106 protein-coding genes and 1 pseudogene (2 of these 107 only partly in view) are annotated in these 115,343 nt (G+C 66.3%); 47 read left to right on the top strand and 60 right to left on the bottom strand.

Annotation, left to right across the window (positions count from 1 at the left end; translation table 11 throughout):
* Together mftC and ABZS43_RS15665 are read left to right on the top strand one after the other, a co-directional pair.
* On the top strand, positions 1-941 hold the 3' portion of the coding sequence (gene mftC / locus ABZS43_RS15670) for a mycofactocin radical SAM maturase (protein WP_355036573.1). Its footprint begins 22 nt before the window's first position; only the last 941 of its 963 coding nucleotides appear in the window; the start codon falls outside the window, past its left edge; it ends in the stop codon at positions 939-941.
* A gap of 109 nt (positions 942-1,050) precedes the next feature.
* Positions 1,051-2,010 (top strand): adenylate/guanylate cyclase domain-containing protein, encoded by a 960-nt coding sequence (locus ABZS43_RS15665; RefSeq protein WP_355036572.1) that lies wholly within the window; start codon positions 1,051-1,053, stop codon positions 2,008-2,010.
* An 11-nt stretch (positions 2,011-2,021) separates the two neighbouring features.
* Here ABZS43_RS15665 and ABZS43_RS15660 read toward each other — a convergent pair whose 3' ends face one another.
* From ABZS43_RS15660 to ABZS43_RS15645, 4 genes are all read right to left on the bottom strand, one after another.
* Positions 2,022-2,474, bottom strand: a complete 453-nt coding sequence (locus ABZS43_RS15660) for a MaoC family dehydratase (RefSeq protein WP_355036571.1) — start codon at positions 2,472-2,474, stop codon at positions 2,022-2,024.
* A gap of 146 nt (positions 2,475-2,620) precedes the next feature.
* The gene (locus tag ABZS43_RS15655) at positions 2,621-4,048 is read right to left on the bottom strand and encodes a FadD3 family acyl-CoA ligase (protein WP_355036570.1); all 1,428 of its coding nucleotides are present in this window, start codon (positions 4,046-4,048) and stop codon (positions 2,621-2,623) included.
* Positions 4,045-5,241 (bottom strand): amidohydrolase family protein, encoded by a 1,197-nt coding sequence (locus ABZS43_RS15650; RefSeq protein WP_355036569.1) that lies wholly within the window; start codon positions 5,239-5,241, stop codon positions 4,045-4,047. Before ABZS43_RS15650 ends, ABZS43_RS15655 begins: the two co-directional genes overlap by 4 nt.
* 38 nt (positions 5,242-5,279) lie before the next feature.
* The gene (locus ABZS43_RS15645; RefSeq protein ID WP_355036568.1) at positions 5,280-6,839 is read right to left on the bottom strand and encodes an AMP-binding protein; all 1,560 of its coding nucleotides are present in this window, start codon (positions 6,837-6,839) and stop codon (positions 5,280-5,282) included.
* Between the two features lie 82 nt (positions 6,840-6,921).
* On the opposite strand from ABZS43_RS15645, the gene ABZS43_RS15640 reads away from it, so the two are divergent.
* A complete protein-coding gene (locus ABZS43_RS15640; protein ID WP_355036567.1) occupies positions 6,922-7,638 on the top strand; it encodes an enoyl-CoA hydratase/isomerase family protein in 717 nt (238 codons plus the stop codon).
* A 275-nt stretch (positions 7,639-7,913) separates the two neighbouring features.
* Positions 7,914-8,516, top strand: coding sequence for a hypothetical protein (locus tag ABZS43_RS15635; protein ID WP_355036566.1), 603 nt, complete (start codon positions 7,914-7,916; stop codon positions 8,514-8,516).
* Between the two features lie 22 nt (positions 8,517-8,538).
* Here ABZS43_RS15635 and ABZS43_RS15630 read toward each other — a convergent pair whose 3' ends face one another.
* A complete protein-coding gene (locus tag ABZS43_RS15630) occupies positions 8,539-9,147 on the bottom strand; it encodes a TetR/AcrR family transcriptional regulator (protein WP_355036565.1) in 609 nt (202 codons plus the stop codon).
* An 891-nt stretch (positions 9,148-10,038) separates the two neighbouring features.
* Here ABZS43_RS15630 and ABZS43_RS15625 point away from each other — a divergent pair.
* From ABZS43_RS15625 to ABZS43_RS15565, 13 genes are all read left to right on the top strand, one after another.
* Complete coding sequence (locus ABZS43_RS15625) at positions 10,039-10,848, top strand: ABC transporter permease (RefSeq protein WP_355036605.1); 810 nt, start codon at positions 10,039-10,041, stop codon at positions 10,846-10,848.
* Positions 10,848-11,702 carry an ABC transporter permease gene (locus ABZS43_RS15620; protein WP_355036564.1) on the top strand — a complete coding sequence of 285 codons (855 nt, stop codon included), beginning with the start codon at positions 10,848-10,850 and terminating at the stop codon, positions 11,700-11,702. The genes ABZS43_RS15625 and ABZS43_RS15620 overlap by 1 nt, the downstream gene beginning before the upstream one ends.
* A gap of 3 nt (positions 11,703-11,705) precedes the next feature.
* Positions 11,706-12,974 carry an MCE family protein gene (locus ABZS43_RS15615; protein ID WP_355036563.1) on the top strand — a complete coding sequence of 423 codons (1,269 nt, stop codon included), beginning with the start codon at positions 11,706-11,708 and terminating at the stop codon, positions 12,972-12,974.
* A complete protein-coding gene (locus ABZS43_RS15610; RefSeq protein ID WP_355036562.1) occupies positions 12,971-14,008 on the top strand; it encodes an MlaD family protein in 1,038 nt (345 codons plus the stop codon). Before ABZS43_RS15615 ends, ABZS43_RS15610 begins: the two co-directional genes overlap by 4 nt.
* Positions 14,009-14,012: 4 nt before the next feature.
* Positions 14,013-15,068: an MCE family protein gene (locus tag ABZS43_RS15605; protein ID WP_355036561.1), complete on the top strand. Its 1,056-nt coding sequence runs from the start codon at positions 14,013-14,015 to the stop codon at positions 15,066-15,068.
* Positions 15,065-16,171: an MCE family protein gene (locus tag ABZS43_RS15600; protein WP_355036560.1), complete on the top strand. Its 1,107-nt coding sequence runs from the start codon at positions 15,065-15,067 to the stop codon at positions 16,169-16,171. Before ABZS43_RS15605 ends, ABZS43_RS15600 begins: the two co-directional genes overlap by 4 nt.
* Positions 16,168-17,271: an MlaD family protein gene (locus tag ABZS43_RS15595; protein ID WP_355036559.1), complete on the top strand. Its 1,104-nt coding sequence runs from the start codon at positions 16,168-16,170 to the stop codon at positions 17,269-17,271. The genes ABZS43_RS15600 and ABZS43_RS15595 overlap by 4 nt, the downstream gene beginning before the upstream one ends.
* Positions 17,268-18,566: an MlaD family protein gene (locus tag ABZS43_RS15590; protein WP_355036558.1), complete on the top strand. Its 1,299-nt coding sequence runs from the start codon at positions 17,268-17,270 to the stop codon at positions 18,564-18,566. Before ABZS43_RS15595 ends, ABZS43_RS15590 begins: the two co-directional genes overlap by 4 nt.
* A gap of 46 nt (positions 18,567-18,612) precedes the next feature.
* Positions 18,613-19,377, top strand: coding sequence for a hypothetical protein (locus ABZS43_RS15585; RefSeq protein WP_355036557.1), 765 nt, complete (start codon positions 18,613-18,615; stop codon positions 19,375-19,377).
* Positions 19,378-19,492: 115 nt separating this feature from the next.
* Positions 19,493-20,770 (top strand): cytochrome P450, encoded by a 1,278-nt coding sequence (locus tag ABZS43_RS15580; protein WP_355036556.1) that lies wholly within the window; start codon positions 19,493-19,495, stop codon positions 20,768-20,770.
* A gap of 75 nt (positions 20,771-20,845) precedes the next feature.
* Positions 20,846-21,685: a mycofactocin-coupled SDR family oxidoreductase gene (locus ABZS43_RS15575; protein WP_355036555.1), complete on the top strand. Its 840-nt coding sequence runs from the start codon at positions 20,846-20,848 to the stop codon at positions 21,683-21,685.
* 261 nt (positions 21,686-21,946) lie between these two features.
* Entirely contained in the window at positions 21,947-22,777 is an 831-nt protein-coding gene (locus tag ABZS43_RS15570) for an acyl-CoA thioesterase domain-containing protein (protein ID WP_355036604.1), read from the top strand.
* Positions 22,778-22,802: 25 nt separating this feature from the next.
* Positions 22,803-23,219, top strand: coding sequence for a DUF427 domain-containing protein (locus ABZS43_RS15565; protein ID WP_355036554.1), 417 nt, complete (start codon positions 22,803-22,805; stop codon positions 23,217-23,219).
* 74 nt (positions 23,220-23,293) lie between these two features.
* Here the strand turns inward: ABZS43_RS15565 and katG are convergent, their stop codons facing one another.
* Positions 23,294-25,513 (bottom strand): catalase/peroxidase HPI, encoded by a 2,220-nt coding sequence (katG, locus tag ABZS43_RS15560; RefSeq protein WP_355036553.1) that lies wholly within the window; start codon positions 25,511-25,513, stop codon positions 23,294-23,296.
* A gap of 34 nt (positions 25,514-25,547) precedes the next feature.
* Positions 25,548-25,976: a Fur family transcriptional regulator gene (locus ABZS43_RS15555; protein WP_355036552.1), complete on the bottom strand. Its 429-nt coding sequence runs from the start codon at positions 25,974-25,976 to the stop codon at positions 25,548-25,550.
* A 326-nt stretch (positions 25,977-26,302) separates the two neighbouring features.
* Between ABZS43_RS15555 and ABZS43_RS15550 the strand changes: the two genes are divergently transcribed.
* A complete protein-coding gene (locus ABZS43_RS15550) occupies positions 26,303-27,160 on the top strand; it encodes a DUF1206 domain-containing protein (protein WP_355036551.1) in 858 nt (285 codons plus the stop codon).
* Between the two features lie 118 nt (positions 27,161-27,278).
* On the opposite strand, the gene ABZS43_RS15545 is transcribed toward ABZS43_RS15550, so the two are convergent.
* The 3 genes from ABZS43_RS15545 to ABZS43_RS15535 all read right to left on the bottom strand — a co-directional run bounded on the left by ABZS43_RS15545 (position 27,279) and on the right by ABZS43_RS15535 (position 30,721).
* Positions 27,279-28,646, bottom strand: coding sequence for an NtaA/DmoA family FMN-dependent monooxygenase (locus tag ABZS43_RS15545; protein ID WP_355036550.1), 1,368 nt, complete (start codon positions 28,644-28,646; stop codon positions 27,279-27,281).
* Positions 28,647-28,657: 11 nt separating this feature from the next.
* The gene (locus ABZS43_RS15540) at positions 28,658-29,872 is read right to left on the bottom strand and encodes an LLM class flavin-dependent oxidoreductase (protein WP_355036549.1); all 1,215 of its coding nucleotides are present in this window, start codon (positions 29,870-29,872) and stop codon (positions 28,658-28,660) included.
* Between the two features lie 273 nt (positions 29,873-30,145).
* Complete coding sequence (locus ABZS43_RS15535; RefSeq protein WP_355036548.1) at positions 30,146-30,721, bottom strand: helix-turn-helix domain-containing protein; 576 nt, start codon at positions 30,719-30,721, stop codon at positions 30,146-30,148.
* A gap of 84 nt (positions 30,722-30,805) precedes the next feature.
* Between ABZS43_RS15535 and ABZS43_RS15530 the strand changes: the two genes are divergently transcribed.
* On the top strand, positions 30,806-31,525 hold the full coding sequence (locus tag ABZS43_RS15530) for an alpha/beta hydrolase (protein ID WP_355036547.1): 720 nt from the start codon (positions 30,806-30,808) through the stop codon (positions 31,523-31,525).
* A gap of 39 nt (positions 31,526-31,564) precedes the next feature.
* Here ABZS43_RS15530 and ABZS43_RS15525 read toward each other — a convergent pair whose 3' ends face one another.
* From ABZS43_RS15525 to ABZS43_RS15510, 4 genes are all read right to left on the bottom strand, one after another.
* Positions 31,565-33,388 carry an alkyl sulfatase dimerization domain-containing protein gene (locus ABZS43_RS15525; protein WP_355036546.1) on the bottom strand — a complete coding sequence of 608 codons (1,824 nt, stop codon included), beginning with the start codon at positions 33,386-33,388 and terminating at the stop codon, positions 31,565-31,567.
* A 126-nt stretch (positions 33,389-33,514) separates the two neighbouring features.
* Positions 33,515-34,060 (bottom strand): hypothetical protein, encoded by a 546-nt coding sequence (locus ABZS43_RS15520; protein ID WP_355036545.1) that lies wholly within the window; start codon positions 34,058-34,060, stop codon positions 33,515-33,517.
* Between the two features lie 185 nt (positions 34,061-34,245).
* Positions 34,246-34,578: an Lsr2 family protein gene (locus tag ABZS43_RS15515; protein WP_355036544.1), complete on the bottom strand. Its 333-nt coding sequence runs from the start codon at positions 34,576-34,578 to the stop codon at positions 34,246-34,248.
* Positions 34,579-34,688: 110 nt separating this feature from the next.
* A complete protein-coding gene (locus ABZS43_RS15510; protein ID WP_355036543.1) occupies positions 34,689-35,411 on the bottom strand; it encodes a hypothetical protein in 723 nt (240 codons plus the stop codon).
* A 27-nt stretch (positions 35,412-35,438) separates the two neighbouring features.
* On the opposite strand from ABZS43_RS15510, the gene ABZS43_RS15505 reads away from it, so the two are divergent.
* Positions 35,439-38,666, top strand: coding sequence for a BTAD domain-containing putative transcriptional regulator (locus ABZS43_RS15505; RefSeq protein WP_355036542.1), 3,228 nt, complete (start codon positions 35,439-35,441; stop codon positions 38,664-38,666).
* Between the two features lie 183 nt (positions 38,667-38,849).
* On the top strand, positions 38,850-39,845 hold the full coding sequence (locus tag ABZS43_RS15500; protein WP_355036541.1) for an ABC transporter substrate-binding protein: 996 nt from the start codon (positions 38,850-38,852) through the stop codon (positions 39,843-39,845).
* Positions 39,846-39,870: 25 nt separating this feature from the next.
* Here ABZS43_RS15500 and ABZS43_RS15495 read toward each other — a convergent pair whose 3' ends face one another.
* The 4 genes from ABZS43_RS15495 to ABZS43_RS15480 form a co-directional block, all read right to left on the bottom strand.
* Positions 39,871-40,239 carry a cupin domain-containing protein gene (locus ABZS43_RS15495; protein ID WP_355036540.1) on the bottom strand — a complete coding sequence of 123 codons (369 nt, stop codon included), beginning with the start codon at positions 40,237-40,239 and terminating at the stop codon, positions 39,871-39,873.
* 114 nt (positions 40,240-40,353) lie between these two features.
* Positions 40,354-40,728 carry a fluoride efflux transporter CrcB gene (gene crcB / locus ABZS43_RS15490; protein ID WP_355036539.1) on the bottom strand — a complete coding sequence of 125 codons (375 nt, stop codon included), beginning with the start codon at positions 40,726-40,728 and terminating at the stop codon, positions 40,354-40,356.
* Entirely contained in the window at positions 40,725-41,078 is a 354-nt protein-coding gene (locus ABZS43_RS15485; protein WP_355036538.1) for a DUF190 domain-containing protein, read from the bottom strand. The genes crcB and ABZS43_RS15485 overlap by 4 nt, the downstream gene beginning before the upstream one ends.
* Positions 41,075-41,554 (bottom strand): CrcB family protein, encoded by a 480-nt coding sequence (locus tag ABZS43_RS15480; protein WP_355036537.1) that lies wholly within the window; start codon positions 41,552-41,554, stop codon positions 41,075-41,077. The genes ABZS43_RS15485 and ABZS43_RS15480 overlap by 4 nt, the downstream gene beginning before the upstream one ends.
* Before the next feature lie 277 nt (positions 41,555-41,831).
* On the opposite strand from ABZS43_RS15480, the gene ABZS43_RS15475 reads away from it, so the two are divergent.
* Positions 41,832-42,215, top strand: a complete 384-nt coding sequence (locus ABZS43_RS15475) for a hypothetical protein (protein ID WP_355036536.1) — start codon at positions 41,832-41,834, stop codon at positions 42,213-42,215.
* Between the two features lie 39 nt (positions 42,216-42,254).
* Here the strand turns inward: ABZS43_RS15475 and ABZS43_RS15470 are convergent, their stop codons facing one another.
* Both ABZS43_RS15470 and ABZS43_RS15465 read right to left on the bottom strand, forming a co-directional pair.
* Positions 42,255-43,001 (bottom strand): arylmalonate decarboxylase, encoded by a 747-nt coding sequence (locus ABZS43_RS15470; RefSeq protein WP_355036535.1) that lies wholly within the window; start codon positions 42,999-43,001, stop codon positions 42,255-42,257.
* A complete protein-coding gene (locus tag ABZS43_RS15465) occupies positions 42,998-43,576 on the bottom strand; it encodes a TetR-like C-terminal domain-containing protein (protein WP_355036534.1) in 579 nt (192 codons plus the stop codon). Before ABZS43_RS15465 ends, ABZS43_RS15470 begins: the two co-directional genes overlap by 4 nt.
* 84 nt (positions 43,577-43,660) lie before the next feature.
* Between ABZS43_RS15465 and ABZS43_RS15460 the strand changes: the two genes are divergently transcribed.
* The 3 genes from ABZS43_RS15460 (at position 43,661) to ABZS43_RS15450 (ending at position 47,070) form a co-directional block, all read left to right on the top strand.
* Entirely contained in the window at positions 43,661-44,554 is an 894-nt protein-coding gene (locus ABZS43_RS15460) for a DUF4437 domain-containing protein (RefSeq protein ID WP_355036533.1), read from the top strand.
* A 196-nt stretch (positions 44,555-44,750) separates the two neighbouring features.
* The gene (locus ABZS43_RS15455) at positions 44,751-46,214 is read left to right on the top strand and encodes a dihydroorotase family protein (RefSeq protein WP_355036532.1); all 1,464 of its coding nucleotides are present in this window, start codon (positions 44,751-44,753) and stop codon (positions 46,212-46,214) included.
* Positions 46,215-46,362: 148 nt separating this feature from the next.
* Positions 46,363-47,070: an isochorismatase family protein gene (locus ABZS43_RS15450; protein ID WP_355036531.1), complete on the top strand. Its 708-nt coding sequence runs from the start codon at positions 46,363-46,365 to the stop codon at positions 47,068-47,070.
* Positions 47,071-47,145: 75 nt separating this feature from the next.
* Here the strand turns inward: ABZS43_RS15450 and ABZS43_RS15445 are convergent, their stop codons facing one another.
* The 5 genes from ABZS43_RS15445 to ABZS43_RS15425 form a co-directional block, all read right to left on the bottom strand.
* Positions 47,146-47,718 carry a neocarzinostatin apoprotein domain-containing protein gene (locus tag ABZS43_RS15445; protein WP_355036530.1) on the bottom strand — a complete coding sequence of 191 codons (573 nt, stop codon included), beginning with the start codon at positions 47,716-47,718 and terminating at the stop codon, positions 47,146-47,148.
* A gap of 9 nt (positions 47,719-47,727) precedes the next feature.
* Positions 47,728-48,117 (bottom strand): neocarzinostatin apoprotein domain-containing protein, encoded by a 390-nt coding sequence (locus tag ABZS43_RS15440; RefSeq protein ID WP_355036529.1) that lies wholly within the window; start codon positions 48,115-48,117, stop codon positions 47,728-47,730.
* Positions 48,114-48,737 carry a neocarzinostatin apoprotein domain-containing protein gene (locus tag ABZS43_RS15435; protein ID WP_355036528.1) on the bottom strand — a complete coding sequence of 208 codons (624 nt, stop codon included), beginning with the start codon at positions 48,735-48,737 and terminating at the stop codon, positions 48,114-48,116. The genes ABZS43_RS15440 and ABZS43_RS15435 overlap by 4 nt, the downstream gene beginning before the upstream one ends.
* Positions 48,734-49,915 carry a hypothetical protein gene (locus ABZS43_RS15430; protein WP_355036527.1) on the bottom strand — a complete coding sequence of 394 codons (1,182 nt, stop codon included), beginning with the start codon at positions 49,913-49,915 and terminating at the stop codon, positions 48,734-48,736. The genes ABZS43_RS15435 and ABZS43_RS15430 overlap by 4 nt, the downstream gene beginning before the upstream one ends.
* Before the next feature lie 253 nt (positions 49,916-50,168).
* Positions 50,169-51,134 (bottom strand): hypothetical protein, encoded by a 966-nt coding sequence (locus ABZS43_RS15425; protein ID WP_355036526.1) that lies wholly within the window; start codon positions 51,132-51,134, stop codon positions 50,169-50,171.
* Between the two features lie 289 nt (positions 51,135-51,423).
* Between ABZS43_RS15425 and ABZS43_RS15420 the strand changes: the two genes are divergently transcribed.
* Positions 51,424-52,242, top strand: a complete 819-nt coding sequence (locus ABZS43_RS15420; protein WP_355036525.1) for an NAD-dependent epimerase/dehydratase family protein — start codon at positions 51,424-51,426, stop codon at positions 52,240-52,242.
* Here the strand turns inward: ABZS43_RS15420 and ABZS43_RS15415 are convergent.
* The 9 genes from ABZS43_RS15415 to ABZS43_RS15375 all read right to left on the bottom strand — a co-directional run bounded on the left by ABZS43_RS15415 (position 52,175) and on the right by ABZS43_RS15375 (position 61,481).
* Positions 52,175-53,632: an FAD-dependent oxidoreductase gene (locus tag ABZS43_RS15415; RefSeq protein ID WP_355036524.1), complete on the bottom strand. Its 1,458-nt coding sequence runs from the start codon at positions 53,630-53,632 to the stop codon at positions 52,175-52,177. The two genes, ABZS43_RS15420 and ABZS43_RS15415, sit on opposite strands and share 68 nt — an antisense overlap.
* A 92-nt stretch (positions 53,633-53,724) precedes the next feature.
* The gene (locus ABZS43_RS15410) at positions 53,725-54,468 is read right to left on the bottom strand and encodes an arylmalonate decarboxylase (RefSeq protein WP_355036523.1); all 744 of its coding nucleotides are present in this window, start codon (positions 54,466-54,468) and stop codon (positions 53,725-53,727) included.
* A gap of 29 nt (positions 54,469-54,497) precedes the next feature.
* Positions 54,498-55,298 carry an SDR family oxidoreductase gene (locus tag ABZS43_RS15405; protein WP_355036522.1) on the bottom strand — a complete coding sequence of 267 codons (801 nt, stop codon included), beginning with the start codon at positions 55,296-55,298 and terminating at the stop codon, positions 54,498-54,500.
* Positions 55,295-56,212: a hypothetical protein gene (locus ABZS43_RS15400; protein ID WP_355036521.1), complete on the bottom strand. Its 918-nt coding sequence runs from the start codon at positions 56,210-56,212 to the stop codon at positions 55,295-55,297. The genes ABZS43_RS15405 and ABZS43_RS15400 overlap by 4 nt, the downstream gene beginning before the upstream one ends.
* Positions 56,209-56,898: a hypothetical protein gene (locus ABZS43_RS15395; protein WP_355036520.1), complete on the bottom strand. Its 690-nt coding sequence runs from the start codon at positions 56,896-56,898 to the stop codon at positions 56,209-56,211. Before ABZS43_RS15395 ends, ABZS43_RS15400 begins: the two co-directional genes overlap by 4 nt.
* A complete protein-coding gene (locus ABZS43_RS15390; protein ID WP_355036519.1) occupies positions 56,895-58,016 on the bottom strand; it encodes an aromatic ring-hydroxylating dioxygenase subunit alpha in 1,122 nt (373 codons plus the stop codon). The genes ABZS43_RS15395 and ABZS43_RS15390 overlap by 4 nt, the downstream gene beginning before the upstream one ends.
* A gap of 11 nt (positions 58,017-58,027) precedes the next feature.
* A complete protein-coding gene (locus ABZS43_RS15385; RefSeq protein WP_355036518.1) occupies positions 58,028-58,990 on the bottom strand; it encodes an alpha/beta hydrolase in 963 nt (320 codons plus the stop codon).
* A gap of 67 nt (positions 58,991-59,057) precedes the next feature.
* Positions 59,058-59,867, bottom strand: coding sequence for an oxidoreductase (locus tag ABZS43_RS15380; protein ID WP_355036517.1), 810 nt, complete (start codon positions 59,865-59,867; stop codon positions 59,058-59,060).
* A gap of 3 nt (positions 59,868-59,870) precedes the next feature.
* On the bottom strand, positions 59,871-61,481 hold the full coding sequence (locus ABZS43_RS15375; protein ID WP_355036516.1) for a nitrilase-related carbon-nitrogen hydrolase: 1,611 nt from the start codon (positions 61,479-61,481) through the stop codon (positions 59,871-59,873).
* 227 nt (positions 61,482-61,708) lie between these two features.
* Here ABZS43_RS15375 and ABZS43_RS15370 point away from each other — a divergent pair, with 227 nt between their 5' ends.
* Positions 61,709-62,002, top strand: a complete 294-nt coding sequence (locus ABZS43_RS15370; RefSeq protein WP_355036515.1) for a Dabb family protein — start codon at positions 61,709-61,711, stop codon at positions 62,000-62,002.
* 63 nt (positions 62,003-62,065) lie between these two features.
* On the opposite strand, the gene ABZS43_RS15365 is transcribed toward ABZS43_RS15370, so the two are convergent.
* The 5 genes from ABZS43_RS15365 to ABZS43_RS15345 are packed head-to-tail and all read right to left on the bottom strand — an operon-like array spanning position 62,066 to position 67,772.
* On the bottom strand, positions 62,066-63,478 hold the full coding sequence (locus ABZS43_RS15365) for an aldehyde dehydrogenase family protein (protein ID WP_355036603.1): 1,413 nt from the start codon (positions 63,476-63,478) through the stop codon (positions 62,066-62,068).
* Positions 63,479-63,491: 13 nt separating this feature from the next.
* On the bottom strand, positions 63,492-64,631 hold the full coding sequence (locus tag ABZS43_RS15360; RefSeq protein ID WP_355036514.1) for an FAD-dependent oxidoreductase: 1,140 nt from the start codon (positions 64,629-64,631) through the stop codon (positions 63,492-63,494).
* On the bottom strand, positions 64,628-66,016 hold the full coding sequence (locus tag ABZS43_RS15355) for an aldehyde dehydrogenase family protein (protein WP_355036513.1): 1,389 nt from the start codon (positions 66,014-66,016) through the stop codon (positions 64,628-64,630). Before ABZS43_RS15355 ends, ABZS43_RS15360 begins: the two co-directional genes overlap by 4 nt.
* Positions 66,016-67,287 (bottom strand): acyl-CoA dehydrogenase family protein, encoded by a 1,272-nt coding sequence (locus ABZS43_RS15350; RefSeq protein WP_355036512.1) that lies wholly within the window; start codon positions 67,285-67,287, stop codon positions 66,016-66,018. Before ABZS43_RS15350 ends, ABZS43_RS15355 begins: the two co-directional genes overlap by 1 nt.
* A complete protein-coding gene (locus ABZS43_RS15345; protein ID WP_355036511.1) occupies positions 67,284-67,772 on the bottom strand; it encodes a flavin reductase family protein in 489 nt (162 codons plus the stop codon). Before ABZS43_RS15345 ends, ABZS43_RS15350 begins: the two co-directional genes overlap by 4 nt.
* Positions 67,773-67,897: 125 nt before the next feature.
* Between ABZS43_RS15345 and ABZS43_RS15340 the strand changes: the two genes are divergently transcribed.
* Positions 67,898-68,683 carry an IclR family transcriptional regulator gene (locus ABZS43_RS15340; RefSeq protein WP_355036510.1) on the top strand — a complete coding sequence of 262 codons (786 nt, stop codon included), beginning with the start codon at positions 67,898-67,900 and terminating at the stop codon, positions 68,681-68,683.
* A gap of 11 nt (positions 68,684-68,694) precedes the next feature.
* Here the strand turns inward: ABZS43_RS15340 and ABZS43_RS15335 are convergent, their stop codons facing one another.
* The 3 genes and pseudogenes from ABZS43_RS15335 to ABZS43_RS15325 form a co-directional block, all read right to left on the bottom strand.
* A complete protein-coding gene (locus ABZS43_RS15335; RefSeq protein WP_355036509.1) occupies positions 68,695-69,402 on the bottom strand; it encodes a hypothetical protein in 708 nt (235 codons plus the stop codon).
* A 183-nt stretch (positions 69,403-69,585) separates the two neighbouring features.
* Positions 69,586-70,014 carry an ADP-ribosylglycohydrolase family protein gene (locus ABZS43_RS15330; RefSeq protein ID WP_355036508.1) on the bottom strand — a complete coding sequence of 143 codons (429 nt, stop codon included), beginning with the start codon at positions 70,012-70,014 and terminating at the stop codon, positions 69,586-69,588.
* 163 nt (positions 70,015-70,177) lie between these two features.
* A pseudogene (locus ABZS43_RS15325) lies at positions 70,178-70,312 on the bottom strand (ADP-ribosylglycohydrolase family protein); the annotation flags it as partial.
* Positions 70,313-70,531: 219 nt separating this feature from the next.
* Between ABZS43_RS15325 and ABZS43_RS15320 the strand changes: the two are divergent.
* The 4 genes from ABZS43_RS15320 (at position 70,532) to ABZS43_RS15305 (ending at position 75,874) form a co-directional block, all read left to right on the top strand.
* Positions 70,532-72,205 carry an acyl-CoA synthetase gene (locus tag ABZS43_RS15320; RefSeq protein ID WP_355036507.1) on the top strand — a complete coding sequence of 558 codons (1,674 nt, stop codon included), beginning with the start codon at positions 70,532-70,534 and terminating at the stop codon, positions 72,203-72,205.
* A 215-nt stretch (positions 72,206-72,420) separates the two neighbouring features.
* Positions 72,421-73,044: a class I SAM-dependent methyltransferase gene (locus ABZS43_RS15315; protein ID WP_355036506.1), complete on the top strand. Its 624-nt coding sequence runs from the start codon at positions 72,421-72,423 to the stop codon at positions 73,042-73,044.
* Between the two features lie 289 nt (positions 73,045-73,333).
* Positions 73,334-75,256, top strand: coding sequence for a long-chain fatty acid--CoA ligase (locus tag ABZS43_RS15310; RefSeq protein ID WP_355036505.1), 1,923 nt, complete (start codon positions 73,334-73,336; stop codon positions 75,254-75,256).
* A 255-nt stretch (positions 75,257-75,511) separates the two neighbouring features.
* Positions 75,512-75,874, top strand: coding sequence for a cupin domain-containing protein (locus ABZS43_RS15305; RefSeq protein WP_355036504.1), 363 nt, complete (start codon positions 75,512-75,514; stop codon positions 75,872-75,874).
* A gap of 107 nt (positions 75,875-75,981) precedes the next feature.
* On the opposite strand, the gene ABZS43_RS15300 is transcribed toward ABZS43_RS15305, so the two are convergent.
* Both ABZS43_RS15300 and ABZS43_RS15295 read right to left on the bottom strand, forming a co-directional pair.
* The gene (locus ABZS43_RS15300; RefSeq protein ID WP_355036503.1) at positions 75,982-76,542 is read right to left on the bottom strand and encodes a TetR/AcrR family transcriptional regulator; all 561 of its coding nucleotides are present in this window, start codon (positions 76,540-76,542) and stop codon (positions 75,982-75,984) included.
* A gap of 347 nt (positions 76,543-76,889) precedes the next feature.
* Positions 76,890-77,693, bottom strand: coding sequence for a HEAT repeat domain-containing protein (locus ABZS43_RS15295; RefSeq protein ID WP_355036502.1), 804 nt, complete (start codon positions 77,691-77,693; stop codon positions 76,890-76,892).
* Between the two features lie 366 nt (positions 77,694-78,059).
* Here ABZS43_RS15295 and ABZS43_RS15290 point away from each other — a divergent pair, with 366 nt between their 5' ends.
* Both ABZS43_RS15290 and ABZS43_RS15285 read left to right on the top strand, forming a co-directional pair.
* Entirely contained in the window at positions 78,060-79,217 is a 1,158-nt protein-coding gene (locus ABZS43_RS15290; protein ID WP_355036501.1) for an acyl-CoA dehydrogenase family protein, read from the top strand.
* A complete protein-coding gene (locus ABZS43_RS15285) occupies positions 79,214-80,332 on the top strand; it encodes an acyl-CoA dehydrogenase family protein (protein WP_355036500.1) in 1,119 nt (372 codons plus the stop codon). The genes ABZS43_RS15290 and ABZS43_RS15285 overlap by 4 nt, the downstream gene beginning before the upstream one ends.
* 15 nt (positions 80,333-80,347) lie before the next feature.
* Here the strand turns inward: ABZS43_RS15285 and ABZS43_RS15280 are convergent, their stop codons facing one another.
* From ABZS43_RS15280 to ABZS43_RS15240, 9 genes are read right to left on the bottom strand one after another with little or no spacing between them, the layout of a single operon-like run.
* Positions 80,348-80,944: a hypothetical protein gene (locus ABZS43_RS15280; RefSeq protein WP_355036499.1), complete on the bottom strand. Its 597-nt coding sequence runs from the start codon at positions 80,942-80,944 to the stop codon at positions 80,348-80,350.
* 11 nt (positions 80,945-80,955) lie between these two features.
* Positions 80,956-82,236 carry an MlaD family protein gene (locus tag ABZS43_RS15275; RefSeq protein WP_355036498.1) on the bottom strand — a complete coding sequence of 427 codons (1,281 nt, stop codon included), beginning with the start codon at positions 82,234-82,236 and terminating at the stop codon, positions 80,956-80,958.
* The gene (locus ABZS43_RS15270; protein ID WP_355036497.1) at positions 82,233-83,342 is read right to left on the bottom strand and encodes an MlaD family protein; all 1,110 of its coding nucleotides are present in this window, start codon (positions 83,340-83,342) and stop codon (positions 82,233-82,235) included. Before ABZS43_RS15270 ends, ABZS43_RS15275 begins: the two co-directional genes overlap by 4 nt.
* A complete protein-coding gene (locus ABZS43_RS15265; RefSeq protein WP_355036496.1) occupies positions 83,339-84,445 on the bottom strand; it encodes an MCE family protein in 1,107 nt (368 codons plus the stop codon). Before ABZS43_RS15265 ends, ABZS43_RS15270 begins: the two co-directional genes overlap by 4 nt.
* Complete coding sequence (locus tag ABZS43_RS15260; RefSeq protein WP_355036495.1) at positions 84,442-85,494, bottom strand: MCE family protein; 1,053 nt, start codon at positions 85,492-85,494, stop codon at positions 84,442-84,444. Before ABZS43_RS15260 ends, ABZS43_RS15265 begins: the two co-directional genes overlap by 4 nt.
* 5 nt (positions 85,495-85,499) lie before the next feature.
* Positions 85,500-86,537, bottom strand: coding sequence for an MlaD family protein (locus ABZS43_RS15255; RefSeq protein WP_355036494.1), 1,038 nt, complete (start codon positions 86,535-86,537; stop codon positions 85,500-85,502).
* Positions 86,534-87,844 (bottom strand): MlaD family protein, encoded by a 1,311-nt coding sequence (locus tag ABZS43_RS15250; protein WP_355036493.1) that lies wholly within the window; start codon positions 87,842-87,844, stop codon positions 86,534-86,536. The genes ABZS43_RS15255 and ABZS43_RS15250 overlap by 4 nt, the downstream gene beginning before the upstream one ends.
* 4 nt (positions 87,845-87,848) lie before the next feature.
* Positions 87,849-88,703, bottom strand: a complete 855-nt coding sequence (locus tag ABZS43_RS15245) for an ABC transporter permease (protein ID WP_355036492.1) — start codon at positions 88,701-88,703, stop codon at positions 87,849-87,851.
* Complete coding sequence (locus tag ABZS43_RS15240) at positions 88,703-89,551, bottom strand: ABC transporter permease (protein ID WP_355036602.1); 849 nt, start codon at positions 89,549-89,551, stop codon at positions 88,703-88,705. Before ABZS43_RS15240 ends, ABZS43_RS15245 begins: the two co-directional genes overlap by 1 nt.
* 451 nt (positions 89,552-90,002) lie before the next feature.
* On the opposite strand from ABZS43_RS15240, the gene ABZS43_RS15235 reads away from it, so the two are divergent.
* Complete coding sequence (locus tag ABZS43_RS15235; protein ID WP_355036491.1) at positions 90,003-90,863, top strand: mycofactocin-coupled SDR family oxidoreductase; 861 nt, start codon at positions 90,003-90,005, stop codon at positions 90,861-90,863.
* A gap of 171 nt (positions 90,864-91,034) precedes the next feature.
* Here ABZS43_RS15235 and ABZS43_RS15230 read toward each other — a convergent pair whose 3' ends face one another.
* Together ABZS43_RS15230 and ABZS43_RS15225 are read right to left on the bottom strand one after the other, a co-directional pair.
* The gene (locus ABZS43_RS15230) at positions 91,035-92,237 is read right to left on the bottom strand and encodes a TetR/AcrR family transcriptional regulator (protein ID WP_355036601.1); all 1,203 of its coding nucleotides are present in this window, start codon (positions 92,235-92,237) and stop codon (positions 91,035-91,037) included.
* Between the two features lie 367 nt (positions 92,238-92,604).
* On the bottom strand, positions 92,605-93,888 hold the full coding sequence (locus tag ABZS43_RS15225) for an amidohydrolase family protein (protein WP_355036490.1): 1,284 nt from the start codon (positions 93,886-93,888) through the stop codon (positions 92,605-92,607).
* Positions 93,889-94,065: 177 nt separating this feature from the next.
* Here ABZS43_RS15225 and ABZS43_RS15220 point away from each other — a divergent pair, with 177 nt between their 5' ends.
* From ABZS43_RS15220 to ABZS43_RS15175, 10 genes are all read left to right on the top strand, one after another.
* On the top strand, positions 94,066-94,881 hold the full coding sequence (locus ABZS43_RS15220) for a CbbQ/NirQ/NorQ/GpvN family protein (RefSeq protein WP_355036489.1): 816 nt from the start codon (positions 94,066-94,068) through the stop codon (positions 94,879-94,881).
* Between the two features lie 97 nt (positions 94,882-94,978).
* Positions 94,979-96,097: an ABC transporter substrate-binding protein gene (locus ABZS43_RS15215; protein ID WP_355036488.1), complete on the top strand. Its 1,119-nt coding sequence runs from the start codon at positions 94,979-94,981 to the stop codon at positions 96,095-96,097.
* Entirely contained in the window at positions 96,094-97,242 is a 1,149-nt protein-coding gene (locus ABZS43_RS15210; RefSeq protein WP_355036487.1) for a spirocyclase AveC family protein, read from the top strand. Before ABZS43_RS15215 ends, ABZS43_RS15210 begins: the two co-directional genes overlap by 4 nt.
* Complete coding sequence (locus ABZS43_RS15205; protein ID WP_355036486.1) at positions 97,239-98,321, top strand: SDR family oxidoreductase; 1,083 nt, start codon at positions 97,239-97,241, stop codon at positions 98,319-98,321. The genes ABZS43_RS15210 and ABZS43_RS15205 overlap by 4 nt, the downstream gene beginning before the upstream one ends.
* Positions 98,314-99,798, top strand: coding sequence for an aldehyde dehydrogenase family protein (locus tag ABZS43_RS15200; RefSeq protein WP_355036485.1), 1,485 nt, complete (start codon positions 98,314-98,316; stop codon positions 99,796-99,798). Before ABZS43_RS15205 ends, ABZS43_RS15200 begins: the two co-directional genes overlap by 8 nt.
* 10 nt (positions 99,799-99,808) lie before the next feature.
* Complete coding sequence (locus tag ABZS43_RS15195) at positions 99,809-101,035, top strand: cytochrome P450 (protein WP_355036484.1); 1,227 nt, start codon at positions 99,809-99,811, stop codon at positions 101,033-101,035.
* The gene (locus ABZS43_RS15190; RefSeq protein ID WP_355036483.1) at positions 101,032-101,934 is read left to right on the top strand and encodes an SDR family NAD(P)-dependent oxidoreductase; all 903 of its coding nucleotides are present in this window, start codon (positions 101,032-101,034) and stop codon (positions 101,932-101,934) included. The genes ABZS43_RS15195 and ABZS43_RS15190 overlap by 4 nt, the downstream gene beginning before the upstream one ends.
* 34 nt (positions 101,935-101,968) lie before the next feature.
* Positions 101,969-103,228: a cytochrome P450 gene (locus tag ABZS43_RS15185; RefSeq protein ID WP_355036482.1), complete on the top strand. Its 1,260-nt coding sequence runs from the start codon at positions 101,969-101,971 to the stop codon at positions 103,226-103,228.
* Positions 103,229-103,237: 9 nt separating this feature from the next.
* Positions 103,238-105,004: a VWA domain-containing protein gene (locus ABZS43_RS15180; RefSeq protein ID WP_355036481.1), complete on the top strand. Its 1,767-nt coding sequence runs from the start codon at positions 103,238-103,240 to the stop codon at positions 105,002-105,004.
* 29 nt (positions 105,005-105,033) lie between these two features.
* Positions 105,034-106,008, top strand: a complete 975-nt coding sequence (locus ABZS43_RS15175; RefSeq protein WP_355036480.1) for an SDR family NAD(P)-dependent oxidoreductase — start codon at positions 105,034-105,036, stop codon at positions 106,006-106,008.
* Between the two features lie 165 nt (positions 106,009-106,173).
* Here ABZS43_RS15175 and ABZS43_RS15170 read toward each other — a convergent pair whose 3' ends face one another.
* From ABZS43_RS15170 to ABZS43_RS15160, 3 genes are all read right to left on the bottom strand, one after another.
* A complete protein-coding gene (locus tag ABZS43_RS15170; RefSeq protein WP_355036479.1) occupies positions 106,174-107,550 on the bottom strand; it encodes an ABC transporter substrate-binding protein in 1,377 nt (458 codons plus the stop codon).
* Between the two features lie 82 nt (positions 107,551-107,632).
* On the bottom strand, positions 107,633-108,409 hold the full coding sequence (locus tag ABZS43_RS15165) for an enoyl-CoA hydratase-related protein (RefSeq protein ID WP_355036478.1): 777 nt from the start codon (positions 108,407-108,409) through the stop codon (positions 107,633-107,635).
* A gap of 532 nt (positions 108,410-108,941) precedes the next feature.
* Entirely contained in the window at positions 108,942-109,604 is a 663-nt protein-coding gene (locus ABZS43_RS15160; RefSeq protein WP_355036477.1) for a helix-turn-helix domain-containing protein, read from the bottom strand.
* 236 nt (positions 109,605-109,840) lie between these two features.
* On the opposite strand from ABZS43_RS15160, the gene ABZS43_RS15155 reads away from it, so the two are divergent.
* Both ABZS43_RS15155 and ABZS43_RS15150 read left to right on the top strand, forming a co-directional pair.
* Positions 109,841-110,626 (top strand): spirocyclase AveC family protein, encoded by a 786-nt coding sequence (locus ABZS43_RS15155; protein ID WP_355036476.1) that lies wholly within the window; start codon positions 109,841-109,843, stop codon positions 110,624-110,626.
* Between the two features lie 185 nt (positions 110,627-110,811).
* Positions 110,812-112,044, top strand: coding sequence for a cytochrome P450 (locus tag ABZS43_RS15150; protein ID WP_355036475.1), 1,233 nt, complete (start codon positions 110,812-110,814; stop codon positions 112,042-112,044).
* Between the two features lie 115 nt (positions 112,045-112,159).
* Here ABZS43_RS15150 and ABZS43_RS15145 read toward each other — a convergent pair whose 3' ends face one another.
* Positions 112,160-114,574, bottom strand: a complete 2,415-nt coding sequence (locus ABZS43_RS15145; RefSeq protein ID WP_355036474.1) for an FHA domain-containing protein — start codon at positions 114,572-114,574, stop codon at positions 112,160-112,162.
* A gap of 402 nt (positions 114,575-114,976) precedes the next feature.
* On the bottom strand, positions 114,977-115,343 hold the 3' portion of the coding sequence (locus tag ABZS43_RS15140) for an NHL repeat-containing protein (RefSeq protein ID WP_355036473.1). Its footprint extends 341 nt past the window's final position; the window shows 367 of its 708 coding nt (coding positions 342-708); the start codon falls outside the window, past its right edge; its stop codon occupies positions 114,977-114,979.

Here is a 115,343-nt window from a genome sequence, read left to right as displayed (position 1 = left end):
TCGGACAGCTCGGGCGCGGGCCCGCGGCGCCGCACCGAGTCAGCTGGGAACTGACCACCGACCGCGAACTGTCCGGCGCGGTCTTCCCGTCCACGGCGGTGCGTGAACTCAGCACCGCGGAATGTCTCGGTCTGGTCGAGGAATTCGCGCGCATGCGGGTTTCCCACCTCGATATCGCGGGCGGTGAGCCGACGGCTCGCTCCGACTTCTGGCGGATCGTCGAGGACGCCTGCGCACGACGTATCGGGGTCGGGTTCCGCACCGACGGTCGTCGCCTCACGCCGTCGGCCGCGCGACTCATCGCGGGCAACGGCTACATCGACGCGCGGGTCCGGCTCGACGGCGCGACCGAGGCCGCCAACGACGCGATCGGCGGCGTCGGTTCGTATCGCGCGGCCATCCGCGCCATGGAATTGCTCGCCTCGTCCGGTGTCTACGATTTCGCGGTCGATGTCGTCCTCACGCGGCACAACGTGGGACAACTCGACGCCATGGCCGCCGTCGCCGATCTGTTCGGCGCACGCCTGCGGCCCACCCGTGCGCGCCCGGCCGGACAGGGCACGCGCCTGTGGCACGAAGCGCGTCCGAACGCGGGGCAGGAGCGGGACGTGCGGCGATGGATGCGCGAGCACGACGACCGGTTGCGCGGCGACGACGCCGAATCCGGGATCGCGGATTCGGGCGACCCGCGCTGTGGAGCGGGCCGGGTCGCCTGTCTGATCGACTCGATCGGCGACGTGTACGCCTGCCCGTTCGCCGCGCACGACGCCCTGCTGGCCGGAAATATCCGGGCCGCGGGCGGTTTCGGTCCGGTCTGGCGATACGCGCCGCTGTTCGAGCGCCTGCGCGGCGCGGACAACGACGGGCCGTGCGTGTCCTGCGCGGCGACCGGACATCTCGGCCACGAGGACCTCCTCGCGAGTTTCGGCCGGTCGGCATAGCGGCGCCGGGGACGGCGACGAGAGAGAAGGATCGGATGGTGGGGGCCGAATCCCGCGCGACGGCAGGCCGGTGTCAGGATCGCTCGGCGACCGAGCACGGAGCAGTTCGATGACAGGGCCGGTCGGTGATCGGCTCTTCGGTGCGGAACGCGACCTCACCGCGGATCAGGCGGCCGAGGCCGCAGGCGTCTCCCCGGACCGGGCGCGGCGTTACCTGCGCGCGCTGGGGTACCCGCGGGTCGACGACGACACCGTGGATTTCGCGGCCTCCGACGCCGACCTCGTTCGGCTGGTCACCGGTTACGCGGACCAGGGAATGGTGACCGAGACCGAGGCGCTGCACCTGGTGGGCGTACTCGCCAGGGCCATCTCGCAACTGGCCCGTCTGCAAGCCGAAATCGTCGCAGGGCAGATGCATCGCGCGCCGGAATCGATGGATACCAGGTCCGCGCTCGCGGAGTGGATACCGGAGGTGCAGTGGCTGCTCGGGCACCTGTGGCGGCGCAGGCTGGAGGACGCGATGAATCTGTTCGAGACCGGTGCGGACGCCCCGCCCGGCCGTGACGCGGGCGTCGGCTTCGCCGATATCGTCGGCTTCACCGAACTGAGCCGCGACCGCCGAGCCGCCGATCTGCTCCGGGTGGTGGCGCGGTTCGAGCACCGCAGCATCGACGTCGTGGCCGAATGCGGGGGAAGCGTGGTGAAGCTGCTCGGCGATGAAATCCTGTTCACCGCCGAATCGCCGGTGGTCGTCGCCGAGATCGGCACCCGCCTCGCCCGCGCCTTCGCCGCGGACCCCGACATTCCCGGTCTGCGAGTGGGCCTGGCGTGGGGGCCGTTGATCCATCAGCTCGGCGATATCTTCGGCACCACCGTCAATCTCGCCAGCAGGCTCACCGCGCTCGCCGAGCCGGGCGGGGTCGTCATCGCCCCTGCCCTCGCCGCCGAACTCGCGGCGCGTCCGGAATTCCGGTTGACGCCGATGCCGCGCGCGGAGATCCGCGGCATCGGCCCGCTCACACCGGTACAGCTGCACCGCGCGAGCGAAAACCGTTCTCCGGGGAAGTGATCACCGGGTGCTCAGGCCAGGTAGCGCACCAGATGCGCGGCGACGCAGGCGGGTTTGTCGGCGCCCTCGGCGGTGATCGTCACGGTGCGCTCGACTTGGACGCCGCCGGGCACATCGGTCACGGAGGTGAGCGTGACGGTGCCGCGCACGCGGCTGCCGACGAGTACCGGGCTGATGAACCGGACCTTGTCGAGTCCGTAGTTGATGGCCATCCGCGCCGAACCCACCGACATCAATTGCTGGGTGATCGGGGCGAGGAGCGCCAGGGTGAGAAAGCCGTGCGCGATGGTCGCCCCGTACGGGCCCCGCGCCGCGCGCTCGGCGTCGACGTGGATCCACTGGCGGTCATCGGTCGCCTCGGCGAATCGGTCGATGCGCGCCTGGTCGATCTCGAACCAGTCGCCGGTGCCGATCTCGGTGCCGACGGCCGCGCGCAGCGCGTCGAAGTCGGGGAAGTCCGTCATGCCAATCGCTTTCTGCGCGAGGTGTGTTCGGTGCCAACGCTATCCGGCGCACGACCGCCGGACGGCGTCGACCCCGCTGCGAGACAACGGCGGCGGGGCCGGCGAGGGAACCGTCTCGCCGAACCGCGCCCCGCCGTCCGGGTGTGCTATCGCAGCTGGTCTTTCATTACTTTGCCGGTGTCGTTCAGCGGCAAGGCGTCGAGGAAACGCACGGAGCGCGGAATCTTGAAGCCCGCCATGCGGTCTCGGCTCCATTCGATCAATTCTTCCTCGGTGACCGGTTGCCTGGTCACCACGAACGCACGCCCGACCTGTCCGAGCCGATCATCGGGCACGCCGACGACGGCGGCCTGGGCCACCGCGGGATGTTCCATCAGGAAACCCTCGATCTCGGCCGGATAGGCGTTGAACCCGCCGACGATGAACATATCCTTCTTGCGGCCGACGATGCGCAGCCTGTCCTCGTCGTCGAGGGTGCCGAGATCGCCTGTGTGCAACCAGCCTTCGGCATCGATCGCCTCGGCGGTCGCCACCGGATCGTCGAGGTAACCCTGCATCACGCTGTAGCCGCGCACGAGCACCTCGCCGTCGTCGGCGATGCGGATCTCGACGCCGTCACAGGGCTGTCCGACGGTCGTCGCGATCTGTTCGAAGGTATCGCCGGGACGTGACGCGGTGGCGGTGCCCGCCTCGGTGAGCCCGTACCCGGTCATGATCGATTCGAACGGCAGCTCCTCACGGACCCGCCTGATCAGTTCGACCGGGATATCGGTCGCGCCGGTGACCGCGGCGCGCAATGACGAAAGGTCATGCCCGCCGCGAGCTTCCAGCAACGAGTGGTACAGGGTGGGCGGGCCGGGAAGCATGGTGATCCGCTCACGCGCCACCAGTTCCAATACCCGATCGATCTCGAACACCGGTACCGGCAGGATCGTCGCGCCGCGGATGAGCGAGGCGACGAGTCCGGCTTTGTAGCCGAAGGTGTGGAAGAAGGGGTTGACGATCAGGTACCGATCGCCCTGCCGCAGATCCGCCAGATCACACCACTCGGTGTAGAGCCGCAGCGTCTGCTGGTGGTTCATCATGACGCCCTTGGGGCGACCGGTGGTTCCCGAGGTGTAGACGATATCGGCGATATCGGTGCCGACGACGCTGCGCTCGAACGGGGCGCCACTGGTCAGGAAATCCGATGTCAGGTCGATCACCGGCACGTCGGCCGCGCCGGTGTAGTCGACGCCGAGGAAGCCCTGCTGGACCAGCACCGCTTTCGCGCCGCTGCGGCGGATGATGTCACCCGCCTCGTCGGCCTTGTACCTGGTATTCACCGGAACCAGCACCCCGCCCGCGGTGATCAGGCCGAAGGCCGCGACGATCCATTCCGCGGAGTTGGGCGCCCAGACGACGACGCGGTCGCCCTTCTCGATGCCCGCTTCCGCGAAGGCCCCCGCCGCCCGGCGCACCCGGTCGACGAGTTCGGTGTAACTCCACCGAATATCCCCGTCGACGACCGCTTCGGCATCGCCGAAGCGGTCCGCCGTACTGAGGACCATCTCGGGGATGGTCTGCCAGGTCATACCTTGAGCAGCCGCGCCAGGTTCCCGCCCATGATCTTGGCCTGGTTCTCCAACGGCATGTCCTTGATCTCGTGGATGTAGCGCGCCGGCTCGGCCAGGCCCTCCGGATGCGGCCAGTCGGAACCGAACAGCACGTGATCGACGCCGATCACGTCCGACAGCCGCTGCAGGTCCTCTTCCCAGAACGGGCTGACGTAGAGGCTCTGCTTGATGGCCTCGATCGGGTTGCGGAAGCCGAAGCCCTCCGGCGCCTTCTTGTAGACGTCCGACAGCTGCTGCAGCAGCGGCTCGAGCCAGGCGCAGCCGTTCTCGATGACCGCGATCTTCAGATCGGGGAACCGGTTCAGCGCGCCGTGGCACACCCAGGAGGCGACCGCGTCGGAGACCGGCCGCCACTGGTTGGTCATCGCGAAGGTGTTGGTCTTGAACGGCAGCATCTCCAGCGCGCTGCCCTCCCACTCGGCGTCGAACCGCGAGTAGCCGCTGTCGGAGGAGTGCATGGTGACCAGCACGTCGAGTTCGACGACCCGCTTCCAGAACGGATCGAACTCGGGCAGCGCGAACGAGCGCATGCCCTTGAAGCCGGGCACCGGGGCCGGGCGAACCAGGATCGCCTTGGCGCCGTGTTCGACGACGGCCCAGTTCAGCTCCTCGATCGCCTTCTCCACGATCGGCAGGGTGATCACCGGGATGGTGAAGATCCGGTCGGAGTGGACGAAGCCGCCGTCCTGGCCCCAGTCCTCGAGCATCCACTGGTTCAGCGAGTGGATCACCGCGTGGATCAGCTCGGGGTGGTGGCGCATGCGCTCCTCGACCAGGCTGGCCAGGGTCGGGAACATCAGCGCGCGCTGCAACTGGAGGTCGTCCATGACCTTCAGGCGTGCCTCCGGATTGCGGAAGGCATCGATCGCGCGCATCGGCTCACCGAAGATCTCGCGACGGCTCTTGCCCTCGGGGTTGCCGTACTTGAAGTACTCCTCCATGGCGCCGGGCCTGGCCACGACGTCGAAGGTGGGGTTGGGGATGTACTCGCTGATCTGGCCGAGCACCGCGATCTTGGTGCGGCCGTTGATCTCGATGTACTGGATGGCCCCCTGGTACTCCTTGGGCAGATGCCTGGTCAGCGCATCCTTGCTCTCGTAGAGGTGGTTGTCCGCGTCAAAGAGCTGATACGGCAGGTCGACCTTGGTCATGGAATCCTCCTTGTCACTTTATGAGAATCGTATTCTCTTTATGAATGTATAGCAATGCCCGCGGCCCGAGCTGCCGCCAGATCCCGGCGGACGACGAACTTCTGGATCTTGCCGCTGGCGGTGCGCGGGAAATCGGCGACGACGTGCACTTCCTCCGGCCATTTCTGCTTGGCCATGCCCGCATTGCCGAAGTACTCGCGGACCTGGTCGAGTCCCGGTGCGGACACCCCCGGCTGCAGCCGCAGCACCGCGGCCGTGCGCTCGCCGAGCCGGTCGTCGGGCACGGCGACGGCCACCGCTTCGGCGACACCTGGCAGTGTGAGCAATACCTCTTCCACCTCGATGGCACTCACATTCTCGCCGCCGCGAATGATGATGTCGGATTTGCGATCGGTGATCGTCAGGTAGCCGTCGTCGTCGAGTACGCCGATATCGCCGGTGTGGTACCAGCCGTCCTCGTCGAACGCCGTGGCGGTGAGCTCCGGATCGGTATATCCCAGGCACAGATCGGGTCCGCGGCTGAGAATCTCCCCGTCCTCGGCCAGCCGCATCTCGACACCGGGCATCGTGTTGCCGTCGGTGAAGAGGCGTTTGTCCTCGGGTGCGGTATGCAGTGATCCGGTGATCGACGGATGTTCGGTGCTGCCGTAGGAGCGGTAGACGGTGATGCCGATGCCGGCCAGCCTGGTCGTGATGGCCGCGGGCACCGCCGCCCCGCCGAGTCCGGCATAGCGCAGATAGGGCAGGTGCGCCTCGGTGAAATCCGGATGGTCGAGCAGGCTGGTGACGTAATAGGGGACACCGCCGCCGACCGCGAGTCCGTCGGAGATCATGAGTCCGAGCACGGTGCCCGGATCCCAGATGTCGATGAGGTTGATCGGCATCCGGTCGAGGACCGGAATCAGGAAGGCGTTCACCATCCCGATGAAATGGCCGACCGGGGCCGCGGTGAGCTGAACGCCGCGGTCGGCCGGATAGATCCCGGCGAGCTGGCGGGTTTCGTAGCCGAGCGTGTGATGGCTGTGCACCACGCCTTTCGGAGCGCGGGTCGTGCCCGAGGTGAAGGCGATGAGCGCCGGTCGACCCGGGTCGACCGGCAGCGTTCCCGCCATCGGCTCCGGGTCGAGCAGCTCCTCGAAATTCCCGCCGACGACGCCGACGACAGGAATACCTTCGCGCAGGTCGGCGCAGGTGTCGGGGAGCCCGAGCAGTTCGGTGGTCACGAAGACCTTCGGTCGCACCGATTCCAGGATGTAGGTGAGTTCCTTGCGTCCGTAGAAGTGCACGATCGGCACCACCGTGGCGCCGAGGAATGCCGAAGCCCAGAACACCGCCGCCGCCTCCACCCAGTTGGGCAGGTGGAAGGCGACGACATCGCCCGGCCCGACATCGCGGCGGCGCAGACCGGCCGCCAGCCTGCGGGCCATGTGCTCGACCTCGGCGAAGGTGCCGGACCACGGCCGCTTCGCGGAGTGGACCCGGAACTGTGCGTCCGGCGCCGCGGCCAGCCCGTTCGACAGCAGTTCGCCGAGCGTCTCGGGGGTCCACCAACCCTCTTCCTGGTAACGGTTGACCAGGTCGACGGGGATCTTGCGCATCGACGAACTCCCTTTGTATCGCTAGATACGTATATTGTTCTCCTGACAAGAGAATCATATTTCCCCGTAGGAGAACAAGAAGATGGTCGAGCTAGAGCTGGACGAGGGATTGGCGATCATCACCATCAATCGCCCGCAGGCCCGCAACGCGATCGCGCCCGTCACGATGGACGAGTTGGAGAAGGCGATCGACGCCGCGGGCGAGGCTCGCGCCTTGGTGCTCACCGGTGCGGGGGACCGCGCCTTCGTCTCCGGCGGAGATCTCAAGGAACTCGCCAAGCTGCGGACCGAGGAGCAGGCGGCCGAGATGGCGTGGCGGATGCGGGGGATCTGCGATCAACTCGCGGCATTTCGGGGTCCGGTGATCGCCGCGTTGAACGGGCACGCGCTCGGCGGCGGCGCCGAGGTCGCGGTAGCGGCGGATATTCGGATCGCCGCGCACGACATCAAGATCGGATTCAACCAGGTCTCGCTGGGGATCATGCCCGCCTGGGGTGGCGGCGAACGACTGTCCCGACTGGTGGGACCGGGTCGAGCGCTCATGCTCGCGGGTTCGGGTGAAATTCTCGATGCCGCCTCCGCCGAGCGGTTCGGGCTGATCGACCGCGTCCTTCCGCGCGCGGAATTCGACAAGGGCTGGCGCGTCCTCGCCCGCTCGCTCGCCACCCCCGCCGCGGTCGAGGTGAAGCGGGTGGTCGGAGGTATCTCCGAACAGGAAGCTGTACAGGCGTTCGCGCGCCTGTGGGTATCGGATGAGCACTGGGCCGCGGCGGATCGAGTAATGAACCGCGCCAAGTGATTTCGATGGCCCGCAACGTAGGTGCTACGTAGTTCGACGGGGGTCGCCACCCGGTGTTGTCGCAGGAAGCGGGGGTCTTCTCGAAACGGAACTGTGATATAGATCACATGCTCTGTAAGTGTGAGGTCGGTATCACATTTGCGAGAACGCCCTTACTGTGTGAGCGGTAGATCTCCCTACGGACGGCTCGGTGCGTTGTCATCCGGCCCAGGTACACCCAGGCGCCCGGTGGGATCTGCGGCGATCTTCATGTTCGACAAGCGGGATGGGAAACCATGGCTGTACGATCCGTCGATTCTGTCAACCAAGGCGTACGGGAACTTCATTCGGTGGCTCGCTGGCGTGCCCATGCGCGACGGCATCCGCTGCGGTATCGCTTGGCGGTTGTCGCGCCGAGCGCCGTCGACGTGATCCGTCACGCCGGCGGGTGGCTCTTCGACCGCACGACCGCGGGCTGGGAGGTGACGGTACTGGTGGCAGACCACACCGATGTGCGGCCGCTGCGGATTCTGGGCGCGACCGTCCTCGATCTGGAGCAGTCGCTGGCCACCTCGGTGCACGACACCTGGCCGAACGCGGTGGCGGTGGCGTCGGAGACCTACCTGTCCGACAGCCGGGTTCGTGACGGCGTGCTGGACTGTCTCGACCGCGGCCTCATCGAGGTCGCGCTCTGGGGGGATGCGCTCCCGCCGGAGTTGGAGCACAGGGCCGGGACCGCGCATCATCGGGTGAGCGTCGCGGCGCGCGCGTTCAAGGCCTGCGCGTTGAACGCGGCAGGCCATCCCGTCGACGCGGTCGAGTCGACGGAGGCGTTCCGGGTCGGCGAACTTCCGCCGCCGATCTACCGGTCGGAGGCCGATCTGGTTCCCGCTACCTGATCCGCCCGCGAACGAGAGCCGGTCAGGGCGTGTCCTGACCGGCGTCTTCGCGTTTGCCCTCGAGCTTCTCGATTTCCCTCTCGACGAGCTCGAGGGCTTCGGCATGCCCGCCCGACATACCCAGGGCGCGCTCGATGACCACCACGCGTGAAATGCTGGTGATCAGTACTGCCATCGCCGCGGACGGAAATCTCGTGGTATCGAACCCGTATTCGTTCAACAGCTCGTCCAGTGCGTTGGCCTGGATCGTGCGGAATTTCTCCGCGTATTCGGCGACGGTCGCCCTGATAGCTGGCCGGTGGTTGGACAGCCCTACGAATTCCATCGTTAATCGCACTGCGGTCGGGTCGGTGCTGAAAGCCCATAAAGCATGTAGCGGTTTGTCCGATTTCATCATCTCGGCCTGGAGTTCGAGGCCCTCGTCGGCGTTACGCCGGAAAATAGCCAGTAGCAGGTCGTCCATGGATCGGAAGTAATAATGCACCAGCTGCGGTTTGAGGCCGGCTCGCTCGGCGACCCGACGCGACGTCACCGCCGCCCAGCCATCCTCCAGTAGGAGTTGCTGGGCTGCTTCGATGAGGACCTGGCGATTCTTGGCGTCGGGTGCTCCGATTCTTCGGGGCGATGGCATTCGCCGTCCTCCTTATTGAAACCTGTGGTGAATCAATTCATAGCCTATTGCGCCGGTACTGTCTGTTGACTGACTGAGTCACCGCATGCTATGCATATGCACAGCATCTCTGCTGAGCACTCGCTCGGCACTCGGTGGCCGACCGCGAGTCGGATCGGTCGCCGAGTGGATGCTCGCATACTTCACTAGCATATTTCTGTTGGTCAGGAGGGCAATATGGGTCACGACGAGGTGGTCCGCCTACGAGTTCCGCTGCGTCGGCCCACCGGGTTCGTCCTCGGCGCGCAGGGGTCCGTCCGGTCCGCCGCCGGCTCCATCCGGAGTGTCGCGCATCGCGTCGGAGCTCATCGGGGAATCCGCTACGAGGGCGCCCGAGTACGGAAATAGTCGGCGATCTCATTTCCTTTCGGAAACGCTGTTCGCGGCCCGCGTCCCTGGGTGGCAGGAAGTCCTGTCACCCGGATTCGCCTATCTCCTTTTTATTACGACTTAATTAGAACTGCGCGGAAAACAGCCAACGAGTGCCGTGTTCCGCTATTGACTCGTGATGTGACTGCAAGCACAATGTGTCAGTAGCGCAACGCTGTCGGAGAATTCGCTCGAAGTGATCTATCGGTGGATTTCGAGGAATGTTCGCGGGAGGTCCGCGAACCTCCGGCAGCGTGCTGACCAATTGGTATGCCCGAATTCGGGCGACCTCGCTCGCGGTGGTTTGCCGCCGCCTGAAACATGCTGGATTAGATTGTTCGTCGGCGGTGGGGATGCTGCCCGTCGAACCTGAGAGTTTCGAGATCGATGATGACTCACCAAGAATCCGACGTGCGCGAAAGCGCTGTCGGCGGGGACGGTGGTGTCGGGCATGCTCCGCCGGACAGGTGGGCGACCAGGGAAATCGCCGGATGGTCACGCGGCTACCTGCGACGCCATCCGGTCACCGCGTTGGAGACGGTCGGCGGACAATTCGTTCTCGGCGTCCGCGCGGTGCAGTATCTGTGCCTCGATATCGCCACCGGTCGATTCGCGTTCGCCGAGTTCGTCAGGCAATCGGCGTTCATGGCGTCGGCCGCCGTGCTCCCGACGATCTTCGTCGCGCTCCCCATCGGGGTGACGCTATCGATCCAGTTCGGTCTACTGGCCGGACAGGTCGGCGCCACCTCGCTCGCGGGCGCGGCCAGCGGCTTGGCGGTGATCCGGCAGGGCGCGCCCATGGTCGCCGCGCTGCTGATGGCTTCCGCGGTCGGCTCGGCGGTATGCGCCGATCTCGGTTCCCGCAAGATCCGGGACGAATTGGACGCGATGGAAGTCATGGGCGTCTCCGTGGTGCGGCGACTTGTCGTGCCTCGGCTGGCCGCCGCGATCCTGGTCGGCGTCTCGCTCACCGGTGTCGTCTGCTTCGTCGGGTTCCTGGCCGGATACCTTTTCAACGTCTTCGTGCAGAGTGGCGCGCCTGGCAGTTTCGTGGCGACGTTCGCTTCCTTCGCGACCGTGAGCGATCTGCTGCTGACGCTGTTCAAGGCCGTTGTCTACGGCGCCATTGTGGCCGTGGTGGCCTGTGAGAAGGGTTTGTCGACCAAGGGCGGGCCCGCGGGAGTGGCGAACTCCGTGAACTCGACCGTGGTCTCCTCGATCCTGCTGCTGATGACGGTGAACGTAGCCGTCACCCAGTTGGCGATGATTCTGCTGCCAAGGCAGGGGCTGTAATGGCGGCGACGTACTACCCACCGGGGACGCTGCTGTTCGTCAGGACTTTTCGGGGCGTCGGCACCTCGATCATGCGCCTCGGGCACATGATGACGTTCCTGCTGCGCGCGCTGGTGTCGATTCCGGTGATGCTGCGCCATTACCGCGCCGAATTCCTGCGCATCCTGTCCGATGTCACCTGGGGTAACGGTTCCATCGTCGTCGGCGGCGGCACGGCGGGGGTGATCATCGTGCTTGGTGCGGCGGGCGGGGCGATCGTCGGGCTGGAGGGCTACAACGCCCTGCATCTGCTCGGGATGGAACCGACCATCGGGTTGATCGCCTCGACGGCCTCGACCCGCGAACTGGCTCCGATCATGGCCTCACTGGCGTTCGCGGCGCAGGCGGGGTGCCGGTTCACCGCGCAGTTGGGGGCCATGGGTATCGCCGAGGAGATCGACGCGATGGAATCCATGGCGATCCGCTCGATCCCGTATCTGGTGACCACCCGCCTGCTGGCCTCGGTACTGGCGATGATCCCGCTGTATCTGGTCTGCCTCGCGGTGAACTACATCGCGGTCCAGATGGTGGTCGGGCTCTCGGGCGGGCTGTCCTCCGGCACCTACCAGCATTATTTCCAGTTGGTGCTCAACGGTCCCGACATCATCTACTCGCTCATCAAAGCGGTCATCTTCGTCATCTTGACCACCACGATCCAGTGCTACTACGGCTTCTACGCCGCGGGCGGCCCCCAGGGCGTCGGCATCGCCGCCGGACGTGCCATGCGCGCCGCGATCTCGCTGATGATCGTGGTCAACCTGCTACTGACCATCGCCCTGTGGGGTATCGGCGCCAGCGCCAGGCTGGGGGGATAGCGAATGTCGATTCTGTTCGAGAAGGACGGTCGCGGGCCCTCGCCGCGCGCGCTGCTGCTGCGCGGACTGGTGCTGCTCGTGGTCGCCGTGGCGGTCGTCTCGTTGCTGTTGGTGAAATCCACCGGCGCCTTCGACGACAAGGTCGAGGTCACCGCGATGCTGGAACAACTCGGTGACGGCCTGCCTACGCGCTCCGACGTGAAATTCCGCGGAATGCTGGTCGGCACGGTGGCCGAGGTGACGCCTTCGGCGGGCAGCGGCCCGAATCAGGTTCGGCTGCTGCTCGATCCGTCGTCCGCGGCCAGGATCCCGCGTTCGGTCACCGCACGCGTCGTGCCGAGCAATGTCTTCGCGGTCTCCTCGATCCAGTTGGTGGACAACGGACCTCAGCCGCCGCTGACCGAGAACGCCGAAATCCAGCAGGACCGCAGCCTGTCGACGGTTCAACTCCAGACCGCGCTCACCAAGCTGCGCGAGATCATCGCCAGTACCGCGCGGATCGGCACGGGGAATACGGTCGGCGTGCTGGCCGCGGTCGCCGAGGCGACCGACCGTCGTGGCGCCGATATCGTGGCCGCCGGATCCCAATTGGATCGCATCACCAAGGAATTCGACGCACTGCTCACACCCGACGGTAGTGTTCCGACGCTGACCCTGATGGCCCAGGCCGTCCGCGGCCTGAACGATTCCGCCCCGGAATTGCTGGACGCTCTGCATCACGCGGTGACGCCGCTGCGCACGTTCGCGGAACAGAACGATCAACTCACCACGCTGCTGTCCGCGGGCGGTACCACGTTGTCGACTCTGGGCGGTTCCCTGGATAGACGTACCGACCAGATCGTCACTGTGACAAATCAATTGAATCCGGTGCTCGACGTATTCGCCGAAGGCGCACCGGCCTTCGGTCCGATCGTGGTGCGGATCAAGAAGCTGTCCGAACTCTGGTACAGCGAATTCTGGAATTCGGAAAGTCCGCGCGGGCGGGGCAAATTCCAGTTCCGTTTCACCCCGCACACGCCCTACACCCGCGCCGACTGCCCGCGCTACGGCGAACTGGCCGGACCGAGTTGCAGTACGGCGCCCATCGCCGCCCCCGCGCAGGAGGAACTCGCGCCGGCGATGGATCCGCGCAGCTACCCGGCCCCACCGGAGCTGCCGGCGGATCTGCAGGAACTGATCCGACGACTGCTCAGCGGTGAGTCCAACGGTGCGGAGTCGGTACTCGGCTCGTTGCTCGCCGACAGCCCACTGCCTTCCGGAGGCCCCCGATGACCTATCGCAAATCGCTGATCGGGGTGAGCTTGTTCGTCGCCGTCGCTTGCGCGCTGATCTGGGTCACCTACGTCACCCTGGATCGTGGGATCAATGGGGACACGAATTCCTACTCCGCGATCTTCAGCGATGTCAGCGGTCTGCGCGAAGGCGATGACGTGCGCATGGCCGGGGTCAGGGTGGGGCGCGTGGACAAGGTCGAATTGGCCGGTGACCTCGCTCGGGTTCGGTTCCGCGTCGAGGACGATCAGAAGCTCTACGGCAACACCAAAGCCTCGATCACCTACCAGAACGTCATCGGTCAGCGGTATCTCGGACTCTCGCCCGCCGATTTCGGTGACCCGTCGGTACTGCGGCCCGGCGGTGAGATCCGGCTCGAGCACACCGAGCCGTCCTTCGATATCTCCGCGCTGCTCAACGGATTCGAGCCGCTGTTCGGCGGACTCGACCCGAAGCAGGTCGACAATGTGACCGGTGCGCTGATCAGGGCATTGCAGGGCGACAACACCTCGGTGGTGCTGCTGATCGAACAGGTTTCGACACTGGCTCAATCGTTGGCGGGCCCGGACCAGGTGCTCGGCGCCGTCATCACCAACCTCAATCAGGTGGTGGGAGATCTGGCCGTGCACAGCGGCGACGTGGCTTCGCTGATAACCCGCTCCCGTTCGATCGTCGACGGCCTCGCGGTGCATCGCGACGAACTTCTCGGCACCCTGACCACCGTCGCGGCGGTAACCGACCGGCTCTCGACCGTCGTCGACGGCGTCGAGCCCCAGCTCAACGAAATGCTGTACCGCGAACCGGGTTTCACGCGGCACTTCATGGAGAACAAAGAGAATTTCGCCTATCTCGGCTTCAATATGCCCGCCCTGCTGAAGGGGCTCGCGCGGGTGAGCCAGGAGGGCGCGTACCTCAACACCTATCTCTGCAATTTCGGCGTCAACCTGTTGCCCGGGTTGAGCACGCTCGTACCCACCGTGGTGGATATGGCGTCGCCGACCGGGCAGGCCCAGTATTCGCCGACGTGCAGGTGAGCGCATGACACTGAAAGAGTTCGCCGGACGAACTATCCGAACGGCACGGCGGCCGATCGAGGAGCATCGTAAAGGCGTCCTCGGGCTCGCCGCTCTCGTGCTGCTGATCGCGGTGCTGGCCGCCGCGGTGGGTTTCAACGCGCTCGGTGTGGGGTCGCAGCGCTACGAGGTGGAGTTCGCCCAGGCCGCCGGGATCACCCCGGGCGACTCGGTGACCATCGCCGGGGTGCCGGTCGGGACCGTCGAGGCGCACCGGTTGGCGGGCGATCACGTCGTGGTGACACTGCGGGTCGACGGGGACGTAGCGCTCGGCGCGGAGACGAGGGCATCGATCAAACTGACCACACTGCTCGGCGCACGCTTCGTGGAATTGCGCCCGGCTGGAACGGGTTCGGTGCCCGACCATCGAATCGACCTGCGCCACAGTGCCGTTCCCTACGATCTCCAGAAGGCGCTGGAGGACGCCACCGTCACCTTCGAACAGATCGACGCCGGGCAGATCGGCCGCTCGCTCGACACCCTCGCGACGCAACTCGACGGGGTGCCTTCGGTGCTGCCCGGCCTGCTGGCGAATCTGCGTTCGCTCGCGACGATCGTCGGTGATCGCCGTGGCGATCTCAGCGCGTTGCTGGCGGGCACCCAGCGGTTGACGGCGGTGGTCACCGAACAGCAGTCGGATCTGGGCGTGATCATGACCCAGGGGCGCGATCTGCTCACCGAAATCGTCGCCAGGCGCGACATGATCCAGGGACTGATGGAGGCGACCCGTACGCTCGCCGATCAGATCCGCACGCTCGTAACCGAGGATCGGCCGCAGATCGACGAACTGCTGACCGGCCTCAACGGATTGCTCGGCAGCCTGGCCCGCAACGACGCGCTGCTGCGGGACACCCTGCAGATTCTGCCGCTCCCGATCCGCAACTTCGCCAATGCCTCCGGCACCGGCAACGAGGTCGACTTCACCGCCCCCGCCGGTCCGATGATCGATTCGTGGATGTGCGCGCTCAGCGGTCGCGCTCAGCAGGCCAACCTGGCGCCGTATTACAAGGATTGCCGATGAGTTTCATGCGTACCTTCCTTCGGATCGCCGCGGTCGCGGTGATCGGCGCGGTCGCCGGGTGCGCCGGTGATTCCATCGGCCTCGGCGACGACACCACGACGGTGACGGCGGCCTTCGACAATGCCGCCGGTCTCTACGTCGGCAATGCGGTGGCCGTCCTCGGCATGCCGGTCGGCAAGGTCACCGCGGTACAACCGCGCGGTTCTCATGTCGAGGTCACGCTGGAGATCGAATCAGGGGTGTCCATCCCCGCCGATGCCACCGCGGTGACCCTGTCGACGTCGGTGCTCACCGATCGGCACGTCGAATTCACGCCGGTGTATCGAGGCGGGCCCACCCTGGCGGACGGTGCGAGACTCGGTCTGGACCGGACGAGGACACCGGTCGAATTCGATCGTCTGCTCGGTGCGGCGGATTCCATGGCGGGGAAGCTGACCGGTGCACAGCCGGGTGACGGTCCCGTCGCCAAGCTGCTCGCGGCGTCATCGGCCATCGCCACCGGCAGCGGTCCGCAGTTGCGCGAGACCATGGACGAACTGGCGACCGCGCTGCGACTCGGCGACGACGGCGGAGCCGGGGTGCGCGATACGATCACCAAGATCGTCGAGCAGTTGGCCGTGCTGGTGCGCGCGGCGGCCGACAACGACGGGCTGATCCGTGATTTCGGCGCGGCCACCGGCCAGATGGGCGATGTGCTCGCCGACCTCGACATCGGCGCGGGCAATACCGGCGCGCAGATCAACCAGATCATGACGCAGACGACCGCGTTGCTCACCGATAACGCCGACAGCCTGCGCACCATGCTCACCGACGCGACCACGGTGACCAAGGCGATCGCCGACTACCGCTCCGAACTCGGCGAATTCCTCGACGTGACACCGCTGTTGCTCAACAACGCCTACAATGCGGTCGATTTCGAGTACCGCGGCGTGCGCGTGCACGCCCTGCTCGACAAGGTGTTCTTCGACGGTCAGCTGGTCAAAGAGGTGTGCAATATCCTCGGTCTGCGTCAATTGGGTTGCGCCACGGGGACTCTGCAGGATTTCGGACCCGACTTCGGAATCACCGACATGCTCGACGCGATGTCGAGGTTGCCGAAATGAGTGACCGCAGCAAAGGTATTCGCGTGATCGCCCTCGGTGCGGTCGCGCTGGCGACGACCACCGCCTGTTCGGTCGGACTCGGCGATCTGCCCCTGCCCGCCCCCGGGGTCGGCAGTTCGGGTTACTCGATCCACGCCGATTTCGCCAATGCGCTCAACCTGCCCGCGAAGGCGAAGGTCCGGCTCTCCGGCGCGGATGTCGGCGAGGTGTCGGGCATGGCCGTGCGCGACTACACCGCGATCGTCACCATGACCATCCGCGACGATGTGCGGCTGCCGCTGGGAACGCGGGCGGAATTGCGTACCGCGACCCCGCTCGGCGACGTCTTCGTCTCGCTCACCCCGCCCGCGGATTTCACCACGGCCACGCCCGTGCTGCGCGACGGCGACAGTATCGCGCGGGAGTCGACCACTGCCGCCGCGACCATCGAGGAACTCCTCACCACCGCTTCGCTGCTGGTGAACGGCGGTGCGATCCGCAATCTGACCACGATCGTGAACGGACTCGGACACGCGGTCGGCGACCGCGGCGACCATGTCGCCGCGCTGATCGAGCAGTCCACGCGGGTGGTGCAGGCGCTGTCGGCGCGCTCGGAGGATATTCGCGCCACCCTGGCCCAGGTCGACCAGCTCACCCAGCGGTTACACGGACAACGCGGCACGATCGATGATCTCGTCTTCGCGACCGGCCCGGCATTGGACACGCTGCAGGCTCATTCACAGCAGGCGCTGGCGTTGATCCGACAGGTGGACCAGATCAGCAGGCAGATCGCGAAATTCCCCGGGATCAACGGCAGTTCGGGGATGATCGCCGACATCAACCGGATCGCCGCTGAGCTCGACTCGGCCGCGAACAATCCGAATGCGAGTGTCGCGGCGATGAATTCGATGCTCGGTCCGGTGATCGCGGTGACCAACGGCACCTCGGCGGTCACCGACGCCGATATGCAGGATCTCGCCATCGGTTACCTGCCCGATCCGAATCACCCCGGCGATCCGAAGAGCAGACTGCCCGATGGCCGGGACTGGGAGGCATTCGTGGGCACCCTTACCTACACTCTGCTGAAATTGCAGGCCAGGGTGACGGGAGGCACCCGATGAGCCCCGTCGCGGCGCCGCGGGTGCCGGTGACCGAAAAGCTGGCCCGTGCCGTCGTTTCGACTATTCGCGTGGCACGCGCCCGACGTAACGCGCTGTCCACGTCCGCGCTCGTGCTCACCCTCGTCATCGGTGCGGGCTACCTGGTGTTCGGCGCTCTCGGCGCCGATCCGGGAGCAACGACGATGACGGTGCGCGTCCACCTCGCCGATTCCGGCGGTCTGCTGTCGGGGCGGCAGGTCAGCCTGCGCGGTGTACCGATCGGCCACGTCGAGTCCTTGGAGCTGACCGAGACCGGTCTCGTCGCCGTCGCGACCGTCGACTCCGACACCAGGCTGCCCGCCGACAGCGATGTGCGGGTGGCGAGTCTGTCACTGGCGGGTGAGCAGTACCTCGACTTCCGCCCGACGCGAGACGACGGCCCCTATCTCGCCGACGGCGCCGAGATCGCGGTCGAACGAACCTCGACGCCGACACCGCTGTGGCAGACGCTCGCCTCACTGGATTCGACACTGGCACAGGTGAAACCGGCAGATCTCGCCGCTATCGTCGGCGAGCTCGGCGTCAGTCCCGACGGGCCGCGCAAACTCGCCGATATCGTCGACGGCGGTCTGTTCCTGGTGTCCACACTGGACTCGGTGCTCCCACAGACCGTGAGCCTGGTGCGCGACAGCAAGACCGTGCTCGCGACCGTCAACGATCTCGGTCCGGGCCTGCGCGCGTTCGCGGGCAACGCGAACTCGGCCCTGGCCGGTGTGGAGGCGAAGACCGGCGGATTCGTCGAATTACTCGGTGCCGCCCCCGGCACGCTGCGGGCGCTGGACGCTGTCCTCGCGGAGAATTCGGGGACGGCGGCCGATCTGCTCGCCAACTTGGCCGTGGTCGCGGACACCACCTCCAAACGGGTACCCGCCCTGCAGGAGTTCTTCTTCCCGACCGAGCGTTCGGGTTCGACGCTGGACGCCATCGCGGTGGCATTCCACGACGGCGGGGTGTGGGGCCTGGTCAATCTCTATCCGCGCTACGCCTGCGACTACAACCTGCCCAGGCAGCCACCATCGCTGCCGAATTTCCCCGAGCCCTACATGTACACCTATTGCCCGAACGACGATCCCTCGGTACTCATCCGTGGCGCGCGCAACGCGCCACGGCCGCCGGGGGAGGAGATTCCGGGCGCGCCGCCACCGGGTGTGGCGGCCGACCGGCAGACCACGGCGACCCCGATCGGACCGTTGTCCCTTCCGCTGACATTCGGCGGACCGCCCCTGCCGCCCGCCCCACCCGCACCGAAGCGATGAGGCAGCGCCAGTCCATGCAAGGAACCACCACACGCGAGGAAATATCATGAGCGACAACGACACCGGCAGCCGCGTTGCGACCAAGGAGAAGCCGTCGGCCGATCCCGATATCGAGCGCGCGGACACGGAATCCGCTCCGGAGGACACGGCTGCCGCGGATGCGGTCGCCGAAGTGGCCGCGGCCGAGGGAAAGTCCGCGGGCGACAAGGTGGCTCTGGACAAACCCGCCGGTGAGAAGGTCTCGGCGGAGCAGGCCACCGCGGAGAAATCCGCCGCCGCGAGCGACGCCGAGGCGGACCCGGCGACTCCGGGCCGGTGGTCACGAATCGCCGGTCCGGCTCGGCGGGCGTCGCTTCCGGTCGCCGCGCTGGTCGCAGTCCTCGCGCTGGTCGCCGCGGGGGTGCTGGGCTGGCAGTTGAAGCAGGAGCGCGATATCGACGCCGCGGGCGAGGCCGGGCTGGCCGCTGCCCGCTCCTACGGCGTCATCCTGACCAGTGTCGACGCGACCAAACTCGACAGTGATTTCGCCGCGGTCCTGGACGGTTCGACGGGCGAGTTCCGGGATATGTACACGCGTTCCAGCGGACAGCTGCGCCAATTGCTGCTGGACAACAAGGCGACCGGCAAGGGCACTGTGCTGGACGCCGCCATCAAGTCGGCGACGAAGACCAAGGTCGAAGTTCTGCTTTTCATCGATCAGACGGTCACCAATTCCGCCTCGGCCGATCCGCGAGTCGACCGAAGTCGGGTCGCGATGACGATGGAATTGGTCGACGGCCGCTGGCTGGCCAGCCGGGTCTACCTGCCCTGATTCTCGACATAACAGGCTGATAGCACGGTTGCGCGCTCATGAGAATGAGATTCGCATAATTGAATAATGATGTTATCCTTCCACTGGTTGCTTCGATCCTTCAGGAGTTCCGCATATGACTGATTTCGATTCGGTCGACTACTTCACCGACCCGTCGCTGGTTCCGGATCCGCATCCGTACTTCGACTACATGCGTGCGAAATGCCCGGTCACGCAGGAGCCGACGTTCGGGGTCTACGCGGTGACGGGCTACGAGGAGACGGCGGAGGTTCTGAAGAATTCCGACGTCTTCTCCTCGGCGATCGCGGTGGGCGGTCCGTTCCCGCCCCTGCCGTTCGCGATCGAGGGCGACGACATCACCGAGCTGATCGAGCAGCACCGCAGTGAGCTGCCGATGTACGAGCACATGGTGACGATGGATCCACCGCAGCACACCTATGCGCGCTCGCTACTCAATCGGTTGCTGACCCCGGCGCGATTGAAGGAGAACGAGGACTTCATGTGGCGGTTGGCCGACCGCCAGATCGATGAGTTCATCGCTGCCGGTAAATGCGAGTTCCTCGGCTCCTACGCCAAGCCGTTCTCCCTGCTCGTCGTCGCCGATATGCTCGGCGTGCCGGAGGAGGATCACGAAGAGTTCCGTATCGCGCTCGGCGCCGAGCGTCCCGGTACCCAGGTCGGCGCGCTGGACAACGCGGTCGTGGCGAGCAACCCGCTGGAGTGGCTGGACGAGAAGTTCAGCGCCTACATCAGTGAGCGGCGTGTCGAGCCGCGCGACGATGTGCTGACCTCGCTGGCCCTGGCGAAGTACCCGGACGGTTCGACGCCGGAAGTCATCGACGTCGTCCGGTCGGCGACCTTCTTGTTCGGGGCCGGGCAGGAGACCACGGCGAAGCTGTTGAGCGCGTCGTTGCGGATCCTGGGCGATCACCCGGAGGTGCAGGCCCAGTTGCGTGCCGACCGCACGCTGATTCCGACCTTCATCGAAGAGACCCTTCGCATGGATGCGCCGGTGAAGAGCGGCTTCCGGCTGGCCAAGCGGGCGACGACCGTCGGTGAGACCGATATTCCGGTCGGCTCCATCGTGATGGTCTGCCCCGGCGCGGCCAACCGTGATCCGCGTCGATTCGAGAATCCGCACGAGTTCCATTTGGATCGTAAGAACTTCCGCGAGCACATGGCCTTCGGGCGTGGCGTGCATTCCTGCCCCGGCGGCCCGCTCGCCCGAGTCGAGGGCCGCGTGTCCATCGAACGAATCCTGGATCGGATGCTCGATATCGGCATCGATGAGGAAAAGCACGGTCCGGCCGGTGCGCGCGAGTACACCTACGAGCCGACCTTCATCCTGCGCGGGCTGAGCAATCTGCACATCACGTTCACCCCTGGCGCCTGACAACACGTAACCCCTCGTCCCGTGGCCGTTTCGAGAGCAGCGGCCACCGGACCACATCGACGAATAGAGGTAGAGATGACCGGACGGGTCGAAGGAAAGGTCGCGTTCATCACCGGCGCGGCACGCGGCCAGGGTCGCAGCCACGCGGTGCGTTTGGCACAGGAGGGCGCCGACATCATCGCGATCGATGTCTGCAAGCCGGTCAGCGGCACCGATCTGATCCCCTCGTCCACGCCGGAGGATCTGGCCGAGACCGCCGAGTTGGTGAAGGGTTTGGGTCGTCGGATCGTCACCGCTGAGGTGGACGTCCGCGATTACGATGCTCTGGCCGCCGCTGTCGCGGGCGGTGTGGAGGAGTTGGGCGGTCTCGACATCATCGTCGCCAACGCTGGTATCGGCAACGGCGGTGAGACGCTGGACAAGCTGAGCGAGCAGGACTGGCAGACGATGATCGACATCAATCTGGCCGGTGTCTGGAAGGCGGTGAAAGCCGGTGTGCCGCACCTGTTGTCGGCGGGCAAAGGCGGCTCGATCATCTTGACCAGTTCGGTGGGCGGCCTCAAGGCGTACCCGAACACCGGCCACTACATCGCGGCCAAGCACGGTGTGGTGGGTTTGATGCGGACCTTCGCCGTGGAACTGGGCCAGCATTCGATCCGGGTCAATTCGGTGCACCCGACGAATGTGAACACCCCGATGTTCATGAACAAGGGGACGATGAAGTTGTTCCGTCCGGATCTGGAGGATCCGACCGCGGAGGATATGGCCCCGGTCGCACAGTTCATGCATGTGCTGCCGATCGGCTGGGTCGAACCGGTGGATATCAGTAACGCCGTGCTGTTCCTGGCATCCGATGAAGCGCGCTACATCACCGGCCTGCCGATGACCGTCGACGCGGGCAGCACCCTGAAGTAGTAGGTCCGCCATCTGTCGACAATTTCCGGGGCGCGCTCGCGTCCCGGAAATTGTTCGTTCAGTGGCGTATTCGCAGATCGGTCGGATGGCCGCTCGGCCGCGCCGAGAAGCGGAGTCCGGCCCATCACGAGAAGTCGCGGCCACCGGGGCCGCGCACGGTGCGCAGGAGGCGCGATGACGAATCCCGCAGGGGAGCAGACGAGGTCGGCCGATATCGCGGCGACGCAGGACAGTCCCGTCCTCGAATCGTCGGTCCGGCGCATGCTCGACATCTTCGATGTGCGGCCCAGTGGGGACAACACCTTCACCGGCACGAGCGACGGCGGCTCGCGCAAGGTGGTCGACGGCACCCAGTTACTCGCCCAATCCATCGTTGCCGCCGCGAAACTGTTGCCGGGCAAGTCGATTCGATCGGCGCACGTCGTATTCGCGCGCGCCGCCGCCGCCGACGAACCACTCGAGTTCTCGGTCGAGGTCACCCACGAGGGCCGCTCGATCGCCTGCGCCGAGGTGGTGGTTCGCCAGGGTGCGCGCCGCTGCGCCTCGGTGACGATTCTCGCGGACGTTCCCTCCGCGGATGTGATCCGCCACCATGCGCCCCGCCCCGCCGTCGCCGCGCCCGAGGACGCGATCGAGACCTGGATGCCGATGACCGGGCGGCGATTGCGCATAGTCGACGTCGCCGATGTGAACGATCCCGACGAGGTCGGGCCGCCGGAATTGCACGCCTGGCTGCACTACGATCCGATACCCGACCGGGAAGATCTCGCCAAGGCCCTGCTGGCTCATTTCACCGGTCACCTCTCGGTGTCGACGACCATGCGGCCGCATCCCGGCGTCGGCACAAGTCAAGCGCACCACAGCATTTCGACCGCCGTGATGACCGTGGCGGTCAGTTTCCACGAGCCAGTCGCGTGGGACGGCTGGCTGCTCTACTCACACGAGAGCACCCAGGTGGGCGCCGGAATGTCCTATGTTCGCGGTCTCGTGCACACTGAGGACGGTCGGCTCATCGCGTCGTTCACCCAGGAGGCGCTGATCCGTCCACTGGTCGGCGACATCTCCGCCATCCCCGCCTCGGCGCGGCTGTGACCGCGCCGAACGGAAAGGAAATTCGATGAGCGCATCGTCCGCGGAGCCGTCCGGCTTCGACGCGCGACCCGACTACCGCGTCGATATCCACCGGCGTCGTAACCTGGTCACCGCCCATCTCGGCGACCGGCTCATCGCGGAGACCACCCGTCCGCTGCTGGTCGATGAACAGGACCACGGCCTCGTCTTCTATTTCCCCCGCGACGATGTGAAGGTCGAGCTGCGCAGGGACGAGTCGGTGTCCACCCGCTGCCCGTTCAAGGGCGAGGCCACCTACTGGCGTTTCGACGGCGACGGCGAGACGCCCCTGTGCTGGAGCTACGACGATCCCGTCCTCCAGGTCGCTCGTCTGCGCGACCACGTCGCGTTCTACCAGGACACCCTGCATATCCGGCTCGGCGTGGCCACCCCCGCCGTCGTCGGCTACCACGCCCCCGCCTGACCTACGGCATACGGATCCAACGGCGTGGCCATCCGCGCGCACCCGGTGCGCGCGGATGGCCACGAGTCGTCGGATCAGGCGATGTCGAACCGGTCGAGATCGGACACCTTCACCCACGCGGCGACGAAGTCGCGCACGAACTTCTCCTTCGCGTCGTCGGTGGCGTAGACCTCGGCCAAGGCCCGCAGCTGCGAATTCGAACCGAACACCAGGTCGACCCGGCTACCGGTCCACTTGACCGCACCGGAGGCGTCGCGGCCTTCGAAGGTCTCAGCGTCCTCGGAGGTCGGCTGCCACTTGGTGTCGATATCGAGCAGATTGACGAAGAAGTCGTTGGTCAACGACTCGGGGGTCGAGGTGAACACGCCCAGCGAGGACTGCTGGTAGTTCGCGCCGAGCACCCGCAGGCCGCCGATCAGGACCGTCAACTCGGGTCCGCTCAGGGTGAGCAGATTCGCCTTGTCGATCAGCAGATATTCGGCGGGCAGGCGATTGCCCTTGCCGAGGTAGTTGCGGAAGCCGTCGGCGGCAGGTTCGAGCGCGGAGAAGGACTCCACATCGGTCTGCTCCTGGGTGGCATCGGTACGTCCCGGCGTGAACGGCACCTCGATATCGAATCCAGCGCTCTTGGCGGCCTTTTCGACCGCCGCGGCCCCGCCGAGCACGACGACGTCGGCGAACGACACCTTCGTATTGCCGGTCTGCGCGGCGTTGAAGGCCGCCTGGACGCCTTCGAGCGTGCGCACCACCTGCGCGAGCTCGTCGGGTTCGTTGACCTCCCAGCCACTCTGCGGCTGGAGGCGGATCCGGCCGCCGTTCGCGCCGCCACGCTTATCGCTGCCACGGAACGACGAGGCCGCGGCCCACGCGGTGGAAACCAGCTGCGAGACAGTCAGACCCGACGACAGGATCTGGTTCTTGAGGGCGGCGATGTCCTCGGCCCCGATGAGGTCGTGGGTGACGGCGGGCACGGGGTCCTGCCACAGCAGCGTTTCCTGCGGGACGAGCGGGCCGAGGTAGCGCACGACCGGGCCCATATCGCGGTGGGTGAGCTTGTACCAGGCCTTGGCGAACTCGTCGGCGAACTCCTGCGGATGCTCGAGCCACCGGCGGGTGATCTGCTCGTAGATCGGATCGAACCGCAACGACAGGTCGGTGGTCAGCATGACCGGTGTGTGGGTCACCGACGGATCGTGCGCGTCGGGCACCGTGCCCGCTCCGGCGCCGTCCTTGGGGATCCACTGCCACGCTCCGGCGGGGCTCTTGGTCTTCTCCCACTCGTAGCCGTACAGGGTCTCGAGGAAGCTGTTGTCCCAGGTCTTCGGAGTTGGCGTCCACGCGCCCTCCAGACCGCTGGTGATGGCGTCCTTGCCGACGCCGGTGCCGAAGCTGCTGCGCCAGCCCAGACCCTGCTCCTCCAGCGGCGCGGCCTCGGGCTCGGGGCCGACCAGATCGGCGGGGCCCGCGCCGTGGGTTTTGCCGAAGGTGTGCCCGCCCGCGATCAACGCGGCCGTCTCGACGTCGTTCATCGCCATGCGGCGGAACGTCTCACGGATGTCGATCGCAGCGGCGAGTGGATCCGGATTGCCGTTGGGCCCTTCGGGATTGACGTAGATCAGGCCCATCTGGACGGCGGCGAGCGGGGTTTCGAGATCGCGGTCGCCCGTGTAGCGGGCATCGCCGAGCCAGGTGTGCTCGGGACCCCAGTAGACGTCCTCCTCGGGCTCCCACTGGTCGACCCGGCCACCGCCGAAACCGAAGGTGGTGAAACCCATCGATTCCAGGGCGACATTGCCGGCGTAGACCATGAGGTCTGCCCACGACAGCTTGCTGCCGTACTTCTTCTTGACCGGCCACAGCAGTCGGCGGGCCTTGTCGAGGCTGGCATTGTCGGGCCAGCTGTTGAGCGGCGCGAACCGCTGCATGCCCGCCCCGGCGCCGCCGCGACCGTCGCTGATGCGGTAGGTGCCCGCGGCGTGCCACGCCATCCGCACGAACAGTGGACCGTAATGGCCGTAGTCGGCGGGCCACCACGGCTGCGAGGTGGTCATGACATCGATGATGTCCTGTTTCACCGCGGCCAGGTCGAGGGTTTCGAACGCCGCGGCGTAGTCGAAATCCCCGCCGAACGGATTGGCGACTGCCGGATTCTTCTGCAGGATCTTCAGATTGAGCTGGTTCGGCCACCAGTCGCGGTTCCCGCCGCCCTCGGTGGGGTGCGCGCGCAGTCCGGAGACGACCGGGCAACCGGGTTCCGTATTGGCTTCGGCTATCGGCGGGTGTTCCTCGGGCATGGAGATTCCTTCCGAAAGGTGTGATCGGTTGTGATCACGTCTGCGGTGTCGAGCAATCGGGGCACAGACCCCAGTAGATGACTTCGGCCTCGTCGAGCTGGAAACCGTTGTCGTCGGCCGCGTTCAGGCAGGGTGTCTCGCCGACGGCGCAGTCGACGTCGACGATGAGCCCGCAGGAACGACAGATGAGGTGGTGGTGGTTGTCCGCGACCCGCGCTTCGTAGCGGGCCGATGAGCCGGACGGCTGAATCCGTCGCACGAGTCCGGCGGCGGTCAGGGCGTGCAGCACGTCGTAGACGGCCTGCCGGGACACCCCGGTCAGGTCGGCACGGACAGCTCCGAAGATCGTGTCCGTATCGGCGTGCGGGTGCGCGTGCACCGCGTCGAGCACGGCGATACGGGGCCGGGTTACGCGCAGGGCAGCCGCTCGTAGCTGCTCTGCGTAATCCGACGTCCTGGACACCCTGACACTATGACTGTCTTTTCTGGAATCAGTCAAGAGTTTGTCCGATTCGATTTCTTACGCGGGCCTCCCTGGGGCCTGGTCGGCGTCTACGGGGCGCGGGACCGTACCGGCCGCGCTCGCGCCCTGTCCCGCCCGGTGGGCTACCGCCAGCACGGATGCTATCGAAACGCCCCGTTCCTGTTCGTGTTTCGCGCCGATGTTCCCGGGTATCCGCCGATCGTTCACGTCGGTAGGAGCGAAGACGCGGCGGGTCCGATTCCGGTCGGCACTCCGCGTCGGTGCGGTACGCGACCCGGCGCCGCTACCTTTCAGAGGAAAGCGATATGAGTCGAATCACAACTTTCACGACCCCGTCGACGGGGTCGCCGTCGCGGGGCGGTTCGTCCTCGGCCGCGGGCCGGTTGGCCCAGAACAGCGTCTTCGAGCGATTCGCCCGCGCGGGTTTCGTCATGACGGGCCTCGTGCACCTGCTCGTCGGCTATATCGCCATTCGCATCGCGCTCGGGGGTGAGGGCGGATCCGCCGACCAGTCCGGCGCCATGGCGGAACTGGCGGAAAAGCCCGGTGGCGGGATCATCCTGTGGCTGGGAGCGGTCGCCTTCGCGATGCTCGGCCTGTGGCGGCTCGTCGAATCGGCGCTCGGCAGCCCGTCCAAACCCGACCCGGACGACAAGAAATCGCTGGCGTTCCACCGTGGAAAGGCGTTCGGTGAGGCGGTGCTCTACATCGCCTTCGCGATTTCCGTCCTCGCCTTCGCGCGGGGTAGCGGCAAATCCAGCGGCGAACAGAATGCCGGGATCACCGCGCGCCTGATGCAGAGCACGGCGGGCACGATCGCCCTCGTGATCGGCGCGCTGATCATCATCGGCATCGGCGGCTACTACATGTACAAGGGCGCCACCAAACGGTTCATGAAGGATCTGGAGGGCGGGGCGGGCGCGATGGTGCGCAGGCTCGGCACCGTCGGGTACCTCGCGAAGGGCGCGGCCGTCGCCGCTATCGGCGTGCTCGTGATCGTCGCCACCACCCGATCCGAGCCCGATAAGGCTTCCGGACTCGACGGGGCACTGAAAACCCTGGGCGCACAACCCTACGGCGTCGTTCTGCTCATCGCCGCCGGACTCGGCATCATCACCTACGGCCTCTACAGTTTCGCCAGGGCCGAGTACGCCAAAATGTAGCCGACGCGAAAATGTCGCGAGGGGCGCGCCACCGACACCGGCGGCGCGCCCCTCGGCATATCGAGGAATCCCCGGCTGCGTGTCCTCGGAGATCGAACACCCGCGGCCGCGACCGGACTCACGCGTCGGACGATACGACCTTCGCCGACCGGACCCGGGGGAGTCCGAGATTGTCTCGTAGCGTGGTTCCCTCGTAGTCGCCGCGCAATACGCCTCGGTCCTGGAGCAGCGGCACCACTGTGTCGACGAATTCGTCCAGACCCCACGGCACCAGGTGAGAGCCGAGGATGAAGCCGTCGGAACCGTCGTTCTGGACGAACGTATCGATCTGCTCGGCCACCTGGGCGGGCGTGCCGACCAGGGGACCGCGTTCGAACTGATCGATCACCACCTCGCGCAGGGTGAGTTTCTTCGTCTCGGCGATGCCGCGCAGGCGTTCGGCCGTGGCGAACCGGTCCTGGTGCAGGAACGCGCGGCCCTGGATGATCGGCGCGGCATCGGGGTCGGGATCGATATCGGGTATCGGACCCTCGGGGTCGTAGCCGGACAGGTCGCGATTCCAGATCTGTTCCAGCAGAATCAGCGCGGTCTGCCCGGTGACCTGTTCGTCGCGGATGGCGCGGAATTTCTCGATGGCTTCACCCTCGGTGTCCCCGAGGACGAAACTGGCCGATGGCAGGATCTTGATGTCGTCGGCCGCGCGTCCGGCGGCGACGGCGCGCGCCTTGATATCGCGGTAGAAATCCGCGGCTTCCGGCAGTTTGCCGTACGGGGAGAAGATGGCGTCGGCATTGGCGGCGGCGAAATCGCGGCCCTGGGGGGACACGCCCGCTTGCAGGATCACCGGTCTGCCCTGGGGACTGCGCGGCACGGTGAACCGTCCGGAGATATCGAATTGGCTGCCGTGGAAGGCGAATTCGCCCGCCTCGGCGCGCGCGAGGAACCGGCCGGAATCCTTGTCGGCGACGATGTCGTCGGCCTCCCACGAATCCCACAGGGCGCGAACCGCGTTCAGCGTCTCCTCGGCCCGCACGTAGCGGTCGGCCGGGTCGAGGAATCCACCCCGGCGGAAGTTCTGGCCGGTGAACGCGTCGAACGAGGTGACCACATTCCAGGCGGCCCGTCCGCCGGACAGATGATCCAGACTCGCCAACTGGCGGGCCAGTTCGTAGGGCTCGTTGAAGGTGGCGTTGATCGTGCCCGCGAGCCCGAGATGTTCGGTGACCGCGGCGATCGAGGCCAGCACGGTGAAGGTGTCGGGGCGGCCGATGATGTCCTGATCGAAGATCTTGCCCGCGCGTTCGCGCAGGATGAGACCTTCGGCGAGGAAGAAGAAATCGAATTTGCCGCGCTCGGCGGTGCGCGCGGTGTGTTCGAAACTGCTGAAATCGATCTGGCTGCCCGCCTCGGGATGCCACCAGGCGGTGTGATGGTTGACGCCGCCGAGGTAGGCGCCGAGGATGACCTGCTTACGGGGAGTGCTCACGGTGACCTCGCTCAGGCAGTCGCGTAACGGTTGGGGACGGTGGCGGACAGGCCGAGCAGCGAACGCAGCGACCCCTCCGGGTAGCCGGTGCGGAATGCGCCACGGCTCTGCAACGCGGGGACGAGCCGGTCGGCGATGGAAGCGAGATCGTCGACGGCGGCACCGGGCCGCAACCGGAACCCGTCGATCCCCCGCTCGCTCCAGGCGCCGAGCAGGTCGGCGAGATCATCGGCGCTGCCCGCGAAAATCGCCGCGTCGGAGGAGAATTCGTGTCCGGCGAGTTCGTTCAACCGTGCCAGGCGCCGCGGTCCGCTCGCTTCGTCGGTATCGAGGAAGACGACGATATCGGCGTAGATCCGCAGTGGTTCGCCGTCGCGCTCCACCCGCGCCGCCGCCGCGGCCACCTGGTCGACGATCGGGCCGGGACCGCTCTCGAGCGTCGGCGTCACGAAGACCACATCCGCTGTGCGGGCGGCGAATTCGTATATCAGCGGGGCATGCGCCAACGCCGTCACCACCGGCTGTCCCTGAGGCGGACGCGGGGTGATGGAGGGGCCGCGCACGCTGAAGAAGCGGCCTTCGAAGTCGACGTAATGCAGTTTGTCGCGGTCGATGAAGCGGCGGGCGGCCACGTCGCGGATTTCGGCGCCGTCCTCCCAGCTGTCCCAGAGCCGGCGCACTACCTCGACGGCGTCCACGGCTTCGTCGAAAAGATCGTGCACGTGGCGGGGGAAGGCGCCCGACGCATGCGCCTGCGCCAGTTCGGCGCCGGTGAGGTCACGCAGTTCGCGGCGTCCGAAATGGGCGGCCTCCTCGGCGGTGCCGGACACCCGCACCTGCCATCCGGCCCGGCCCAGCGATGTGTAGTCGAGGGTGGCGATGGCCTTGGAGACATGGAACGGTTCGGTGTGGGTGGTGGTCACCGTCGGAATGAGCCCGATATGGCGGGTGACCGGCGCGACGCGCGCGGCGATCAGATGGGCATCGATCCTGGCGCCGACCCGGTCGGTGATGTCGTCGGAGGGCGCGTGCCGCCGCGCGGGAATCGCCAGACTGTCCTCGATGCTCACGAAATCGAGCAGGCCGCGCTGCGCGGTCGCGACCAGATCCGTCCAGTATCCGGCGGCGAACAGTTCGGTTGGCCGTGAGTTCGGCGCCCGCCAGGCGGCCGGATGCCAGCCCGCTCCGTCGAGCGCGACGCCGATATGTAGGGGGTTCGGTGCCATCGTCTCCCGTTTCTGTGCATGCGTGAAGGCTGTCTCACTCAACGCGCGCGGCGGTGCGAACCGGGGGCGGGGGCGACCCGTACCCGCCTCGGCGACCGGTGTCCATGCCCCGCGCAGTCATCGCTCGACACCGAAATCGGCTGGCCACGCGGTAGACCCGTGGCGGCGGGGCCGTGGGACGCGCGCCCGCCTGGTCCGCGGTCAACGGTTGAAATCAGCTCGATCGCTGGGAAATACGGTCGACGAGCCATCGCAGGCGCCCGCGCCCGGGGGTCACGGCCGAGTGGCGGGGCCGGGGTGGCGCAGGCCGCGCAGCAGCAGTTCCCATGCCTCCTGCGCGACCGCGGGACGAAGGGGCGCCGCGGTTTTGGCCAGCAGCGCGGCCAGCATGGCGATGGCGAGGAACAGATGGTCGGCGCTGGTATCCGCGCTGATACTGCCGCGCGTCGTCGGGGCGGCGAGTTTGGCGCTGAACAGTTCGCTGACGCGCAGCCCTATCTCGGCCAGCAGGGGATCGGAGCTGTCGGGAGCCAGGAGCGCGATGAACGCGGCCGAGCCGACCAATTGCCCGACGATCATCGCCAGCACCTCGTCGAGGGTCGCCTCGGGGCGTGCGGCGAAGATCTCGAGATCGCGGATGCCGTCGTCGAAGGTCGCCAGCATCAGGCTTTCACGGGTGGGGAAATGCCGGTACAGACTGCCCGAACCCACGCCTGCGACGCGGGCCACCTCCGCGAGCGAGGCGTCGGGGCCATCCTCGGCCAGCACGTGTTTCGCGGCGGCCAGGATCGCGGCGCGATTCTGTGCGGCAGCCGCCGGTCCTCTATTGACGCGGCGCGGGGCGGTCACGCACACTACCTTACCAACCGGAGACACCTCTCCGGTTTGATGGCCTGCTTCGAGGACCGCGCGGGCTCGACCACGAGGAGTGCAATGTCCACCTACGTTCTGGTGCACGGTGGCGGCCACGGCGGCTGGTGCTATCAGCCGGTGGCGCGGCTACTGCGGCAAGCCGGTCATGAGGTTTACACCCCGACTCTGACCGGGCTGGGTGAGCGCGCCCACCTGCGGTCGCCCGATATCGGACTGTCCACCCACATCGAGGATGTGGCCGCAGTGCTGCATTACGAGGATCTGCGCGATGTGGTGCTCGTCGGACACAGTTACGGCGGCATGGTGATCACCGGCGTCGCCGATCGCGCCTCCGAGCGGGTCGGCCGTCTGGTGTATCTGGACGCGGCGACCCCGGTCGACGGCCAGTCGCTGGTGGATGTCGCGGGCCCCATCATCACCTCCATCAGGCCCTTCGGCAGCGTCGTCGACGGCGTCGAACTGGTGCTGGAGCCCACACCCGACGCGGGGCTGTTCTACGGCGTGACCGATCCGGACGATCTGGCGTGGATGGCCGCGCGACTGACTGCGCACCCGTGGAAATGTTTCGATGAGCCCCTCGTGCTGCGCGACCCGGCCGCGCTCGCCGCGATTCCCTGTTATCACGTCGTGTGCACCTCCACCCTGGCCACCCGCGACCCCCAATTGATCGCCGCCGCCCGCGCCGAGAACCGGTTGTGGGATATCGATACCGGCCACGACCTGATGATCACCGAACCGCGCGCCGTCGCGGACGCCCTCGTCGCGGCATCGACGCGCTGATACCGTCCCCGGAACATCCGCCGAGGCGCGCCGCGGCCGTCAGGGGACGACGATCGGGAATAGCGGATCGGGTGAATCCAGCAGATCGACAAAGGTTTTCAGAACGGTGGGATCGCCGTCGATGGTGATATCGGCGAGGCCGTCACCGCCGAGGATTCCGAGCAACTGCGTCGTGGTGAGGTGCAGCGTGAGATCGGCGGCGCCGCGCAACGGAGCCTCGCTGGTGTGGGCGCGGTGGGTCAGAGCGCCGTTCGAGAGGGTGAGCCGGATGATCCGGCCCTGGTCGATGAGGTCCCAATCCATGATCAGCGGCGTCGCGGCCGCGCGTGGCCCGTCGATGCGGACGGCGAGGGCATCGATGATCATGTCGACGGGTAGGGCGGCCAGCACCTCGGGGTTGGCGGTGTCGATATCGGTCGGTGTGACGCCGTGTCGCAGTTCCCATGCGCCGACGAGGTAGAAGTTTCGCCAGGTTCCGTTCTCGGCGCCGGTGCCGAGTCGTTCATAGACCTCGGCCAGTGCGCTCTTGGCGTCGTCGTTATCGGGCGCGGCGAAGACGGCGTGGTTGAGCAAGGTGGCGGCGAATCGCAGATCGCCCTGCTCGGCGTAGGCGCGTCCCTTGCCGATGACGGCGTCGATCCCGCCGTAATCGGCGACGTAGCGTCGGGCCTGCGCGACGGGGGGATGTTCCCACAGATGCGCGGGGTTGCCGTCGAACCAGCCCATATAGCGCTGGTAGACGGCTTTGACATTGTGGCTCGCCGACCCGTAGTACCCGCGATTGGCCCACAGGCCGTCGAGCGCAGGGGGGAAGGTGAACTCCTCGGCGATCTCGGAACCCGTGAACCCCTTGTTGATCAAGCGGAGTGTCTGATCGTGCATGTAGGCGTACATATCGCGTTGCCCGGCCAGCCAGTTCGTCCAGTTCTCGCGTCCCCAGGTCGGCCAGTGATGGGAGGCGAACGCGACATCGGCCTTCTCCGCGAACAGCCCGATCGCTTCATCGAGATACTCGGCCCACACGCGGGAATCGCGCACGACCGCGCCGCGCAACGTGAGGATGTTGTGCATATTGTGGGTCGCGTTCTCGGCCATGCACAGAGCGCGGCGATCGGGGAACAGGAAGTTCATCTCGGCGGGCGCTTCGGTGCCCGGCGTGAGCTGGAAGACGATGCGGACCCCGTCGATCTCTTCCTCCTGCCCGGTATGGGTGATGTCCACGGTCGGGGGTATCAGACCGACGGCTCCCGTGGAGGTGGTCATGCCGAGACCGCAGCCGATCTGTCCGCCCGGGCCTTTGTCGAGTCCCGCGCCGTACATGAAGACGGCGCGCCGCGTCATCGCGGCGCCCGCGTAGACGTTCTCGCTGACGGCATGTTCGAGGAATCCGATCGGCGCGAGAATGGGCACCCTGTCCAGGCCGGGCGGGAGGACGCCGCCTACGCCCCCGAAATGGTCGACGTGCGAGTGGGTGTAGATGACGCCGGTCACCGGCCGTTCCCCTCGGTGGGCGCGATAGAGCAGCAGGGCGGCCGCGGCGGTTTCCGCCGAGATCAGCGGATCGATGACGATCACGCCTTCGGTGCCCTCGACCAGCGTCATATTGGACAGATCGAGGTTACGAACCTGGTAGATGCCTTCGGCGACTTCGAAAAGACCCTGCTTGTTACACAACTGGCCCTGCCGCCAGAGGCTGGGATGCGCCGTGGGCGGGCAGTCGGCATCGAGGAAGCCGTATGCCGGGCCGTCCCAGATCACGTGTCCGTCGGCCGCGGTGATCACCGCCGGATCCAATGCCGCGACGAACCCGCGCGCGGCGTCGTCGAAATCGGTCGTATCGTCGAAATTCAGCGACGTGCTCATGATTTCCTCATTTCCGAATACGGCGGCATCCAGGGACTGGGCGATTACAGGGCTGTCGGCCACGCTAGGGAACCGGCGAGGTGACCGGATCACCCCACGGGGGTGAGAAGCGCGCGCTGCGTCGAATCACATATCGGCGGGACGCCAAGTGGCCACGGCCAAGATCGCGGCCATTTTCACCGTGATGACCACGGCGGCCCATCCCGGATAGTGCGGCAGCCAGGCGAAATCAATGACGATCGAGGCCATCGCGCAGACGACGGAGCCCATCCGCGCCCAGATTCGGCCGCCGATCAACCCCGCGCCGCAGATGATCAGCGTCGCCCCGAGTGCCAGGTGAAACCATCCCCACGTGTTGTCGTCGAATCGGTGCAGGTTGTCGATATCGATGAGCACCGGGCGATGCCCGGTGAAACAGGCGACGCTGAGCACCATCGACATCGCGCCCGCGGCAATCAGCAGGATCGCCCACGCGATGGCCGCGACAGCGGCAGTTGCTTGTCGGGATGAGAGCCCAGGTTCCTCGACGAAGGTCAGCGCCGGCTCCGGCACGCGGCGGGGCGTGCTCAGCACGACGCGGCGGCCATGGTAATCGCGGTGTCGCTGCGGCGAATTCATGATCGGATAGCGCACCGGACTCGAGCAACCGGGACATAGATTCTCGTTGACCATTACCGCATCGTCCGATTCGCGCCCCGATCGCGCGTCATCCGATTCGGGTGAGAAAACGACGAGCCCCGTCCGGACAGCGGAAACGGACGTCATTCGGAAGCGCCGGGTATGCCCCCGAGCGGGGGCATCCGGCCCGAAACGACGAGTAGTGCCGCGCGATCACCCGCGCGGCCGACTCGCACCGCCTATGCGGTCGATTTCTGATACGCGTCAAGAACTTCCGCAGATATCCGCCCTCGGCTGGATACCTCCATGCCGTTGTTCCTCGCCCACTCGCGGATGGTCTGGGCCTGCTCGCGGTCGGTGACCGGCCGTATCCGGCTCTCGCCGCGCGAGGCCCGACCCGCCCGGCGGGCATGTGGCGTCCATCGCTCGAAGATGCCGCGCAGTCTCGCGCCGTTGAGCACGGAGAGGTCCATCTCGTAGGCGACACCGTCCACGGCGAAATGCACTGTCTCCTCAGCCTCGGACTTGCCGTCGTAGTCGTCGACCAGCTCCACCGTGACTTTGCGCGCCATTCAAGATTCCTTCGACGATCGAGCGAACGATGAGACGTCATCGTAGCCCGGATGTCGTCCGACCGATCGGCGAGGTGAAATGCTCCCGTGAACTGCGCGTTTGCCCGCCGCTATCCGCGCTTCGCCCACCGGCGCAGCCCGCCCGGTCGACGCATCATCAGGACACCGAGCGCGGCGACCGCGATCCCGCGCGGCGCTTCGTAGATGAATCCGGACAGTCCGGCGGTCGCGGGAATCGGCAGGAAGAAACCGACCATGCCGACCAGCGTCAGCAGCGCGATCCAGCGCGGAACCGCGTGATTGCGCACCATGCTCGCACCGAGTAGACCCATCCCGGCCAGCATCACCAGTCCGCCGACGGTGTTGAACAATGCGAACGCGGTGGTGTCGATCATATTGTCGTTGTCGGCGATCAGGTGCGCGGTGTCGGGATCGGACGCGAACGGATAGGCGACGAATAATTCGACGGTGAGATGTCCGGTCGCGGTGACGATATTGCCGACCAGGTAGCTGACCGCGCCGATGAACCCGGCGAGGCCGAGGCGCGGGCGCAGCCACGCGTACATGCCGGGCAGGCCGAGGACGAGCAGGATGGTTCCGATGCCGAGCAGAGTCTGCGCGATCGGAGTACCAGGGCTGCTGGTCAGCGCCTCGACAGAGTGGCCTTTACCCGCGACGATCGGATGCAGTGTGCCGCCGGCGATGCACAGTGTGCCGCCGACGCTCAGCGCGGCGCCGCACAGCCGCAGTACAGTCTCGCGTGACGGGCTGCCCGTGACGGCCCGGTTGTCGCTGGCGATCGGGGTTGGCAGGATAGCGTTCGTGGTTGTCATGAGCCGAGGATCGATCAGGGCGCTGGTGTGACGCTGGTGCGCGGCCGGTCCGGGGACGATACCGGCGTGCTGCCCGCGATCGCGGTGCTCGGACCACTGGAGGTACGTGGCCCGGACGGCCTGCGCATCGCCATCCCGGCCCGCAAACACGCGGAGCTCCTGGTCATTCTCGCGGCCGAGCGCACGACCCGCAGCGCGGGCTATCTGTGCGAATTACTCTGGCGCGGACGTCCGCCCGACAGTGCGCTCGTCACCTTGCAGGGTTATGTCTCGCGACTGCGCCGGGCGCTGCGACCGTTGTCGGATTTGCGCATCGAGACCGACGCCAACGGCTATGTGCTGCGGTGCGACGGGAACGGCACCGACCTCGACCTGATCGACGCGCTGTCGCGGGACGCGCGGGCGGCGAACGCGGAAGGCGACATCGCCCGCGCCGTCGACCTGCTCGAGCGCGCGTTGCGTCTGTGGCGCGGCGACGCGCTGTCGGATGTCGACGATGTCGCCGAACTCGCCCCCGAACGCGCCCGCCTCGACGAGTTGCGCTCGGAACTCGTCGAGATGTGCGCCGAGGGGCTGATCGTGCTCGGCCGGGCCAGGCACGCGGTGACGCTGCTGGCCGATGAACGTGAACGGCATCCGTTCAGGGAGGGCGCGGCCCGGCTGCTCGCGCTCGCGCTGCGCGACTGCGGCCGGATCTCCGAGGCGCTCGACGTCCTGGCCCGACTGCGGCATTCGCTGCGCGAGGAGTTCGGGCTCGATCCACTACCCGACACCATCCGGGTCGAATATGAAATCCGCACCGCGGAAACACCTTCCACGGCCGAGGTGGGCTCCGCCCTGGTCGGCCGCGACGATATCGCCGCCATCCTCGACCGCGCCTGGAATCGCGCGCGGCGGGGGCTGACCGTGGTGACGGTGCGCGGCGCACCCGGAATCGGGAAGACGGCCGTCGTCGAGGACGCGGTACGGCGCAACGGCGGCGCGGCGTACTTCACCGGGGGTGTCAGCGGACTCGGTGCGGCGGCCCTGGCGACCCTGACACCGTGGCTGGATCAGGCGGCGCTATCCGGTCGCGCCGTCCCCGACATCCCGACGGCCCGCGCGCTCGCGACCCTCTTCGCGGATATCGCCAGGGAGACCGGCCGTATGGTCGCGATCATCGACGACGTGCAGTGGGCCGACCTCGACTCGGTGCGGATGATCGCGGCGGCCGTGCGGGTGTTGCGCGCCCATCCCGTCTTGATGGTGCTCACCGTCCGCGGCGAGCCCTTACCCGCCGATATGGCCGCAGCGGTGCGGTCGTTGCAGTCCGCCGGCGCCCACATCTCGGTCGACTTGCCGCGATTACCCGACGCGGCCGTGGCCGAACTGGTTCGCGCCGAACTCGGCGAGGCCGGACAGCAGGCACGCGCCGAGATCGTGCGGGCGAGTCTCGGCAGCCCGTTCATCGCGGTGCAACTGTGCGATCTGGCGCGCGCGGGCCGCCCCGTGCACGGCGTCGGCGCCGTCACCGAGATCACCGCGGCGAAGTTGAGCGCGGTCACCGCGTCCGCCCGCGCACTCGCCGAGGTGCTCGCCGTGATCGGCCCGCACACGTCGATCGGACTGGCCGCGGCAGCCGACGGCGCGCCGCGTTTCGACGATCGACTGGGTGAACTCGTCGCAGCCCAGATCGTCTCGGTCGAGAACGGCACCATCGCCTTTGGGCACGAACTCGTCCGTGACGTCGTGCTCGCCGCGATCGGCGCGGTGCGAACAGCGTTGTTGCACAGCGCAATCGCGGAAGCCTTGGCCGATATCCGCCCCGGTGCGCTGGCGTCGCTGGCATTGCATCGCAGCGCCGCCGCACTCGATTCGGTCGACCGCGCCGCGGCGCACGCCTGTGCCGCGGCGGCACGGGAAGCGCTGCGTCGGGAGGCGGCCAACGATTGCGCCGATTTCGCCGCGCGCGGTATCACGCACGCCGATCCCGACGACCAGGAACTGCTGATCGAACTCGAATGTCTCGCGGGACAGGCGCACCACCGTCTCGGCCACTACGACGCCGCCGCCGAATCCTTCGACCGGGCCGGTCGGCGCTGCGCCGAACGCGGTGACCGGTCCGCCCTGGCGCGGACCGCGCTACTGGCCGCACCGCGCGGCGTGGCGGGCTATTTCTCCGGATACGGTGTGGTGCAGGCTGGTTCGTCGGCCCTGCGAGCGCAGGCGCTGGCGTATCGGCGCGATCTGGACCCCGAGCTCGTCGCCGAGGTGGAGGCGATCGAAGCGGCCGACCGCGCGATCCACGGCACAGCGGGTGATCTCGAGGTGCTCGCCGACGCGCGCTCGCGCGTCACCCCCGGCGACCGGTCCTGGCGGCAGGTGCGGCTGGCCGAGTTCATCTGCACCTGGGACCCGACCACCGTGGCCCTGCGGCGCGAGATCGCCGAGGAACTCGAAGATCTCGCGGGCCACGACCGCGAGGCACGCGCGACGGCTATCCATCTGCGGCGCGTGTGTGCGCTCGAGGCGGGGGATATGCGACTGGTCCGTCGGCTCTCGGCCGAATTCGCCCGGCTCGCCTCCGACGGCGGCACCGACCTCGCGGCCACCCAGCTGTGGTGGCAGGTGATGTTCGCCGTACTTCGCGGCGACTACCGGCAATCGCGGACGCTGATGGCCGACTTCGCCGAAGGTCTCGGCGCGATCGACGGTCCGGCCCGGTTACTCGCCGAAGCCTCGGTGCTGACGAGTAGTTCGATCGAACTGTGGCACCTGGGCCGCCTGTCCGAGGCTCTGGCCGACGCCGACCGCATGGCCGAGGATTTCGACGAGGATTTCGCGCTCGTTGTCGCGATGGCCGCCGCCGAGATCGGTGACCACGATCGCGCGATGCGGTTGATCGAGCAGGTCATCGCACTACCGGGACAGCTGCATGGACCTCGGCTCGTCGTCCGGGTGCCGTTGCTCATCGAGGCGCTGCTTGCGGTCGGTCAGCACGCGCCGGACCGCCGTGCCCGCGTGATGGAGTTCGCCGCCGTGCTCGAACCGCTGACCAGGGGGTGGGGTGCGGCGTTGATCGTGCAATGGCCTGGCCTGGTCTGCCTCGGGCCGTCGGGGCTCTACCGCGGCACCGCGCGCGGGATGCTCGGTCGCGCGGGTGCGCGCGAGGAGGTGGTCGCGGCGATGAACCGGGCGCGGGTGCTCGGTGCGCGGCCGTACGAGTCGCGTGCGCGGGATCGGTTGACGCGGTGGCCCTTCGGCGATGGATGCTGAACGGCAGTCGACGGAGGCGACGATCGCCGTGTTTCGAATCGGGCCGAGGACAACCCTGGACGCCGAACGGTGTGTGCTCGACGCTCTCGGTACCGCAACGCGAACGCGCTGCCGACAGTCTGCGCAGAATTTCCATCACGGTGATCGAGGAGAGTACGAGTGAGAGCGCACAGCAGGTTCTTTGTGGCCACAGTCGTCGGCGCAGCCGCGGCAATGCTCCTGACCGCGTGCGGAGGCGGGGGAGAAGTCCGTGAGTCCGGTGGTGTGCCGGTCCTGCGCTATCAAGGCTGGGCCTCGCAGGTCATCGTTCCCGAGCTCGCGGAGGATCTGGGCTTCTTCGAGAACAAGGTGAAGCTCGAGTGGCAGGGCAACACCATCAGCGGTCCCCAGGACATCCAGTCGGCGGCGACCGGTCAGGTCGACTTCGGTGGCGCTTTCGGCGGCGCGGTGGCCAAACTCGGCCAGGCCGGTGCGCCGATCACGGCGGTGGTGAACTACTACGGTTCGGACGAGAAGACGTTCACCGGGTTCTACGTTCCCGACAACAGTCCGGTCCGTACGCCGAAAGACCTGGCGGGAAAGAAGATCGGGGTGAACACGCTGGGCGGTCAGGCCGAGGCCGATGTCCATGACGCCCTGAAGAAGAGTGGTTTCGACGAAGAGCAGATCAAGTCGGTTCAGCTGGTGGTGCTGCCTCCGCCGAATACCGAGGACGCGGTGCGGCGCGGGCAGGTGGACGTCGCGGCTCTGACCGGACAGTTCCAGCAGCGCGCCGTCGCGAACGGTGGACTTCGCGCGGTGTTCACCGACTACGAAGAGTTCGGTCCGTTCAATGGCGGTCAGTACGTCTTCCGCAACGATTTCATCGGTAAGAACGCGGCCAGTGTCGAGGCATTCGTCAACGGTGTCGCCAAAGCGCTCGAATGGCAGCGGGTTACGCCGCGCGAACAAGTCATCGCGAGGTTCACCGAGATCATCGAGAAGCGGAAGCGTTCGGGTGAGGACGCTTCGTCGGTGAAATACTGGCAGTCGGTCGGAGTGCCCGCCGCGCACGGCGCCATTGTCGACGCCGACTTCCTGCGCTGGGAGAGCTGGTTACGTGATACCGGTGCGATCACCGGCTCATTGGACGCGGCGAAGCTCTACACCAATAAGTTCAATCCGAACGTGCGGAAGTGATTCCGCAGATCCGGCTCCGAGCCCGCTAGGCGAGCGAGTCGTCGAACTCTGCGGTCAGCGGGCCACCGGCATCTCCGGTGTTCACCACTCCGGCGGGCTCGATGAGCATGGCATGGACCTCACCCCGCGCGACGGGACAGTGCTCGACGCCGCGCGGCACAACGAACAGCTGACCCGAACGCAGGTGAACGTCACCATCGCGCATCCGAATGGTCAGTTCGCCCTCGATCACGAAAAAGAGTTCATCGGTGTCGTCGTGCTTGTGCCACACGAACTCACCGCTGAGCTTGACGACTTTGATCTCATAGTCGTTGAGTCGGGCCACGACCTTCGGCGACCAGTACTGGGAAAACGACGACAGCTTCGCGGCAAGATCTACAGCGTCCTTCGGCACATATCCGATCCTGCCACAAAGACCGGCGCGTCCGCGTCGAGGAACGTCGTTCGTATTCCGCCGCCCCGAGCCCGCCCCCGAACGGCGTCGGCGACGTGTCGATCTCGACCGAATTCACGCCCAGATGGCTTGTGCGAGTTCGGTACCGCTGTACGCGGCGCCGAGCCCGACGGTGACGCTGGCGACGACATTGGCCGTGGCGTAGAAGCGGGCTCCGGTTCGGGCCAGCCGCAGAGTCTCGTAGGAGAATGTCGAATAGGTGGTCAGCGCTCCGCAGAACCCCGTTCCGAGGAAGAGAAGCAGAGGGGAGTTCGCCGCGCCGGAGGTCGCGGCGCCGGTGAGGATACCGAGGACGAGGCAGCCGCTGACGTTGACGACGAAGGTTCCCCACGGGTACATGGTGTCGTGTCGGGCTTGGACATATCGGTCGGTCAGATATCGCAACGGCGCACCGACCGCCCCTCCGAGGAGGACCAGCAGCCACGTCATTCGGTTGCCCGGGCGGAGCGGCCGACGTAGCGGATCACCTCGACCTCGTCGAGGATCACCAGTCCTTCGCCGACGAGTTCGTCCAACTGCGGCAGGAACGCTCGGATGCGGTCGGCCGCGTCGACGATCACGATCGCCACCGGAAGATCCTCGCTCAGCGACAGCAGTCGCGTGGTGTGGATATGGGAGGACGCGCCATAGCCCTCGACGCCGCGGAAGACGCTGGCGCCGGCCAGCCCCGCGTGATGGGCACGGTGCACGATTTCGCTGAATAACGGTTTGTGGCGCCAGGTGTCGCTCTCGCCGATGAACACCGTCAATCGCAGCGCGGGTCCGGTCAGCTTGGTCATCGTGCCCTCCTGGTGGCGAGGTAGCTGGTGAGCGAGGCGGTGGCCCAGGTCGCGGCCAATGTGGCGAGGGGGGTGGCGGCCAGCAGCGCCGCTCCCGCGGCGACGCGGCCGGTGGAGATCAGGTGGGTGATGTCGACGGTGTAGGTGGAGAAGGTTGTGAAACCTCCGAGAATCCCCGTGCCGACGAACGGTCGCAGCAGTCGGTGAGCGGTCCACACCTCGGTGATCAGGACCATGAACACACCCATGATCGCGCAGCCGACGATATTGACACCGAGCGTGGTCACCGGAAAGGCCCCCGAAGCGGTGGGCCAGAGCAACCCGAGCCCGTAGCGGGCGCACGCGCCGAGCGCGCCGCCGGCGGCGACGACGGCGATGATCGGAGCCTGTGCACCGAACCGGGTTCGACCTCGCGCGGAAGCGAACGGATCCGGATCGACATCGGCCTGCGCGTCGCCCTGATCGGAGGTGGGCATAGGTCCCTCCTACTCGTGCGGCGCCGTTCGGACGCGGATCATCACAAGTAGGGACCGTTGTCGGCCTGTGATCGCCGCGGTTCGGGTACGGCGGGCCCCACCGCCGCGCGGAACGCCTCGAACGAGCCATACCGCTGGCGTTCAGAATAGGACACCGTATTCGCTCGACTCCGCGACGGGGGAGGCCCGCAGGCGGATGTGCGGTCGAAAAACCGCAACGTGGCCAGGTGACTACCTAGGGCCGAAACTGTCCTAGGTGGCTCCTACGGTGGATTTCATGAACGAACAGATTCGACCGTTTCGCATCGACGTCCCCCAAACGCGACTCGACGACTTGAATCGGCGGCTGGACGCCGTCCGCCGCGACGCGATGCTGACCAACGTCATGACCTACTGGCTCAACGGCACCGCGGGCTCATCGGCGCGCTACTACTACGAAGGCGCCGCTACCTGGGGCAAGCCGGAACCCGCCACCGCCGTGCCGGTCGCCGTCGCGGTCATGCCCCGTGATATCGGGGCCCCGATCCGCCGCCTCGCCGAACAGAATCACCACATCGTGCGCTGGACCGAGTTCGACCGCGGCGGCCACTTCGCCGCCATGGAAGAACCCGACCTCATCATCGACGACCTGCGCGCGACGTTGCGCGACTACCGCGAGTAGGCGGTCGTCCGGCACGGAGCCGCGTGGAACGTCGGCGGGTCAGTGTTCCCGGAGCAGTGCCCCCGCTCCTTCGGCAACCCGATCGTCGAGTCCGTGTTCGCGCAGGGCATGCCACAGGGTGGCGGCGTTGATCGCGACGACCGGCTTACCGAGTTCGGCCTCCAGGCGGTCGGCCTGGGCGACGAAGGACAGGTTGGTGCCCACCTGGACGATGGCATCGGCCTCGGCGCTGTCGATTTCGGCGACGACTTCGCCGATGCGTTCGGCGTCGACGCGGGCGATCTGCTGGGCGGTCGGGCAGCGCAATCCCGTGATCGCGGTGACCTCGAATCCGGCCTCGGTGAAGAAGCGGGCGACTTCTTTGTCGGCGATCGGCTGGTAGGGGGAGAAGACCGCGATGCGGCGGCACGCGAGTTCGCGCAACGCCGCGCGGCAGGCCGATGCGCCGGTGGTGACCGGTAGTCCGGTGCGTTGGCGCAGCCGTTGTTCGAAGGATTCGTTTCCGGCGACGCCGCCCCAGAATGTTTCCGCGGACATGCCCATGACCATGCGGTCGGGTTCGGCGGTGAGCACATCGCGCACCGCGGTATCGATGGAGGCGCGGATCTGGACGAGGAGGGCTTGGAAGTCCTCGTCGTTGCCCATGACCGGGTTCGGGATGTACATCGAGCCGGCACGGTAGCTGATACCCGGCAGGCCGGCCCGCCAATAGTCGTGTTCGACAACGGTATTCGTGCTCGGCACGATCACTCCGAATACCGCTCGGGTGCCGACGGCGTTGGTCATGGTGCGGACTCCTCGAAGTGGTGGGTGCGGGCCAGTGCGTGGTCGACGGCGCGGTGGGCGCGCTCGCGATCGATGGGATGGTCCAGCAGCAGCGCGTCGACCAGCAGCGGCGAGACGATCGTGGTCGCCGCTTCCTCGATGTAGGCGTCGTCGGTGGTGCCGTGTGCGCGGAAGGCCGCGTGGAACGGCGTGAGCAGATCGCTGACGTAGCGGCGTCGCAACTCGGCGCAGGAGGGATCGGTGGCCGATGCGGTGACCAGGGCCCGCAGGAAGGCGGCAACGGGCTTGTCGCGCAGGCGATCACACAGTCCGTCCACTTCGGCGTGCAGATCGGCGGCGAGGTCGCCGGTGGGCCGGACCGGGGGATGTGGGGCGACGGCGATGAGCGCGGCGAGGAAGTCGCGCGGCATGGGCCAGTGGCGGTAGACGGTGGATCGTGCCACCCCCGTGACGGCGTGCAGCCGCGCCGGAGTCAGCGCGGCGGCGCCCTCGGTGAGGAGTAGCTCGAGGGCGGCGGTGAGCACGATCTCCTCGGTCTCGGCGGCGGGGCCTGCGGGGCGTCCGGGTCTGGTCACGAAATTAACGATACATCTTGTATCCAAAAATAATAATTGCTACGTTCCGTAGTGGAAAAGCGCGCAGCCCACGAGGAGAACGCCATGCGACCCCATGTCGAACTGATCGACGAACAAGATCTGATCTGGCACAACGCCGAGTTCCAGCACGCCACGGGCACCGCCGAACAGCGCAACCTCAGCTACGACGAGGAGGACGGTTCGGCCTCGCTGAAGGTGCGGTTCACCAGCGAATGGTCTCGGCCCGCCGGTGTGCACCACGCCGAGACCGAATGGTTCGTGTTGTCGGGCAGTGTGCGGATCGGTGACACCGAGCTCGGGCCGCAGGGGTACTGGCACGCGCCGATCGGCGTGTGGACCCCGGCGATCGCGGTGACCGAGGGCACCGAGATCCTGCTGTTCCGGGAAGGCGGGGATTGGCATTTCGATCCGGCGCGGACCGATCGCGACTTCGTCCGTCCCGATCAGGAACTCATCGTCCTGCGCACCGCCGAGATGCCCTGGATCGACGTCAAGGACGGCAGTCCGATGCGGTTCGATCTGGGGGGCACGCCGGTGCCCGGTCTGTACATCAAACTGCTGCACCGGGACGTGACAACCGGGTTCTACACCCGCCTGATCAAGGCCAAGCCGGGCTGGCGGGAAGTGCCGCTGGCGCATCATCCGTGCAGCGAGGAGGCGTACTGCCTCGACGGCGGATTCGAGTACAACTACGGAAAGATGTGGCCGGGAACGTATTTCTGGCGTCCCGCGCTGATTCGTCACGGCGATTTCACCGCCGACGCCGAGAGCGGCTGCACGTGGCTGCTGCGATCCGACGCCGATCTCGTCGACTGGTACACCGACAACGCGCGGGTCGTCATGGTCGGTGACGCCACCAACTGGGGCGAGGACTATCCGCAGAGTTCGGCGCCGGCCTTCGTCCAGCCGGTGCGCTCCCGATCCATCGGTCCCATGGTCGATCCCGCTCGTCAGTAGTCCGCCGAGTTCGTGCCCGGCGCCGGCCGTCCACCGCCATCGGTATGACGCTGCCGCTGGGTGCGGTCGGTCCGGCAGGCCGAATAAGTTTCCCAATGCGAAACATTCCGTCCACCTGAAGCATTGACTAACAGCTGATTCGGCTGAAACGATCGTGAAGCGGAACTGGAGTTTCGCTCAGTGAAACGGAGGGTACGTGTCGACGATCGATCTGCTGATCCGGAATGCTCGTGTTGTGCGTCCGGGTAATCACACCCTCGATGTTCCGCCGCCGATCGATATCGCGGTATCGGATGGCAAGATCAGCGCCCTCGGCGAGGATCTGCCGGTGTCGGGGGCGAGCCGGGTCGTGGACGCCGCGGGTTTGCTCGCTTTCCCCGGGGTGGTCGACGGCCACCAGCACTGGGGGATCTATCGGGGGCTGGCCGAGGACACCGACAGTGAGAGCCGCGCGTGCGCGCAGGGCGGCGTCACCACCTCGCTCACCTATATGCGGACCGGGCAGTACTACCTGAACAGGGGTGGGTCGTACCGGGATTTCGTGCCGATCGCGCTGGACGCGATGGCGGGCCGGTCGTTCGTCGACCACGCGCTGCACCTGGCTCCGATGTCCGCCGAGCATATTGCCGAAATTCCCTCGCTGGTAGAGGAATTCGGCGTCACCTCGTTCAAGATCTTCATGTTCTACGGTGGGCACGGACTGCACGGGCGCTCCGACGATCAGGCCGAGTTCCTGATGCTCGGTCCTGGCGAACGCTACGATCTGGCCCACTTCGAATTCGTCATGCGCGCCCTCGCGCAGGCCCGCGAGCGCTACGGCGATCGGATCTCGCTGTCGTTGCACTGCGAGACTGCCGAGATCATGGCCGCCTACACCGAAATGGTCGAGCGGGAGGGCACACTCAGCGGCCTGCGCGCCTACAGCGCCTCGCGCCCAGCGCATTCCGAGGGACTGGCGATCACCATGGCCTCCTACCTCGCCCACGAGACCGGACTCGCAGGTATCAACCTGCTGCATCTGTCCTCGGCCAAGGCCGTCGACGCGGCGCTGACGATGGCATCGGCCTTCCCCGAGGTGGATTTCCGGCGCGAGGTGACCATCGGTCATCTGCTGGCCGATGTGGATACCGCGCACGGAATCGGCGGCAAGGTCAACCCACCACTGCGCGAACGCGACGATGTCGAAGCGCTGTGGCGGCACCTGCTGGCGGGAGATATCGATTGGGTGGTCAGCGATCACGCCTGCTGTCGCGACGAACAGAAATTCGGGGGCGATCGCGAGGACGTCTTCGCGGCCAGGTCCGGCTTCGGCGGCGCGGAATATCTGCTGCCCGGTCTGGTGGGGGAGGGGCTCGAACGCGGGCTGGCGCTGTCGCGGATCGCGGAACTCATCTCGTGGAATCCGGCGCGTCGCTACGGATTGACCACGAAGGGCGATATCGCCGTCGGATTCGACGCCGATATCGCGCTGGTCGACCCCGACGCGCGGTGGACCGTGCGTGCCGCCGATTCCGAATCCGCCCAGGAATACACGCCTTTCGAAGGTTTCGAGATGAGTGCCAGGGTGACCGACGTCTTCCTGCGCGGGCACCAGATCTTCGGTGGCGGCCGGGTGCTCGGCGATCCACAGGGCAGCTACCTGCGCCGCTATCAGGTGTGATCGGTGCGGGCCGTGCGCCCCCAGAAGAAGACCGTGGGCGACCCCGTCGTGCGCCCGTGGCGGGTTTTCGTCGCGACAAGCATCGGCGTCATCGCGGCGGCGGCGCCGTCGGTCACATGATTGCCCCGAGCGAAGAGGATGGTCAGCCATGTCCGTCGATGATTCCGTGATTTCCCAGGCGGTGCCGAATCCCGAAGCCGAGCCGTCCGCGCGATCCGGCCTGGCCGCCGATTACGCCCACGCGGGATTCGGCGGCGAACTCGAGCCGGGAACGCGGCCCGCCCTCGTCCTCGTCGATCCCGCACGGGCCTACATCGACCCCGAATGTTCGCTGTATGCCGGGGTGGAAGAGTCCGTCGCGGCGATGCGGACCGTTCTGGACACCGCGCGGCGAGTCGGTATCCCGGTGGTCGTGACCGAGGTCAGGTTGCGCGCCGATGGCGCGGACGCGGGGGTTTTCTTCCGCAAGGTGAGCAGTCTGCGTGCCTTCTGCGAGGGCAGCCCGTACGCCGAATTCATCGACGGCCTCGCGCCACTGGCGGACGAACTGCGGTTGACCAAGAAGTACGCGAGCGCCTTCTTCGGAACCACGCTGCACTCGTATCTGAACGCGTCGCGCGTCGATACGGTGCTGATCGCCGGATTGTCGACGAGTGGCTGCATCCGCGCCACCGCCCTGGACGCCATGCAGCACGGGTTCATTCCGATCGTGGTCCGCGACGCGGTCGGCGATCGCGATCCCGCGGTGCATGCCGCGAATCTGTTCGATATCAGCCAGAAGATGGCGGAGGTCTGGGATCTGGCGCGGGCGCTGGACTATCTCGCCGCCCTCGCCGGTCCGCCCGATCCGGCCTGAATTTCGCCGCACGCGTCGGTAGCATATGAGTCGAATCCCCGAGGAGGTACGAGCACCTCGGGGATTCGGTTCATCTCACGCGCTGCGTTTGCGCCGAAGCGCCACCAGCAATGCCGCGGCGGCGAGTACGACGACCAACGCGACCACACCGACGATCATCATGGTGGAGTTCGAGTCGTCCTCCTCTGCGGCTTCCGTCGCAGGCGCGGCGGCCGGCTGGGGCTCGGCGCTTCCCAGGGTCAACGGCACCGACGCGATGATGGCGCCGGGGTTGGTCAGGCTGGTCACCGCGATGACGCAGGTGCCCGCGGCGCTCGTGCAATCGGCGCCCGCGACATCGGCGGCGATGATGATCGAACTTTTCCCGGCGTTGGGCTTCCACACACCGGCGGCATCGGCAGCACCCATCAGCGCGCCCGGCAGGTTGCAGTCGGTCGGGGCGACCATGACCGATTTGCATTGACCGACCGCGACCATCGCCAGGTTCGCGGGAAGACCCTCCACGGACACGGTGATCGATTGTCCGGGTTTCGCGCCGGTGGCGGGGTCGAGCCGCAGGGCGGGATCGGCGGAGGCCACCGGACTCAGCGCGAGCAGACCCGCGGCGAGTGCGAATACCGCGCCGATGCGCAATCCCATCACTGTCATCTCGCGCACCTATCCGAAACTCAGGGGAACGGTAGCCAGGATGGCGCCGGGGTTGTTGAGGCTGGTGACCCCGATGATGCAGGCGCCCGCCGCCGCGGTGCAGTCCACGCCGCCGATGGCGCCGGCCAGCGTGATCGAACCCTCGGAGCTGCCGATGAAAGTGCCGCCCAGATTACAGTCGGAAGGTCCGGCTACTCGCGCCTTGCACTGACCGATCGCCACCGAGCTGATGTCTCCGTCGTAACCACTCAGGGATACGTAAACAGACTGGCCCGCCGAAAGCCCGCTGCTCTGGCTGACCGAGAGGTAGGGGCTTGCTGTCGCGATCGCAGTCGCACCGAGTGCGGCGGCGCAGGTGGCCGCGGCGACGACGCCGAATCGAATGTTGACGAGTTTCATTTTTCCTCCTGGGTTTTCACAAGAGCCGCGGGTCTGGCTATCGCCAGTCCCGCGACGATCAACAGCAGCGCGGCGGTGGCGAACCACAGCGGCGCCGACGGTCCCGACACGTCTTCGGTGCTCGCGCTCACGGCGACGGGCGCCCGTGCGGTGCCGCCGTGGAACTGGGTTCCGGCGAAACCGATCAGAACCTCGACGGAATTGGCCGCTCTGATCGAATCCGGTTCGGTGCCGGGTAACGGCCCCGCCGCGATCACGCATTGCTGGTGGGCGCAGTCGATGTCGCGGAACTTGGACCGGGTGGTCAGCGTGAGTTCCGGGAAGGTGCCGTCGGCGCCGATATTGACGAAGGTCGCGCCGCCTTCGAGATCACAATCGGTGAGCCCGTTGGCGTAACCCTGTTTGCACAGGCCGATCGCGACGGCCGAGAGGCCGGGCCGGAAGCCCGTGCCGCGGACGGTGACCCGCTGCCCCTCCTGCAGATTGTCGTCGGCGCCGATGTGCAGAGCCGCGCCGTCGAGAGGTGCCGTGCGGCCGGTGATCGGAGCGGCGAGGACGCCCGCGCTGATCACCGGCGCGAGGACGGCGAGGCGCAGCAGTGTGCGAGGCGAAATGGTCACGAGTGGTCTCCTTCCGATACGGCGGTACTGTGCCGCGGCTTCGACGCGGCGATCGTCGACACCGCGGTGATCGCTAGGATCGGCACGGCCACGAGCGTCAGCGCCGTGCCCGCGCTGAATACTTCGGCGAGGGATTCGCCCGTCCCGTATCCGGCCACGGCGCCGAGGCCGCCGACGCAGACGGCGATGGCGGTCGGCCGTGCCGTCGCGTGCGCGGCGGATCTATCCAGTTCGACCACCGCGCGGGCGGTGGCGGCCACAGTGACCGCGAGTCCGACCGCTGTGGTCGCCGATCCCGGCCCGACCGAGGCGAGTAGCGGACCACCGGCGGCGATAACCAGCAGTAGCGAGACGGAAACCGGCCGAAGCGGGACGAGGACAGCCACCAGCGCCGCCACCGCCGCGACGCCGACTATCGGCATCTGGTCCTCGCCGAGGACTTCCCAGCGGAGCAAGAGCAGATGCAGTGTGGGAGTGATGGTCGCGCCCACCGCGAATCCGGCCGCGCCGTATCCGAGTAATGCCGGACGGTGCGGCGCCACGGGACCGGTCACCGATCGCGCGGGCCCGGGATTCATCGCGAGCGGCACCGCGAGGACGCCGAATCCGGCCGCCACCACCCCCGCCGCCATCAGGCCCGACATCGGGTCGGTATAGAAGATTCGGGCCAGCGCCGCCGAGGTGAGCAGTCCGAGCCAGGTCATGGCATGGCGTGAGTTGCGGGCGTTCGCGCCGAGTTCGGCGAAATATATTCGGCCGGTGGTGTAGACGACGCCGGTGAGCGCGCCCGCCACCAGCACGCCGGCGCAGAACAGGATCGGTCCCGTCGCGGCCGCCGCGACGATCAGGGCGGCGCCCGCGCCGAGGGCGGACCACGCGCCCGCGTGCGCCGAGGTGCGACGCAGCAGTCGGGGCGCGGCGAGTGCGGTGAGGCATCCGAGCAGCGCCGCGGTAACGGCGATATAACCGCTGACCGCTCCGGGCGCGCCGATGACTCCGCCGATCGGCTTGGACATCAGTATCAGCTGCCCACCCCCCACCGGTACCGTCACCGCCGCGCCCGCGGCGAGCGACCACGCGAGCAGGGCCTCGGATCGTGCGGGGGTGGTGTCGGAGTCCGATGCCGCGGCCTGCGCGGTCGGGTCGGTCGAGTGCTGAACAGTGGTTTGCTCGGACACCTTATCTCCCGTCGTGTTTCGCTATGAGAAACATAGTTTCTCACATGGGCTATTGAATACGTGGCGGAGTGAAAGTGTCAATGTGTGAAAACGTCCAGAAACACGAACGTTTCATCGGATTTGTTCAATTCGCTCGGAGAACAAACGTTTCCCTTGTAATCTGTCCGCTCGATCGCGTCGCCGAGAGTTCGCTCACCTCCGGCGGGCCAAGCCTGGCACCGTTTTTCGGCGGGAGCACGGTGGCGCGTGCGAATCAGTTCGGGCGCAGAATCTGTGCGCGCGGCGCCGCCGCGACCTGGCGCAGCGCGGCGTCGGGATAGAACTCGGCGGTGGTCGCGCCCGACAGGTAGTCATCGGCCCAGCCGAGTGCGAGGAGGTCGAGTTCGGACACGTTCGCGGCCTGCGGCACTCCGCACAGCAGGGTGCCGAGCGTATCGGAACTGGCTCCTTCGCCATCGGTGTGCACACCGGAGGTGAGTCGTACGCCGAGGAATGGGCGGTGCAGATACTGCTGCAGCGCCATGGTCCCGGTGCCGAAGCTGTTACACCAGGACGGCGCGGCGGAGATCGCCAGGATGGGCAGGCCGGTGCGGTCCAGACTGATCAGGGACGGTTCAGTGTTGTTGTCGACGAACGACTTCACCGGATCGAGCAGCACCAGCCCGCTCAGACCCGTCCACGCGTCGGGGTGGGCGGTCCGAATCCGGTCCGCGACATAGGTGACGGCCTCCGCGCCCGCCGAATGGCCGATGAAGATCATCTGTCGCGGCATGGCGATCGGCGCGTGCCCGGAATCGTCGACCGCCTCGGCCAGGCTCAGACCCAGTGTGCTGGTCGGATCGGTCGCGGTGCCGAACAGGTGGGCCACATTGTCGAGGAAACCTCGGTTGCCGGTGAGGTTCTGCAGGGTGCAGCCGTCGAGGTCCATGAACGGCAGCGCGGGGGTGAACACGAGATAGCCCGCATCGGCGAAATGGGTCGCCAGATCGGCGACATTGGTATTGGTACGGGCGAATCCGTGTTGGAGCCACACCAGGCCCCGTGGCGGTCCGGCCGGGAGGAACCAGTCCGACGGCTGGTGCAGAACGGAAGTCCCGCAGGGGATATCGACCGATTGGGTGGTATGCGTGACGGGCCCCGCGTGCGCTGTCGCCGGGGCGAAGAACGTCGCCCCGGCGGCAGCAGTGGCGGCGATCAGGGATGGTAGTCGAAGACTCATCGTGCGCTCCTGCGGTGACTCGGGCTGTTTCCTCGAGCGGAATGGCGTTTCTCTGGACTAATTAGTGGTCACCCTCGCGCCGGTGTCAATGGGATGGGTGTCTCGACACCCTTCTGACCTGCTGAAATTCGATGGAACCCCCGAAAGAGTTTGCAGTGAGGAAACAGTGTTGCCATATTCGGCCACGTCGAGGCCGGTCGGACCCGGTTGGGAATCCGACTGGCGGTGGCGCGCGCGATACGTCAGAGTGGATACCCTGTTTCCTTTCTGCATGGGATGAGGGCTATCGATGCGCTACGTGATCATCGGCTGCGGCAACGTCGGCATGGAACTGGCTCGGCGGTGGACGAGCGAAGGTCACAGCGTCGTCGGGACAACCACCTCGCCCGATCGCACGGCCGAACTGACCGCCGTGTGCACCGAGGTCACGGTGCTGCGCGGCAGCGACCGCGACGCGGTCGGCCGCGCCGTCGACGGCGCCGACGCGGTGGTATTGACTGTCTCGCCGCGGATCTCGCGATCCTTCGACCCCGCCCAGCGCATCGCCGAGTACGCCGACACGCTGACCGCGAGCGCCCGCACCGCCGCCGCCCTGCACCCCCGCGTGGTCTTCACCGGTTCGATATCGGTCTACGGCACGGGCCGTGGCGATCTCGTCGACGAGGACACCCCCGTCACAGCCGACGACGATGCCTCACCCCGCGAGTTCGCCGCCGCCGAAGCCGCCGTCACGGCGACTCCGGGCGGGGCGGCCCTGCGCATCCCGGACGTGTACGGGCACCCGCGCGATATCGACTACCCCTCCCGGGTCAGGATGGCGCACGAGTTGCTCGGCGGCAGCGTCCCGTTCTCGGCCGAATCCCTGCTCCACCGCATCGACTACCGGGACGCCGCCGCGGCGCTGGCGTTCCTCGTCGAGCACGGGCTGACCGGCGTCTACAACGCGGTCCCCGACGACCGCGTCGCGCCGACCAACGAACAGGCATTCGGCGAGATCTGCGCGGAGCTCGGCTTGCCCCCCTTGATATTTCGCGGCGAGATCAGAACGCCGGTCGTGCCGGTGAGTTCGGCTCGGCTGCGGGCCGCCGGCTTCGCGTTCCAGCACTGAGTGCCCGGCCGAGGATCCGGCCGAAGGCGAGCGCGGGCGTCAGGCACATGCCGGAGCAGAACGCGTTGCCGTTCACCGCGGCGGAACCGATGACCTCGCCCACCGCGTACAGGCCATCGATCGCCGTGCCGTCCGGGCGGCGCACCCGCAGTCGGGCGTCCACATCGAGGCCGGCGAAGGTGATGAGTGTGACCGGGTGGTTCTCGATCGCGTAGAACGGCGGCTCGGCGATCGGTGCGGGCAGATGCGTGCGTCCGAAGTCGGAGTCGGCTCCCCGCGCGACGAAGCCGTTGTAGCGGGCGACGGACGCGGCGAGCCCCTCGGGAGCTATCCCGGCGGCGCGGGCCAGATCCGGCAGCGACGCGGCGCGGTGCACACCGCGCCGCCTGCCGCAGGCCGCGTCCAGATCCCTTGGGCTCCATCCGTGCACCATCGGACGCGACTCGCGGGCGGCGCGGGCGTCGAACACCATCCAGAACGTCATGCGGTCGATCGTCGTCATGGCGCGTTCCTTGCGGTCGATACTCGGCTCGTCCTCGGCGGTCCAGCGTGCCCCGTCGCGGTCGACGTAGATCTCCCACGGCGGGCGTTCGGGGGCGATCAGTTGGGGCCGGTGCCGCCAGTCCACGCGCAGGTCGCCGCCTTCGGGCGGCAATCCGCCGAAGGTCGGGAGATACCGGCCGAGCCCCTGTAACCCGGCGCCTACGGCCAGACCCATGCGCAGGCCGTCGCCGGTGGAGGTCGGGGCCGCCGACGTGGTCAGCGGCGCGCCTTCCAGTTCGGCGAAAAGTTCTGGTTCGTAACCGAATCCGCCGGTGGCCAGGACGACCGCCGGCGCGTGCAGTGGGCGCCCCGACTCGTCCTCGACACCGATGACGACGCCGTCGGCGCACAGCAGGGCGGCGACCCGCACCCCGCATTCCACGGTGACGGCGCCGCTCGCGGTGTGCGGCGCCAGTAGTCGGCGAAGCACCTCGAGAATCGCGGGGCCGCCGGGTACTTCGGGGGCGTGCACGGTGCGCGGGGTGCGGTACTGCTCGTGGCCGTGCACGATCCGGGGAGTCGACGGATCGATGTCGAATCCGGCCTCCAGCAACCACTCCAGCGCCGCGGGCTGTTCCCGCAGCGACAGCAGGGTCAGATCCTCGCGTCCGGCCCCGCGGCTGATCCGTCGCACATCGGCCCAGTGCGCCTCGACGTCGTCATCGATCCCAGCGGCCCGCTGCGCGGAGAAACCCCCGGCCGACAGGTGGCCGCCGGAGTAGGGCAGCGCGCCGCCGATGTCGTCGGCCTTCTCCAGCAACAGCACCCTGGCGCCGCCCTCGGCCGCGGCGATCGCACAGGCGATCCCGCCGGGCCCGGCGCCGACCACGATCAGGTCCACCGCCACCTCCATATTTCTCGGTCGAAAAGGTGCCCCGACGGGGACGGAGGGCGGCGATGCCCCGGTATCCGCTGCCCGCTCCGAGGGGCGGCGGGCGGTCAGTAGTCCCGCAACAACATGCCAGCGCCGTCGACGCGATCGGTGATCCCGTTGTCGCGCAACGCCATCCACCAGGTGGCCGCATTGATCGCGATGACCGGCTTGCCCAGCCAGCGTTCGGCCTCATCGGCGAGGCGCACCATCGAGAGGTTGGTGCCGCACTGCACGATCGCGTCGATGTCGTCACCGTCGACCTCGAGTACCGCGGCGCGCAAGGCGTCCTCGGTGACATGGGCGATCGACACCGCGGTCGGGCAGCGCAGGCCCTTGATGGCGGTCACGTCGAAACCGAGTTCGCCGAAGAAGCGCACCACATTGGCGTCGCCGACCGGCTGATACGGCGTCACCACGGCGATCCGGCGCGCGCCGAACATCTCCAGGGCGCGACGGCACGCCTCGGCCCCGGTAGCGACTTCGAGCCCGGTGAGACCCTCGATCTGCTCGACGAATCGCTTATTGCCCGCCACGCCCTCCCAGAAGGTTTCCGCGGACATGCCCATCACCATGTAATCCGGTTCGCAAGTCAGCACCCGTTCACAGGTGGCCGCCATTTCGGCGCGGATCTGGTCGAGCAGACGGCCCATGCCCTCGTCGTCGTTCATATTCTGATCGCGAATATGGATTCGGCCGAAATGCGCGGTCACGCCCGGTACGCCCATTCGGGCGAAATCCGGTTCGACCACGGTGTTCGTCGACGGCGCCAGTACTCCGAATTTGCGGCGCCAGCCAAGCACGTCGGGCACGGAGGTCTCCTCTGTTCGGTGTGCGCTGTTCAGGCGCTGGTCGGTATGTCGTTCGTGGCGAACAGATCTCGGCGGCGCACCGGGGCCAGCGCGAATCGCGCGGCGATCTTGGGGGTGGTGAGCCAGCGCACGTGTGCGCCGTTGCGGGTCTGCGAAACCGCCTTCTCGGCCAGCCATGGCGTCACGGTTTCGACGCGGTCGGCGAGGATGTTCATGATCTTTCGCACCTTGCCCAATTCGTCCTCGGAGTAGCCGTGGGTGAGCAGGTCGGTCACGACCATGCCTGGACTGAGCCGTCCGACCGAAACACCTTCGGGCACCTCCTTGGCGAGCGCCTGGGTGAGATAGGTGACGGCGCGTTTGGACGCCCCGTACAGGCCCAGACCCGTGACGATGCGTCCGTCGCTGCCGAGACCCTCCATATTCCACACGTGCCCGCCGCCCGCCGCGGCCATCCCGGTGATCGCGACGGCCGAACCGTGCATCGCGCCGAGGAGATTGGTCGATACCACGGCCTCGGCGGTGTGTGCGCTGAGCTCCCACGCTCCGGTGCGGTCGTGTGAGATTCCGGCATTGTTGATCCAGATGTCGATTCCGCCGAATCGCTCACAGCCCGCATCCCAGAATTTCTGGAGCTGATCGCGGTCGGTCACATCGGCGGCCACGACCAGCGCGTCGGGCAGTTCGGTGCGCACCCGCTCGATGCGGCCGGGGTCGGTGCCGCAGACCGCGACCTGATGCCCGGCGTCGAGCAGCGCGCGAGCGAGGCCGAGGCCGATGCCCCTGGTGCCGCCGGTGATCGCCACCGTTTTCACGCCCGCCGCTGTCACGAGCGATCCAGAATGCCGTGCACCACCGTGGCGAGGCGGTTGTGCTCGAAGAGTTGGTAGACCACCGCGATGCGGGTGCCTGCGCCCATTCCCGGTTCGGCGTCCATGATGAATTCCCTGCCCTGTATCCGTTTTCCGTCGGTGAAATGCACCAGCGGGTAATTGGCGCGCCCGTACGCGGTCGCGTTGCCCCAACCGTCGGGACCTTCGTAGAACAGTCGGGCGCCGTCACGGCGTGCCACCGTGCGGTAGCTGTAGTCGATCGCCCCGGACCAGGTGACCGTGTGAGTGGCCGACAGCAGATTCACCGGGTCGATCGCGAGGTCGACGCGCACCGTGCCCGCCGGACGCTGATCGGCGCCCCACACCTCGCATTCGCCGGAATACACGCTGGGATCCTTGGAAGGCAAAATGAAAGTGACGGTACCGCAGCGTGTTTCGTGCTCGAGGTGGTCATCGACCAGTTCCGGGACGCGGGTGTAGAGGCCGTTGAACACCCCGACCATCGCGGGCCCCTGCCGCAACACCGACGAATACACCTGGGTGTCGTCGATGGTCTGATTCCAGGTGTTCAGGCTGACCTGCCAGCCGGGTCCGTAATAGTGGGCGTCGACGAAACTGCCGTAGGGCTGGCCCGATCCGAAGAAATCCGGTCCGGTGTAGAGCCGGTCGGCGTCGGAATCGCGCACACCGAAGGCGAACGGAGCCGCCAGCGCGAACCGTCCGGCCAATTCGCCGCCGCCCTGGATGCCGCCGTCCATGTAATAGGTGGTGACGCCGTCGTGGAAGACCGAAGAGCGGCGGATATCCTCGAATCCGCGCCAGGTGCCGTGCGCGTCGAACAGTGACGGTCGGCCCACCCACTCGCCCGCGATGCGTTGCTGCCAGGCGCTCGGCTCGACCGCGGTGCTCATGCGAGCAGCTCCCCGCGAACCAGTTCGGATTGCTCGGCCCCGATCAGGCGTGTCACCTGCTCCCACACCGGATCGACGCGGGGATCGAACAGATTGGCCCGGCTGGCCCGGTCGCGACCGGGCAGATCGGCGTCCACCGCGCCGATGCCCTTGTCCACCAGGGTCAGCCAGTGTTCCAGGTAGCGGTCGACGGTGTCGCCCAGCGCGCTGAAAGCCTCGGGTGCGGCCCGGCACACCAGCATCCACGGCGACATCATGGCCCGCTGACGTGGGCCGATTGCGGCAGGTGAAATGCCATCGATCGACCATGCCGTTTCGAGTAACGGTGTGAGCGGAGTGAACACCTCGTCGAGATAGTCCAGATGCACCGCGAGGTCGGCCCGAGGGACGAGGTCGAGATGCAGCGCGTGGAAGTCCGCCGAGGCGACCGCGTCCACGGTGAAATGCGGTATCGCCGAATCGCTTATAGTGAAGGCGAAGATCATGTGGCTGTCCAGGCCGATCTGGGGCACCACCAGGGAGACCGCGACGATCTTGTCGATCGGCCCGCCGCGCAGCACACGCAGCCTGCCGACGGGGTCGGGGGACATCGCACTGCTCAAGGGCACGTCCTCGGTCACGGACGAGCCGAGGGCGTCGGACAAGGTGGCAAGGACGCGGTCACTGAGCGCGGTGGGCAGGCTCATCGGGCAGTACCTCCGGTGCGGGCCTTGTGCACCCACGCACTGGCCAATTCGGGATTGTCGAGTCGGGCGGGTGAGGGGATGACGGTGGCGTTGCGGCGCGGGCCCTCGGTGGTGATGATGTCGTCGCCGCCGACCCACCAGCCGTCCTTGATCAGCTGGGAACGCCTGCGGCGGTAGGCGACCTGGAGTCCGTCGCTGCGCACGTGGAGTTCGTCGGCGAGGTCGAAGGGCAGCAGTTCGGGCCGCTGCGCCTCTACCACAGGGCGATCCTGCAACAGGATCTTCTCGATGCGTTTGCGGGCATTGTCGTCCGCCCACCCGCCGGTGAAGAAATTGCGGTAGCCGAGGATCTTGATCAGGGTGCGGTCCTGGGATACCGGAATGTTGAAGTCGTAGAGAATCATGTCGCCGATCGGCAGGCGCACATGCAACTTCACCACATTGGGCAGGTACCAGCCGTTGGTGACGACGACGTGTTCCGGGCGCGGTCGGCGCTTGGCCAGCAGGCCCCACAGTCCCTTCGGCATCGGTGGGCTCATCTTGATATCGGCTTCCGCGGACCAATCGTCGGAACGAATCGTGAAATTGGGGATCTCGGGTTTGTCGGGGTTGCCGAAAGCGGTGCCGTGCACGAACGGGGTGTGCGAGGCGTCCACTGCGTTCTCGAAGGCTCGTTCGTAGTTGGCGTTCATCTCCATCTCGACGTGCACCACCCGGAAGTCGGGGTCGTCGTGTTGGGGGATGACGGGCAGCGGTGGCCGCTTGTCCTCGGGCAGGTCGCCGAGGAAGGCCCACACCATGCCGTAGCGTTCGACGGTCGGATAGGCGTCCACCCTGGCCTTGCGCGGAATAACGCGCTCCTCGGCATTGGCCGGGATCTTCATACACGCGCCGTCCGGGTTGTACTGCCAACCGTGATAGGGGCAGACGATGCGGTCACCGACCAGGGTGCCCTGCGCCAGCGAACCGCCCCGGTGGACGCAGAGGTCCGACAGGCAGACCGCGGTGCCGGATTGGTCGCGGTAGAGCACGAGTTCCTGGCCCAGACAGGTCACCCGGGCGGGTTTGCGGCCGACTCGCTCCGCGAATTCCAGTGCGTACCAGAAGTTCTTCATCATAACTGTCGCTCCTATCGGTGGTACAGGACGACGCGGTCGTCGAGCGGGGAGGCGTCGTCGAATGCGGAGAGTTCGGTCCGCGCGTGCGCCGAATCCACCACGTGGGTGCGCAGGAACAGCGAGGTCAGCCGGGAGAAAAGGGGTAGCGCATCGGTGTCGGCCGGTCCGTCGAGGAAGGCGCGAGCGGCCGTCGGATCCGCGTCGGCGATGCCGAAATGATTGGCGCCCTTGATGATCGCCAGCAGGTTGGCGCCGGCGGGCAAGGCCTCTTCGAAGGTCCTGGTGACCGGGTCCCGCCGCTGTTCGCCCTCCTCGCCGTAGCGGTCGGCGCTGCCCATGATGACGCCGTCGTTGGTGCCGACCCCCAGCAAGACCGGGCAGTCGACCTGGGCGGGGAGCACCGTGCCGGGAGCCCAGCCGAGCATCGTCGCGACCATATTGTGCGCCCCCCAGGCGAAGACCGCCGAAATCCAGGGGAAGAACTTGGCCGATTGCATGGCGACGGTTCCGCCCGCGGAATGCCCGCCGAGTGCGACCCTGGTCGGATCCAACGCCCCCGCCAACGGCCCATCGGCATTCAGCTCGGCCAGCGACGACAGGATGGCGCCGATCGTCGGGCAGGTGGGTGCGCTGCCGTAGGTGTCGGGACGCGCGGCGGCGAGGTCGACGCCGGGCGTCAGACCGAACTGGCCGCCGAAGAGTTCGGCGACCCGGTCGAAAGTGATGACGACGAAACCGCTTTCGGCGATGGCGGTGGCATAGCGACGATACGAGTCCTGGCCGACATTCACCCCGGACAGGAACACCACCACCGGGTACGGCGCGCCCGCGGGGTCCGCGCCGAAGACGCCGGTGAGGCGTTCGACGTCGTCACCGCGCACCTCGGCGGGGTAGTACACCTTCATATGCGCGGTATCGAAGGGCCCTTCGCCGTCGGTGCGCACCGACCACCACAGGGAACGGATGATGCTCATGGATGCGCCCCGGTGGTGCGGGGCCGTCGGCCGGGACAGGAGTGCGGCCCACTCGGGCGGGGCGCGATCATGTGCCGGGCCGGTCGAGGGCGCGGTCGCCGCCCCAGAGCGCGCGGACCAGGCGGTTGGTCAGTTCGGCGCCGAACATGCGCTCGCCCATGACATTCGCCGGATCGCGTTCGGCGATATTGCGCCGGATGGCGAGATCGCGGGCGGCGAGTTCGGCGCGCTGCTCGGCGGGCACGGGTTCGGCCTCGTCCACCCAGCTCAGCCACTGGTCGACGCGGCCTCGCAGGATGGCGGCGACCGTGTCCAGATTGGGGCGGGTCGGCGGGAAGGAATAGCAGTACGCGGTGGGGGACAGGCTCGCCCGGATGAATCCGGTGCGGCTGGTGAACCAGGTGAAATCGGGATGTTCGGTCTTGAACTCGAGCCACGGGGTGTCCTGGTCGAGGTAGTACCTGTCGTAGTAGTCGCCGTCGCCGACCAGGTCGCCGCGGGGAATGGAGTCGACGTAGAACCAGCCCTCGGGCCACAGCAGCAGGGCGATCCCCAGGTGCGGGACCCGCGCCTGGGGCCCGAGCCACAGTGTCAGATGCAGGTTCACGAAACCGCTGCTCGGATCACCGATCCACGAGTGCACCATCCAGTCGACTTCGGGTCCGGTGTAGGCGGCCAGACTTCCGGACGGGCCCGTCGACGCGTCGCCGTACTCTTCGAGATCCTCGGTCGACGGGTCGCGCACCAGCTCGAAACGGTGGGCCAGCCGCTCTTTCAGTTCGGTGAGCAGGGCCCGCCATTCGATGAAGGTGTCGGTCACATCGGCACGCGGATTCTCGTCGACCATCTGCTCGACGTGTTGGAGCGTTTCGCTCACCTGTCACTCCGTTCCTGTCGTTGTGCTGGCGAGCGGCCTGCGGGGGCGCCCGTCCACGAGATTGGTGCCTTTGGAGACGTTGCGGTTCACCGCTTGCGCCGGCCGGATGGTGCCGCTCAGGCTGAGCGAACCGGCGACCGTCTCGCTCACCACGGGATGGCTGATGACGCCGGTGAACGGTCCCTGCCACGCGGTCCACAGCGTGAAATCCGGGCTGAGCGCGTAACACGCGCCGCGGAATTCGCCCTCGGCGTCATATCCGGCGGCGACGATGTTCAGGCGGTTTTCCGCCGACCGCTCGGGCAGTCCGAGTCGTAATTCCCACGGCTCGGACGGGGTGTGCGCGACCGCGACGACGTCGGCGTCGGCCACGGCGGCCAGGCGGAAGGTCTCGGGGAAGAGGGCGTCGTCGCCGACCACGATCGCCAGCCTGCCCCACGGCAATTCGAAGATCAGCAGTTCGGCGCCGAGTTCGGTGAGCCAGGGGTGTCTGCCGGTCGCATGCAATTGCGGCTGACGCCCGACGATCCCCTCGGCGTTCACCAGCAGTCCGTGGTTGGCCGCGCCGTCTCGTACCGAGATCACGGCGTGCGCGGACGTATCGGACAACGCCAGGCGCAGGTCGTCGACCGAGACTGCGGCCAACTCGGGAAGCACGATCAGATCGGTCCCGGCGAGTGCGGCCGCACGGACCACCCCGGCATCGGCGGCCACCGCCGCGGCGGTGATGGCGGATGCTCCCGGGCGCGCCGCGCGCGTGGACGGTTCGGCAAGCGGCCCATAGATTTCCGGGCGTCGCGAGGCCAGCAGATCGGTGCCGTCCGGCCGGGTTTTGTCGTCGGCGCGAGTCGCGTCGATATCGGCGACCACGATCGCCTCCCCGGTCGGCGGCGCGATGGCGACGACCGTGCCGTCCGGCGCGACGATCTGGCTCTCACCTGCCCCGTGCAGCCGATCCGCCGGGACGCCGAGTCGGGCGGCGATCTCGGGCAGCTTGTCCTCCGGCAGCAACGGGCCGATCTTGTTCGCGGCGACCACCCACACCTTGTTCTCCGCCGCCCGCACCGGCACGTGCAGACTCGCCTCGTCGATCGCGAAGGAGTTCAGGCTGTTCAACAGGATCTGCGCGCCCCGAACGGCGAGTGAGCGGGTGACCTCGTTGATGACGCCTTCCATGCACGCGTACATCCCGAGGCGCCCGATCGGGGTCTCGATCATGGGTGAGTCCGTCTCGCCCGGGTCGAAGTAGTCGTTCTCCGCGCCCATCAGAACCTGTTTGTCCGATTCGCCGAGCAAGGCGCCGTCCGGGCCGTAGAGCAGGCTCGATGCCGTGGTGCGGCCGTCGTCGCGGGCGAGGCTGACGCCGATCTTCACGTAGATGCTGTGCCGTGCGGCACATTCGGCGATGGCGGTGAGGAATTCGTCACCGATCCGGCAGGCCGCGCGCCGCGCGTGGTCACGATCGGCGTACCAGGATAGGTGGTTACAGAATTCGGGTAGAACGACCAGTTCGGCGCGCGCCTCGGCAGCAGAATCAATGGCGCGCAGGCACGCGCGCAGATTGACCGCCGCATCGGTGCCCGCGGCGAACTGCGCGGACGCGACTCGACTCATGGCATCGTCCTCTTTCCGATACGGAGTATGACATATTGTTTCGTTCCTCGAAACGGTGTTTCCAATTTTCTTGATTCTGTATTGCTGTCGGGGCGCATGTCCAGGTCGGTGACAGGCATTTCATCCGGACGTAACGGGGTGTCGTCGGCGTGGCGCGACCCCGTGCCGTCCGATAGGATCACGTTTCTCTTATCGAAACAGTGTTTCCTTATCGGAGTGTGATCTCGGTGGACAGTTCCTCGTTGCACCACATCGTCTTGATGAAGTTCATCGACAGGTCCGACGCGTCCGAGGCGCGGCGGCGGTTGCTGGAGATGGCGGGCGCGGTGCCGCAGATCCGTTCCATCGCCGTCGAACTCGACGAGGCGGGGACCGCGGTGTCCTACGACCTGTGCATGACGACGGTGCACGACTCGGCCGAAACGTTGAGTGGATACCAGAGTCATCCCGCGCATCTCGAGATCGCGGCATGGCTGAAACCGCGACTGGCGGACCGTGCCGTCGTCGACTATCACCGCTGAACGAACCGCGCGAGCGCGGTGTCGCGTGTGCGTCCCGGATATCGCCGCCGCGCGCACGGTCCGTCAGCCCGCCGGGTAGGCGTTGGCAGCCGAACCGGCGCCGCCACGCCGAAATGCCGCGGGCAGGTGCCGCACGGTGGTCTGCACGTATTCGCGCAATCCCTCCTCGGCGTACTCCCGGCCGAATCCGCTGCCCTTGATCCCGCCGAACGGCGCGCGCAGCGACATACCCGTGCGATTGTGCGTGTTGACGAAGGTGAACCCGGCCTCGACGCGGGCCGCGATCGCGAAGGCGCGATCTTCGTCGGCCGACCATACCGACGCGCCGAGTCCGAGTTCGGAATGGTTCGCCCGGCCGACGACCTCGTCCTCGGTGTCGTAGGTCAGCACCGGCAGCGCGGGGCCGAACTGTTCGAGCCGGACCAGATCGGCGTCGTCGGGCAGCCCGAGTACCAGTGTGGGAGTGACGAAATAGCCCTCGCCTTCGGGCGCGGGCGCCAGCGGGATGAGCAGCCCGCCGCGTCGCGTCGCATCGGCGAGCAGTCCGGCGATGCGATCAGCCGCGCCGCGCGTGACCACGGGGCCGACGGTGACCTCCTGCGCCGTCGGATCGCCGACGATCAGGATGCGCGCCGCCGCGGCACGATACGACTCCACGAACTCTGCGTATCTGCCGCACGGCACGTAGAGGCGTTTGGCGGCCATGCACACCTGTCCCGCCGTCGCGAACGAAGCCAGCACCAGCCGTTCGTAATCGGCGTCGGTCAGCGCGAAATCATCGAGGAAGATCGCCGGATCGTTGCCGCCGAGTTCCAGCAGGATCGGGGTGAGCGCCCGCCCCGCCGCCGCGGCGATACTTCGCCCCGCCGCCTCGCCCCCGGTGAACGCGACCTTACGGACCGACTCGTGCTCGATCAGCGCCAGCACCGTGTCCGGACCACCGTGCACGACGGTGGTCTCCGGCAGGACTTCGGCGACGGCCCGCACGGTCAGCGGGGCCAGCGGGGACGGTTTGAGCACAACGGAATTGCCCGCCGCCAGCGCGGGCGCCAACTTCAGCATGGACAGGATGATCGGCGCGTTCCACGGGGTGATCGCGACGATCACCCCGAACGGCGCCGCCCGGCGCACCAATCGGCCTAGCTCGTCATCGAGCATCGAATCAGCGAGCACCACGGGCGCGTTCGCGCACACCCAGCGCAGATAGGTGACAGCGAAACCGATCTCACCACGGCAATCGGCCACCGGCTTACCGGATTCGCGGGCCAGCAGCAGCGCCAACTCGGGGATGCGGGAGGCCAGTGTGTCGGCCGCCTCGGCCAATACGGTGAGCCGATCGGCCAGCGGGCGGCGCGACCACGAAAGGAACTGTTCGTGCGCGCGCCGCACCACGGTGTCCACGGCCGACGGCTCGGTGACCGGCACCGCGCCGACGATCTGCGCGGGGGCGGCCGGATTCTCGCGTTCGATCCACATCACGGCGCCACGTTCAGCTCAGCGAATCGATCAGGCAGGCGCGGCGCAGATACGCGCGCGACGCGGCCGGATCGGCCGCGAGGGCGCGCAGCCGATCGTGTTCTGCGGCGTCATCGGCGCGCAGCCGGGACCAGTTGTCGTGGCTGGTGCGTTGCACGTGATCCACCGCGACGGTGCGCCGTCGCCGCGCCGCCGCGGTCAGCAGGTCATCCGGCGCGCCTTCCAGCACGTCGGCCAGCGCCGTCGCCATCGCCACCGCGTCGTGGATGCCGCTGTTCATCCCGAGGCCACCGAGTGGATTGTTGACGTGCGCGGCGTCGCCCATCAGCAGCACGCGGCCGATCCGGAACCGGTCGGTCACCCGCTGGTGCACCCGATACAGCGACGCGTGCAGAATCCGCCACGGCCTGCCGAGGTCGGCGACGTCGCGCAACCGCTCGGGCAATCTCGCCGACTCGACCTCATCGGGGGTGTCGGCGGGGGTCGGCAGCAGAACTCGCCAATGCTGCGGGGTGCGCAGCAGCACCAGCCATTCCCGCGGATCGAAGACGTAGTTGATGAGGGCGATTCCGGGCAGTGCGGCGTCGAGGTCTTCGTCCACCGAGGCCACCAGGAATCGTTCGGGATAGGTGGTGCCGTCGAACGCGGCCCCGAGCGCGCGGCGAACCGCGGAATGCGCGCCGTCCGCGCCGATGACCCAATCCGCGCGCAGCGCAACGCGATCGGTGTACACCAGCACCGAGTCACCGACCGCGGTCAGATCGTGCACTCGATGCCCGAATCGGACCTCAACTCCCGGCGGCAGCGCGTCGAGCAGAATCGGGGTGAGTCGACTCTGCTCGCATTGCACCCGGAACGGAAACGCGGTGTCCTCGGCGAGGACCGCGAGATCGAGGGTGGCGATCTCGCCGCCGCGCCGATCGCGATACTGGAAGGTCGATGCGATGATTCCGCGGTCGAGCAGTGTCCGCACGACACCGAGGCGATCCAACATCTCGAGGGTGGGTGGATGGAAGGTCGACGCGCGCGATTCGGTCGCCAGTTCGGCGCCCTGCTCGAGGACCGTCACCGTGACGCCGCGGCGGGCCAGTGTCAGTGCGGCCGTCAGACCCACCGGACCGGCGCCCGCGACCACCACGTGCGGCGCGCTCATGAGGTGTGCAGGGCGAATCGCCCTTCGACGCCGACAACCCTGGCGCCGGTGAAGAAGCGCAGCGTCTCCGCCGTCCCTTCTTCACCGAGTCCGGACAGACCCCACGCGGGCCGCGGCGTCATGAGATTCAGACTCATGATCGTCGAGCCGTTGACCTTCACCTCACCGGCGCGGATGGTGCGCGCAACCGCCAGTGCCCGTTCGGTATCGGCGCCACACACGTAACCCTCCAGGCCGTAGGGCACCGCGTTGGCCACCATCGCCGGATCGGTATCCGCGTCGTAGGTGACCACGGCGGCGACCGGGCCGAACACCTCGTCGGGAAGATCCTGTTCGACCAGCGTCGGTGGGAAATAGTTGCCGATCGCCGGCGGCGAACCGAACGACCGCGTCGGCAGTCCCGCGATGGCCTTGTGCAGCATCTCGGTATGCCGGGAGTGGATCTGCGGCCCGAGGTCGGTCGCGGGGTCCAGTGGCGGACCGATGGTCAGGTCGCCGAGGCGTGTGCCGATCGCTTCCACGATCTCGGGCGCCTGTCGCGCGGGCAGGATCAGCCGTCCGAGCGCGCGGCACCACTGGCCGTTCAGGGTCGTGAGCAGTTCGACGGCCATGCGGGCGGCGGTTTCGATATCGGCGTCGGGCAAGACGACCAGCGGATTGTGCCCGCCGAGTTCGAGTTGCAGCGGGCGAAGCAGCGGTGCGCTGGCGATGGCGACCGCCCGCCCACCCGGTACTCCGCCGGTGAACGAGACGGCTTTGATCCGCGGATCCGCGACGAGTCGCGCACCGGTCTGCGCACCCCCGTGCACCAGTTGGAACATGCCGGGCGGGACATGAGCGGCGATAGCCCGTGCCACCGGAATCGCGCTGAACGGGCTGAATTCGCTTGCCTTCAGGATCACCGGACATCCCGCCGCCAGCGCGTTGGCCACTTTGTGCGCGGCCATCGGGGCCGGCGCGTTCCACGGCACCAGGCACAGGGCGGGCCCGAGCGGCAGTCGGTGTACCTCGACCCCGTCGCGGTCCTCGCGCAGGATGCCGCCGCGCAACTGCTGGGCGGCCAGCCGGAACGAGCCGGAGACGATCACGCCGAGAGGTTCGGTCTGTCGCAACGGCACACCGGTACTCACGGCGTCGAGTTCGGCGATGGCCGCGAGTTCCGGCTCCAAGGCGTCGGCGATCGCGTCGAGCACATCGGGGTCGATCCGGCTACCGGCCGCCGCGGCCACAGCGAGGCTGCGTTCGACCCGCGCGGCAGTGCTGCCCAGCGCGCGCGTAGTCGGCTCGCCGGTGGCCGGATCCTCCAGGTCGAACCCGAGGTCGGCGGTCGGTGCTGCCCACTCGCCGTCGACGTAGTCGAGGATCGGCGGAAGTCGCGGCTCCATCACCCCACCTCGGTGGGTGCGGTGGCGAACAGTTCGTTGGCCTTCGCGTCGGTCGCGATCCTGGCGACCTCGAGCATGCCGCGTTCGGCGGGGAAGGTCATGACCAACCCCATCGCGAGATCGCGCAACGCGCGCCCGGCCGAACCCTGCATCGAGGCCGCGGAGGTGCCGCCGGCTTTGAGCGCGCCGAGCGCGACTTGGAAACACGCCTCGGTCACCGAGCCCTTGCCCAGCCGCCACTGGGTGAATACGTCCTGCTTCGCCTTGAACGGCGGGTCGGCGGTCTCGACCGTGAGTTGGTAGCGCAGCCACAGGTACGCGGTCTGCAACTGCCTGGTCATCTCGCCGAACAGCACCTGGTGCACCGGCGAGGAGGCCACCGGCTTCCCGGTGTCGGCGAAGGTTTTCGCGGTGGCCGCGGCGATCGCCTCGTCGTAGACGTTCTGGGCGCAACCGGTGTACACGGCGGCGATGGCGAGTTGATTGCCGACGAAGCTGCCCCGGCTCATGCTGAGCATCTTCGGGAATGCGCCGGGAACCGTCAGCGCCTCGTCGGCGGCGATGAAGACGTTGTCGAGGCGGATGCCGTTATTGGCGGTGGCACGCATGCCGAGCCCGTTCCACGGCGCGCGGACGCTGACACCCGCCCCGTCGCGCGGGACGAAGAAGGTCGCGATGCCGTCGGCGGTGTCGTGTCCCGCGAGTTTGGCCGAGGTGAGATAGAAATCGGCGACACCGGTCGCGCAGCCGAAAGACTTCTCGCCGTTGAGGATCCAGCCACCGTCGACGGCGGTGGCCGTCGTGGCGATGGTGATGTTGGCGGCTTCGGTCTTCACCGATTCGGAAGCGAAATTGGCCAGCCACACCCCCTCCGCCATCCGGGTGAGGACTTTTTCCGCGAACGCGCGCACCTCGGGTATCTCGTCGGCGTCGAACAGTCCCGCGTCGATGGCCTCCAGCGGCAGCAGACCGCGCGAAGCGCTGGTGTTGTGGAAGAAATACGCCAGGGCGGTGGAGGGACATGCGGTGCCCATCGCATAGGTGGCGGCGGCCAGATCGCGTAATCCGCCGCCGAGTCCGCCGAATTTCTCGGGGACGATCAGGCCGAGCAACCCGGCATCGCGCAACAGGTCGACGTGACCGGCGGGGAAGGTGCCGGTGCTGTCGGCGTGGTCGGCCGCCTCGCGCAACGCGGGCAGAATCGTGTCGACCCGCTGTGCGCGCTCGCGTTCGGCCTCGGTCATATCTTCGACAAGTCGTTCACCGATCATTTGACGAGTCCCTCGTAATAGGTGCGGGCGTGGTAGAGCAGTGGGGCGGCGGGCCGCGGTGTCGCCGCGTCCTGCACCGATCCGAGCAGTATGGTGTGATCACCTGCCGGATGACAGGCTGTGACGACGCAGTCCAGCCAGGCCGGCGAATCGGCCAACACGGGGGAGCCGGTCCATGCGGTATCCCACCGGCCGTCCGCGAATCGGTCATGATCCGTGAGCTCCGATGTCGCGAAACGGATGCTGATCTCCCGGTGATCGTGGCCGAGCATATTCACGGCGAATACGCCGCTGCGGCGGATCATTCGGTAGGTGGTGCCCGCCGAGGACAGGCAGACCGAGATCAGTGGTGGATCGATGGCGACGCTGGTGAACGAGCTGGCGGTCATGCCGTAGTTGCGACCGTCGCCGTTGCCGACCGTGGTGACCACGACTACGCCGCTGGCCCATTGCGCGAGGACCGCCCGTAAGAAAGTGGGATCCACTGTACTTCTCGTTTCGTTGATCGAAACACTGTCTCCCACAACGTAACGCTATGCGAGGGTCCGTGCAAGGGGAACGGGTGTGTCGTGCGTTTCCCATAGGGAAATTTCCTGCCTACACTTGCTTGGTGTCCGTCAGTGAATCCGAGAGCCCGAGTCGATCGATCGCCGCCGTGGAGCGGGCGATGGATGTCCTGCTGCTATTCGGCCGCTCCGGTCGCGCCGACCTCGGCGTCACCGAAATCGCCACCGAATTGGGCATCACCAAGGCCGCGGTGCACCGCATCCTCACCGCGTTGCGCAACCGCGACCTGATCGCCTTCGAGCCGTCGACGCGCCGCTATACGTTGGGGCACGCCGCGATCGCCCTCGGCCGGGCGTATATGGCACGCACCGATCTACGCATCATGGCCGCGCCGGAACTTCGTCGTCTCGGGTCGCTGACCGGCGAGACGACGACGCTCTCGATCCGCCGCGGCGATACCAGGATGTACGTCGACCAGGTGGTGCCGGATCACGAATTGCGCGTGGAAGTGGCTCTCGGCGTTCCGTATCCGCTCTACGCGGGTAGTTCGTCGAAGGTGATCCTGGCCTACCTCGGCAAGCAGGAGATCGACGACTACCTGCGCAGACAGCAGTTGGAAGCGTTCACCGAGAACACCATCACCAGTCGCACGGCCCTGCGTAGCGAGTTGGCCGCCATACGCAAACGCGGATACGCCATTTCGCTGGGCGAACGTCAACTCGGCGCCGCCTCGATCGCCGCACCGATCCTCGATCACGACGGCGGCGTCATGGCCGCCATCAGTGTGTGCGCGCCGCTGTCGCGTTTCGAGCCGCGCATCGATGAATTCGTGCCGCTGCTGCTGAAAGCCGCGCGCGCGATCTCGGCGCAATTGGGTTACAGCGGCTGAGCAACGGCAGATCAGAGATTCGCGCCCGGTTTGAGTACGCCGAGCGCGGCGGCGGCCAGCACGCTGCCCCAGATCGTCCAGACATACGGCAGGCAGCCGTCGACACTGCGCCGGATGGCGCGTTCGACCTCATCGGTCGAGCCGGTCGTCATCAGCGCGCCGAAGGCGGCGCCGAAGGGGCGCAAGGTCATTCGGATGCCGAGTCCGGCCGCGATGGCCGCCGCGTACAGCAGGATCTTCGCGCCGAGCCAGCGCGGCTCGGTGGTCACGCCGAACGGTTCGTCGACGGCCACGGTGTAGACACCCGCCACGGCGAGACCGGCGACGACCACGTACCTGATGCCGAGATCGGTCCACAGCACCGCCGCGAATCGTCCGTGCGTGCGGTGCTGTATCACCGTCAGTGTCAGCCATCCCGCGGCGAAAACCCAGACTCCGACCACGATCCACCAGGCAAACAGCTCGATGCCGAACAGCGTCGCCCCGTGCGGGTCGAGTGACATCAGGGTGACTCCGCTCGGCAGGAACAGCACCAGGCAGATCTTGGGCGCCAGATCCAACCCGCTCATGATGCTCAGGGCGGTGGCCCGAGCTCCCTGGCTCAGGGCGGGGTCGATCACGAACCGACTGGAATAGAAGACTCCGAGGTCGCCGCCGAGCCAGAAGACGAACAGCACGATGTGCAGGATGATCCACCAGCCGTACGGATGCGGTCCCATATCAATCCTTTACAGGCGGACGACGGCACGCGACACGTCTCCGATGTCGCGGCCGAGCCGCCGGAGGCGCGGTATCGATTGGATACAACGTATCCCTGTAAGAAACAATCGGCAACCTGAGGTGGTCGTCGCCGCGCCGAGTCGGTGAGTCGCCGCATCCCGCGGTGAACCCGGGAACCCCGCTCAGTCCTCGAACCGATACCGATCACCGAGTGGGGTCCTGTCGTGCAGGAAGAAGTTCGCGACGAGATCGTCGGCGACCCGGACGATCGTGGCGTATCCCTCCACCGCGCTGACCCACTCCTTCGGCAGCGCGGACAGTCCGTGGGTGACGCCGAGCAGGTTGCCCGTCACCGATCCCGTGGAATCCGAGTCACCGGAATGGTTGACAGACAACAGCAGTGCGCCGCGGATATCGCCGGTTCGCGCGGCGTACAGCGCACAGTAGACGCCGATGGCAAGGCATTCCTCGGCCACCCATCCCGCACCAACCGCCTCCAACTGCTCCGGACTCGCCGCTCCCGTCGCGTCGTACTCCACTGCGCGGTGCAGTGCGTCCACCGTTTCCTGGGCACCCGCGACCTCGGTCAGCTGTGCGATCGTATCCCTCACCGCCACAGTCAGCCGCGCCGTTCAGCACCCGATCCAGCAACGCGGCGAAGGCACCGGCCGCGAGGTACCCGGTCGGGTGACCGTGGGTCAGTTGCGTACGCTGCGTGCGCAGCCAGCGCAAATAGGCGTGGCGTAGTGCGGGTGCCGGGTCTGTACCCGGCCGCCAGCGCAACAGGCCCTCGGCGGTGAACAGCGTCATCTGTGTGTCGTCCGTGACCTGACACGGCAATGCGCGATTCGAGACGAACCCGGTCGTTCCGCTCGCGCCGAAACGTGTACGAATTCGCGCCAGCTCCATGAATTCGATCGGCGCGCCGAGAGCGTCGCCGACCGCCCCGCCCAGTAACGCGCCGCGTACCCGATCGAGAACGACCGCAGACTCAACCACGGGAAGATTATCTCAGCCCCCGAGCATATTCGAGTACCCAATAAGTGAATGATGATTCTGTCGTCCGGTAGGCTTTCCGGAGTCGGACCCCCGAGCTATCGGCCACCGATCGACCCCTGGAGGTGTTGCGTGAAGACGGAATTGCGGTTGTTACGGCCGGTTGCCGACGCGGTATCGGCGGTCGCCGTGTTGAGCAAGCGTGGAATGTTCGACTGGCGACACCCCGGCGAGATGATCCGCACGATGCGAGACTCCTCCGTGTACGGCCCTTTCGTTACGGTGCTGGCACATTCGACCCGCCTCGACTCCGCGGCGGAGGCGATTGTGGACGAACGCGGGGCACTCACCTTCGGTCAGCTCGATCAGCAGTCCAACGCGCTCGCCCGGGGCCTGTCGGCCATCGGGATCGGGCCGGGCATCGTCGTCGCGGCACTGTGCCGTGACCATCGCGGCATGGTGCTCACCCTGCTCGCCGCGGGCAAACTCGGCGCCCGGGTGTTACTGATGAATACCGGGTTCGCCGCACCCCAGCTCGCCGCCGTCGCGGAGCGCGAGAAAGTCGGCGCGGTCCTGCACGACAGCGAGTTCACGGAGCTGCTCGGCGCGATACCGGCGGACATACCGCGCATCCTCACCTGGGTCGACAGCGCCGATGCCGTCGGTGACGACGTCGTGGACATCGACGCACTGCTCGCCGCGAACTCGACGGACCCGCTGCCCGCGCCGGAACAGCCCGGCGGCATCGTCATCCTGACCAGCGGAACCACGGGCACCCCGAAAGGCGCACCGCGGGACAAGGTTTCGCCCTTGCAGTCGGCGCAATTCCTCGATCGCGTGCCGCTTCCGCGTGACGACACACTGGTAATGGCCGCGCCGATCTTCCACGGCACCGGACTGTCGCAGCTCACGCTCGGCTGGGCGCTCGGCAACAAAGTCGTGTTCGAGCAACGCAAATTCGATCCGATTCGAACGCTGGCCGATATCGCCGAATACCGCGCCGCGACGCTGGTGGTCGTGCCGACCATGCTGCAACGGATCATCGACCTCGGACCCGAGGTACTGGAGAAATACGACACCTCGTCGCTGCGGGTGATCTTCGCCGCCGGGTCATCGATCTCGCCGGATTTGAGCCGTCGAACCGCCGAGACCTTCGGCGATGTGCTGTACAACCTCTACGCCTCGACCGAGGTCGCCGTCGCCGCGGTGGCGACACCCGACGACATGCGGATCGCCCCCGGCACTGTCGGCCGCCCGCCCGTCGGATGCCGCGTCGCGATCTACGACGAGCACCGCAACAGGATCACGACCCCCGGCGTCGTCGGGACCATCTTCGTCTCCAGCGGACTCAGCTTCGCCGGATACACCGACGGCAGGCACAAGGAAATCGTCGACGGGCTGCTGTCCAGCGGTGACGTCGGCCATTTCGACGCCGATGGCCGACTGTTCATCGACGGTCGCGACGACGACATGATCGTCTCCGGCGGCGAGAACGTCTACCCACTCGAAGTGGAGAACCTGCTCGTCGGCCGCCCCGACGTCCTCGAGGCCGCCGTCATCGGCATCGAGGATCGCGACTTCGGAAAACGACTGCGCGCCTTCGTCGTTCCCGCCGAAGGGGCCGCACGGGACCCGCAGGAGATCAAGGATTACGTCAAGGCGAACCTCGCCCGTCACAAGGTGCCCCGCGACGTGATCTTCATCGATGAGCTGCCACGCAACGCCACGGGCAAACTGCTGCGCCGCGCACTTCGGGAGATCGACGCCGACGACGCGATCGAGTCGACGACCGCACGGCCCGAATAGCTCGCGCACGGAGCCGACCGGCCGGATCTCCCGCGACTGGGTTACCCGGAGTTCGCGGGCGTGCGGCGACGTGCCGGGTTCCCGCCACGCGTCTCGGGCGCGTCGCCCTCTTCCGGGAAGGGGATAATCGAGTTCGCGGGTACGGCGGCGAAGTTCGGCGGACGGAGGGTTCGTAGGTGTCGGAGCAATCGGGAGCTCGCGCTGACGACGCGTTCGTGACTGGTCGGCAGCCGACCAGTCACGAACGGCAGTCCGGACTGCCCTGGGACGCGTCGTACCGCGACGGCCCCGCCCCATGGGATATAGGTCGACCGCAGGCGGCGGTGGTGCGGGTGGCATCCGAAGGCGGATTCGCCGGGGCGGTGCTCGACGCGGGCTGCGGGACCGGAGACAACGCTCTGCACCTGGCCTCGCTGGGATTGTCGGTGCTCGGCGTCGACGTCGCCGAGACGGCACTGGCGATCGCCAGGGCCAACGCCGAACGCAGGGGGCTGGCGGTCGAATTCGCGGTGGCCGACGCCTTCCGGCTGGACTGTGTGGCACGCGAATTCGACACCGTGCTGGACTGCGGACTGTTCCACACCTTCGACGAGGACGAGCGACTGGCCTATGTGGCGAGCTCGGCGTCGGTGACCCGGCGCGGTGGCACCTTGTATGTGCTGTGCTTCAGCGACGACGGCCCCGATACCGGTCCGCACCCGGTCGGTCGCCATGAGCTGCGGGCGGCCTTCACGACCGACCGCGGCTGGAATATCGTCGCGATCGACCCGGACCGGATCGACACCAGATACCACGTCGACGGCGCACCTGCCTGGTTCGCGACGATCACGCGGGTCTAGATAGCGGCGAGTCGGCGCACTGCCGAGCGCATCCCGATCCCGCCCGGCCGCAACCACCGCGCGATGCTGTTCCCGATCGGCGAGGGCGCGTCGATGCCCAGTGGCGTCGAGTGATCAGAAGCCGATAAGTTATCGGCTGTTCGCACAATTCCGCGCGAGGTTCCCCTAGTGGTTCTTTCCGGTGGTCAGCTGCGCTCAGTAGGCCACTGGTCCTCACTTTTCCGTCTATCGCAGCCGGAACCGCGGTCAATAAGTTACCCTTGGTTCTTACTCTTACAAGGGGGCGACGATGCACAACGGGGTGCGATTCTTCTCGTTTCAGCACTGCCTCGGCCATCCGGTCCATACGCTCCCGGAGGCGTTCCAGGCGACGCGATCGGTGCGGCCGGAAGCGGTCGCGCTGCGCGTACCAGGGGGCCGGGAATATACGTGGCGGGATTACGGGCGGGAGGTCCGCCGAATCGCCGAGGGCTTTACCGCGCTCGGCGTCCGCTCCGGCGGCACCATCGGCATCATGTTGACCAACCGCCCCGAATTCCATCTGGTCGACACCGCGGCGCTGCACGTCGGAGCCACCCCGTTCTCGATCTACAACACGCTGCCACCCGCGCAGATCGGCTACGTCTGCGCGAACGCGGGCAATCGGATCATGATCACCGAACAGCAGTTCCTGCCGCGGCTGCTCCAGGTGGGAATCGCATTCGACCACATCGTCTGCGTGGACGGATTGTCGCCCGGGGTGATGTCGCTGGCGCAGCTCGTGAGCACGTCCGCGCCGGGGTTCGACTTCGAGGCGACGTGGCGCGCGGTCCGCCCGGATGATCTCGCCACCATCACCTACACCTCGGGAACTACGGGCCCGCCCAAAGGGGTCGAGCTGACCCACTCCAATATCCTGGCCCAACTGGTGGGTCTCGGTGAGCACCTACCGGCCGATCACGACGACCGCATCGTGTCGTACCTGCCCGCGGCCCATATCGCCGACCGGATCACCGCGCACTACGCCGGAATAGTGCGCGGCATCCAGGTCACCTCCGTCGCCGATCCGCACCTGATGGCCGCCGCGCTACCGGAAGTGCGACCGACGGTCCTGTTCGGTGTGCCCCGGGTCTGGCAGAAAGCCGAGGCGGCCATCGAATCCCGTATCGAAGCCGAACCGCGTAGAGCCAAGAAGGCGCTCGCCACATGGGCATTCGCGATCGGCCGCCGGGCCGCGGATGCCGAAACCCGCGACATGCCCTGGTATCGGCGACCGCTCATCCGGCATCGGCTCGCCGAAACCCTGGTGCTGTCACGGGTCCGCCGCCACATGGGTCTGGACAGAATTCGATTCGCGGCCTCAGGAGCGGCGCCGATATCGGCCGACGTGCTCGCGTATTTCGCCGGTCTCGGCATCCGGGTGACGCAGGTGTGGGGCCTGTCGGAAGCCGCGGGGGTCAGTACGACGACCACGCTGGATGACCCAGCCTTCGGCAGCGTGGGCCGCCCCATCCACGGCGCCGAAATCGCCTTGGCCGCCGACGGCGAGATCATGGTCCGCGGACCGATGGTCATGCGCGGATATCATCGCGACCCCGAGGCCACCCGGCGTGCGTTCCGCGCCGGAAATTGGCTCGCCACGGGCGATCTGGGGGCGACCGATGCCACGGGGAACCTGCGCGTCATCGGCCGCAAGAGTGAGATGATCATCAACGACACGGGCAAGAACATCGCTCCGGCCGCTGTCGAGAACGCGGTCAAGGCGGCGTCCTTCCTGATCGGACACGTCATGGCGATCGGCGAGGGGCGACCCTATCTCACCGCGCTCATCACACTGGATCCCGACGCCATCGCAGCGGACGCCGCCGTCGCCGGTGTCCTGGCCGCGGATATCGATATCCTGGTCACCCGTCCCAGGATTCGCGAGCGTGTACTCGACGCGGTCCGGGATGGCAACGCCACGGTGTCACGCCCGGAACAGATCAAGAGGTTCATCCTGCTCGACCACACCTGGACCCAGGGCGATGAGGAGATCACCCCGAAGATGTCGCTGCGCCGCTACGTGGTCGAACGCAATTACGCCGCCGCCATCGAATCGCTCTACGCGAACCCGGTCGAACCGGGAGTCACCGAGGTGCTGCCGCCACCCCTACCTCTGGACGAGGGCGGGGTGAGGCGTCGTCGCCGGCGTTTGCCCGCTCTTCATCCGCCTCCCGCCGATCGCCGCGGCTGAGTCCGGGGTCAGGGCTTCCGCTGCCTTGCCGCCGGAACCCCCGCTGAGTAGGCTGTGACGCGCATCACAATCGAGAACTATTCGATGCGCGCGGCTTCCGACGGTCCCGGAAAGCTCTCCGGTGAGTCGACCTCGAAGAGCGGTGCCGTTGGCGGAAACGGCGACGCCGCGCGGCACGCATTCGGTCCAGACGATGCGAGCTACGCGGATCTCGCCGATCTGGCACGAGGAATAGCACTACCCAGGAGGACGATCATGTCTGGTTTGGTACGCAAGAGTTTCGACTCTCCGGAGGAGACCCGAATTTTCGAGGCGGGCAAAGGCAAACTCGATCTCGTCAACCTCGACGCCGGTGCCGTAGGTAGAGCGGTTTTCGAACCGGGCTGGCGGTGGTCGGAACACGTCAAGCCGATCGCGCGGACCGACAGCTGTCAGGCCTCGCATATGGGCTACTGCGTCTCGGGACACATGGTGGTGATTATGGACGACGGTGAGAAACAGGAATACGGCCCCGGTGATTTCATGATCGCACCACCCGGACATGATGCCTGGATCGTCGGAGACGAACCCTGCGTCATGATCGACTGGCAGGGTTTCGCCGACTACGCCAAGCGGTGAGATATCGGGTCGGACAGGTGAATCCACAACGGCAGACCATTCCGCTCCGACCGGTCATCGAGGCGTGCGCGGTGGCCCGTGACTCAACCCGGGGCTACCGCTTCGGGTCAGCTGGAAATGTGAGGCGAGTGGCGCATGATGGCCTGCTCGAACTCGTCGAAAATAGCGCGAAACTCTTCTTCGTCGACCGGCGATCGGAAAGACTGCATTCCGATGAGGAGGCTGATGCCCATCAACGCCAGTGAATCGGACTGTTTGTCGTCGGGCACGAGTTCGTGCACCACCGCACGCAGTGCGTCGAGTCGCTCGAGATCGACTCGACGTTGGAACTGCGCGACCACGGGATCGCCGTAACTCCATGCGCGGATGGCCGCTTCGGCTTCGTGTGGCACCCGGGTGGCGAGTTCTTTCATCGTGCGAACCCGTGCCAGCGGATCGGTGGGCTGCGCCGACTGCGCGACGATGTCGAAGGTCTGCGCTTTCTCCCAGTACGCCAGGAGTTCGGGAGTGAAATTATTCCAGTTGCCGAAATAGTTGTAGAAGGATCCGGTGGTGACGCCGAGGTTCTTGCACAGGACGCCCATCTTGAGAGCGTGGTGCCCTTCGGTGGCGAGCACCTTCAACGCGGCCTCGAAATAATCCTCTCTGGTAACGGATAGACGTACCAACACCGGTCCTTTGCAGTGAGCCGATCGGCTTGCTCGCCGAGCGTCACAAGTGTATCGGAGACGGAGCGACCCGCCGGTACGCAGTGTCGTCGGCTCGGCCTCCGACGGATATGCGTTCGAGTCGATCGCGACGCTGTGAAGTTCGCCGCGATATGTGCGCATTCGATCCCGTTCAACGGGCGAATCCGGTACGGAAAACTCGCCACGACGGAATATCCGCGTGACCGCCGTGCGCAATTCTCATCGAATGACGTTTCCGCCCGGAGTTCCGCGCGCAGCCGCGGTGGAACGCCGGACAACGTGGGCCGAGTTCATCAGCGCGGTCCGCTGGCTGGGGCAGCCGATTCTCAGGATTCGCGGGCCGCGATCGCGGCTTGGATTCGTCGTAGCGTGCGCAGGCCCTTCTTCGCGGCGACGCTGACCATGCCGTCGAAGACTGTCGAGCCCCGGTCGTGGGCCATCAGTCGTTCCAGCGTCGGCACGGCACGATCGTCGCCGGTCGAACCGAGCGCGACAGCCGCCCAATATCGCTGGTCCGGGTCCTCGCCCTCGGCCGCCGCGCACAGCCTCGGAATGATGTCGGGGGCGAATTCGGCCAGCGCGCTGGCGATATAGCCGATGCGGAAGTACCGGCGGTTCTCGAATTCGTCCCAGAGTGCGGCCAGGGCCGCCTCGCCGCCGATCATGCCGAGGGCCTCGGCGGCACGTTCGCGCATGCCCGCGATCGGGTCGCGCAGTACGGGCGTGAGCGCCGCGACGACCGATTCGTCGCCGAGGGTGCCCAAAGCGATCACCGCTTGCTCTCGAGCCATCTGCTGTGGATGGTCCAGCATCGCGACCAAGCCGGGAACCGCGTCGCGGACCCCGAGCGCCGCGCAGCCCATCGCCGCCCATGCCTGGCAGTTGTATCGAGTGTCGGCCAGTGACGCGAGCAGCGGGGCCTTCAACGTGTCGTCGCCGAAGACCGCCGCCCGGTTCAGCGCCCGGCTGTAGAGCGACCGGTGGTAGTCGGGATAGTCGCGGACGAGCACGCGCAGTGCTTGCTTGGCGGATGTATCGCCCTCAGCGGCCCGCGCGAGCAGGAGCCGCAGATTTTCCTCGCGGGTCTCGAGATCACCGTCTTTGAGACATCGCGCGTCAGCTGGGTTCACCGCCCAACGGTACCTGGCGACGATCGGCTTCCCCCGCGGGAGACGTCTCGACCGCCCACGCGTCGTGCCGACGGGAGATACCTGACATTTGTTGCGACTCTCCGGGCGACTTCGACGGACCCGGCTGGTGTACCAGGAACGTTCCAAGCGGCCAGGCGAGGAATTCGTCGAGTAGCGCGCGGCTCTCGGCTGCCCGCGGCAGGCTGCAAGCTGTTGACGACCCCGTCGCCGGTCACTACTCTCATGGAACGAAAATTAGGTCACTACACGAGGTTGTGAGGATTTGCCCCTCGACCGTGCGCAGCACCCGATCGGTGCCCGCGAGCGCAGATCCGGCGGCGATGGGGAATGGAGGAGGTAGTGCCAATGGAATTCTCGTTACCCTCAGGGGTGGAAGCGTTCCGAGATGATCTCCGGAACTGGCTGGCCCAGCATCTGACCGATGACATCGTGTCGGCCGGGCATCGCACTTCGAGCGATCCCGCGGCGTTCGAGATCGTGCGGGCGTGGAGCCGCGTCATGGCCGAAGACGGCTGGGCGGCGGTGTCCTGGCCGGTCGAGTACGGCGGCAGGGGCGCCACGGCGCTGGAGCAGATGGTCTACGTCGAAGAGACCGTCCGGGCGCGGGCGCCGATGCCGATCAATATCATCGGGATGAACAACATCGCACCGGCGATCATGCAGTACGGCACACAGGCGCAGAAGCAGGCATTGTTGCCGCGCATGCTGCGAACCGACGATATCTGGTGCCAGGGAATGTCGGAGCCCGACGCGGGATCCGATCTCGCGTCGTTGCGGACCCGCGCGGTACGGGACGGCAGAGAATTCGTCGTCACCGGGCAGAAGGTGTGGACCTCGCTCGGACACAGGGCCGACTGGTGCCAGCTCTTCGTCCGAACCGACCCCGAAGCGCCCAGGCAACAGGGTATTTCGTGTTTCATCGTCGATATGTCCTCGCCGGGAATTCGAGCGAGGCCGCTGGTCACCCTGACCGGTGACGCTGATTTCGCCGAAGTGTTCTTCGATGAGGTTCGCGTACCCGAGGACGCGCTGCTCGGCCCGTTGAACCAGGGGTGGAAGGTCGCGACGACAACACTGAGCCACGAACGCGCGAATGCCGCTCGCCTCTACGCGGAACTGCAACTCCGGTTGGCCGATATCGTGGTCGACCTGGACGGCGCGGACGCTGAAAGCGCTGCGACACTGTGTGATCCGGTAACCCTGGGGCGGCTCGGCGAGGCGGCGGTGCGCACCGATCTGCTGGAGCTGTTGTGCCAACGCTCGGTGTCCGCCGCCATGGCGGGGGGCGATTCGTTCCGAACGGCGAGTCTGTGCAAATCCGTGTGGGGTGAGCTCGGCCAGGACATCGCCGCGCTCGGCTTCGATCTGCTGGGACCGAGCCGCGCCGACGGTCGATGGCTGCGCCACCGCCTGGCCTCCCGCGCGCTCACGATCGCGGGCGGTACCACGCAGATCAACAAGAACATCACGGCATTTCGAGTATTGGGGCTGACGAACAGATGAACCTCGAATACACACGGGAGCAGTTCGCGTTGGGCGATTCGGTACGCCGCTTCCTTGCCACGGTCGCCGAGAGCGACCCCTGGTTGCCACCGAAGGACAGTGTCGATACCTCCGGCGTCGTCTGGCGTGGACTGGCCGAGCTCGGGGTGACCGGCCTGATCATTCCGGAAGAATTCGGCGGTGGTGCGGGGACCATGGTCGACGCGGGCGTCGTGCTGGGGGAACTCGGTCGAGCCCTGGATTGCGGGCCGTGGCTGTCCTCGGCGATCGCCGCGCCCCGTGCTCTCGCGCGGATCGGTGTCAGCGATGAAGCGGCCGAATTGTTGTCCGGAATCGCCGACGGCTCGGTCATCGCCACCCTCGGTCTGCACCGTGCGCACGCCCCCGTCGTCGTCGCGACCAGGAACGGGAACACGGTCACCCTGAGCGGTACTACCGCCGATATGCCGGACGCGTCCGTAGCCGGGGTACTGCTGGTACCCGCGCGCGACGGCGATCGCAATGCCCTCTTCGCGGTCGAGACCGCTGCGCCGGGTGTGGCTGTCGTCGCTGCCCCGAGCGCCGATCGAACGCGTGGCCGATCCCATGTGACCTATGCGGGCACCCCGGCGCGGTGGCTCGGTGAACTGCCGGAACGGGTGCTGGACGCTGTCATCGATGACGTGCTGATCGCCGCGGCGGCCGATGCCGCGGGCGCTGCCGAACGGATCCTCGAGCTCACCGTGGCTCATGCCAAGGCGCGCAAGCAGTTCGGCAGGCCGATCGGCGCCTTCCAGGCGGTGCAGCACCTGTGCGTGGATATGTTGGAGACCGTGGAATTGGCGCGCGGCGGTGTGATGCACGGATTGTGGGCCGCCGATGCCGCCACGGACGAACAGCGGCATCTGTCGGCACTACGGGTCAATGCGTTCTCCGGCAGGCTCGCGACCGTCGGCGACACCGCCATCCAGATCTTCGGCGGCATCGGCTACACGTGGGAACACGAAGCCCATTTCTATCTCGAACGACTCCTGCACTGGAGCACCTTCCTCGGCGGCCCCGACCGGTACTTGCGCGAGATCGGCGCTCACGTGGTGCGTGTCGCCCGCCCGAGCGCGGATGTGGTCGGGGCGTAGACCGGGGAAGAGGACCTAGAGGATTTCGACCTCACTGGCGAGCCAGCGCCCGTCGACGTCGTCCATGGTCATCAGGATGCGACTGCGATCGACCCGTGGGCCCGTTGTGGTGGCATTGGTGACTTCGGCGTCGACGAACATCATCAGAACCACGCGCTCGCGTGACGCCGATTGCACGCTCGCGCTCAGGACGCGCCCCTTGCTGACCGAGCGCGCCTGCACAAGCAGCGGCTGGAGCTGGACGGCGGACTGGGCGTACATCTGCTTGAAGGCGCCGGTCGCGCCCGCGTCGATCGCGGCGAAATCGCGATCGATATGGGACGCGTCGATGCTGGTCAGCACCACCGCGTACTGCTGACCGGCGGCGAGGGCCGCCGCGGCGGCGCGGTCGGTCGCACCGTCCCGGTGGATCCGCCAGCCGAGGACCCCGGCTGTCGTCGCCGATGCCACCAATAGTGCCGCCAACACCGCGAGCACGGTCCGGCCGTCGCGCCAGGTGCGAGCGGGGGGAATTTGCCGGTGGCCGGACCGGCTTTCGTCCCGTCGCTCCGCGATGTGCTCGATGGAGGGTTTCTCGTCTGTGTGGGACTGGGTCGTCTCGGGTGTGGTCACCGTGGTGCCTGTCAGTTGGGGGGAACGTAGTTGGGTGCGTCCACCCCGCCGAATGGTGTCGCGATGGTGTGCTTGCTGGTCGGCGGCGGGTCGGCCGTCGCCGCTGGATCGGCGCCCGGCGGTAGGACCGGCGCGTTCCATCCCGGTGGACGCGGTGCGTTGCGGGCGCCGCGCGGCAGGAGTGTGGGGTCGGGATCGGTGCAATCCGAATACAGGTACGGCGCGGGGAAATTCGGCAGCGACCCGGCCCGTCGCGGCACGTCGTAGTCGCACTGGTAGCGGGGGTAGATACTCGCCAGCGCCCAGACGCCGCCGTCGTGAAAGGCCGAGGAGATCGCGTCGAGGGTGGATCCGCCACGTTGCCGCGGCCAGAAGAACTCGCGGAAGGCGGGTATCCGAAGGTAGGTCATCTGGCCCACAGTGGCCAGATTGCCGAGCAGCTGCACCATCGTCGGAGAGTTCTGGGCGATGATCGCGTCCATCGCGGCGAAGGTGTCGGGCGTGCGGTTCACCAATTCCTCGAATCCGCCGGTCATCCGCGAGACGCCGGCCAGCGTGGACGACAGATCTGTCGCGGTCTCGCGCAGCCCCACCTCGCTGTCGTCGAGAAGTGTCAGCACCACCTTGCTGTTGCGGATGAGGCCGACCGTCTGCGGCAGCACACTGTCCAGCGTCGAGATCATGAAGATGCCGCCGTCGACGATATCGCCGAGTTTGTCCGGACCGTTCGCGCTGACGCCGAGTTCGGTGGTGATGGCGTGGAGTTTCTCGGGATCGACCTGGATCAGGGTGCTACTGAGTGATTCGAGCATGCGCGACAACGGAACCGGGCTCGAGGTGCGGTCGGCGCGCACCACCGACCCGTCGGTCAGATAGGGACCGCTCTCCGTGTCGGGGAGGAAGTCCAGGTGCTGTTCGCCCGCCGCGGACAGGGCCGCGGCACGGACCTGTCCGCTGTCGGGGATGCGGACACTCGAGTCGATGGACGCGAGCGCGACCACTTTGTCGCCGGCCACGTCGACCGATTCCACAGTCCCGACACGCACACCACGCAGGGTCACGTCCTGTCCGGGCAGCAGACCGCCGGACTGGCCGAGTTCCACTCGCACCCGGTAGGTCGAGTCGAAGGGATCGAAATCCAGCGCGCCCACCGTCAGATAGCCGCTGCCCGCGATCAGGATCGCGGCCAAGCCCACCACCGAGGTCGCCAAGCTGTGGTCCCGGATGACGCGGACGGTGTGGACGACCGCTCCGGCCGGACGGTCCCAGATGCCGCGTCGTGATCGTCTCACCGCGGCGCTCCGTTCAGTCGTCCACCCAGCCGGTCGAGCATGTGTTGCAGTGAGCCGACGAAGCCGACCCAGTCGGTGCCGTCGGGCAACCGGGCGCCGGGAGTGCCGGGGGATCCCGGGTCCGGTACCGCGCCGATGGCGAGCTGGGCGACGTCGACCACGACGTGCGCGGAGGACGACGTGGTCAGTTTCATCACGATCGCGATGATGTTGTTGAGAGCATCGATCGAGGTGTCCGGGTGCGCCGCGGCGTCGGAGAGCCCCTTGGCGAGCAGGTCGACGTTCACGCTCATGCTGCTGTTGTTGGTGCCCTGGATGGACGGGAACCGCGCGAGCTGGACGGTGATGGCGTGAATGCGATCGACCAGATCGACGATGCCCGCGGTGTTCTCGCCGATGACATCCAATGCCGGGCCCGCGGCGGACACCGCGTCGCTGATCGAATTCTGTTGCGCGGCAAGGGTAGCGCTCAGATCAGCGGCGCTGACAAGGGCGCCGTTTATCTGGTCCGAACGGTCGACGAGTGTGTCCAGCAGCCGCCGGGTGCTCTCGATGAGGGCGGCGAGTCGGTCACCCCGGCCACCCGCGTATTCACCCATGGCCGTCACGACCCGCGTGAGATTCTCCATGGCGCCGCCGCTGACGAGCAGCGACGCCCGGCTGAGCGCTTCCTCGATGGTTGATGCCGCCGAGGTGTCCTCGATCGGTATGGTGGCGCCGTCGTGGAGCGTGCCCGCAGGCAGGTCGGGGACCGCGGGCGGGCTCACCGCGACGAAGACATCGCCCATCGGAGTGGCCGAGCGCAATTCGGCGGTGGTGCCGACCGGCAGTTCCACACCGGGACGGATGCGCATGGTGACCACGGCGGTGTAGTGACGTGCCACCATCTTCTCGACCTCGCCGATATCGGCGCCGTTCAACTTGACCTTCGCCTTGGTCGGCAGATTCAACGCGTTGTCGAAGGTGGCGGTGAGCGAGTAGGCGTCGGAGTCGAGTCCGGGGGAGGGCATCGGCAGCCGATCCAGGCTCGCCGAGCAGCCGGTGGCCCCCAGCGCGAGCGTCGCGGCAAGGGTCAGCAGCGGCGCGGTCGGTCTGCGGTATCTCATTTCGCCTCGGCCAATGCTTGCAGTATCGCGGTGATTCCGAAGTCGGGCCCCATATCGCGCATATCTCCGGTATTGCAGCCCAAGTTCCGCAGATTCAGCAGATTGCACATCTCCTTGACCATCTGCCCGTCCAGCAACAGCCGATTCAGATCGACGGTGGCCCGCAGCGCGCCGATGTTCTGGTCGATCGCGTTGTAGGTGTTGCTGGTGACCAGCGGGAAGACGTCGAGGAATTCCGCGACATTGTTCTGGTAGTCGGCCACCGAGGTGAAGATGGTGTTCGAGTCGGCTGCCAGATCCGTGAGCACCTGCCGGTTCTGCTGGAGTAGTTCGGTGACCGTGGCCAGGATCCGGTTGATCGTGGCGCCGGTCGTCCCGGAGCCGATGTTCTGATCGGCCAGCAGATCGGTCAGTTGATGTATGCCGGAACCGAATTCGCGTATCGTCCGATCATTGCGAGCGGCCAGGCCGGTGAGTGCGTCGAGGTTGACCACCACCTTGGTGAGCGCGTCGCGGGTGGCCGCGCCGTTGTCGTCGCCCATGCGCATCGCGCCGGACAGTTCGTTCAGGGCCGCGCGCATATCGTCACCGTTGCCCGAGGTGGCGGCGGCACCAAGATCCATGAGATCGGCCACCGGCCCCTTGCCCGCGCCGTCGCCGGCGAGTGCCGAAGTGAGTTTCTCGACCATCTCCAGCAGGCTGTCGAATTCGATCGGGGTATTGGTCCGATCCGGGCCGAGCATCGCGTTCTTTTCCAACTGCGGCCCACCCCGGTAGACGGGGGTGAGTTCGATGTGCCGGTCGGTGAGAATCGAATCCGACACGGTGACCGCTCTGACGTCGGCCGGGAGGTGGACGTCTCCGTTCACACGCAATTCGACGTCGACGCCGGTGCCGTGGGCGCGCACGCCCACGACCTTGCCGACTCTCATCCCCAATACCGCGACCACATTGCCCGGGTATACGCCATTGGCATTGTCGAAGGTCGCGGTGATCGTGGTATCGGAGTTCAGCGGGGAGATGCTGCTCGAACAGCCCGCGAGTACCGCCCCCAGAGCGACGATCCCGGCCAGTTTCATCAGCGGGAAAACCTGGCGTCTCATTGACAATCCTTATGGTATGGGGCCCTGCCCATTTCGACGGCGCGCTTGCTGAGCGCGCACATGAACGAGTCGACGAACGCCCCGTCCGGCGCGGCCGCCGCCAGTTCCATGCCGGTTCCGGTGGCATTGGCGAACAGGCGCCACGGCACCGGCAGGATCTGCAGGACGCTGCGCATCAACTCGTCATTTCTCGCGATCATGTCCGTCATCGAGCGCAGATCGTTCAGCAGCGCTTGCACTTGCCCGCGATCGTCCACCACGATCGGCTCGAGTTGGTGGACCAGCGTTGTGGTCGCGGCCAGCAGCCTGCGCAGGGCGTCCTGCCGGGAGTTGATCTCCTGGAGCACGGTTCGGCCCTGGCTCACCAGCGACGCGAGATCGGCCTGCTGGTCGCGGATCACGCCGGTCACCTGGGCGGTACTCGTCACCAGGGTGCCGATCTGCTGGCGCCGCTGTGCGATCACCGCCGACAGCGATCGCACATTGCGCAGCACCTCCGGTACCAGCGGCGGCAGATCCCGCAGCTGGGTGGAGAGTGTGGTCATGGAATTCGCGATCTGTTCGGCGTCGAGTTCCCCGAATGTCCTCGTCGCGTCCTGGAGCGCGGTTTCCAGGTTGTAGGGGACTTCGGTCTGATCGAGCGGGATGACACCGTCCGTCAACCGGCCTACTCCGCTCGAGCGCAATTCGACATAGCGTGAGCCCAGCAGGGTCGTCAGTTTGATCGACGCGCGCGTGTCGGCACCCAGCGTCACATCCCCGTCGATCTTCATCGTGACCGTCACGTGGTCACCGGACAGGCGGGTACCGGTCACCGTGCCGATGGGGATTCCGACGTAATTCACCGCGTCGCCCGGGGCGATTCCCGCGGCCTGCGCGAATTCCGCCCGATAGGTGGTCTTTCCGAGATGGAGCGAATCGACGAATACGGTGACAACGAGCACGGTCAGCAGGATTGCCACCGAGATCACGCCGACGCGCAGCGGATCGGGCGGTTCGGACCGGGCGGTTCGACGGCGGGACACAGCGAGCAAGCGGGGAGTTCTCATCGCTGTCACCTACAGATCGGGGAATGTTCGGGCTTGCCGCTCGGGCTCGCGAGGCCGAGGATTCTCGCGATCAGCGGATCGACACCGGGGACCATGCTGAAGCCGATATCGCAGACGTAGGCGGTCAGATACGCGCCCTGGTCGACGATGCGCGTCATTCCCGCGAGCAGAATCGGAAGGTTGAAACCGAGGTAGGCGAAGGTTTCCTTATTCGTCACGAAATGCTGGGCGAAACCGTTGTCGCGCTCGATGAAGCGGTTGAGGGCGGGTGATGCGCCGTTGACCACCTCGGCGGCGCGATCGACCACCGCCGCGATCTGCGTCGTCTGATCCAGCAGCGTGTCGCGTCGCTCGTAGAGGCCGTCGAAGATCTTGCGGGCCTGCGCGATCGTGGTACTCAGCTGGCCGCTCTGCTGGGACAGATCACCGACCACCCGGCTCAGATTGTCGATGATCGTGCCGAGTATCCGATCCGGTCCGGCGAAGGATTCGGCCAGTGCCGCGGTGTGGGCGATAAGGATGGGTATCGCGCTGTCCTCGCCCTGGAGCGCGCGGATCAGTGCCGAGGTGATGTTGTCGACGTCCTCGGGATCGAGCATGCCGAACAGCGGCTGGAATCCGTTCAGCAGTGACGACAGATCGAAGGATGGTTCGGTGTGCTCGATCGGGATCTGCGTCCCTGGTGAAAGCAGTTCGGGGGCACCGAAATCGGCGAGTGAGAGGCCGAGATAGCGTTGCCCGATCAGGTTCTGGTAGGTGACCGCCACCTGGGTGTTGCCGTACAGGGGCTGATCACTCTGCACATCGAAGGTGACCTCGGCCGCGGTCCCCTCGATCTCGATGTCGTCGACCTTGCCGACCTGCACGCCTGCCATACGGACGTCATCGCCGACGCGCAGGCCGGACACGTCGGTGAACAGGGCCGAGTAACTGCTGGTTTCGCCCGGAACGCCGCGTTGCAGGGTCGCGCCGACCATCCAGGTCAACACGATCGCGACAACGAGGAATACGGTCAGGCCGATTGCCGACCGACGGTAGCTCATCGGGGTCCTTCTGTTGTGGGGGCATTCTCCGGCGCGGGTGTGACACGCACGTCGTTACCGCGGAGGAGTGGTCCGAGCAGAACTGTCGACAGTGCGTCAGGTTGGACACCGAGGATTTCGGCGATGTGCGCGAGATCCTGTGCGCTGCCCCATGGTTCACGATCACCGGCGGTGGTCGACGGTGTCCGGGGGCGGGTTTCGGCAGTGCCGATGACGCCGGGACCAGGCGGGCCGGTCAGGCAGCTCGGCCCGGCCAGTTCGTAGTAGCGCGGGCAGTCTTCGCGCGTGTACTGCTTGTGGGGCGTGAACTCGACGATGATCTTCGGGACGGCGCTCTGGGAATCACCGCGCCACAGCACGGTCGACACGTTCTCGGTCAGTCTGCGTTCCGAGATCGACATCTGGGTGAAGTTCTGGCTTCCCGGTCCGAGCACGCCCAGTAGTGGTCCGAAGTCGGAGGTCATGCCCACGATGGTGTCGGTGTTGTTGTTCATGGCCTCGGCGACGGTGCCGGTGGTCACCAGTCCGCCGCTGACGAGTTCGGCGAACCGGGTCTTCTCGGCCGCCATCGCTCGCATCGGGACAACGGCCTCGTTGACGGCCGCGAGCAGATCCGGCGAGGAGGTTCGCAGCCCGTCCAGCGCCTCGGTGAGGACAGCTATGGTCGATGGGCTGCCGTCCGCGGTGGTCAGATCGCTCATCGCCAGCACGATCCGTTCCAACTGGGCGCCTGCCCGCACGGCGTCGGCGCCTTTGCCGCTGGTCGCGCGTTGAACGGTCTCGAGTATGCCGACCGTGGGGTCGGTCCGCGAACGTCCCGCCGCGGCGGCGATTCGACTCAGCGCCGTCAGCGATGTCTGCAATTGCACCGTGGCGAGACCGCGATCCTCGTGGATTTCCGCACCGGCCCGCAGTGGCGGTCCGGCGCCGTTGTCGACGAGTTGGATCGACGGGACCGCGAAGACGTTACTCGGCACCACCCGCGCTGTGACGGTATTCGGAATACCCTGCGCGTGTTGTGGTTTCAGGTCGATCAGTACTTTGGTCGGCTCGTCGCGGGAGGCGGGCAGCACCTCCGACACCATGCCGACGAGTACACCGCGATACTTCACATCGGATTTCGATGGCAGGCCGTCACCGACGTCGGTCATCACCGCGATCACGGGCACCGAATCCTCGAAACCGCCTCGGGAGCGGACGATGCCCGCGGCGATCACAGCCGCGGCGAGCACGGCGAACGCGATACCGCGCAGCACCAGTTTCGCGGTGGTGAGATCTCTGTCGTCGGATTCGAACAGTATGAACATGGGGTCACCCGCTCAATCTCGAACCGGAGTCGAAACCCCAGAGCGCAAGTGTCATCAGCAGATTCACCGAGATCATCACGGTGATACCGGCGCGCATCGCCCGCCCGGCCGCCACACCGACGCCCTGTGGGCCGCCGGAGGCGTAATAGCCGTAGTAGCACTGAATCGTCGTGGTGATAATGACGAAGACCAGGCCTTTCAACAGCGAATAGAGAATGTCGGTCCCACTGAGCACCAGATTGAAGTAATGCGCGTAGGTGCCGAACGAATCGCCGCCCGCGACCCAGACGAATGCCTCGACCGCGAGATAGTCGGCGGCGAGCGCGGCCAGATAGAGCGGCACCAGTGCCACCGTGGAGGCCAGCAGCCGGGTGGAGACCAGGTAGGGGATCGGCCGGATCGCGATCGATTCGAGCGCGTCGATCTCCTCGGCGATCCGCATGGCGCCGAGTTGAGCGGTGAACCGGCAGCCTGCTTGCGACGCGAAGGCGATCGAGGCCATGATCGGGGCCAACTCCCGCGTCGCGGCGGTGGCCGCGATCATGCCGGTGGCGGGTTCCATACCGAGGAGTTTCAGCGCGCTGTAGCCCTCGATGCCGACGATCGCCCCGGCGGACGCGCCGAGAATGATGATGACCCCCGCGGTGCCGCCACCGACGACCAATGAGCCGTTGCCCCAGGTGACATCGGACAGGATCTTGATCGATTCGCGGCTGTAGTGGCGAATCGCCAGGGGAATCGACCTGACGGCCCGCACGAAGAAGGTGACCATGTGGCCGAGCCGGGCGAGAGTGTCGGTCGGAGCCTTGGCGATACGGAGTAGCGGGCGTACGCCAGGGGGAAGGTAGGTCGCCGCCATTACAGGGTGGTCCTCGGGAACAGGATCGTATACATCTCGGTGAATCCGACATTCACGACCATCAGCAGAATCATGGAAGCGACGACGGCGGCGTTGACAGAATTGGCCACCCCACCCGGGCCGCCCTTGGTATTCAGGCCTTTCTCACACGCGACCACGGTGACGATGGTGCCGAATACGGCCGCCTTCACCATCGCCAGATACAGATCGCCCGCCGTGGCGAACGAGGAGAACGTAGCCATGAAACTGCCGGGCGTCCCGTCCTGGACGTAGACATTGAACAGGTATCCGGCGAGGAATCCGATGAAACAGCTGAAGCCGGTCAGTGCCATCGCCACGATGACGCCCGCGGCCAGGCGTGGGACCACGAGTCGCCGCAGTGCCGAGACGCCCATGACCTCCATGGCGTCGATCTCCTCGCGGATCGTGCGCGCGCCGAGGTCGGAGCAGATCGCCGAGCCGACCGCCGCTGCCAGGAGGATCGCGGTGACCAGCGGAGCGGACTGGCGGATCACGGCCAGTCCGCTGGCGGCGCCGGCGAGGGACGTCGCACCGACCTGGCCTGCCAGCAGACCGAATTGGATGGACAGCGTCGCGCTGATGGGCAGGGCCACGGCTACCGTCGGCACGTAGGACGTCTTGACCATGAACGCCGCTTGCCGGACGAATTCTCCGAATGGAAACTTGCCGCTCCAGATATCGGTGGTCAGGTAGCGGATTGCCTGCCCGCCCACGATCACCTGGCGGCCGAGGGTCTCCAGCGATGCGCGCGGGTGCCTGCGCACATAGCCGCGAGTCCAGGCCGCGATCTCCTCGATCGCCGGAGCGCGGTCGCCGTCGAGATCGATCGGTTCGGCGGTCTCTTCGTCGGTGACATCGTTGCCGGTCGTGGCATCAGCAGGCGACTCCACGCACCCTCCTCGTAAGGGACCGAATATTCGTTCCGATCACAGTAGACGTGCTTCGCTCGTGCCGTCAACAGTCGAAAACTCGCGCGCTCCGCGCCTTTTCGGCGATCGATCTCTCCGGGCTCATGCAGCTCGGTTCGATGGCAACTCTTCTCTTGTGAACCGAATCTTCGTTCCGTACGCTGCAATCGAGGCATCGAGCCGAGAACGAGATGAACTCCCGGCGATCCGCGCCACCGGACAGGACGTCCGGACTCGAGACGGTTCGAGAACGACGGGAGCGATCGGCAACCCGAGACGGCGTGACGGGTGGACAGTCCATGGGCGTATGCCGCTGATCCACCGATCCGTCGGCGATCGCCGATCGAACAACGGTTGAAAGGAAATCCAGATGGGGCGTGTGGCAGGAAAGGTCGCGTTCATCACGGGTGCGGCCCGAGGTCAAGGGCGTAGTCACGCGGTGAAGCTGGCCGAGGAAGGCGCCGACATCATCGCCGTCGACTTGTGCCGGGATATCGCGACGATCAGGTACGCACTCGCGCGTCCGGAGGATCTCGCCGAAACCGCCCGGCTGGTGGAGAAGGCGGGGCGGCGGGTGCTGACGCGAGAAGCGGATGTGCGGCATTTCGATCAGCTGGAGGCGGCGATCCTGGCGGGAATAGCGGAATTCGGCAGGCTTGACATCGTGGTGGCGCAGGCGGGCATCGCCGGAATGCAGGGTGAGCCCAAGGATCAGGCGTGGTGCGATGTGATTGCCACCAACCTCATGGGCACCATCAACGCCATTCAGGCCGCGCTACCGCATCTGAGCGAGGGCGCGTCGATCATCGCGACCGGATCGACGGCCGGTCTGATGCAGACCAAGCAGCTCGACGTGCCTGGAACCGATCCGGGTGGCATCGCGTACGCGCTGTCCAAACGCCTACTGTCGCAATACGTGCACGAGTTCGCCGCACAGTTCGGGCCGCGTAACATCCGGGCGAATGTGATTCACCCGACGAACTGCAACACCCCGATGCTGCACAGCGAGCCGATGTACCGCGCGTTCCGGCCCGACCTGGCGAATCCGACGAGAGAGGACGCCGAACAGGCATTTCCCATTCAACAGGTCATCCCGGTCCCATACGTGGAGCCGGAGGACATCAGCGATATGGTGGTCTACCTCGCCTCGGATGAGGCCCGCTATGTGACCGGCATGCAGATGCGCGTGGACGCGGGTGGGTACCTGAGGTGGTACGACTACCACATCTGACCGGACGCCGACCGTGTGAAGACCTGCCTCGGGTACCCGTCGGAGGACGCGAGGCAGGCGCGGTCGCGACCGATCGCGTTGTTCCGTCGAAGGGCGCGCACAGCGCGAGCGTGCGCCGCTGGGCGCGGAGACCCGTGCGCTTCGGATGATCCCGAGACACAGGCTCTTTCGTCAGCGCGTGACCACACCGCGCAGAGAGGTGTCGCGAGCCAACTGCAACGCGCGGTGAGTGCCGATCTGTCGCAGGATGTTCTCGGGAATCCACTGCACACCGATGAAACATCTCGCGAGCAACTCGGTCGAGCGACTATCGATCGTGATTTCCCCGGATTTTATTCCGGCGGTCAGCATCGACTTCATCTGCCGCACCCGCGCCGTGAACGACCAGCCCGGACTGGATGTATCGGGCGGAGATTGCCGCATCCACGCGAGCTGAATACGGAATTCGTCGGGAAAGCGATCGAGTGCCGTGATATTGATCCAGCTGAGCGCGTCCAACTTCTCGATCACGGTGGAATTCGAACGCAGTACGGCCTCCCAGCCCGCTCCGACCTTCTCCCCGAATTCCCGCATGATGGAAGCCAGCAGCTGGTCTTTCGATCCGATCAGGCGATAGACGGTGCCGGTCGCCATACCTGCCGCCGCCGCGATATCGCGGGCCGTGGTGGCCTCGTATCCGCGTCGGCCGAAGACGGTCCTGGCAGCGGCTCGCACATGCCGCGCCTTGTCGCTGGCGTCCACGTCCACGTCGGCCCACGACTCGATCACCTCCGATGCCGCGGCGAACGCGGGGGACCGGTCGAGTTCCGCGTCGCCGACGGGTGCGGAAGCTATGCCTTCCAACAGGATCCGGCACAGGAGTTCGGCCACGCGACTCGGCGTCGCCGTCTTCCTGATGACGTCGAGTCCGACGTGCAGCATCGATTGACAGATGCGGTCCGCGAGTATCGGCAGGTCGACGTCGGGTCGGATGTAGCCACTCCATTTACCCGCACGCAACGTCTGCAGCATGGCGTCGTTCAGCTTGACCGGTCGCAGTTGCGTGAGCGCGGTGAGTTCCGTTGTGGCGCTGGGGCCTTCGAAGAACGACATCTGGAGCGCGGCGCGATTGCGGACGGCGCACTCGGCGATGGCCACCCCGAATTCCACGATCTTGTCGGGGGCGGGGCGTTCGTCGGGCTTGTCGAGTCCGGCGACGGCGGCGTCGGCGACCCGGTCGAGGTCGGCGTGGTAGCGCCGCATCAACTCGACGAGGATGGCTTCCTTCGACTCGAAGTGGTGGTAGAGGCTCCCGGGCAGGATGCCCGCCGCGTCGGCGATCTCCTGTAGCGACGTGCGCAGGCCCGATGTGGCGAACATGGTCTCCGCGGTCATGAGAATCTCTGTTCGACGGGTTCCGTCGTCGTGCGGTTCTCCGCCGCGGCTCTTCGCTCCAGCGCCCGCGCGCTTGGCCGTGGTCATCGCCGCCTGCCGCTCGTCGGCGCGTGCCGCGTCGGTGAAACGACCCGGCGCCGGCATTCGATGGGGACTACCGGAAAGGGCACGCGGGCGGGTGCCGACCGACGTAGGCTCATGGTCGGGGCCGACTCGATACCGGGTAACCCTGGTCACCGCCGAACATTGTTCTCCCGTCGTCTCTCGTAAACTTCGACAATACCCGCCCCCGAGACATAGATTTGTTCACGGTGTCCGCGCGTGGACGAGAGACGATCGAAATCACGTGGGCGGTGACGTGGCCGCGCTACGAGGACGGCAACTTCGAGGCGAGGTCGAGCACGCTGACCGTATCGGTCCCGGTCTTGCGAAGACGTTCCGACGAGCGGAAGCCGAGATTCACATCCGTCGCCAGTTCGCGGAGCGCGCCCACCGTCGCCCGGTCTTTCGGAATGTGGCGGAAAGGATCGAACGAGAAGAGCCGCAACGCGTTCTGATGCGTGATTCTGTTGATGTCGTGATCGGACACTCCCCGGAAATGTTCGGCCAGTGTCTCCGGAGCCAACGGCCACGTCGAGTCGGAGTGCGGATAGTCGCATTCCCACGTGACCATATCGAGGTTGAGTTTGTCGCGGCTCTCGATGCCGAATCCGTCGTCGATGAAGCAGGTGACGATGCGTTCGAGAAACACCTCGCTGGGGAGTTTGCCTTTGAAGTCCTGGTGGGTCCACGCGCGGTGCGTCGTGTAGACGCGGTCGATCCGTTCGAGGAAGTAGGGGATCCATCCGATGCCGCCCTCGCTGAGGGCGAAGGTGAGGTCGGGGAATTTGCGCAGCACCGGGGACCACACCAGATCCGCCGCCGCCTGCACGATACTCATGGGCTGCAGGGTGATCATCGTGTCGACGGGGGCGTCGAGCGAGGTGATCACCACCTGCGACGACGAGCCGATATGCAGGCATACGACGGTGTTCGTATCGCTGCATGCCCGCCAGAACGGGTCCCAATGCGGATTGTGCAGTGACGGATAGTCGAGTTTGGCGGGGTTCTCGGAGAATGTGACGGCGCGGCAACCCTTCGCGGCGACACGTCGCACTTCCTCGGCCATCAGCCGCGGATCCCAGATCGGGGGCAGCGAAATGGGAATCATGCGTCCGGGATAGGCGCCCGCCCATTCGTCGATATGCCAGTCGTTGTAGGCGCGCAGTACCGCGAGGCCCAGGTCTTTGTCTTTCGCGCGGGCGAAATACTGGCCGCAGAACTGCGGATAGGAGGGGAAGTTCATCGCGGCGAGCACGCCGTTGGCGTTCATATCGCGGATTCTTTCGTGGATGTCGTAGCAGCCCTCCCTGATCTCGCTGAGCTTGGTCGGCTCGGCGCCGTACTCGTCCGGTGGCCGTCCGGCGACCGCGTTCAGTCCGACATTGGTCGCCTCCTGCCCCTCGAAGACCCACGCGTCGGTTCCGTCGGCGCGTTGGATCAGTTTCGGGACGTCGTCCTTGTACTCGGCGGGGATGTGGTTGTCGAACATGTCCGGGGGTTCGACGAGATGGTCGTCGACCGAGACCAGGATGAGATCGTTCATGTCCATGTGGCGCGCTCCTTCGCGTAGGAGTTCGAATCCCGTGCGGATGAGAGAAATTCACGCGATTCGGGTCCGGGCGATTGACTTGTTGTCAGGGCCGACCTTACGTTGGAACAGAAATTAGGTCAATTCTGACGGGCCTGGGAGGTGGGTGGAGATGTTCGACCGTGGGGTGATTCGGCGATGAGCACGATGATCGAGCAGGGAAGGCGGAGCAGACCGTTCTACGCGCCGGTCTCGACGGAGGAGTCGGTGTTCAAGGCCGCGTACAGGCAGGGATTGTCGATCGTGCTCAAGGGCCCGACGGGATGCGGTAAGACCCGTTTCGTCGAGGCGATGGCCTATGACCTCGATCGGCCGCTGATCACCGTGTCCTGTCACGACGATCTGACGACCGCTGACCTCGTCGGCCGATATCTGTTGCGCGGCGGGGAGACCGAATGGGTCGACGGCCCGCTCACCCGAGCGGTCCGAGAAGGGGCGATCTGCTATCTCGACGAGGTGGTCGAGGCGCGTCAGGATACGACTGTCGTGCTCCATCCACTGGCCGATCACCGGCGTCAGCTGCCGATCGAGCGCCTCGGCGTCACGGTGGACGCGGCGCCGGGATTCGGGCTCGTCGTGTCCTACAACCCGGGTTATCAGAGTGTGTTGAAGGATCTGAAGGACTCGACTCGCCAGCGCATGGTCGCGATCGAATTCGATTATCCGGCACCGCATGTCGAAGAGGCCATCGTGATGCGGGAGGCCGGGGTCACGGCATCGGGCGCCGCGGACCTGGTGCGGCTGGCGCAGGCGATTCGGCGCCTGGAGACGGGAGGGCTGCGCGAGGTGGCCTCGACGAGGGTGCTGATCGCGGCCGCGCGACTGACGGTGGAAGGGCTGTCCGCGCGGGTGGCGGCGCTGGCCGCCATCGCGGGCCCGTTGACCGACGACCCGACGGTGTCGCGGGGACTGGCCGAGATGATCGATATCTACATCCCGGAATCCTTCGGCTAGACAGTGATTGACGGGTCTCACGCCGGTCGCTACAGTCTGAACAAATCTTAGGTTTACTCGTTGTTGATCGTTGCGAGCGGAATCATCGGAAGGTGCCATGTCCTACGAAAGCGCAGCAGAACCGATCAAAGTCGGCTATCTGATGGACTTCCGGCTGCCGGAGAGCTACCCGAAGGAGATGCTCGACGACCTTTCGCGACCGTTCGAGCTCGTCTTCGACGAAGCGCTGCGGGCTGGCGAGATCGATCGGCCCGTGCGGATCGTCTACAAGGAAGTCGAGGGTTTGCCCAAGGGCTCGGTCAAGGCGGTGATCGACGGTTTCGGCGAACTCGTCGACGAGGGATGTCTTGTGGTCTTCGGGCCCAACATCACCGATAACTGCGTCGCGGTGAAGGAGGCCGTCGAGGAGCGGTTCCGGGTTCCGGCGATCTCGGTGACAGGAACCGACGACTGGCTGGGGGAGTGGACGTTCTCGTTCCCGCAGGGGTCGATGACCGACGAACCCATCTTCTGGGCGGATCTGCTCGCGAAACAGGGATATTCGACGGTCGGATTACTCGTCGAGCAATCGCTGATCGGTCAGAGCTACCAACGGAACTTTCATCGTGCGGCCGAGGCGAAGGGTATCCGGGTCGTGGCCGAGGCGCCGATAGCGCAGACCGCGCAGGACATCGGCGAAGCCGTGGCGGTTCTCCACAAGGCCGCGCCCGAGGCGATCATCCACTGCGGCTTCGGATTCGGCATCGTCTTCATCAACCCCGCCCTGGAGGGGCTCGGTTGGAACCCGCCGCGTTACACCAGCACCGCCTTTCAGAATGCCTGGGTCAACCCGGTCATGTGGCGGGCCTTCACCGGCTGGATCGGGGTCGATCAGTACGACGAGGGCAACCCTGTCGGGCAGGCGTTTCTCGATCGCTACGAGAAGCGGTACGGCCGCCGGCCGCAATATGTGGTTCCGATGGTCAATCACGATGTCGCGCAAACCCTGCTGCGGGCATTCACCGACGCGCGGCCGCTGAGTCCACGCGGGGTCAAGGAAGCGCTCGAACGCGTGAAGATGCTTCCCGCCGCCTCGGGTGCGCCTGGTACCCGCGTGTCGTTGGGCAAATGGACCAGGCGGGCCTGGATGGGCGCGGGCTATCTCGTGGCGCGTCGGCTCGATACCGACGGGGTCACCTCGCATCTCGTCGATCGTTTCGGAGAGGACCGGCGATGAACACGGAGAAGACGATATCGCCGGATCACCCCGGGAGTACGACAGCGCCGAGCGGCGACTCGACGGCGCCGACCGAGCGCAGCTACCTACGGTGGGGCCTCCTCGCTCTTGCCATCCTCGTCCTCGGCCTCATCGCGGCGAACGCTCGTCGCGGCGCGGTATCGGATCGGATCCGCAACCCCGAGGTCGTCGGCGCGCCCCGACCGGTCGAGCCGCTGTTCGGATTCGATCACTGGATCGACGTGATCCACATCGGGACGCTGATCGCGGTATTGCTGGTGATCGCGGTGTGGGTACGCATGTTCCGCAGGAACCCGCGCGACCCCGTCCTGCTCATGGGGTTCATGACGACCATGATCGTCTGGCAGGACCCGATCATGAACTGGGCGCCCTTCGCCGTCTACAACCCGGAATTGTGGCACTGGCCGGAGGACTGGCCGCTGGTGTCCCTGTCGCCCACGGTCGAACCCTTCGTCGTTATCGGGTACGTGATGTTCTACCTCGGCCCCTATTTCCCGGCGGTCCGGATCCTGCGCAAACTGCAGGCCACCCGCGCCCCCGACGCGTTCGTGTGGAAGCACCCGTTGATCAGCCTCGCCCTGCTGATCCTGCCGATCGGCTTCGTGTTCGACATGATTCTCGAGGTATCCCTCGTCCGCACCGGGATGTACATCTACTCGCAGGCGATTCCGTTCGGAACCATATTCGCCGGCTCGACCTACCAGTTCCCACTGCTGTGGGAATCCTTGTCGGTGACATTCGTGATGATCCCCGCCGGGGTGCTCATCTTCCGGGACGACACCGGCAGGACAATCGCGGAGAAACTCGCGCGACGAGCCAGGATATTCGTCGGCCGCCCCTTCGTCGGCATGGTGATCGTGATGTTCGTGATCATGAATGTCTCGTACTTCGTGTACGGCGGTTGGTTCGCGGTCATCAAGTGGACGGGCGCGGCCACCTCGGTCGCCTGCCCGTGGCCCTATCCCGAGGCCAAAGTGTATGACCCGCAAGGGTTCTATGAGAAGAACGGCGTCGAGGGCCCCTACTCGGTCGGTATCTGGTCGGAGTGGATGAGCGCCCAACCCGACGGACGGCCCGACGTCGAGGCGCCGGCCGACGGTGGACGATGCGGAGGGGCCGAATGAGCGAGTCACGAAGCGTCGTCATCACCGGAGCCTCCCGAGGTCTCGGTCTCGCCTCCGCGAGGCATCTCTATCACCGCGGCTGGCACGTGGTCGCGGCCATGCGATCGGTCGAGAAGGGGATGGCCGCGCTCCGCGAGGCCACCGGGGCTGCCGAGAACGATCCCCGTCTGGTCGGGGTGCAACTGGACCTGTGCGATTCGGAATCCGTCACCGCGGCCGCCGCCGCGATACGGGACCTCATCGGTGTGCCCTACGCGGTGGTGCACAACGCCGGAATCTCGGCTGCGGGCGCGGTCGAGGAAACGCCGATGGACCTGTGGCAGAAGATGTTCGCGACCCACCTGTTCGGCCCGGTCGCTTTGACCCGAGAACTGCTGCCGGGGATGCGTGCGGCGGGCCGTGGACGCATCGTTCTCATCTCGAGCGCCGGTGGGGTACGGGGAATGCCGGTGATCTCGGCCTATTCCGCCGCCAAGGGCGCACTGGAGCGCTGGGGCGAGTCACTCGCGGGTGAGATCGCCCCGTACGGACTCGGGGTCACGATCCTCGTGACGGGTGTCTTCGATACCGAGATCATCACCGACGAGGGAACATTGACCTTCCGCGACTTCGACGGTCCATACGGGCGCCACCATCGGACCATCGATCGCCGCGGACGGGCGGCGATGAGGATCGCCAACCCGCCGGAGAAATTCGCGGTGCGATTGGGCAGAGCTCTCGACGGAAAGGCCCCGTACACCCGCCGCTCGGTCGGGGTGGATGCCGCGGCACTACTGGTGTCCAACAGGCTCCTACCGACCAAGGCGATGCATCAGGTGGTCCGGGTCGCGATGGGGCTGCCCAAGTACAAGGCGATGCGTCCGGCGACACCGCGGCTCGGTCCGACGGCCCGCGCGATGATTTTTGCGGCCAAGGTGCTCCCGGAGTCGGTGATGCGGCGAATCGTGCTGATGCTCATGAAGATTCGACCACCGATGACGCCCGCCGCTCCCGCGGCCGGCGCCCCGGTCATCGACAAGTCCCCGGATTCGATCACCGAGGACGGTCATCGCGGCGAGGAGAGTCCGATCCATGACTGACGCACCGGCACCTCGGTTCGAGTCGAGATTATTGATCAACGGCAGGCTGCTCGAGGGCAGGGCGGGAACGTTCGCCAATATCAATCCCGCGACCGAAGAGGTCATCGGAGAGGTGACCGATGGGTCGAAGGCCGATATGCACCTGGCCATCGATGCCGCTCGGCGGGCGTTCGACGAGACCGGCTGGGCTCGCGATCACGCGTTTCGGCGGCGATGCCTGCTGCAACTGCACGACGCGGTGGAGGCCGAGAAGGAACAGTTGCGCGAAGAGTTGATCCTCGAGGCCGGATGCCCGCGCGCGATCACCTACGGTCCGCAGCTCGACGCACCACTGTCGGACGGATTCCGATATCCGGCGGATCTCATCGGCAGTTACGCGTGGGAAACCGATCTCGGCGACGCGTTCGTACCGCTGACGGGTGTGCAGACGACACGCAGAGTTCTGCGTGAACCCGCTGGCGTCGTCGGCGCGATCGTTCCGTGGAACTTCCCCTTCGAGATCACCGTCAACAAACTGGGTCAAGCTCTTGCCACCGGCAATACGGTAGTTCTGAAGCCCGCGCCCGACACCCCGTTCAATGCCACCCGTATCGGACGTTTGATCGCCGAACAGACCGATATTCCGGACGGCGTGGTCAATATCGTCACGGCATCGGACCACCTGGTCGGCGAAGAACTCACGCTGTCACCCGAGGTAGATCTGATCTCCTTCACCGGCTCGACGGCGGTCGGTCGGCGGATCATGGAAAAGGGCGCCGCGACGATGAAGCGGCTGTTCCTCGAACTCGGGGGTAAGTCGGCGACGATCGTCTGCGAGGACGCGGATCTGAATTTCGCCTGCGCCATCGGAATCGCGCCATGTATGCACGCGGGTCAGGGCTGCGCGAATCCGACACGGATGCTGTTGCCGCGCTCCCGATACGACGAGGGCGTCGCGTTGCTGAAGCTCTTGTACGACAACATCTCCCCGGGTGATCCGCAGGATCCGGCGACGCTGTGCGGCCCGGTGATCTCGGCCGCGCAGCGCGATCGGGTACTCGGATATATCCAGAAGGGTATCGATGAGGGCGCGACCCTGCTGTCGGGTGGCACGGAGCCGCCCGAGGGGTTCGACAAAGGATTCTGGGTCAGACCCACCCTGTTCGTCGATGTCGACAATTCGATGACGATCGCGCAGGAGGAGATCTTCGGACCGGTCCTGTCGGTCATCGCCTACGACGATGACGACGACGCCGTCCGTATCGCCAACGACAGCAGATACGGCCTCGCGGGCAATGTCATGTCCGGTTCGCTCGATCGGGCGCTGTCGCTCGGACGGAGACTGCGGGCCGGGTTCATCGGAATCAACGGCGCCGTCGGATACAGCGCGGATGTTCCCTTCGGCGGTTACAAGTCCAGCGGTATCGGGCGTCAGAACGGGACCGCTGGATTCGACCAGTACACCGAAATCAAGTCCATCGCCTACCCGGCGTCGTGAAGGAGTTCCCATGCAGTTGTTCGACGATCTCGAGGACTTCGGGTCCTTCGACGACGTGGTGTCCGGGGATGTGCGCGACCCCTATACCGAACTCGCGCGTCTGCGTCGCGAAGAACCGGTACAGCGCATCGAGCTGTCCGCGATGCCCGGCGACAACACCAAACCCCTGTTCATCGCCTACCGGTACGAGGATGTCCAGCAGATGTTGCGGGACAACGAGACCTTCTCCTCCGCCATCATCATCCAGGCTTTCGGCGACGTGCTCGGCCGACACGTCATGCTCGGCATGGACGAGCCGGAACACGGGCGGCATCGGGCGCTGGTATCACGGGCGTTCGCGCAGAAGGCACTCGCGAAATGGGAAGACAATCTCGTCGGCGCCGTCGGGAACGAGCTGATCGACCGGTTCGCCGCGAGAGGCAGCGCCGACCTGGTCACAGAATTCACCTTCCCCTTCCCGTCCCAGATCATCGCGGGTCTGCTCGGCCTTCCCCGCGAGGACTATCCACAGTTCCAGCGGTGGTCGATCTCCTTGCTGAGCTTCACGATCAACCCCGAACGGGGTAAAGCCGCCTCCGTCGCCATCGAGGAATACCTCACTCCTATCCTCGCGGCCAGGCGCGAGGAGCCGCGAGACGATCTGATCAGTCGACTCGCCGTGGCGGAGATCGACGGCGAGCGCCTGGCCGACGAGGAGATCTTCTCGTTTCTCCGACTGTTGCTGCCTGCGGGCGTCGAGACCACCTACCGGGCGCTGGGCAACCTGTTGTTCGGTTTGTTCACCCACCCCGAGCAACTCGAGGCCATCCGCGCCGACCGGTCGTTGATTCCCCAGGCGATCGAAGAGGCGGTGCGCTGGGAACCCCCGCTGCTCACCATCACTCGCATCGCCACCAAGGACACCGAACTCGGTGGAGTCCCCATTCCCGAGGGCTCGTCGGTCATGCCGATGCTCGGCTCGGCCAACCGCCAGGAAGATCGCTGGGACAACCCGGACGAGTTCGACATATTCCGTCCGGCCCGCCCCAATCTCGCGTGGGGCCACGGCACGCACATGTGCCTCGGAATGCACCTGGCGCGCTTGGAAATGCGTGTCGCGATCAATTTGCTGCTCGACAGGCTGCCGAATCTGCGACTCGACCCGGCCGCCGACGACCCGCACATTCGTGGACAGGTCTTCCGGTCGCCGACCTCGCTGCCGGTGCTGTTCGACACCGACGGGGGCGCGGCGTCATGACCGGCGAACTTCGCTTCGACGGGCGCGTCGCGATCGTCACCGGGGCCGGACGCGGGGTGGGCGCATGTCACGCGCGGTTGCTGGCCGCCAGAGGTGCCCGGGTCGTCGTCGCCGACTACGGCGTCGACTTGGACGGCCGGGGTACTTCGAACGAGCCGGCCGAGTCCGTCGTCGCCGAGATCCGTGACGCGGGCGGTCGAGCGGTCGCGGTATGCGCCTCGGTAGCGGACGAGGGCGGGGCAGGCTCGATCGTCGATGCCGCGATCGACGCGTTCGGTCGCGTCGACATCGTGGTGAACAATGCCGGCATATCCGACCCCGATACCTTCGACTCGCTCACCATCGGGCAGTTCCGGGCCATGGCCGATGTGCATTATTTCGGAACGGTATTCGTCACCCGAGCGGCGTGGCCGCATTTCCGCGCGGCCGGATACGGCCGTGTGGTGAACACCGTATCGGAGGCGATGCTGGGGAATATTCCCGAGATGACCAGTTACGGGGCCGCGAAGGGAGCGGTCTGGGCGTTCACTCGCACTCTTGCCACCGAGGCGGCCGGTACCGGCATTCGCGTGAACGCGGTCGCACCGAGGGCCTACACGCGGATGTCGGATGCCCAGTCGACGAAGGTGGCCGCCAACCGTGGCCTGACTCCCGAGGTGATGGAACAGATCAACGCGGCGATGCCGCCCGATATGGTCTCCCCGGCCGCGGCCTATCTCGCCCACGAGAACTGCGCACTCGATGGCGAGGTGCTGCGCGCCGGTCTGGGAGGGGTCGCTCGCATCGCGATCGTGGCGTCCCAGGGCATCTACAAGTCGCCGTTGACGGCCGAGGATATCGCCGACAATCTCACCGCGATCATGGACATTCGTGACAGCGCCGCCGTCGAAATCGCCTGATCCGGCCGAATCACAGTATCGCAGAGGAGCATTCGTGCCCGAATTCGAGTCGGTCGACTATTTCACCGACCAGAGCTTGATCCCCGACCCCTATCCCTATTTCGACTATTTGCGCGATCGGTGCCCGGTACTTCCGGACGGTCCGGCGGGCGTCGTCGCGATCACCGGTCACCAAGAGGCACTCGAGGTATACCGCGATCCGGCCATGTCCTCGGCCAACGCCGTCGTCGGCCCGTTCGCGCCGCTGCCGTTCACCGCGGCGGGTGACGACATCTCGGAGCTGCTCGAACAGCATCGGGGCTCGATCCCGATGGCCGAGCACGTGGTCACCATGGACGCCGAACAGCACTGGCGGACCCGCGCGCTGCTCAGCAGCCTGCTGACCCCGAAACGGTTGAGCGAGAACGAGGATTTCATGCTCGAACTCGCCGACCGACAGCTGGATTCATTCCTCGCGAACGGCCGCGTCGAATTCATGTCCGGCTACGCGAAACCGTTCTCGATGCTCGTGATCGCCGACCTGCTCGGTGTGCCGGCAGAGGACCACAAGGAGTTCCGGATCGCGCTCTCGGACCAGCTCGCCGGTGAACTGGACACCGAAATGCAGCACAATCCGCTGGCATGGCTCGAGCAGAAATTCACCGACTACATCACCACTCGGCGCGAGAGTCCCCGCTCGGATGTGCTCACCCAATTGGCGCTGGCGCAGTATCCCGACGGAACCACACCCGAAGTCGAGGCAGTGGTCAAACTGGCGACGTTCCTGTTCGCCGCCGGACAGGAGACAACGACCAAACTCCTCAGCGCCGGGATACGCAACCTCGCCGAACAAGCCGATCTCCAGGAGCGGGTACGGTCCGACCGGACATTGATTCCCTCGTTCCTCGAGGAGACGCTGCGGTTGGAGAGCCCGGTCAAAAGTCATTTCCGGCTCGCCCGGACGTCGACCTCGATCGGCGAATGCCCGATATCCGCCGGCGCGACCATCATGCTGCTGCCCGGCGCCAGCAACCGCGATCCGCGGAAGTTCGATAATCCGAACGATTTCGAGGTCGATCGGCGCAATGTTCGCGAACACGTGGCATTCGGCCGCGGACCGCATTCCTGCCCCGGCGCGCCCTTGGCGCGCACCGAGGGGCGCATCTCGATGAACCGAATTCTCGACCGCATGGCGAATATCCGGATCGACGAGTCCGAACACGGGGCTCCGGGCAATCGCACATACCACTACGATCCCACCTTCGTCATGCGCGGATTATCCGAACTGCACATCGAATTCGATCCCGCACCCTGACGAGACGCAGTGACAGGTTCAATGAAACAGGACGCGTACGCGCACGAGGACCTCAGCCGACTCGAAATGCTCGCGTCCGCGATCGCGGGCCGCCCCCTGAAAGTAGCTGGGCTGGAACCGGGGGAGCGTGCCTGGACCGATGGCGCGACCCTGTTCCTCGACGGGGCAGCGGACCCTCGGCACCGCCTCGAATCGCTGTCGGTCCAGGCATCGCTGCTCGCCTGCGGAGGGCTCGCCCCCGCCATCGTGCGCGGACTCGGTCGACGCCCGCGGCTCGCGGCCAGATATCTCGCGATCGAGGGGCATCGATCACTCCTGGCCAACGAGTCGCTGCTACCGCCCTCGGTCGCCGAATCGGTGGACCGCGCGCTGGCACGATCGGTCGATTCGCCGGAGGCGTCGCTGATCGTCGCTCGCGGGCGAGCACCACTGGCCGACCCTCCGGGAAGTTTCGGTGTCATCCGACCACGCGAACTACTCGACACCACCGAGCGTGACCAGCGTTCCGGCGCCGCGGGAACGCACGCACCGCGGCGAAAGTCCGAACACGACGTGGTCGATCTACTCGACGAATCCACCGACGACGAGCAGATGGACGGCTTGTCGAGCCCGATAGGAGGTGGTGGTGCGCTGGGCAAGCTATTGCAGCGCATGCTGGGCGCGGCCCGCCGCACCGGCGGGAACGGCCAACCGGGAGCCGATTCGGCCACCCACCGGATGCGCGGCGGCATCGCGGGCAGCGGCACTGTCTTCTCGACGGCGACCGACGACAGCTCGGATCAGAATCACGATGCCGAGTCCGCCGGAATCACCTATCCGGAATGGGACGCGCATCGGGGCCGGTATCGACCGGCGTGGTGCACGGTCCACGAGGTCGAGCCGCCCACGACACCGGGAGAGCCGGTACTTCGACCGAACAGTCGGCAGTTGCGGCGCGCCTTGTCCCGATCGGGCCTCGGACTGGGTCGATATCACCGTCAGCGACACGGCGACGACCTCGACATCGACGCGGTCGTCGAGGGTCGCGTCGAGATGATCGCGGGATCGACACCGGACGAATCCGTCTATCTCGACAGTCTGCGGCGGCGTCGCGATCTGTCGGTGCTACTCCTGCTCGACATCTCCGGTTCGGTCTCGGAGGCGGCGTCGCACGGGCAGACGATTCACGAGCAGCAGCGTTCGGTAGCCGCGGCCCTCGCTGTCGCGCTGCACGAACTCGGTGATCGAGTGGCGCTGTACGCGTTTCGATCACAGGGACGCTCAGCGGTGCAACTGTTGCCTGTCAAACGATTCCACGAAGTGCTCGATGCCGCGACGACGCGGCGTCTGAGTGGTCTGGTTCCCGGATCCTATTCGAGATTGGGAGCGGCCATTCGGCACGGCACATCGATTCTGAGCGACCGAGGAGGCACACCTCGGCGGCTATTGGTCGTCCTGTCCGATGGATTGGCCTACGACCACGGATACGAACGCGCCTACGGAGCGGCGGATTCACGGCGTGCGCTCGCCGAAGCGTGGCGAGCGGGAATAGGCGCACTGTGTTTGACGGTCGGTGCGCGAACAGCCGACGACGAACTCGGCCGGGTATTCGGCAGCGCGGCACACGCGCGTGTCGAGAATCCCGACCAGGTGAGCCGGATCATCGGTCCGTTGTTCCGTTCGGCCCTCCGGTACACGAACGCGCGCCCCAGAGTCACCCGCAGGGCTGTGACGACACGGCCCGCGATGAACGCGACACCTCGGGCTGTCGCGTCTTCCGACACATACAGCGAGTAACTCGGTCACGAGTTGGCAAGGAGCACAGTGTGATCGACTTCAACGGGCAGGTCGCGGTGGTTACCGGAGCCGGGCGAGGCCTCGGACGTCTGTACGCGATCGAACTGGCGAACCGTGGCGCCGCGGTCGTGGTCAACGATCTCGGAAGCAGTATGCACGGTGAGGGCACCGATGGCGCTGTCGCCGATCGGGTAGTCGAGGAGATCGAACGATCAGGTGGTCGAGCGGTCGCCTCCTACGATTCCGTCGACAGCCCGGAGGGCGGCCAGGCCATCGTCGATACCGCCGTCGAGACGTTCGGGCGGCTCGATGCCGTTGTCAGCAACGCGGGCATTTTCAACAGCATTCCGTTCGACGAACTATCGGTCGAGAATTGGCATCGCATGCTCGCGGTCCATCTGAACGGTGGCTTCTATCTGAGCCAACCCGCGTTCAAGGTGATGAAAGCGCAGCAGGACGGTGGCCGATTCGTCTTCATCTCGTCGTCGGCCGGCATCTTCGGGCAGCCTCTCGAAGCCCATTACGCCGCCGCGAAGACCGGCCTGATGGGACTGGCCAACGTCATCGCCATCGAGGGAGAAGAACACGGAATTTTCGCCAATACGGTTCTGCCGACCGGATTTTCGCGCATGGTCACAGAGACGGTAGGAGATGAGAAGTTCCTGTCCGAATCCGGGTTCATGCGCGCGATCCGGCCAGAACTGGTGGTGCCGCTGGTCGTATTCCTTGCCAGCAGGACGTGCGAATTCACCCACCGGAACTATTCGGCATGCGCGGGCCGGTTCGCGCGAGTGTTCATCGGTCTCGGCCGGGGCTGGCTCGCCGACGCCGACAGCGATCCCACCTGCGACGACCTCGCGGAACATCTCGGTGAGGCATCGGAAATCGAGCCGTTCATCGTTCCCGCGTCGATCTTCGACGAGGTGTTGGAAGTCTGCGACCGCCGCGGCATCAGTGCGATGCCGGGGGGTGCCGAGATCGCGATTCCCGAGGCGGCGCAGTGACTATCGGTGCGGAGCATGGCGACTATCGGTGCGGAGCACGGCCATGTTGTGGGTTTGCGCAGGCCCGGCCGGAACGCCGGGCCTGCACATGCCACCGTCAGCACATGTCGAGGTTGTTCGGATGCGGGTCGCCGACACGGTGGAAGATCGGCTCGCTGATCGATTTCATTCGAAATCCGCCATCGACTTTCCCACATCGGCGAGGGTCAATGGCGCGCCGTAGTCCTTCGAGAATCGGTAGTGTTCGACGTTGCAGCGGTAGAGACCGGTATCGGGCCCGAAGTCGGCTGCCACCCACCCGTCAGGTGTCGCGCGTTCGATATTGAAGCAGGAGATGGGGACATTGCGATCGGTCAGATTCACCGGCGCGTGCAGTCCGCCTGCCGTCCAGGACTTTTCCGTGCGCGCGCCCTCGTAGACGCAGCGGCGGGTGAGGTCGTCGCCGCAACGCGCCGCGGCTCGCGCGAACAACAACCAGGATGAGATCGCGCGCAACTGTGGGAAGGTCATCTCCGAATCGGGTGCGTACTCGGCGAACATCGCCTCGACCTGGCGCAGGGCCGGAACGGAACTCGATTTCTCGAAGGGGGCGACGCCGCTCAGGTCGACCACATTGTTCTGGAATTCGGCCGAACGCCCCAGATTCTTCAGGAAGGAGCGGGTGTAGTTGTTGTTGGTCGCGTCGATCCAATCGAGCCGATAACCTATCGTGGTCAGTGCCTCTTCGAGTTTCGGCAGCTGTGCGGGCTCGCCGTTGAAGACCAGGCCGCGAACCTGCTTCTCCTTGATCGTCTGGGCATAGGGTGTCCAGTTCGAGACTCCCGCGATGGGGTAGAGATCGTGGTAGATGACCGTCGCTCCCCGCGCTCGGAGACTTTCCTCGGTCTTCTCACCGAGAACCTTGGTGATCGGCGAATCGGCGTCGATGATTCCGACCTTGTCGATCGAGTTCGGATAGCCTTCTTCGACCAGCCACTGCCGGAATCCGGTGTAGACGTCGTGACGTGGCAGTACCGACGGTGACCCACTGACCTCCAGATCCGCTGCGACACTGCCGGGTTGGGAGATCTGCGCGGGAAAGCTCGGCAGCAGGCAATTCAGCCGATCCTTGACTCCCAGACCGTCCAGGCCGGTTCCGCCACCGACCAACGCGAAATCGTCGCGGCACGCCTCGCGCATCCGCTGGCGGACCTCGGTGAGGTTGGTGTCGTGGATATCGACCTCGATTCGGCGTCCGGCGATGCCGCCGTGGTCGTTGCACCACGACGCGAATACCTCGGCCGCGTGGATGAATTCGGGATTCTTGCTGAATCCGAAGTCGGTGAACACACCGACGGTGATGGCCTGTGCCGTGACGCCCTGGGCCGATGCCTTCGTGGGCGAACCCTTGCCGCAGACAGGGCCGAGGTCACCGAATTCGCTCGGTACCGAGGAGGCGGGTTTGTTCGCCGACCCCTCTTCGATACCCGAGCCCTCACGACCGCAGCCGACGAGCAACACCAGCGCGGCCGCCAGCACGAGCGGTGTTCGGATCGATCTCATAGTGTTCCTCCGCTCTGTGATCGCGCGGTCATTGGCATCGGATCAGCCTGCGCGAAATGGGTTTTCGATGTTGTGGGGTTTCTCATCGGCCGAGCCATACCGGTTTGCGTTTGTCGAGGAAGGCTCGCGCGCCCTCCTTCGCGTCCTCGCTGTTGAATACGGTTTTCTGCCATTGCCCCAGGCACTCGTTCGCCTCGGCGGCATCGGTGACCGCGAGCCGGACCAGTTGTTTGCACGCGGCCAGCGCCAAGGGCGCGTTGTCGGCGATCCGCTGTGCCAGGGCCAGCGCGGTCGGTAGCACTTCTCCCGGTGCCACGACCGCGTTGACCAGCCCGACCTCGTAACCCCGCGTCGCGGTGATCGGATCCCCGGTGAGAGTCAGTTCCAATGCGATGCCCAGTGGCAGTCGGGTGCCGATGAATGTTCCTCCGGCCGCGGGAAACAGTCCACGTTTGGCCTCGGGGAAGCCGAAGCGAGCCGTGGTGGCGGCGACGATGAGGTCGGCGCCGAGCAATAGTTCCAGGCCGCCACCGACGGCGGTGCCGTTGGCCGCCGCGATCACCGGAATGGAAATCTCACCACGGACGAGTCGCTGGTAGGCGGCCGCGCCCTCGTTCCCGGTGTCGAAGTCCGAGCCGTCGGCGAATGACCGCAGGTCCATACCCGCGCAGAACGCTCGGTCGCCCGCGCCGGTGAGTACCAGTACCCGCGTCTCGGGATCGGTCTCAGCGGCCGCGGCGGCCACGCCGACGCCACGCAGCATCGACGTCGTCAAGGCGTTCCTGGCATCGGGGCGGTTGAGTTCTATGACCGACACCGGGCCGTGACGGTGTATGAGGAGCTCTTCGGTGCCGGTCATCGATCGTCCTCGCCGGTCCGGCGGAGTCGGTCGGAGATCGGCTCCGCGATCATCGATCTGCTGTGTGCCGCTCGTCGGTATGAATGGCGCATGTGTGGTGACGCTGAAGTGGTTGTGTCGCAACGGATGCCGTTGTCCACTCGATCCGTGTGGCTTCGCGGGAATCGACCGGTTCGGTTTGTCATGGGTGTCAGCCGTTCTAGGACAGAAGGATCAGAGAGCGCCTTGCTCGCGGCTGGTCGCTGGTCCAGGCAGGCAGTGCGATTTCGCTCCTGGCAGTGGTAACTGGGTCAGGCCTACGCGGATCGGCTACCCCCGGCCATGGCTTGACGCTGCTGTGCCTCATCAATAGAGTCATCGGAACGAATATTAGGTCATGAATGAGGAGATTACACGCCTGGCGGGAATGTGAACAGTCCTCTTGTCGCCATTCCTCTGCGGCCCATACCGCTCGCGATTCGGGACGGATCGAAGCATCCCGGGCTCGTTGCCCGAGGCCGCTCTGATCGGATCTATCGGCGATGCGTTGGTTTCATCCGTGCCGATGCAGGAAGCCGTGCAGGACCGCCTGGGTGAGTTCCCCGACGATCGCCTCCCTCGATGGCTGTTCGGCCCCGAAGTAGGTCGAACGCAGCGCGGCCATGCCGACGATCATCGCGACCGTCGAGTGGGCCGCGAGATCCGGATGGTTCGATCGCACTCCCCGGAGGTCCATGCCCTCGGTGCTGATTCGACCGAGTACTGCGAGGGAGTGCCGGATGTCGGCGATGCCGGTGTCGACTATCTCCTCCTCGCTGAGACTCTCCGATGCCAACAGGGTGACAACGAGGCCGCGGTGCTCGACGAACACGTCGTAGAGCTGTCCGACGAAATGTCGGGCCAGTTCCTCCTCGTCGGTCTCCTCGGGGACGACCGATTGCCACGTGCGGCTGAATTCGTCGATGAAGCCGGTGAAGGGAAGGACCAGCGCTTCGCGGAAAAGGGCTGCCTTCGAGCCGAAGTGGCGGAACAGCAGGGGTTCGGTCACACCGGCGGCCTCGGCGATCTCCCGCGTGGTGGTGCTGCGGTAGTCCTGCTCGGCGAAGAGGGTGCGGGCCGCTTCGAGTAGGAGTCTGCGGACCGCACCACGAGGGCGGCGTGTCGACGGGACGGTCTCTGTCGCTGTCTGATTGCTGGGGGGTGGTCGCTGGGGCACGGGTGATTCGCTCCTGAAACCGCGCTTGGCGGTCGATGAATTTTAAGATAGTCTCCACTATCTAAACTTAAGATAGTCTTCACTATCCAATGTCTTGGACTCGGGATCGAAAGGGGTGTGGACGTGGGCGCAGTCATTATGCTGGGTACTTTGTTCGGACTGATAGCGGTCATCTTCGGTGTGGTGTTTCGCTACGACCCGGAAATGGGGCGCGCTCGAAACCGGGAGCGCGACCGGTGAGCGATGAGTTGACGCCCTTGCTGAAGGCGGCGATCGGTTTCGCCTACATCGGTGGGTTCACGTTCGTCGCGGTCGGCGTGTATCTCAGCTATCGTCGCCGGCGCCTGCACCCGCTGCTGTTGGCGTGCATTTCGGCGATCTCGTTCTCCTGGATCGAGGCACCCTACGACTGGGCGGTCTACGCGCAGTTCGCGCCCGCCATTCCTCGCATGCCGTCCTGGTGGCCGTTGAATATGACATGGCACGGCCTGCCCGCGTCGGTGCCTCCGGGTTACATCGCCTACTTCGTCCTGCCTCCTGTGATCGGCGCCGCGCTCGGGCGACGGCTGATCGTCAAGTTCCAATGGCCTAGGCCGACAACTCTTCTCGTCGTCGGACTGGTCGTCGGCTGCGTCTGGGCATTTCTGTTCAACGCGATCCTGGGAGCCCGGCTCGGCGTCTTCTACTACGGTCGCGTGATCCCCGGACTCGCCGTGTGGGAGGGGACCAAGAATCAGTACCCGCTCTACGACGCCCTCGCGATGGGGGTGCAGATAATGGTGTTCACCTACCTGCTCGGGCGCACGGATTCCGAAGGTCGCACTGTCGTCGATATCTGGGCGGATGCGAAGTCGGCGAGCCGTTTTCGCTCGTCGGTCCTGTCCATCGTCGGCGTGGTCCTCATCGGACATGTTCTCTACGGCGCCGTCTTCGCCCCCCATCTCGCTACGAAGCTCGGCGGTTGGGTAACCGCGGGACCTACGGCTCCCTTGTTTCCGGGCGTGCCGAATCAGCCCCCATAGGAGTCGGCTTCGCTCGCGAAGGACGAGGTACCCCACGTGCCCATCTTTTTTGTCACCCTGCCTGATGGTCGACGAGGCGATCGGTTCGTATGTACGCGCGCGGCACGAGTGGGATGGTCCATATCAGAACAAATATTTGGTTGTATCGCGTCGGTCTGCCGCGGTGCGCTGAAGGGAGCAGACACGTGACCGAAACCCATGCCGTTGATCTCTATTACGATCCCTACGATTTCGAGATCGACGCGAATCCGTACCCGGTCTGGAAGAGACTGCGTGACGAGGCGCCGCTGTATTACAACGACAAGCACGACTTCTACGCGCTGAGCCGCTACGAGGATGTCGCCGCCGCGCTGCCCGACTGGGAGACCTTTCGCTCCGGGCGAGGCACGGTCGCGGATGTGATCTTCTCGGGTGCGGAGATCCCGCCGGGGATCATCCTGTGGGAGGATCCACCGATCCACGACGTGCATCGCAAGCTGCTGGCCAAGGTTTTCAGCCCCCGACGCATGCTGGGGATCGAGTCGCAGGTGCGGAATTTCTGCGCCAGAGCCCTCGATCCAATGGTCGGTGCGAGAGAATTCGATGTGATCGCCGACTTCGGCGCGCTGATGCCGATGCGTACCATCGGCTACCTGTTGGGCATCCCGGAAGCCGACCAGGCAGCCATTCGTGACAGCACCGACGAGGTGTTGACGCTCACCGACGACACCACCGTCACGCACTTCGACGAACTGACCTTCGAACGGAGCATCGAGGTGTTCGCCGAGTACATCGATTGGCGAGCCGAGCATCCCTCCGACGACCTGATGACCGAGCTGCTCAACGCCGAGGTCGAGGAGCCCGACGGGACCCGCAGGCGGCTGACCCGCACCGAGGTCCTCACCTACACCAGCACTGTCGCGGGTGCTGGCAACGAGACGACGACGCGACTGATCGGGTTCATGGCGCAGTTGCTCGCCGAGCATCCCGACCAACGGACGCAGATCGCCGCCGAGCCGGCACTGATCCCCCGGGCAGTGGAGGAGACGCTGCGTTTCGAGGCGCCCTCGCCGGTCCAGGCCCGCTACGTCGCCCGAGACACCCGATTCCATGACCGGACCGTGCCGGAGGGGTCCGTGATCTTGATCCTCAACGGGTCGGCCAACCGAGACGAACGTCGTTTCCCCGAACCCGATCGGTTCGACATCCATCGCAACGCAGGACATCTGAGCTTCGGCCACGGACTGCATTTCTGCCTCGGCGCCTCGCTGGCCCGGCTGGAGGGCCGCATCGCGCTGGAAGAATTGCTGCGGCGCTGGCCCGAATGGGAAATCGACTACGACAACGCCGCACGGGCCCACACCGCGAGCGTTCGCGGCTGGGCGCGACTGCCGATGATCGTGCCCTCCGGCAGAGGGGCGCCATCGAGAAGTTCCTAGATCACATCACCGAGATCAGTACTTCCGAAGCCGCCACAGTCCGGCTGGAGGCTGCCGACATCACACGCGGCCTCGCTGAACCGCACCTCCGATGCGAACGCCGTGCTTGTCGGTGTCAAATCCGTGCAGGGCGGGCGCCGCGCCGCCGTGGCCGCATCTGATAGAGGCGATACCAGGCCAGCGTGAGGAAGACCGCCGCCAGGCCGGCGACGACTCCCATGTCGAGCAGCCACGTGCCCATGGTGTGTTTCCATAGCGGGTCGGGTGCACCATCGTGCGGTGAGAGGGTGTCGAGGTCGAGGCTGGCAGCTCCAGCGCCGTAGCCCCAGCGGGATGGCGACAGGTAGGACAGCTGTTGCAGAACGGGCGTGCCGGGCAGCCGCACCAGACCGCCGGTGAGCACGAGTTGCGCCATCGACAGCACGATCAGCAGTGGCAGTGTCTTTTCCGAGGTGTTCACCGAGACCGATACCAACAGGCCCAGCGCCAGCGATGCGATGCCGAGTAACGACATCGCCAGGATCAGCTCCAGTTCGACGGAGGTGAATATCCCTGTGGGCGGGAGGCTCTCACCGAGAGTGCCGATCACGAACAACACCGCTGCCTGAAGGACGGTGATTACACCCAAGACCAGCACTTTCGACATCAAATAGACTCCGGCCGAGAGGCCTGCCGCGCGTTCTCTGCTGTAGATCGTCTGTTCCTTGACGATCTCGCGAATCGAGTTGCCGGTGCCGACGAAGCATGCGCCGAATATCAAGATCATGAGCTTGGTCGGGGCGTCGGTGTTGGTTCCTGGGGCCCCGGTGAATCCCTCGCCCGAGGGCACCGCAGCGATCAAGCCGCCCAATAGCAGCGGCATCACGCCGAGCAACGCCAAATAGCTGCGGTCCGAGGCGATCACCGCCAAGTAGCGCCTGCACAGTGTGCTGAGCTGGCTGAGCTTGGACTGCGGCGCGGGCGGCGGTGGTGCCGGCGGGCGCTGCACTTCCGTCGATCCGACGTCGTCGGTCAGCCCGGCCGCGACGTAGCTCTCGAAGCGCGGAGAGTCCCGGAACTCACCGGCCCAGTCGCGGTCCTCCTCCCGATCGAATGCTTGGAACACCTCGGCCCAGGTGCTCTGCCCGAATTGCTGCAACCCCTCTGCGGGCGGTCCGTAATAGGCCAGCTTGCCGCCGGGCACCAGGACCAGGAGGCGGTCGCAACAATCGAGATTCGCCACGCTGTGCGTCACGACGATGACGGTGCGCCCGTCGTGCGCCAGTCCGGACAGCATCTCCATGACCGTCTTGTCCAGGCCCGGGTCGAGGCCGGAGGTCGGTTCGTCGAGGAACAACAGCGACGGTTTGGTCAGCAACTCGAGTGCGACGCTCACACGTTTGCGTTGCCCGCCGGAGAGCCGATCAATGCGGGTGTCCGAGTGCCGCGACAGCCCCAGTTCGTCGAGGACTTCGTCAACTCGCTGTTCGCGCTCCTCGCTGCGTGTGTCACCGGGGAAACGCAGCTCGGCCGCGTAGAGCAGGGCACGTCGCGTCGGGAGCTGGTTGTGCAGGATGTCCTCCTGCGGAACCAAGCCGATCCGGTGTCTCAGCTCTTCGTAATCGGTGTACAGGTCGCGTCCGTCATAGCGGACGGTCCCCTCGGTCGCGGGCCGCAGCCCGGTGACCGCGCCCAACAACGTCGATTTGCCCGCTCCGCTCGGCCCGATAACCCCGACAAGTGAGCGCTGCGAGATGGGGAAGCTCACCTCGTCGAGGAGCACTTTGCCCTCGGGTGTCCGCACGATGAGGTTCTGCACCGAGACCGAGATGTCACCGGTGTCGACGGACTCGCGCAGTTCGTTGCCGACGAGTCGGTAGGTGGTGTGCCCCATGCCGATCAAGTCGGATTCCGACAGGTCCGCGGCCTCGATCCGGTGGCCGTTGACGTAGGTGCCGTTGTGGCTGTCGAGGTCGACGACTCGATACCTGCCTTCGGCGATCACCTGCAGTTGGGCATGATGGCGAGAGACCATGAGGTCGGGCACGACGATGTCGTTGTCGGCGGCGCGCCCGATCCGAAGCGTGTCCGAGATGATCCGTATTACCGCGCTGGGATGGGCGGCCGGAGGCGAGGACCGCGACACTCGCCGGGGCAGGCCCGGCTCGAACTTGGTGATCGTGGCGTCATCGTCGAGGTCATAGCCGGGATTCGGGACGACCATCGTGTCCCCGCCGGCATCATCAACGGTCTCGGGCTCGGGGCCGGGTGATGTTTCCAGCGAGCAGGACAACTGCGCACCATCTTTGGCGTGACCGAGCTGGAAGGTCTCGTCGTGGTCGATCACCATCCGCTCGACGCGGTGCCCGTCGAAAAAGGTGCCGTTGAGGCTGTGCGCGTCCTCGATTTCCCAACCGCGCGATCCCTGCTCCAGCACCGCGTGCAAGGTCGAAACGCGCGGATCGGTGACAACGATGTCGGCGGTCGGATCGCGGCCGACATTATATGCACCTCCGGCGCGTAGTCGATAGACGCGTTCTCGCGTCTCCACTACAAGAACCGGCGATTCGGAGAATTCCGTGAGGGGCTGCCCATCCGCCATAACGGGAGTATACGACCGTGCCGAACTGTCGCGGGGATAATCGGCCACAACTATCCCTCGCGGTATCCGCTTCATTCGGGTCCGCGCTCTGAGTAATATCCATTTGACCAGGGAAAACCTGGCCCGGTGAACGGGGAGGTGACCTCATTCGATCGCGCGGAACCCGCAGCGCATCCGCTCAATGTCCAAGCCGGAGAAAAACACTGATGTAATTCGTAATACAAATCCTGTAGAACCGGATGCGAGATCGAAGCCGAATATTTCCACATTTGTTTCATACGCCGAATTCTTGTTGCGTCGGATATTTCACGCCGACCAACCGATCCGATGAACACGACCGATGATGCCCGGTCAGCTGGCCGGGAGTTTCACCACCGGATCGGGGCCCAGATCGGTGACGTATACGTCACCCGCCGAGTCGACCGCTACACTCTGGGGATTCTTCAGGCCGGTGAACGGCAACGGGGTCGGCGTCGACGCGCCCGCCGCCAACCTCACCACCCATTGGTTACCCCAGTCGACGACGTACAAGTCTCCCGCCGTGCCGACCGCCACAGCCTGGGGATCTTTGAGCCCGGTGAAGGGCAACGTGGTCGGCGTCGACGCGCCCGCCGCCAACCTCAGCACCCGCTCGGTACTCAATTCGGTGACGTATACATTGCCCGCAGCATCGACCGCCACACCTTGAGGATCTTCGAGCCCTGTGAACGGCAGCGTC

It is taken from the genome of Nocardia sp. NPDC005366, assembly GCF_040606855.1.
In the GTDB taxonomy this organism is placed as follows: Bacteria; Actinomycetota; Actinomycetes; order Mycobacteriales; family Mycobacteriaceae; genus Nocardia.
This window is presented reverse-complemented; position numbering and strand designations above follow the sequence as displayed.

Coding starts and splice junctions, on each gene's coding strand:
- ABZS43_RS15665 (WP_355036572.1), top strand. CDS start 1,051: ATGACAGGGCCGGTCGGTGATCGGCTCTTCGGTGCGGAACGCGACCTC.
- ABZS43_RS15660 (WP_355036571.1), bottom strand. CDS start 2,474: ATGACGGACTTCCCCGACTTCGACGCGCTGCGCGCGGCCGTCGGCACC.
- ABZS43_RS15655 (WP_355036570.1), bottom strand. CDS start 4,048: ATGACCTGGCAGACCATCCCCGAGATGGTCCTCAGTACGGCGGACCGC.
- ABZS43_RS15650 (WP_355036569.1), bottom strand. CDS start 5,241: ATGACCAAGGTCGACCTGCCGTATCAGCTCTTTGACGCGGACAACCAC.
- ABZS43_RS15645 (WP_355036568.1), bottom strand. CDS start 6,839: ATGCGCAAGATCCCCGTCGACCTGGTCAACCGTTACCAGGAAGAGGGT.
- ABZS43_RS15640 (WP_355036567.1), top strand. CDS start 6,922: ATGGTCGAGCTAGAGCTGGACGAGGGATTGGCGATCATCACCATCAAT.
- ABZS43_RS15635 (WP_355036566.1), top strand. CDS start 7,914: ATGGCTGTACGATCCGTCGATTCTGTCAACCAAGGCGTACGGGAACTT.
- ABZS43_RS15630 (WP_355036565.1), bottom strand. CDS start 9,147: ATGCCATCGCCCCGAAGAATCGGAGCACCCGACGCCAAGAATCGCCAG.
- ABZS43_RS15620 (WP_355036564.1), top strand. CDS start 10,848: ATGGCGGCGACGTACTACCCACCGGGGACGCTGCTGTTCGTCAGGACT.
- ABZS43_RS15615 (WP_355036563.1), top strand. CDS start 11,706: ATGTCGATTCTGTTCGAGAAGGACGGTCGCGGGCCCTCGCCGCGCGCG.
- ABZS43_RS15610 (WP_355036562.1), top strand. CDS start 12,971: ATGACCTATCGCAAATCGCTGATCGGGGTGAGCTTGTTCGTCGCCGTC.
- ABZS43_RS15605 (WP_355036561.1), top strand. CDS start 14,013: ATGACACTGAAAGAGTTCGCCGGACGAACTATCCGAACGGCACGGCGG.
- ABZS43_RS15600 (WP_355036560.1), top strand. CDS start 15,065: ATGAGTTTCATGCGTACCTTCCTTCGGATCGCCGCGGTCGCGGTGATC.
- ABZS43_RS15595 (WP_355036559.1), top strand. CDS start 16,168: ATGAGTGACCGCAGCAAAGGTATTCGCGTGATCGCCCTCGGTGCGGTC.
- ABZS43_RS15590 (WP_355036558.1), top strand. CDS start 17,268: ATGAGCCCCGTCGCGGCGCCGCGGGTGCCGGTGACCGAAAAGCTGGCC.
- ABZS43_RS15585 (WP_355036557.1), top strand. CDS start 18,613: ATGAGCGACAACGACACCGGCAGCCGCGTTGCGACCAAGGAGAAGCCG.
- ABZS43_RS15580 (WP_355036556.1), top strand. CDS start 19,493: ATGACTGATTTCGATTCGGTCGACTACTTCACCGACCCGTCGCTGGTT.
- ABZS43_RS15575 (WP_355036555.1), top strand. CDS start 20,846: ATGACCGGACGGGTCGAAGGAAAGGTCGCGTTCATCACCGGCGCGGCA.
- ABZS43_RS15570 (WP_355036604.1), top strand. CDS start 21,947: ATGCTCGACATCTTCGATGTGCGGCCCAGTGGGGACAACACCTTCACC.
- ABZS43_RS15565 (WP_355036554.1), top strand. CDS start 22,803: ATGAGCGCATCGTCCGCGGAGCCGTCCGGCTTCGACGCGCGACCCGAC.
- katG (WP_355036553.1), bottom strand. CDS start 25,513: ATGCCCGAGGAACACCCGCCGATAGCCGAAGCCAATACGGAACCCGGT.
- ABZS43_RS15550 (WP_355036551.1), top strand. CDS start 26,303: ATGAGTCGAATCACAACTTTCACGACCCCGTCGACGGGGTCGCCGTCG.
- ABZS43_RS15540 (WP_355036549.1), bottom strand. CDS start 29,872: ATGGCACCGAACCCCCTACATATCGGCGTCGCGCTCGACGGAGCGGGC.
- ABZS43_RS15530 (WP_355036547.1), top strand. CDS start 30,806: ATGTCCACCTACGTTCTGGTGCACGGTGGCGGCCACGGCGGCTGGTGC.
- ABZS43_RS15525 (WP_355036546.1), bottom strand. CDS start 33,388: ATGAGCACGTCGCTGAATTTCGACGATACGACCGATTTCGACGACGCC.
- ABZS43_RS15520 (WP_355036545.1), bottom strand. CDS start 34,060: ATGGTCAACGAGAATCTATGTCCCGGTTGCTCGAGTCCGGTGCGCTAT.
- ABZS43_RS15515 (WP_355036544.1), bottom strand. CDS start 34,578: ATGGCGCGCAAAGTCACGGTGGAGCTGGTCGACGACTACGACGGCAAG.
- ABZS43_RS15510 (WP_355036543.1), bottom strand. CDS start 35,411: ATGACAACCACGAACGCTATCCTGCCAACCCCGATCGCCAGCGACAAC.
- crcB (WP_355036539.1), bottom strand. CDS start 40,728: ATGACGTGGCTGCTGGTCCTCCTCGGAGGGGCGGTCGGTGCGCCGTTG.
- ABZS43_RS15485 (WP_355036538.1), bottom strand. CDS start 41,078: ATGACCAAGCTGACCGGACCCGCGCTGCGATTGACGGTGTTCATCGGC.
- ABZS43_RS15480 (WP_355036537.1), bottom strand. CDS start 41,554: ATGCCCACCTCCGATCAGGGCGACGCGCAGGCCGATGTCGATCCGGAT.
- ABZS43_RS15475 (WP_355036536.1), top strand. CDS start 41,832: ATGAACGAACAGATTCGACCGTTTCGCATCGACGTCCCCCAAACGCGA.
- ABZS43_RS15470 (WP_355036535.1), bottom strand. CDS start 43,001: ATGACCAACGCCGTCGGCACCCGAGCGGTATTCGGAGTGATCGTGCCG.
- ABZS43_RS15460 (WP_355036533.1), top strand. CDS start 43,661: ATGCGACCCCATGTCGAACTGATCGACGAACAAGATCTGATCTGGCAC.
- ABZS43_RS15450 (WP_355036531.1), top strand. CDS start 46,363: ATGTCCGTCGATGATTCCGTGATTTCCCAGGCGGTGCCGAATCCCGAA.
- ABZS43_RS15445 (WP_355036530.1), bottom strand. CDS start 47,718: ATGACAGTGATGGGATTGCGCATCGGCGCGGTATTCGCACTCGCCGCG.
- ABZS43_RS15440 (WP_355036529.1), bottom strand. CDS start 48,117: ATGAAACTCGTCAACATTCGATTCGGCGTCGTCGCCGCGGCCACCTGC.
- ABZS43_RS15425 (WP_355036526.1), bottom strand. CDS start 51,134: ATGAGTCTTCGACTACCATCCCTGATCGCCGCCACTGCTGCCGCCGGG.
- ABZS43_RS15420 (WP_355036525.1), top strand. CDS start 51,424: ATGCGCTACGTGATCATCGGCTGCGGCAACGTCGGCATGGAACTGGCT.
- ABZS43_RS15400 (WP_355036521.1), bottom strand. CDS start 56,212: ATGAGCACCGCGGTCGAGCCGAGCGCCTGGCAGCAACGCATCGCGGGC.
- ABZS43_RS15395 (WP_355036520.1), bottom strand. CDS start 56,898: ATGAGCCTGCCCACCGCGCTCAGTGACCGCGTCCTTGCCACCTTGTCC.
- ABZS43_RS15390 (WP_355036519.1), bottom strand. CDS start 58,016: ATGATGAAGAACTTCTGGTACGCACTGGAATTCGCGGAGCGAGTCGGC.
- ABZS43_RS15385 (WP_355036518.1), bottom strand. CDS start 58,990: ATGAGCATCATCCGTTCCCTGTGGTGGTCGGTGCGCACCGACGGCGAA.
- ABZS43_RS15375 (WP_355036516.1), bottom strand. CDS start 61,481: ATGAGTCGAGTCGCGTCCGCGCAGTTCGCCGCGGGCACCGATGCGGCG.
- ABZS43_RS15365 (WP_355036603.1), bottom strand. CDS start 63,478: ATGTGGATCGAACGCGAGAATCCGGCCGCCCCCGCGCAGATCGTCGGC.
- ABZS43_RS15360 (WP_355036514.1), bottom strand. CDS start 64,631: ATGAGCGCGCCGCACGTGGTGGTCGCGGGCGCCGGTCCGGTGGGTCTG.
- ABZS43_RS15355 (WP_355036513.1), bottom strand. CDS start 66,016: ATGGAGCCGCGACTTCCGCCGATCCTCGACTACGTCGACGGCGAGTGG.
- ABZS43_RS15350 (WP_355036512.1), bottom strand. CDS start 67,287: ATGATCGGTGAACGACTTGTCGAAGATATGACCGAGGCCGAACGCGAG.
- ABZS43_RS15335 (WP_355036509.1), bottom strand. CDS start 69,402: ATGGGACCGCATCCGTACGGCTGGTGGATCATCCTGCACATCGTGCTG.
- ABZS43_RS15310 (WP_355036505.1), top strand. CDS start 73,334: ATGCACAACGGGGTGCGATTCTTCTCGTTTCAGCACTGCCTCGGCCAT.
- ABZS43_RS15305 (WP_355036504.1), top strand. CDS start 75,512: ATGTCTGGTTTGGTACGCAAGAGTTTCGACTCTCCGGAGGAGACCCGA.
- ABZS43_RS15290 (WP_355036501.1), top strand. CDS start 78,060: ATGGAATTCTCGTTACCCTCAGGGGTGGAAGCGTTCCGAGATGATCTC.
- ABZS43_RS15285 (WP_355036500.1), top strand. CDS start 79,214: ATGAACCTCGAATACACACGGGAGCAGTTCGCGTTGGGCGATTCGGTA.
- ABZS43_RS15270 (WP_355036497.1), bottom strand. CDS start 83,342: ATGAGATACCGCAGACCGACCGCGCCGCTGCTGACCCTTGCCGCGACG.
- ABZS43_RS15265 (WP_355036496.1), bottom strand. CDS start 84,445: ATGAGACGCCAGGTTTTCCCGCTGATGAAACTGGCCGGGATCGTCGCT.
- ABZS43_RS15260 (WP_355036495.1), bottom strand. CDS start 85,494: ATGAGAACTCCCCGCTTGCTCGCTGTGTCCCGCCGTCGAACCGCCCGG.
- ABZS43_RS15255 (WP_355036494.1), bottom strand. CDS start 86,537: ATGAGCTACCGTCGGTCGGCAATCGGCCTGACCGTATTCCTCGTTGTC.
- ABZS43_RS15250 (WP_355036493.1), bottom strand. CDS start 87,844: ATGTTCATACTGTTCGAATCCGACGACAGAGATCTCACCACCGCGAAA.
- ABZS43_RS15245 (WP_355036492.1), bottom strand. CDS start 88,703: ATGGCGGCGACCTACCTTCCCCCTGGCGTACGCCCGCTACTCCGTATC.
- ABZS43_RS15235 (WP_355036491.1), top strand. CDS start 90,003: ATGGGGCGTGTGGCAGGAAAGGTCGCGTTCATCACGGGTGCGGCCCGA.
- ABZS43_RS15230 (WP_355036601.1), bottom strand. CDS start 92,237: ATGACCGCGGAGACCATGTTCGCCACATCGGGCCTGCGCACGTCGCTA.
- ABZS43_RS15225 (WP_355036490.1), bottom strand. CDS start 93,888: ATGGACATGAACGATCTCATCCTGGTCTCGGTCGACGACCATCTCGTC.
- ABZS43_RS15220 (WP_355036489.1), top strand. CDS start 94,066: ATGAGCACGATGATCGAGCAGGGAAGGCGGAGCAGACCGTTCTACGCG.
- ABZS43_RS15215 (WP_355036488.1), top strand. CDS start 94,979: ATGTCCTACGAAAGCGCAGCAGAACCGATCAAAGTCGGCTATCTGATG.
- ABZS43_RS15210 (WP_355036487.1), top strand. CDS start 96,094: ATGAACACGGAGAAGACGATATCGCCGGATCACCCCGGGAGTACGACA.
- ABZS43_RS15205 (WP_355036486.1), top strand. CDS start 97,239: ATGAGCGAGTCACGAAGCGTCGTCATCACCGGAGCCTCCCGAGGTCTC.
- ABZS43_RS15200 (WP_355036485.1), top strand. CDS start 98,314: ATGACTGACGCACCGGCACCTCGGTTCGAGTCGAGATTATTGATCAAC.
- ABZS43_RS15195 (WP_355036484.1), top strand. CDS start 99,809: ATGCAGTTGTTCGACGATCTCGAGGACTTCGGGTCCTTCGACGACGTG.
- ABZS43_RS15190 (WP_355036483.1), top strand. CDS start 101,032: ATGACCGGCGAACTTCGCTTCGACGGGCGCGTCGCGATCGTCACCGGG.
- ABZS43_RS15170 (WP_355036479.1), bottom strand. CDS start 107,550: ATGAGATCGATCCGAACACCGCTCGTGCTGGCGGCCGCGCTGGTGTTG.
- ABZS43_RS15165 (WP_355036478.1), bottom strand. CDS start 108,409: ATGACCGGCACCGAAGAGCTCCTCATACACCGTCACGGCCCGGTGTCG.